Annotated in this window: 99 protein-coding genes, 2 pseudogenes and 1 riboswitch (2 of these 102 cut by a window edge); of the genes and pseudogenes, 46 read left to right on the forward strand and 55 right to left on the reverse strand. The window is 67.3% G+C overall.

The window, feature by feature from the left end:
- On the forward strand, positions 1 to 207 hold the 3' portion of the coding sequence (gene hutC / locus ACWEWT_RS12350; protein ID WP_452558828.1) for a histidine utilization repressor. 528 nt of this gene lie to the left of the window's left edge; only the last 207 of its 735 coding nucleotides appear in the window; its start codon lies off the left edge, out of view; it ends in the stop codon at positions 205 to 207.
- Between the two features lie 387 nt (positions 208 to 594).
- Here hutC and ACWEWT_RS12355 read toward each other — a convergent pair whose 3' ends face one another.
- From ACWEWT_RS12355 to ACWEWT_RS12370, 4 genes are all read right to left on the reverse strand, one after another.
- Positions 595 to 1,089 carry a hypothetical protein gene (locus ACWEWT_RS12355; protein ID WP_452558433.1) on the reverse strand — a complete coding sequence of 165 codons (495 nt, stop codon included), beginning with the start codon at positions 1,087 to 1,089 and terminating at the stop codon, positions 595 to 597.
- 178 nt (positions 1,090 to 1,267) lie between these two features.
- Positions 1,268 to 2,143: a cyclase family protein gene (locus ACWEWT_RS12360; protein ID WP_452558435.1), complete on the reverse strand. Its 876-nt coding sequence runs from the start codon at positions 2,141 to 2,143 to the stop codon at positions 1,268 to 1,270.
- 73 nt (positions 2,144 to 2,216) lie between these two features.
- On the reverse strand, positions 2,217 to 3,086 hold the full coding sequence (locus ACWEWT_RS12365) for a citryl-CoA lyase (protein ID WP_452558437.1): 870 nt from the start codon (positions 3,084 to 3,086) through the stop codon (positions 2,217 to 2,219).
- Complete coding sequence (locus ACWEWT_RS12370) at positions 3,083 to 4,273, reverse strand: CaiB/BaiF CoA transferase family protein (RefSeq protein WP_452558439.1); 1,191 nt, start codon at positions 4,271 to 4,273, stop codon at positions 3,083 to 3,085. The genes ACWEWT_RS12365 and ACWEWT_RS12370 overlap by 4 nt, the downstream gene beginning before the upstream one ends.
- A 214-nt stretch (positions 4,274 to 4,487) precedes the next feature.
- Between ACWEWT_RS12370 and ACWEWT_RS12375 the strand changes: the two genes are divergently transcribed.
- A complete protein-coding gene (locus ACWEWT_RS12375; RefSeq protein WP_452558440.1) occupies positions 4,488 to 5,270 on the forward strand; it encodes an IclR family transcriptional regulator in 783 nt (260 codons plus the stop codon).
- Between the two features lie 192 nt (positions 5,271 to 5,462).
- Here the strand turns inward: ACWEWT_RS12375 and ACWEWT_RS12380 are convergent, their stop codons facing one another.
- The 5 genes from ACWEWT_RS12380 to ACWEWT_RS12400 form a co-directional block, all read right to left on the reverse strand.
- Positions 5,463 to 6,275, reverse strand: a complete 813-nt coding sequence (locus ACWEWT_RS12380) for an amino acid ABC transporter permease (protein WP_452558442.1) — start codon at positions 6,273 to 6,275, stop codon at positions 5,463 to 5,465.
- On the reverse strand, positions 6,272 to 6,919 hold the full coding sequence (locus tag ACWEWT_RS12385) for an amino acid ABC transporter permease (protein WP_452558444.1): 648 nt from the start codon (positions 6,917 to 6,919) through the stop codon (positions 6,272 to 6,274). The genes ACWEWT_RS12380 and ACWEWT_RS12385 overlap by 4 nt, the downstream gene beginning before the upstream one ends.
- A gap of 28 nt (positions 6,920 to 6,947) precedes the next feature.
- The gene (locus ACWEWT_RS12390; protein WP_452558445.1) at positions 6,948 to 7,835 is read right to left on the reverse strand and encodes a glutamate ABC transporter substrate-binding protein; all 888 of its coding nucleotides are present in this window, start codon (positions 7,833 to 7,835) and stop codon (positions 6,948 to 6,950) included.
- A 37-nt stretch (positions 7,836 to 7,872) separates the two neighbouring features.
- A complete protein-coding gene (locus ACWEWT_RS12395) occupies positions 7,873 to 8,589 on the reverse strand; it encodes an amino acid ABC transporter ATP-binding protein (RefSeq protein WP_452558829.1) in 717 nt (238 codons plus the stop codon).
- A gap of 632 nt (positions 8,590 to 9,221) precedes the next feature.
- Positions 9,222 to 10,316 carry an AbrB family transcriptional regulator gene (locus ACWEWT_RS12400; RefSeq protein ID WP_452558447.1) on the reverse strand — a complete coding sequence of 365 codons (1,095 nt, stop codon included), beginning with the start codon at positions 10,314 to 10,316 and terminating at the stop codon, positions 9,222 to 9,224.
- Positions 10,317 to 10,557: 241 nt separating this feature from the next.
- Between ACWEWT_RS12400 and ACWEWT_RS12405 the strand changes: the two genes are divergently transcribed.
- Positions 10,558 to 10,941 (forward strand): MarR family winged helix-turn-helix transcriptional regulator, encoded by a 384-nt coding sequence (locus ACWEWT_RS12405; protein WP_452558831.1) that lies wholly within the window; start codon positions 10,558 to 10,560, stop codon positions 10,939 to 10,941.
- A 232-nt stretch (positions 10,942 to 11,173) separates the two neighbouring features.
- Here ACWEWT_RS12405 and ACWEWT_RS12410 read toward each other — a convergent pair whose 3' ends face one another.
- The 8 genes from ACWEWT_RS12410 to ACWEWT_RS12445 all read right to left on the reverse strand — a co-directional run bounded on the left by ACWEWT_RS12410 (position 11,174) and on the right by ACWEWT_RS12445 (position 24,121).
- Positions 11,174 to 11,686 carry a hypothetical protein gene (locus ACWEWT_RS12410; protein ID WP_452558448.1) on the reverse strand — a complete coding sequence of 171 codons (513 nt, stop codon included), beginning with the start codon at positions 11,684 to 11,686 and terminating at the stop codon, positions 11,174 to 11,176.
- 376 nt (positions 11,687 to 12,062) lie between these two features.
- A complete protein-coding gene (locus ACWEWT_RS12415) occupies positions 12,063 to 14,588 on the reverse strand; it encodes a helix-turn-helix transcriptional regulator (RefSeq protein WP_452558449.1) in 2,526 nt (841 codons plus the stop codon).
- Between the two features lie 416 nt (positions 14,589 to 15,004).
- Positions 15,005 to 16,717 carry a (2,3-dihydroxybenzoyl)adenylate synthase gene (locus ACWEWT_RS12420; protein WP_452558450.1) on the reverse strand — a complete coding sequence of 571 codons (1,713 nt, stop codon included), beginning with the start codon at positions 16,715 to 16,717 and terminating at the stop codon, positions 15,005 to 15,007.
- Positions 16,714 to 18,810 carry an acetate--CoA ligase family protein gene (locus ACWEWT_RS12425; protein ID WP_452558452.1) on the reverse strand — a complete coding sequence of 699 codons (2,097 nt, stop codon included), beginning with the start codon at positions 18,808 to 18,810 and terminating at the stop codon, positions 16,714 to 16,716. The genes ACWEWT_RS12420 and ACWEWT_RS12425 overlap by 4 nt, the downstream gene beginning before the upstream one ends.
- Positions 18,807 to 20,492, reverse strand: coding sequence for an FAD-dependent monooxygenase (locus tag ACWEWT_RS12430; RefSeq protein ID WP_452558454.1), 1,686 nt, complete (start codon positions 20,490 to 20,492; stop codon positions 18,807 to 18,809). Before ACWEWT_RS12430 ends, ACWEWT_RS12425 begins: the two co-directional genes overlap by 4 nt.
- Positions 20,479 to 22,254 (reverse strand): FAD-dependent oxidoreductase, encoded by a 1,776-nt coding sequence (locus tag ACWEWT_RS12435; protein ID WP_452558456.1) that lies wholly within the window; start codon positions 22,252 to 22,254, stop codon positions 20,479 to 20,481. The genes ACWEWT_RS12430 and ACWEWT_RS12435 overlap by 14 nt, the downstream gene beginning before the upstream one ends.
- A 33-nt stretch (positions 22,255 to 22,287) precedes the next feature.
- Entirely contained in the window at positions 22,288 to 23,130 is an 843-nt protein-coding gene (locus tag ACWEWT_RS12440) for an alpha/beta fold hydrolase (RefSeq protein WP_452558458.1), read from the reverse strand.
- A gap of 22 nt (positions 23,131 to 23,152) precedes the next feature.
- A complete protein-coding gene (locus ACWEWT_RS12445; RefSeq protein ID WP_452558459.1) occupies positions 23,153 to 24,121 on the reverse strand; it encodes a VOC family protein in 969 nt (322 codons plus the stop codon).
- Positions 24,122 to 24,254: 133 nt separating this feature from the next.
- Here ACWEWT_RS12445 and ACWEWT_RS12450 point away from each other — a divergent pair, with 133 nt between their 5' ends.
- The 14 genes from ACWEWT_RS12450 to ACWEWT_RS12515 all read left to right on the forward strand — a co-directional run bounded on the left by ACWEWT_RS12450 (position 24,255) and on the right by ACWEWT_RS12515 (position 37,854).
- Complete coding sequence (locus ACWEWT_RS12450; protein WP_452558461.1) at positions 24,255 to 25,448, forward strand: PucR family transcriptional regulator; 1,194 nt, start codon at positions 24,255 to 24,257, stop codon at positions 25,446 to 25,448.
- A 127-nt stretch (positions 25,449 to 25,575) separates the two neighbouring features.
- The gene (locus tag ACWEWT_RS12455) at positions 25,576 to 26,211 is read left to right on the forward strand and encodes a flavin reductase family protein (protein ID WP_452558463.1); all 636 of its coding nucleotides are present in this window, start codon (positions 25,576 to 25,578) and stop codon (positions 26,209 to 26,211) included.
- Between the two features lie 304 nt (positions 26,212 to 26,515).
- Complete coding sequence (locus tag ACWEWT_RS12460; RefSeq protein ID WP_452558465.1) at positions 26,516 to 27,058, forward strand: aromatic-ring-hydroxylating dioxygenase subunit beta; 543 nt, start codon at positions 26,516 to 26,518, stop codon at positions 27,056 to 27,058.
- 70 nt (positions 27,059 to 27,128) lie between these two features.
- The gene (locus tag ACWEWT_RS12465; RefSeq protein ID WP_452558467.1) at positions 27,129 to 28,511 is read left to right on the forward strand and encodes an aromatic ring-hydroxylating oxygenase subunit alpha; all 1,383 of its coding nucleotides are present in this window, start codon (positions 27,129 to 27,131) and stop codon (positions 28,509 to 28,511) included.
- Positions 28,508 to 29,161 (forward strand): isochorismatase family protein, encoded by a 654-nt coding sequence (locus tag ACWEWT_RS12470; protein WP_452558468.1) that lies wholly within the window; start codon positions 28,508 to 28,510, stop codon positions 29,159 to 29,161. Before ACWEWT_RS12465 ends, ACWEWT_RS12470 begins: the two co-directional genes overlap by 4 nt.
- Positions 29,158 to 30,411 (forward strand): NADH-ubiquinone oxidoreductase-F iron-sulfur binding region domain-containing protein, encoded by a 1,254-nt coding sequence (locus ACWEWT_RS12475; RefSeq protein WP_452558469.1) that lies wholly within the window; start codon positions 29,158 to 29,160, stop codon positions 30,409 to 30,411. The genes ACWEWT_RS12470 and ACWEWT_RS12475 overlap by 4 nt, the downstream gene beginning before the upstream one ends.
- A complete protein-coding gene (locus ACWEWT_RS12480) occupies positions 30,408 to 30,605 on the forward strand; it encodes a ferredoxin (protein ID WP_452558471.1) in 198 nt (65 codons plus the stop codon). Before ACWEWT_RS12475 ends, ACWEWT_RS12480 begins: the two co-directional genes overlap by 4 nt.
- Before the next feature lie 66 nt (positions 30,606 to 30,671).
- Positions 30,672 to 31,445, forward strand: coding sequence for an SDR family oxidoreductase (locus tag ACWEWT_RS12485; protein WP_452558472.1), 774 nt, complete (start codon positions 30,672 to 30,674; stop codon positions 31,443 to 31,445).
- A 52-nt stretch (positions 31,446 to 31,497) separates the two neighbouring features.
- Positions 31,498 to 32,514, forward strand: a complete 1,017-nt coding sequence (locus tag ACWEWT_RS12490; protein ID WP_452558473.1) for a hypothetical protein — start codon at positions 31,498 to 31,500, stop codon at positions 32,512 to 32,514.
- 5 nt (positions 32,515 to 32,519) lie between these two features.
- Positions 32,520 to 33,653: a DODA-type extradiol aromatic ring-opening family dioxygenase gene (locus ACWEWT_RS12495; protein ID WP_452558475.1), complete on the forward strand. Its 1,134-nt coding sequence runs from the start codon at positions 32,520 to 32,522 to the stop codon at positions 33,651 to 33,653.
- A complete protein-coding gene (locus ACWEWT_RS12500) occupies positions 33,650 to 34,534 on the forward strand; it encodes a nitrilase-related carbon-nitrogen hydrolase (RefSeq protein WP_452558477.1) in 885 nt (294 codons plus the stop codon). The genes ACWEWT_RS12495 and ACWEWT_RS12500 overlap by 4 nt, the downstream gene beginning before the upstream one ends.
- A complete protein-coding gene (locus tag ACWEWT_RS12505) occupies positions 34,531 to 34,785 on the forward strand; it encodes a hypothetical protein (protein ID WP_452558479.1) in 255 nt (84 codons plus the stop codon). The genes ACWEWT_RS12500 and ACWEWT_RS12505 overlap by 4 nt, the downstream gene beginning before the upstream one ends.
- A 307-nt stretch (positions 34,786 to 35,092) precedes the next feature.
- Positions 35,093 to 35,842, forward strand: coding sequence for a maleate cis-trans isomerase family protein (locus ACWEWT_RS12510; RefSeq protein ID WP_452558481.1), 750 nt, complete (start codon positions 35,093 to 35,095; stop codon positions 35,840 to 35,842).
- A 77-nt stretch (positions 35,843 to 35,919) separates the two neighbouring features.
- A complete protein-coding gene (locus ACWEWT_RS12515; RefSeq protein WP_452558483.1) occupies positions 35,920 to 37,854 on the forward strand; it encodes an oxidoreductase in 1,935 nt (644 codons plus the stop codon).
- Between the two features lie 65 nt (positions 37,855 to 37,919).
- On the opposite strand, the gene ACWEWT_RS12520 is transcribed toward ACWEWT_RS12515, so the two are convergent.
- Positions 37,920 to 38,750: a GntR family transcriptional regulator gene (locus ACWEWT_RS12520; RefSeq protein WP_452558485.1), complete on the reverse strand. Its 831-nt coding sequence runs from the start codon at positions 38,748 to 38,750 to the stop codon at positions 37,920 to 37,922.
- Positions 38,751 to 38,889: 139 nt separating this feature from the next.
- On the opposite strand from ACWEWT_RS12520, the gene ACWEWT_RS12525 reads away from it, so the two are divergent.
- Complete coding sequence (locus tag ACWEWT_RS12525) at positions 38,890 to 39,681, forward strand: SDR family NAD(P)-dependent oxidoreductase (RefSeq protein ID WP_452558486.1); 792 nt, start codon at positions 38,890 to 38,892, stop codon at positions 39,679 to 39,681.
- 63 nt (positions 39,682 to 39,744) lie between these two features.
- Here ACWEWT_RS12525 and ACWEWT_RS12530 read toward each other — a convergent pair whose 3' ends face one another.
- The 10 genes from ACWEWT_RS12530 to ACWEWT_RS12575 form a co-directional block, all read right to left on the reverse strand.
- Entirely contained in the window at positions 39,745 to 40,419 is a 675-nt protein-coding gene (locus ACWEWT_RS12530) for a response regulator transcription factor (protein ID WP_452558488.1), read from the reverse strand.
- Positions 40,419 to 41,651, reverse strand: a complete 1,233-nt coding sequence (locus tag ACWEWT_RS12535; RefSeq protein WP_452558489.1) for an AbrB family transcriptional regulator — start codon at positions 41,649 to 41,651, stop codon at positions 40,419 to 40,421. The genes ACWEWT_RS12530 and ACWEWT_RS12535 overlap by 1 nt, the downstream gene beginning before the upstream one ends.
- A gap of 314 nt (positions 41,652 to 41,965) precedes the next feature.
- Positions 41,966 to 42,643 carry a GOLPH3/VPS74 family protein gene (locus tag ACWEWT_RS12540; protein WP_452558491.1) on the reverse strand — a complete coding sequence of 226 codons (678 nt, stop codon included), beginning with the start codon at positions 42,641 to 42,643 and terminating at the stop codon, positions 41,966 to 41,968.
- Positions 42,644 to 42,776: 133 nt separating this feature from the next.
- The gene (locus ACWEWT_RS12545; RefSeq protein WP_452558493.1) at positions 42,777 to 44,906 is read right to left on the reverse strand and encodes a hypothetical protein; all 2,130 of its coding nucleotides are present in this window, start codon (positions 44,904 to 44,906) and stop codon (positions 42,777 to 42,779) included.
- Positions 44,907 to 45,583: 677 nt separating this feature from the next.
- Positions 45,584 to 47,050 (reverse strand): ABC transporter ATP-binding protein, encoded by a 1,467-nt coding sequence (locus tag ACWEWT_RS12550; RefSeq protein WP_452558494.1) that lies wholly within the window; start codon positions 47,048 to 47,050, stop codon positions 45,584 to 45,586.
- On the reverse strand, positions 47,047 to 47,871 hold the full coding sequence (locus tag ACWEWT_RS12555) for an ABC transporter permease subunit (protein ID WP_452558496.1): 825 nt from the start codon (positions 47,869 to 47,871) through the stop codon (positions 47,047 to 47,049). Before ACWEWT_RS12555 ends, ACWEWT_RS12550 begins: the two co-directional genes overlap by 4 nt.
- Positions 47,868 to 48,809, reverse strand: coding sequence for an ABC transporter permease (locus tag ACWEWT_RS12560; RefSeq protein ID WP_452558497.1), 942 nt, complete (start codon positions 48,807 to 48,809; stop codon positions 47,868 to 47,870). Before ACWEWT_RS12560 ends, ACWEWT_RS12555 begins: the two co-directional genes overlap by 4 nt.
- Positions 48,794 to 50,140 carry an ABC transporter substrate-binding protein gene (locus ACWEWT_RS12565; protein WP_452558499.1) on the reverse strand — a complete coding sequence of 449 codons (1,347 nt, stop codon included), beginning with the start codon at positions 50,138 to 50,140 and terminating at the stop codon, positions 48,794 to 48,796. The genes ACWEWT_RS12560 and ACWEWT_RS12565 overlap by 16 nt, the downstream gene beginning before the upstream one ends.
- A gap of 804 nt (positions 50,141 to 50,944) precedes the next feature.
- Positions 50,945 to 52,318: a HAMP domain-containing sensor histidine kinase gene (locus tag ACWEWT_RS12570; RefSeq protein ID WP_452558501.1), complete on the reverse strand. Its 1,374-nt coding sequence runs from the start codon at positions 52,316 to 52,318 to the stop codon at positions 50,945 to 50,947.
- Between the two features lie 131 nt (positions 52,319 to 52,449).
- Positions 52,450 to 53,442, reverse strand: coding sequence for a GlxA family transcriptional regulator (locus ACWEWT_RS12575; protein WP_452558503.1), 993 nt, complete (start codon positions 53,440 to 53,442; stop codon positions 52,450 to 52,452).
- A 57-nt stretch (positions 53,443 to 53,499) separates the two neighbouring features.
- Between ACWEWT_RS12575 and ACWEWT_RS12580 the strand changes: the two genes are divergently transcribed.
- Entirely contained in the window at positions 53,500 to 54,870 is a 1,371-nt protein-coding gene (locus ACWEWT_RS12580) for an MFS transporter (RefSeq protein WP_452558505.1), read from the forward strand.
- Here the strand turns inward: ACWEWT_RS12580 and ACWEWT_RS12585 are convergent.
- From ACWEWT_RS12585 to ACWEWT_RS12610, 6 genes and pseudogenes are all read right to left on the reverse strand, one after another.
- Positions 54,860 to 55,789: pseudogene (locus ACWEWT_RS12585) on the reverse strand (AraC-like ligand-binding domain-containing protein); the annotation flags it as partial. The gene ACWEWT_RS12580 and the pseudogene ACWEWT_RS12585 overlap by 11 nt on opposite strands.
- Before the next feature lie 220 nt (positions 55,790 to 56,009).
- Positions 56,010 to 57,242: a hypothetical protein gene (locus ACWEWT_RS12590; protein WP_452558506.1), complete on the reverse strand. Its 1,233-nt coding sequence runs from the start codon at positions 57,240 to 57,242 to the stop codon at positions 56,010 to 56,012.
- 311 nt (positions 57,243 to 57,553) lie between these two features.
- The gene (locus ACWEWT_RS12595) at positions 57,554 to 57,901 is read right to left on the reverse strand and encodes a rhodanese-like domain-containing protein (protein ID WP_452558507.1); all 348 of its coding nucleotides are present in this window, start codon (positions 57,899 to 57,901) and stop codon (positions 57,554 to 57,556) included.
- A 69-nt stretch (positions 57,902 to 57,970) separates the two neighbouring features.
- Positions 57,971 to 58,417, reverse strand: a complete 447-nt coding sequence (locus tag ACWEWT_RS12600; RefSeq protein WP_452558509.1) for a hypothetical protein — start codon at positions 58,415 to 58,417, stop codon at positions 57,971 to 57,973.
- 151 nt (positions 58,418 to 58,568) lie between these two features.
- Positions 58,569 to 59,015, reverse strand: a complete 447-nt coding sequence (locus tag ACWEWT_RS12605; protein ID WP_452558510.1) for a 6,7-dimethyl-8-ribityllumazine synthase — start codon at positions 59,013 to 59,015, stop codon at positions 58,569 to 58,571.
- A 76-nt stretch (positions 59,016 to 59,091) separates the two neighbouring features.
- A riboswitch (FMN riboswitch) is annotated at positions 59,092 to 59,257 on the reverse strand.
- A 163-nt stretch (positions 59,258 to 59,420) separates the two neighbouring features.
- A complete protein-coding gene (locus ACWEWT_RS12610; protein ID WP_452558512.1) occupies positions 59,421 to 59,849 on the reverse strand; it encodes an SRPBCC domain-containing protein in 429 nt (142 codons plus the stop codon).
- A 385-nt stretch (positions 59,850 to 60,234) separates the two neighbouring features.
- Here ACWEWT_RS12610 and ACWEWT_RS12615 point away from each other — a divergent pair, with 385 nt between their 5' ends.
- The gene (locus tag ACWEWT_RS12615; RefSeq protein ID WP_452558514.1) at positions 60,235 to 63,501 is read left to right on the forward strand and encodes a protein kinase domain-containing protein; all 3,267 of its coding nucleotides are present in this window, start codon (positions 60,235 to 60,237) and stop codon (positions 63,499 to 63,501) included.
- Between the two features lie 123 nt (positions 63,502 to 63,624).
- Here ACWEWT_RS12615 and ACWEWT_RS12620 read toward each other — a convergent pair whose 3' ends face one another.
- The 3 genes from ACWEWT_RS12620 to ACWEWT_RS12630 are packed head-to-tail and all read right to left on the reverse strand — an operon-like array spanning position 63,625 to position 66,844.
- Entirely contained in the window at positions 63,625 to 64,497 is an 873-nt protein-coding gene (locus ACWEWT_RS12620) for a sugar phosphate isomerase/epimerase family protein (RefSeq protein ID WP_452558516.1), read from the reverse strand.
- Positions 64,494 to 65,684 (reverse strand): dihydrodipicolinate synthase family protein, encoded by a 1,191-nt coding sequence (locus ACWEWT_RS12625; RefSeq protein WP_452558517.1) that lies wholly within the window; start codon positions 65,682 to 65,684, stop codon positions 64,494 to 64,496. The genes ACWEWT_RS12620 and ACWEWT_RS12625 overlap by 4 nt, the downstream gene beginning before the upstream one ends.
- A complete protein-coding gene (locus tag ACWEWT_RS12630; RefSeq protein WP_452558519.1) occupies positions 65,681 to 66,844 on the reverse strand; it encodes a Gfo/Idh/MocA family protein in 1,164 nt (387 codons plus the stop codon). The genes ACWEWT_RS12625 and ACWEWT_RS12630 overlap by 4 nt, the downstream gene beginning before the upstream one ends.
- Before the next feature lie 176 nt (positions 66,845 to 67,020).
- Here ACWEWT_RS12630 and ACWEWT_RS12635 point away from each other — a divergent pair, with 176 nt between their 5' ends.
- The 5 genes from ACWEWT_RS12635 to ACWEWT_RS12655 all read left to right on the forward strand — a co-directional run bounded on the left by ACWEWT_RS12635 (position 67,021) and on the right by ACWEWT_RS12655 (position 72,126).
- A complete protein-coding gene (locus tag ACWEWT_RS12635; protein ID WP_452558521.1) occupies positions 67,021 to 68,061 on the forward strand; it encodes a LacI family DNA-binding transcriptional regulator in 1,041 nt (346 codons plus the stop codon).
- A gap of 126 nt (positions 68,062 to 68,187) precedes the next feature.
- Positions 68,188 to 69,060 (forward strand): ABC transporter permease, encoded by an 873-nt coding sequence (locus ACWEWT_RS12640; RefSeq protein ID WP_452558523.1) that lies wholly within the window; start codon positions 68,188 to 68,190, stop codon positions 69,058 to 69,060.
- 44 nt (positions 69,061 to 69,104) lie between these two features.
- Positions 69,105 to 70,145, forward strand: coding sequence for an ABC transporter substrate-binding protein (locus tag ACWEWT_RS12645; RefSeq protein WP_452558527.1), 1,041 nt, complete (start codon positions 69,105 to 69,107; stop codon positions 70,143 to 70,145).
- 17 nt (positions 70,146 to 70,162) lie between these two features.
- Positions 70,163 to 70,966, forward strand: a complete 804-nt coding sequence (locus ACWEWT_RS12650; RefSeq protein ID WP_452558528.1) for an ABC transporter ATP-binding protein — start codon at positions 70,163 to 70,165, stop codon at positions 70,964 to 70,966.
- Between the two features lie 41 nt (positions 70,967 to 71,007).
- Positions 71,008 to 72,126, forward strand: a complete 1,119-nt coding sequence (locus ACWEWT_RS12655) for a glycerate kinase (protein ID WP_452558530.1) — start codon at positions 71,008 to 71,010, stop codon at positions 72,124 to 72,126.
- A gap of 138 nt (positions 72,127 to 72,264) precedes the next feature.
- Here the strand turns inward: ACWEWT_RS12655 and ACWEWT_RS12660 are convergent, their stop codons facing one another.
- Positions 72,265 to 72,810, reverse strand: a complete 546-nt coding sequence (locus ACWEWT_RS12660) for a TetR/AcrR family transcriptional regulator (protein WP_452558532.1) — start codon at positions 72,808 to 72,810, stop codon at positions 72,265 to 72,267.
- 89 nt (positions 72,811 to 72,899) lie between these two features.
- Between ACWEWT_RS12660 and ACWEWT_RS12665 the strand changes: the two genes are divergently transcribed.
- Both ACWEWT_RS12665 and ACWEWT_RS12670 read left to right on the forward strand, forming a co-directional pair.
- On the forward strand, positions 72,900 to 73,826 hold the full coding sequence (locus tag ACWEWT_RS12665) for a TIGR03620 family F420-dependent LLM class oxidoreductase (protein WP_452558533.1): 927 nt from the start codon (positions 72,900 to 72,902) through the stop codon (positions 73,824 to 73,826).
- Positions 73,827 to 73,942: 116 nt separating this feature from the next.
- Positions 73,943 to 74,161: a DUF2283 domain-containing protein gene (locus tag ACWEWT_RS12670; RefSeq protein ID WP_452558534.1), complete on the forward strand. Its 219-nt coding sequence runs from the start codon at positions 73,943 to 73,945 to the stop codon at positions 74,159 to 74,161.
- Positions 74,162 to 74,615: 454 nt separating this feature from the next.
- On the opposite strand, the gene ACWEWT_RS12675 is transcribed toward ACWEWT_RS12670, so the two are convergent.
- Together ACWEWT_RS12675 and ACWEWT_RS12680 are read right to left on the reverse strand one after the other, a co-directional pair.
- Complete coding sequence (locus ACWEWT_RS12675; protein ID WP_452558536.1) at positions 74,616 to 76,511, reverse strand: CASTOR/POLLUX-related putative ion channel; 1,896 nt, start codon at positions 76,509 to 76,511, stop codon at positions 74,616 to 74,618.
- Between the two features lie 574 nt (positions 76,512 to 77,085).
- Positions 77,086 to 78,444 (reverse strand): MFS transporter, encoded by a 1,359-nt coding sequence (locus ACWEWT_RS12680; RefSeq protein WP_452558538.1) that lies wholly within the window; start codon positions 78,442 to 78,444, stop codon positions 77,086 to 77,088.
- Between the two features lie 178 nt (positions 78,445 to 78,622).
- Between ACWEWT_RS12680 and ACWEWT_RS12685 the strand changes: the two genes are divergently transcribed.
- Complete coding sequence (locus ACWEWT_RS12685; RefSeq protein WP_452558539.1) at positions 78,623 to 79,834, forward strand: PucR family transcriptional regulator; 1,212 nt, start codon at positions 78,623 to 78,625, stop codon at positions 79,832 to 79,834.
- On the opposite strand, the gene ACWEWT_RS12690 is transcribed toward ACWEWT_RS12685, so the two are convergent.
- A complete protein-coding gene (locus ACWEWT_RS12690; protein ID WP_452558541.1) occupies positions 79,821 to 80,894 on the reverse strand; it encodes a zinc-dependent alcohol dehydrogenase in 1,074 nt (357 codons plus the stop codon). The genes ACWEWT_RS12685 and ACWEWT_RS12690 overlap by 14 nt on opposite strands.
- Before the next feature lie 249 nt (positions 80,895 to 81,143).
- On the opposite strand from ACWEWT_RS12690, the gene ACWEWT_RS12695 reads away from it, so the two are divergent.
- From ACWEWT_RS12695 to ACWEWT_RS12715, 5 genes are all read left to right on the forward strand, one after another.
- Positions 81,144 to 82,313, forward strand: a complete 1,170-nt coding sequence (locus tag ACWEWT_RS12695; protein WP_452558542.1) for a thiolase domain-containing protein — start codon at positions 81,144 to 81,146, stop codon at positions 82,311 to 82,313.
- Positions 82,310 to 83,902: an AMP-binding protein gene (locus ACWEWT_RS12700; protein WP_452558544.1), complete on the forward strand. Its 1,593-nt coding sequence runs from the start codon at positions 82,310 to 82,312 to the stop codon at positions 83,900 to 83,902. The genes ACWEWT_RS12695 and ACWEWT_RS12700 overlap by 4 nt, the downstream gene beginning before the upstream one ends.
- Positions 83,899 to 84,783 carry a PCC domain-containing protein gene (locus tag ACWEWT_RS12705; protein ID WP_452558546.1) on the forward strand — a complete coding sequence of 295 codons (885 nt, stop codon included), beginning with the start codon at positions 83,899 to 83,901 and terminating at the stop codon, positions 84,781 to 84,783. The genes ACWEWT_RS12700 and ACWEWT_RS12705 overlap by 4 nt, the downstream gene beginning before the upstream one ends.
- Positions 84,780 to 85,544, forward strand: a complete 765-nt coding sequence (locus ACWEWT_RS12710) for an SDR family NAD(P)-dependent oxidoreductase (RefSeq protein ID WP_452558548.1) — start codon at positions 84,780 to 84,782, stop codon at positions 85,542 to 85,544. Before ACWEWT_RS12705 ends, ACWEWT_RS12710 begins: the two co-directional genes overlap by 4 nt.
- Before the next feature lie 189 nt (positions 85,545 to 85,733).
- Positions 85,734 to 85,925, forward strand: a complete 192-nt coding sequence (locus tag ACWEWT_RS12715; protein WP_452558549.1) for a hypothetical protein — start codon at positions 85,734 to 85,736, stop codon at positions 85,923 to 85,925.
- A 365-nt stretch (positions 85,926 to 86,290) separates the two neighbouring features.
- On the opposite strand, the gene ACWEWT_RS12720 is transcribed toward ACWEWT_RS12715, so the two are convergent.
- From ACWEWT_RS12720 to ACWEWT_RS12755, 8 genes and pseudogenes are all read right to left on the reverse strand, one after another.
- Positions 86,291 to 87,286, reverse strand: a complete 996-nt coding sequence (locus ACWEWT_RS12720; protein WP_452558551.1) for a LacI family DNA-binding transcriptional regulator — start codon at positions 87,284 to 87,286, stop codon at positions 86,291 to 86,293.
- 49 nt (positions 87,287 to 87,335) lie between these two features.
- On the reverse strand, positions 87,336 to 88,583 hold the full coding sequence (locus ACWEWT_RS12725) for an alpha-hydroxy acid oxidase (protein ID WP_452558553.1): 1,248 nt from the start codon (positions 88,581 to 88,583) through the stop codon (positions 87,336 to 87,338).
- Entirely contained in the window at positions 88,583 to 90,034 is a 1,452-nt protein-coding gene (locus ACWEWT_RS12730) for a rhamnulokinase (protein ID WP_452558555.1), read from the reverse strand. Before ACWEWT_RS12730 ends, ACWEWT_RS12725 begins: the two co-directional genes overlap by 1 nt.
- Positions 90,031 to 92,067 carry a bifunctional aldolase/short-chain dehydrogenase gene (locus ACWEWT_RS12735; protein ID WP_452558557.1) on the reverse strand — a complete coding sequence of 679 codons (2,037 nt, stop codon included), beginning with the start codon at positions 92,065 to 92,067 and terminating at the stop codon, positions 90,031 to 90,033. The genes ACWEWT_RS12730 and ACWEWT_RS12735 overlap by 4 nt, the downstream gene beginning before the upstream one ends.
- A gap of 34 nt (positions 92,068 to 92,101) precedes the next feature.
- Positions 92,102 to 93,289 carry an L-rhamnose isomerase gene (gene rhaI / locus ACWEWT_RS12740; RefSeq protein ID WP_452558559.1) on the reverse strand — a complete coding sequence of 396 codons (1,188 nt, stop codon included), beginning with the start codon at positions 93,287 to 93,289 and terminating at the stop codon, positions 92,102 to 92,104.
- Position 93,290: 1 nt separating this feature from the next.
- Complete coding sequence (locus tag ACWEWT_RS12745) at positions 93,291 to 94,655, reverse strand: MFS transporter (RefSeq protein WP_452558561.1); 1,365 nt, start codon at positions 94,653 to 94,655, stop codon at positions 93,291 to 93,293.
- Positions 94,656 to 94,713: 58 nt separating this feature from the next.
- Positions 94,714 to 95,064 (reverse strand): L-rhamnose mutarotase, encoded by a 351-nt coding sequence (locus tag ACWEWT_RS12750; protein WP_452558562.1) that lies wholly within the window; start codon positions 95,062 to 95,064, stop codon positions 94,714 to 94,716.
- 213 nt (positions 95,065 to 95,277) lie between these two features.
- Positions 95,278 to 95,934, reverse strand: a pseudogene (locus ACWEWT_RS12755) (nucleotidyltransferase family protein).
- Between the two features lie 3 nt (positions 95,935 to 95,937).
- Here ACWEWT_RS12755 and ACWEWT_RS12760 point away from each other — a divergent pair.
- Together ACWEWT_RS12760 and ACWEWT_RS12765 are read left to right on the forward strand one after the other, a co-directional pair.
- Positions 95,938 to 96,723 carry an alpha/beta fold hydrolase gene (locus ACWEWT_RS12760; protein ID WP_452558564.1) on the forward strand — a complete coding sequence of 262 codons (786 nt, stop codon included), beginning with the start codon at positions 95,938 to 95,940 and terminating at the stop codon, positions 96,721 to 96,723.
- Positions 96,724 to 97,162: 439 nt separating this feature from the next.
- The gene (locus ACWEWT_RS12765; protein ID WP_452558566.1) at positions 97,163 to 97,789 is read left to right on the forward strand and encodes an RNA polymerase sigma factor; all 627 of its coding nucleotides are present in this window, start codon (positions 97,163 to 97,165) and stop codon (positions 97,787 to 97,789) included.
- A gap of 44 nt (positions 97,790 to 97,833) precedes the next feature.
- Here ACWEWT_RS12765 and ACWEWT_RS12770 read toward each other — a convergent pair whose 3' ends face one another.
- From ACWEWT_RS12770 to ACWEWT_RS12790, 5 genes are all read right to left on the reverse strand, one after another.
- Positions 97,834 to 97,971 (reverse strand): hypothetical protein, encoded by a 138-nt coding sequence (locus ACWEWT_RS12770; RefSeq protein ID WP_452558568.1) that lies wholly within the window; start codon positions 97,969 to 97,971, stop codon positions 97,834 to 97,836.
- Positions 97,972 to 98,074: 103 nt separating this feature from the next.
- Complete coding sequence (locus ACWEWT_RS12775; protein ID WP_452558570.1) at positions 98,075 to 98,386, reverse strand: hypothetical protein; 312 nt, start codon at positions 98,384 to 98,386, stop codon at positions 98,075 to 98,077.
- 1,138 nt (positions 98,387 to 99,524) lie between these two features.
- On the reverse strand, positions 99,525 to 99,677 hold the full coding sequence (locus ACWEWT_RS12780) for a hypothetical protein (RefSeq protein ID WP_452558572.1): 153 nt from the start codon (positions 99,675 to 99,677) through the stop codon (positions 99,525 to 99,527).
- Positions 99,678 to 100,117: 440 nt separating this feature from the next.
- Positions 100,118 to 101,425 (reverse strand): fatty acid desaturase family protein, encoded by a 1,308-nt coding sequence (locus ACWEWT_RS12785; protein WP_452558574.1) that lies wholly within the window; start codon positions 101,423 to 101,425, stop codon positions 100,118 to 100,120.
- Positions 101,426 to 102,252: 827 nt separating this feature from the next.
- The gene (locus ACWEWT_RS12790; RefSeq protein WP_452558576.1) at positions 102,253 to 103,068 is read right to left on the reverse strand and encodes a class I SAM-dependent methyltransferase; all 816 of its coding nucleotides are present in this window, start codon (positions 103,066 to 103,068) and stop codon (positions 102,253 to 102,255) included.
- A 71-nt stretch (positions 103,069 to 103,139) separates the two neighbouring features.
- On the opposite strand from ACWEWT_RS12790, the gene ACWEWT_RS12795 reads away from it, so the two are divergent.
- From ACWEWT_RS12795 to ACWEWT_RS12845, 11 genes are all read left to right on the forward strand, one after another.
- The gene (locus tag ACWEWT_RS12795; protein WP_452558578.1) at positions 103,140 to 103,742 is read left to right on the forward strand and encodes a TetR/AcrR family transcriptional regulator; all 603 of its coding nucleotides are present in this window, start codon (positions 103,140 to 103,142) and stop codon (positions 103,740 to 103,742) included.
- Between the two features lie 283 nt (positions 103,743 to 104,025).
- Positions 104,026 to 106,002, forward strand: a complete 1,977-nt coding sequence (locus ACWEWT_RS12800) for a neutral/alkaline ceramidase (RefSeq protein ID WP_452558580.1) — start codon at positions 104,026 to 104,028, stop codon at positions 106,000 to 106,002.
- Positions 106,003 to 106,254: 252 nt separating this feature from the next.
- Positions 106,255 to 107,370 carry a FecCD family ABC transporter permease gene (locus tag ACWEWT_RS12805; RefSeq protein ID WP_452558582.1) on the forward strand — a complete coding sequence of 372 codons (1,116 nt, stop codon included), beginning with the start codon at positions 106,255 to 106,257 and terminating at the stop codon, positions 107,368 to 107,370.
- Entirely contained in the window at positions 107,370 to 108,188 is an 819-nt protein-coding gene (locus ACWEWT_RS12810) for an ABC transporter ATP-binding protein (protein ID WP_452558584.1), read from the forward strand. The genes ACWEWT_RS12805 and ACWEWT_RS12810 overlap by 1 nt, the downstream gene beginning before the upstream one ends.
- 5 nt (positions 108,189 to 108,193) lie before the next feature.
- Positions 108,194 to 109,195, forward strand: coding sequence for an ABC transporter substrate-binding protein (locus tag ACWEWT_RS12815; protein WP_452558586.1), 1,002 nt, complete (start codon positions 108,194 to 108,196; stop codon positions 109,193 to 109,195).
- A complete protein-coding gene (locus ACWEWT_RS12820) occupies positions 109,192 to 110,508 on the forward strand; it encodes an MFS transporter (protein ID WP_452558588.1) in 1,317 nt (438 codons plus the stop codon). Before ACWEWT_RS12815 ends, ACWEWT_RS12820 begins: the two co-directional genes overlap by 4 nt.
- Before the next feature lie 310 nt (positions 110,509 to 110,818).
- Complete coding sequence (locus ACWEWT_RS12825) at positions 110,819 to 111,415, forward strand: TetR/AcrR family transcriptional regulator (RefSeq protein WP_452558590.1); 597 nt, start codon at positions 110,819 to 110,821, stop codon at positions 111,413 to 111,415.
- 7 nt (positions 111,416 to 111,422) lie between these two features.
- Entirely contained in the window at positions 111,423 to 112,388 is a 966-nt protein-coding gene (locus ACWEWT_RS12830) for an oxidoreductase (RefSeq protein ID WP_452558592.1), read from the forward strand.
- Between the two features lie 44 nt (positions 112,389 to 112,432).
- Complete coding sequence (locus tag ACWEWT_RS12835) at positions 112,433 to 113,287, forward strand: mycofactocin-coupled SDR family oxidoreductase (RefSeq protein ID WP_452558593.1); 855 nt, start codon at positions 112,433 to 112,435, stop codon at positions 113,285 to 113,287.
- Positions 113,288 to 113,509: 222 nt separating this feature from the next.
- Positions 113,510 to 114,319, forward strand: a complete 810-nt coding sequence (locus ACWEWT_RS12840) for a hypothetical protein (protein WP_452558595.1) — start codon at positions 113,510 to 113,512, stop codon at positions 114,317 to 114,319.
- A 74-nt stretch (positions 114,320 to 114,393) separates the two neighbouring features.
- A complete protein-coding gene (locus ACWEWT_RS12845; RefSeq protein ID WP_452558597.1) occupies positions 114,394 to 115,080 on the forward strand; it encodes a hypothetical protein in 687 nt (228 codons plus the stop codon).
- A gap of 192 nt (positions 115,081 to 115,272) precedes the next feature.
- On the opposite strand, the gene ACWEWT_RS12850 is transcribed toward ACWEWT_RS12845, so the two are convergent.
- Positions 115,273 to 115,343: the final stretch of a peptidase inhibitor family I36 protein gene (locus tag ACWEWT_RS12850; protein ID WP_452558599.1), read on the reverse strand. The gene runs 292 nt beyond the window's last position; only the last 71 of its 363 coding nucleotides appear in the window; its start codon lies beyond the right edge, outside the window; the stop codon is at positions 115,273 to 115,275.

A 115,343-nucleotide genomic window follows, 5' to 3' on the forward strand; every position in this document is an offset into this window, starting at 1 on the left:
GAACATATCGTCGAGGCAGTCCTGGGCGATGCCGAAGAATGCCGACAACTTCGTATGAAACGTTCGGAACCCTGTCTGCTGATTCGCCGGCGAACCTGGTCGGCGCGAGGATTGGTCAGCGCCGCGCGCCTGCTCCATCCGGGTTCACGAAACCGGTTGGTGGGAACATTCACCGGCGCGCCTACTCGCCTGGGCTTCGGAAAGTAGTTACCGGAGGCAGGTACGTACGCAGAAGGGCGCGACTGCTTCGAAGACTGCCGCAGCTCAACCGCCTCGCCCGGGGCCGGTCGACCGCGGCGCAACTCCGCATGAGCCGCTTCCGGGGACGAGCCGGCGTGAATCGGCTGCTCGGTCGCCTGTCCAGGGCGCGTATTGTGCGCGCATGGCATCCCATTCCACGGGTGCTGCGGTTCTCCACTTGCGGCTCAGTTCCGCGGCGCACAGTGCCGGTCTCTCTCTTTCGACCTCGTTTTCGGCATGGCCGGCGAGGTCGATGAGTGCGATCCACCGGGTGAAGTCTCGGTTCAGTTCTCGTTGCGTTTCCGTCTGCATTTCGCTCTCCTCGGAAGGCGGCTGTGATGGGCTGTCGATTGTTCAAATCGACGTGTATTGCGGTGCTGTTATCGCCGGAAATCGCAGACGCCGCCGCTGTACTTCTTCGATCATTTCGGTGTATCCCTGACGGGCTTCGGCCAGCCGGTTGCATGCTGTATATCGGATCCGCTCGTCTGCGGAATGCAGTGCGGTACGTTGCGCTCGGGCATACACTTCGGCGTTGTGGCTGATCACTGCGCCCAAGGGGTGGGTGTGCAAGCGTGCTCCGGCGGGGGCGGCGATATGCCGGGTCGTCCAGAGGTCGATCGCATCGGCCACCAGACGGATATCCGATCTGATGCGTTCTTCGCCGGGGTCGCGTGTGCCGCGGAAGCGGACGGGTAGGAGCTCGGCGTGTAGATCACCGAGTTCCCGCGCCCAGGAGAACACGGGGGAGCCGCCGACGATGTGGCCGGCGATGGCCCGGTACAGATGGTCCGGCTCGGGGAGTGACCCGTCCGGGGCTGACGGCGAGCGGCCCGTCTGCTCGATCATTCTGAACGTCCTTTCATTGCCGGAATCTCCTTGTTGTCCAGCCTGTGCTTCTTGGGACGGGATGGCATCGGGAGGTTCGAGACAATTGGTGACGGGATACCTACCTATGCCTGTTTCCGCTGGTGGCGTGGCAGTTGTCGAAAGATTCGTGCGGGCCCGGGGACGCGGCATCCGGAGATCATTTGATCGCGGTGGCGTTGGCGGGTGAGCCGACACCACCGACGAGGTTGAGCGGCTTCACGGTCAGCAGGCATTCGTAGCATCGGTCCCGCGCGGAGTCTTCGCCGAGTTCGTCGAGTTTCCAGAGCTCACCGATAGGAAGGCCGAGCAGGGCGATGAGTTCCTGATGCATCATGCCGTGATCGGTGTCGGCGCCGAAAGGCGATTTCTCCACCGCGGGCAGGCATTCGAGCGCGAACGTATCGGATGCGGCGAGTGCGACCCGATGGTCGGCGAACCAGTCGATCGCGGCGCGCGACTGTGCGAGGCCGGTGCAGGTTCTGGTGTCGTTGACCACCGTCCGCTCGGCTGCGGTGGCGTTCTCGAGAAACCACTGCGCCCATCCGGTGCGAATGAGCAGGAGGTCGCCGCTGTGCAGCTGCACATTCTGCGCCGCCAGCACCTCATCCAGTTCGCCGACGCAGAGGGCTTCGCCGCGCGCGTGATCGATGGGTTTCCCCAGTGCTTCGCGGTGACGACCGAGATCGATGAGGATTCCGCGGCCGACGATCGGGCGCCGGGACCAGTGGTTGATACCGAGAGCGGGGCTGCCGGCAACCACGGCTTCGTCCGGGGTGCCGTTGTAGAAGCCGTGCTCCGCGTGGCGCCGGTGCCGCAATCCGTCGAGGTGGCTGGAAGCCTGCGGCCAGAAACTATCCAGATAGTCGTCGCGGTGGTCGCGGTGCCGGGAGATCATCCGATGTTTCGGTGCACTGCGCTGCGTCGCCGGCGACGGCACGAACGCGTGGAGCGGGTAGTCGAGCCCGAACGCCGTCCCGCGCCGGACCAGGCGGGCGGCGTCGCGTACACATTCGGGCCCGGCATAGTTGGCCATCCCGCGCTCGGGCTCTGTGTCGAATTGTCCCCAGGTCGAGCGGTCCGGCCCCGCCGGTGTCCCGCGTCGGCGATCAGCGGGCCGCATCGGTCGTGTTCTCGACGCTGCGATACGGGTGCCCGGTGTAGGTGGGGAGCAGTGTGCGGGGGATGGGGCCTTTGTTCCGGCCGCCCTGCTGGATCTGTTCCCAGCCGTGGGCGAGGATACCCACCGAACGGGAGAGAACGAACAGCCCGCGGCCGAGCGGCGGCGGGAAGCCGAGTTCGGCGTAGACGACGGCGGTCGCGCCGTCGATGTTCATCGGAACCGGGTGGGCCCGTCCGGCGGCGAGGGACTGTTCGAGGGCGAGCGCGGCGGCCAGGTACCGGCCGGATACCGCACCGTCGTCCCGGGCTGCGGCGACCAGGGACAGCAATGGATCGCGGCGGGGATCACGCGGATGGAAGCGGTGCCCGAACCCGGGCACATATCGTCGCGCGGATCGATATTCGGCCACGATGCGGTCGGTGACCGGGCGAAGATCGGTGGGGTCGGCGGCCTGGTCGACGATCTCGGCGAGCACGTCCATGCACTGCTCACCGGCGCCGCCGTGGACGTCGCCGAGCATTCCGACGCCGGTGGCCATGACATTGTTGAGTCCGACCCCGCAGGTGGCGGCCATCCGGGTGGCCGCTATCGACGGAGCCTGTGGGCCGTGGTCGACCCCAGCGACCAGCGCGGCGTCGAGGAGTCGGCTCTGCCATGGAGCGGCCCGTTCGCCGCGGATCATCAGCCAGACCATGTCGGCGTAGGAGACAGCAGGGATCAGGTCCTCGATGGCGTAGCCGCGGTAGCGAATGACGCCGGGTGAGATGTCACTGATCTCGGTCCGCCACCAGCCGGTGACGTCGTCGATGGTGGTATCTGCCGCGCCGGGAACCCGGACGCGTTCGGTGATGTTCATACCGCACCTTCTGTGTGCAGGCCGGTGATCTCGTCGGCGGTGAATCCGAGATCGGTGAGCAGTTCGTCGGTGTGCTGACTCAGTTCCGGGGGACCGGACTCCGGTGCCAGCGGCCGGCCGTTGACGTGGAAGCCGGTGCCGAGGATGCTCACCGTCCGGTCGGGCAGGTCGACCCGGTGAACCAGCTCGCGTTCGGTGATCTGGTCGAGGTCGAGGGCTTCGGCGACGTCTAGTACCAGTCCGGCGGGTACGCCGGCTTCATTGAGCAGCGGCTCCCACTCGCGGGCGGTTTTTCCGGCGAGGGCGGCCTCGATCTCGAGGCGCAGCTCGCGGCGCCGGAGTTTGCGGTCATCGCGCAGCGCGAAGCGGCTGTCGTCGATGAGATCTTCGCGACCGATCACTTTGCAGAGGATTTCGAACTGTTCCTGCTTGTTGGCCGCGATATTGAGAGCGCCGGAGCCGGTCTCGAAGGTGCCGGACGGTGCAGCGGTAGGGTTTTCGTTGCCCTTGGCAACCGGCGGGTTTCCGGCGATGAGGTAATCGGAGACGACCCAGCCCAGTGCGGTCAGTGAACTCTCCAGCATCGAGACGTCGAGGTAGACCCCTTCCCCGGTGCGGGCGCGGGATGCGAGGGCTCCGTTGATGGCCATGGCGGCAGTTGTCCCGCCGAGTGTGTCGCAGACCGGAAATCCCACCCGCAGCGGCGCGCTCTCGGACGTGCCGGTGACCGCGCTCATCCCGGACAGGCCCTGGATGATCTGGTCGTACGCCGGTCGGTGCCGCATCGGACCGGTCTGCCCGAAACCGGAGATCGCGCAGTACACGAGCCGCGGGTTCGCCGTATGGAGTTTCTCCCACGAGTAGCCGAGTCGGGCGAGGACGCCCGGCCGGAAGTTCTCGACGAGGATATCGGCACCGGCGATGAGCCGGTCGAACACTTTCCTGCCCGCGTCCTTCTTGAGATCGACGGTGATGGAGCGTTTACCGGCGTTCTGGGCGACGAATGCGGCGCCCAGCTTCTGCGCGGACAGGCCGGGCTCGGCGCCGAGCTGGCGGGCCAGGTCGCCGCTGCCGGGCACTTCGACCTTGATGACGTCGGCGCCCATCAATGCGAGCTGGTAGCTCGCGTACGGGCCTGCCAGGACATTGGTGAGATCCAGAACCCGGACTCCGTCGAGCAGCTTCATCGGAAGATCCTTTCCGTGGGCGTTCCCACACCGACCAGAGCATGTCGTGCAACGGCCCCACCCTATCATTGGAACCATCTAGTGGTCTATCAATACCGTCTGACGGTTTTTAAGATCCCTGTGTGGCGCCCGCGGGCACCGTTACCGTGGATAACGGTTTCGGTGAACCGTAGAGTGGTGGCGCGAACAAAAGACTGAGTAGGGAGGATCAGCAGTGACCGCAGTACCGGTGAACTCGGCGGAAAGACCCTCTGTCAGCGACTCCGGTGTCCGTAGCGTCACCCGGGTCATCGATCTCCTGGAAATGTTCGACGTGGCGCATCCGACGCGCACTCTCAAAGAGCTCGTGGACGGAACGGCACTTCCGAAGACCACAGTGGTCCGTCTGGTCGCCACGATGTGTGCGCGAAATGTGCTGACCACCCGGGGGGACGGTTCCTACAGCCTCGGACCCGAGATGTTGCGCTGGGTCCGGCTGGCGGGCAGGACCTGGGCTCCGCCCGAAGCGGTCGTCGACGTCATGCGGGAGCTCAGCGCCGATACCGGCGAGACGGTGAACTTGTACATCCGCCAGGGGCTGACCCGGGTCGTCGTCGCGCAGTGCGAGGGGACCGCGACCGTGCGAAGCGTTATTCCGGTCGGTGTGCCGTATCCACTGTGGGCAGGGGCCGCCGGAAAGATCCTGCTGCAGGCGGCCCCGGAGATCGTCGGCGATGTGGCCGCGGACTCACCGTACGGGCCGGGGTTCGCCGAGGAACTACGGCAGCAGATCGATGCCGGTCGAGAGCGTGGCTATCAGCTCGTGCACGGCGAGCGGGAGCTCGGCTCCTCCGGGCTGTCGTTCCCCATTGTCGACGGGCACGGCGTGGTCCGAGCCGCGTTGACCCTGGGCGGGCCCACCGGCCGGTTCACCGATGACCGGACGCCCCGCTATATCGAGTGCACCCGCGTCGCCGCCGCGAAGATCTCGGCCGTTGGTCTCCCCGGCCTGGACTGAACCGAATCCGGCCGGATGCGGTCCCCGCCGCGCCGGAAACCTCAGGTCCATGCCGGGCCGGTATCGGCGCTCGGTCCGGGCTCGGCACCGGCGATGCCGGTATCCCGACCGGTGGTGTGGACGGTCGGGATACCGGCATCCGGTTGCGCTCTCCATGGTCGGAGGGTTGCCGAGGAAGCGGTTCTGCTCACCTCATGTGCGTGCGTCGATCCGGCGCGCCAGGACGGACAACCCGCCGTTCATCAGCAGGTAGATGATCGCGATCAGGGCGTAGACCGGGATGGCGTATTGTCCGCCGAGATACTCCACCGCGACCCGGCCGCTGCGCAGCAGTTCGGTGTAGCCGATGACGAACCCGAGGGAGGTTTCCTTCACAATCGTGACGATCTGGCTGATCAGTGCCGGCAGCATGATCCGGATCGCCTGCGGGAGAAGGATGATGCGGAAGATCTGCGTCTTGCGCATACCGATCGCGGCCGCGGCCTCGGCCTGTCCGCGGGGTAGTGCGGTGATCCCGGCACGGAAGATCTCGCTCATCACCGCGCTGTTGTAGAGCGAGATGCCGATGGCCAGAGCCCAGAACGTCGGGATGACGATTCCGAACTCGGGTGCGCCGAGGAAGATGAAGAAGATCAGCACGAGCAGCGGCAGGCCGCGGAAGATCTCCACCCATACCCGCACGATGTTGCGCAGCACCTTGCTGTCGGATAGACACAGCGCCGCCAGGATCATGCCGAACAGCACCGACAGCACGATGGACACGACCGCGCACGTGATGGTGGCGAGCAGGCCCTGGAGGACGCTGCGCATCATGTCCCGGTCCAGCAGGACCGACCACAGGTCAGGGGCGAGTTGGCCGTGGGAGCCGAGCTGATACAGCCCCAGCGCCGCGACGGCGGCGACCACGAGGCCACCCGCCCGGGTGGCGTTACGGACTTTGCGTTGTCCCTGCGGCCCCAGGACGTCGTACATGGGAGTGGCCGGTTTCGTCGCTGTTGTTGTCATCGGGCCACCGCGACTTTCTTCTCGACAATATTGGCGATCGTTCCGGCGGGAATGGTGATCACCAGGTAGAGAATGCTGGTGGCCGCCAGTATCCACAGCACGGCATGGCTCTCTTCGGCGATGATCCCCTCGGTGCGGGTGAGTAGTTCCGCGACACCGAACGCGCTGGCGATCGCCGAACTCTTGGTCAGCGCGATGAAGACGTTGATCAATGGCGGAACGACACTGCGGAACGCCTGCGGGAGCACAAGGTAGCGCAGTGAGCGGCCGAAGGTGAGTCCGATGGAGCGGCCCGCCTCGAACTGGCCGACCGGGATCGCATTGATTCCCGAGCGAATGGCCTCGCAGAAGAACGCGGAGTAGTAGATCGTCAGGGCGGCGACCGCAGCCCAGAAGAACGGGATCCTGATACCGAGTTGCGGGAATCCGAACAGGGTCATGAAGTAGATGACAGTGACCGGGACATTGCGGAACGTTTCGACGTATCCGGAGCCGAGCGACTGCAGAAGGGGGATAGGGGAAACTCGGAGCGAGGCGAGGATTGTTCCACCGATGGTGGCCAGGACGGTCGAAGCGCAGATCAGCGCGAGCGTAACTCCGAAACCCCTCATCAAAGCGCCGGAGTTCTCGACAACGGTGTGCATGGGATGTCCTCGTGGTGAGACGGAAATCTTAGGTGCAGGGCTGCAGCGGCGGCAGTACCGGTTGCTGCGCGGTGTACTGGCCGAGGCTTTGGCTCCAGGCCGCCGCGGCCGAGCCGTCGGCGTAGAACTCGGTGATCGCGGTATTGATGAACTCGCAGAATGCCACGTCGCCCTTGGCGATACCCACGCCCCACGATTCGACCGCGAAGGGCTTGTTGATCAGTTCCAGGTCCTTGATGTCCTTGCTCACGTAACCGGCGCCGATCGGCCCCTGGGTGGACAGCGCGTCCACGGAGCCGTTCTTGAGCGCGTCGATGCATTTGGACGAGACATCGAACTCGATCAGCTCGGCCTGTGGGAAGGCCTTACGAACCGATGCCGACACCGCTCCGCCGAGCGTGGAGCACACCTTTATCCCGGCCGGTGTCTGGGGATCGGTGATGTTCTTCGGATTACCCTTCACGGTCACCAGGTCGTTGTTGATATCCAGATACGGGCCACCGAAGCTGATCACCTTACGGCGCTTGTCGCTGATAGAAAATGTCGCGACGACGACATCGACCTTGTCCTGCTGTAGCAACTGCTCGCGGCTGGCCGAGTTCGCCTCCAGCCACTCGATCCGGTCGGCGGGAATGCCCAATTTGCCGGCGATGTAGCGGACCAGATCGATCTCGAAGCCCTCCTGCTCGCCGCGCAGATTGCGGGCCGTCAGGCCGGGGTGATCGTATCGGGTACCCACCCGCAGTACTCCGTCGCGGGCGATCTTGTCCATTGTCGTGCCCGGCGCGAACTGCGGCGACTGCGCGACCGCGGGAATGATGCCCGCGGTCACACTCGACTGGGTGCCGAACACGGCGATACCGGCGATGCTGAGCACGGCCAGCAACGGTACGAGCGGTTTGACGGGAAACTTCATAGCAGAGAACCTTTTCGTTTCAGCTCCGACGCGACCGTCAGTGCAGGACCTTCGACAGGAAATCCTTGGCGCGTGCGGACTCCGGGCTGCTGAAGAATTCGTGTGGATCGGCCTGCTCGACGATCTGCCCGGCGTCCATGAAGATCACTCGGTTGGCCGCGGACCGGGCGAAGGCCATCTCGTGGGTGACCACCACCATCGTCATTCCGCTCTCCGCGAGTTCCTTCATCACTTCGAGGACCTCGTTGACCATCTCGGGATCCAGCGCCGAGGTCGGTTCGTCGAAAAGCATCACCTTCGGCTTCATCGCCAAGGCACGGGCGATCGCCGCGCGCTGCTGCTGGCCGCCGGAGAGCTGGGCCGGCATCTTATCGGCCTGATTGCCGACCCCGACCCGGTCGAGGAAGCGGCGGGCAGTGGCCTCGGCTTGTTTGCGCGGGACGCCGAGGACTTTCGTGGGCCCGAGCATCACGTTCTGCAGGATCGTCATATGCGAGAAGAGGTTGAACGACTGGAAAACCATGCCGACCTCTGCGCGCAGCCTGGCCAGTGCCGTACCTTCCTGCGGCAATTCGACGCCGTCGAGCAGGATTCGGCCCGAGCTGATCGGCTCGAGGCGGTTGATCGTACGGCACAGAGTCGATTTGCCGGATCCGGAAGGGCCGATTACCACCAGCACCTCGCCGAGGGTGATGTCGAGATCGATATCGGTGAGCACGTGGTGGGTTCCGAAGTATTTGTTCACGCCTTGCATGCGCACCAGAACCGGTGCGTCGGTGGACCCCGATGACGGAGACGAGCGATCGATGGTCGAGTGCATGTGTTCCTCCGTGAACAGCCCGACGGGTTGTGATGTGAGACGGAACCCACCAGAAGGGTGGTAGTGATCCAGGTCATGTTCCGACGAGACGAAGCTAGCACATAAACCATCAGGCGGTCTACAAGAATCATCTAGCGGATCGTGGCAAGGGTTCTCCGCTGTGTAGAAGTTCCTGTTGGACGACCTCGACGGCGCCGTGGCCGTGGTTGTGCGGGTCCGGTGAGACCGAAATCGGTACTCGACGCGGCAGCGGAGTCCACCCACCGCGAGCGGATCGGCCGGGGTGAAGTCGTCGATCGATACAACCCGGCCTCGTCGAGGGATTCCGGGTTTCGCGTGGTGGCCGCGGTCAACCGGTTCGTCTGGTTCCGGTCGATGAGGAGCAGTGTGTCGCCCGGCCGGAGGGCGACGGGATGGGTCGGGCGACCCGGTCGGTACCCGGTACCGCACGTGGCATGAATCCCGACTTGCATGAGCTGGGCACCTTTGCCCAGTTGTCCGCAACTCGGTGCGACCTTCGGGTCCTCGTCCCCGTTGTCGCGTGCTGATCGTTCGCGGGACCGGTCCTACGTGGAGTCGGTCCGTGTCGCCGACAAACGGCGAGACATCCGGCCTCGGCGGCGATTCCACACGCGAGCGAGGATGGGCACTACGGCCAGTACGGTGATCAGTCGAATGATCTGGACGGCGGCGATGAAAGCGATATCGGATCCGCTTTCGGCGGAAACGGCGAGCACGGCCGACAACCCGCCCGGTGTGGTTGCCAGGTAACCCTCGATCGGCCGGAGTCCGGTGGCGCGGCTGAGCAGGAGGCCGAGGCCCGCGCAGGCCGCGCCGACGATCGCGATCAAGGCGAGGGCGGAAGGCAGTATTTGTGCGATCGCCCGCACGCTCGCCCAGGTGAAGGCGAGTCCGGCCTGCCAGCCGATCACAGCGAAAGCGATGAGTAACAGAACTCGCGGGACGGTGATGCCGTCGATGGCTCCAGTGAGTCCCACGCATCCGGCCGCGAACAGTGGGCCGAGGGTGGCGGGCGCCGGTAACCCGGTAAGCCGGGCGACGGCGACGCCGATGGCGAGGCAGCCGAGTATTACCGCGGCGGTGATATACCAGGGCGGGTGGATCGGGGGCGTAGGGCTGGAGTCGTGCGACGCCGGCTCGAGCATCAGTGCGGAGACCAGCGGCAACGTGACAATGATCAGTGCCACGCGCAGATACTGCACCGCGGCGACGACGCGATCGTCGCCACCCATCTCTCTGCTGACCGCCACGAGTCCGTGCGCCCCGCCGGCGATCATGGCCAACACGCCGGTAAATGTGTCGAGTTCGCGATGCCGGCCCAGTAGAAAACCTGCCAGGATGCTGACGAGGAGGGTTGACGCACACGCGCCCACCGCCGGAATCCACCGTGTGCCGAGCGCCGACAACGTCGCCGTATCGAGTTGTAGTCCCACTCCGACCGCGAGCACGGCTTGCGCCGATTGTCCGAGTTTGCGCGGTACTGCGGCGGGGCCCACGCCGCGCAGCGCGCACATCGCGGCCACGACGAGGCCTGCGAACATACCTGCCGCAGCCAGGTGTGCAGCGGTCAACGCCGCCCAGCCAACGGCGGTCCCGGTGATCAGAATCGTCCAGGGCAAGGCGGGGCGCAGAATCGACACGGCCGGATAATAGCAAGTCCAGTCTTGTGAAACTATTGTAAGTACGGCGATCTTTACGAAATTCTGCCAAGGTTTACCTTCATATATAGCGATGGTCTAGAGTGCTGCTGTGGAGGCTGTTTCCCGTGGCGGGTCGACCGACGATGCTTCCGTCTCGGCGACCGAACTTCGTGAGTCGATACTGGCGCTGACCAGACGGCTGCGCCGTGAACGTCCCCGGCACTTCCTCACTCCGAGTCAGATGCAGATACTCGGCGACGTGGAACGAGGCGGCCCCTGTGCTCCGGTCGAACTGGCCGCGCGACAGGGGGTTCGTGTTCAGTCACTGACGAGCAATCTGAATGCGCTCGAGGCCGCGGCGCTGATCACCCGGGAACAGGACCGGCACGATCGTCGCCGTCAACTGGTCGCGATCACGCAGACCGGCCGAGCACTCGTGGCCGCCGATCGCACGCAACGTGATCACTGGTTGGCGTCGGCCATGGCCGGTCGACTGAACGAACTCGAGCGCGGCATCCTCGATCTGGCCGGCCCCGTACTGCGAAAGCTCGCCGAGATCCCGCTCGACGAAGTCGACTCCGACGCCGGTGATGCCGTTGAACAACCGGCACCCCGGAGGTCCTGACGTACCTCGCGTGCGATACCTGCGCCGGCCGATCCTCGATCGCAACGGCCGATCGCGCCGCGCGCAGGTCGACTCGACCATCGCTCGTTTCCGGCCCACGTCATTGTGGTGGTATGCCAACGTCATCGGTGGCGCCGGCGGGCGCGGACTCCCGCAACCGGAGACCCGAGCTTGTGTCGACCGTACGAAGAACTCGCCACGAACCTCTTCGCCATCTGTCGGCTCCCGCGTACTACGTGACCCCGGACGGGAAACGCAGAAGCCCTCGGTGCGTCTCGTCGACCATTTCCCGGTAGCCTTCGCGTGCCTCGGCCAGGCGAAACCATGCCGCGTGCCGTATCCGGGCATCGATGGAGTGCCGGATCCACCACGACGCCTCCGCGTAGAGCTCGGCATTGTGGCTGATCACCTCGCCCAGCGAATGGGTATGCATTCGCCCACGGGACGTGGTGGGTACGCCGGTCACTCGCCAGGCATCGATCGCGGCCGTCACGCGGCGAATCTCCGTGCGTACCAGTTCGCCGTCGAAGCCGTCGCGCCGGGATGCCCCGTGGAATCGGACGGGCATGAGTTCGGCGTGCAGGTCGCCGAGTTCACGGGCCCATCCGGTGACAGGGAGATCATCCACCAGGTGGCCGGCGATCGCTCGGTACAGACTCTCGGGAGTCACCAAGGACGCGGTGCGGGACCGAGCCGACAGGCCGCCGGGGGGCTGCTGCTCGACCATTGCTGTGCTTCCTTTCATTGCTTACCTCCTCGTGCTTCCAGCCTGTACCGGGCGGGGCCGCCGCACATCGGGAGGATTTCGATCGATTCCCAGGGCCTACCTACCTATGGGTGTTTCCGGACCGTCGACCCGGGGCAAGGCACATCCACGAGCCACAGCACGCGGCTGCCGTCGGGTTCTACGACGAGTCGTCGCACAGATGTCCGGCACAGCCCGGGAAGATCACGTCTTCGATCCGCGTCAGGGAGTTCGGTTTGCACGCTGATCCAGAACTTCACGCCTCACCACTGAGCCGCCCGTCACTCGGGGATGTCCACTCCTCGGTCGTGGTCACTTCGATCGCGAGCAGACCGGACACCGAGGACTCCACAGTGCGCAGTTCACCGTCGAGCGCTCAGTACATCGATGCTCGCAGGCGCCTGTCCCCGGTGCGGCGACGGGCCGCCTCCGACGAGGTCCGGGCAAGCCGGTCCGCGGGAATCAGTTTGCGAATATCAGCCCGAGACCCGATAGCGAGTTTGCGCAGGATTGCGCTCATCTGGGCGTCGACGGTCTTGTTCGATGTACCTCTGCGGGCGGCGATAGCGGAATTGGTCCACCCGGATGCGGCAAGAACTGCGACCTGTTGTTCCGCATCGGACAGGTCGCTCCACGGCGAAGGCCTGGTTTGCCGGGCAGGGTGGTCGAGCGGCAGCCGGTCCAGGGACAGGCTCCCTCGCGCGAGGAGTTGAACCTCGTGCCGCTCGGGAGACAGCAGGGATCCCCGGCGGCATTCGGCGTGGAAAATCTTGTCTCCCAGAATATCTCGGGCCGCGTCGGCCGCGTCCTCGGTCGCCAGGCTGTAAGGTCCGGCTCGGCCGCGCATTTCCGCGCCCAGTGCGGCGCGCAATGTGGCCGTGCCGCCGACCAGTTGGGCGATTTCGGTGGCAAGACGCACCAGTTCTTCGCGTGTCGAACCTCCAGCGGCACCCATGGCGCGCAGAATCTGCGCGAGAGTCCACATACGAGTGTGCACCACCATCAACTCGCCCCACATGGTTCCGGCAGCGTCGTGGTCGGCCAGCGCCCGGCGCTCCCACTTCAGCGCCTCATTCGGGTCGCCGTACTTGATCAGCGCGATACCCCGGACCATTTCCGCCCACCCTTTCTCGAGCTCGGTACGGCAGGTCAGAGTGAGTTCGAGATGGCGGCTGGTGATACCGAGGGCCTGCTGTGGTGATCCGAGAAAACTCGCCGCCCACGCCTCCATGGCCGAGCTGTAGAACTCCGCGCTGCGATCACCGCAGGCATGGAACTTCTTCCGTGCGCGCGCCGCGACGGTGATCGCCTCGGGATCTCGGCAGGCGAACAGCAGCACCCCCGCCCACAAGTGATCGACAGCCGGAGGCAGACCGAGGTCCACATCGGGCCGCTCACGCCAGTTCGTTCGCATCTCGGAGTCGCCGAGGCAGGCGGTCACACACTCTTCGAGCATCCTGTCGGCCGATTCGTAATCGCCCAATACGATGTCGGCATAGCCGACCATGGCCCGGGCGGTGACCTCGAGAGTGCTCGGCTGCGGATTGTCGATGGCTCCGAGCGCGCGCAGCGTCCACCGTCGTGGCTCTCGGAGCGACGCCTTGACCGGGGGCAGCAGAATCAGGCTCTGCGAGATTTCCAATCCGAGAGCCGGTTCGTCGGCAGCCAGACTCGTGGCGACGGCTTTGGCGAGGTTGTCCCATGAGGCGCTGACCCAGGCCAATACGCCCCGTTCCTCGGGATTGATCCAATCGCGCCGCAGTGCGACGATTTTGTCCCGGTAGTACCGGCGGTGGCGTTTCGCGAATTGCTCCGGTACGTCGATGTCCTCGGTGGAACGTTCGCGCAGCTGCTGGGCGGCGAACAGCCGCACACTCTCCAACAGCGAGTATCGCACCGTAGTCGGGTCGATATGGACAGTGACCAACGACTGGTCGACCAATTGCTCGAGCAGATTCTCGATCTCCGCGGCGTCCAGCCCGATTGCCGGGCCGATATCGCTCGGGTCGTCCGAGCAGACCGCTTCGACAGCGTCCAAATCGGTGCCGACGCGTGGCACCGAACTGTCACCGTCGTCGGAATCGGGGTCAAAACCTGCTGCGAATACAGACATACGATCCAACAGCAAGCGCACTTCTTCCGGGCACAGATCGTAGGACCAGGCAATCGCGTCACGAATACCCTGTTGTCGCGGTTCGGTACCCGTGCGAGGCCAGTGCGGCCAGCGCAGCCGTCTGTCCGATGCCCCGCCACTCAACTGTTCGGCGACCCTGGCCAACGGTTCCCGGCGCAACCGCGCGGCAGCCAGTTGAATGTACAACGGGTTGTTGTCCACATGACGGCACACCGACCGCACCAGCGCGACATCGTCGTGGTCGGTGGTGGCGTACCCCGCCAGCTCTGCCCGCTGCCGGAACAGGGTAGAAGCCTGAGTTCCGGTCAGGGCAGGAACGGTGATGACATACTCGTTCTCCCACCCCACTGCTGCGCGACTGGTCGCCAGAACCACCAGCCCCGCCACTGACTCCAGTAATTCCTCTATCACGCTGCCTGCGCCGGTGAGCACATGCTCACAGTTGTCCATCACCAGCACCGTCCGGCCGGGCACCATGAGCCGACCGATCAGCGCGCTCCAGCCGGTGCCGGCCGGCGGGTCGGTCCCCACGACGGAGTTGATCACTTCTTCCTCGACCGAGTCCGCATCCGCGCCCCTGGCCAGCCGAGTCAACCGCACCCAGTACACCGCTGTTCTGCGCGCGGTGGGTAAATTGCGTATGGCTTCCGTTGCCAGGCGCGTCTTACCGATACCCGCCGGTCCGACCACGGTGATCATTCGTGCCCCCGACAGCAACAGCCCTACGATCCGGTCCAACTCCGGACCTCGACCGACGAAACTGTTCATCGTCGTCGGTGGACACTCAGCCCGGTGCCGCCTCTCCATGATTTCTCAAACGCAACCCTTCACAATGGGGCGAGCGATTCGAACTCGGGCGCCGGTTCTCAGCGGAAAACCGTACCAACATGCTGCAAAATCAGGCTAACACCGCATGAAGGACGGGGGCCACCTGCGACGTTCGGGGCTGTGGAGCCCGCGTGACGATTCCGCATCTGTCCATCAGGTCCGAACCGGCCGAACAAACAGACCTCGATCGGCCGACGTCACCGGGTGTCGGCTTCGCGAGGTGATCCTGCGGCCCGGGATCTGCTCCTCCGTCCTACGATCGTCACACCAGCGGATATCAGGGCGATCGGCAGTGCCTACGACCCTCGCCGGTGCAGCCTGTTGACCACCCACGGTCACCGAGCGTGATACGGGCGTCACGGACGCTCGGCTCGACTCGGCCGGTCCGGCGGCAGGTCGCTCTTCATCGGGACGGCACAGTCTCGGAGACGAGTGCGAATATCGTCCCGCAGTGCCTTCTTATCGATCTTGCCGACCTTCGTGGTGGGCATGGTGTCGAGCAGGATCAATTTCTCGGGCAGTTTGAACCGGGCCACCCCGGCCCGGTTCATGACCGCGACCACGTCGTCCACACCGACAGCGAATCCCGCCTTGACGGTGAGATAGAGGCAGGTCCGCTCACCCAGGACCGGGTCCGGCATGGCCACCGCGGCTGCCGCTTCCACGCCGGGTACCCGGTAGGCGAAGTTCTCGACCTCCTCGGCGGAGATCTTCTCGCCACCGCGATTGATCATGTCTTTGTCCCGCCCGGCGACGACGAGGTTCCCGTCCGGCCGGCGGATCACGATATCGCCGCTGCCGTACCATCCGTCCGCGGTGAAGGCGCGGGCATTGTGTTCGGGTGCGCGGAAGTAGCCGCGCGGGGTGTATGGCCCGCGGGTCAGCAGCGAACCGGGAGTGCCGTCGGGGACCGGAGCACCGGATTCGTCGACGATCAGGATCTCGTCGGCCGGGCATACCGGCCGGCCCTGGGTGCCGACGATCACTTCCGGGTCGTCGTCGAGCCTGGTCATATTGATCAGGCCCTCGGCCATCCCGAAAACCTGTTGCAGGCGCGCGCCCAGTACCGGTTCGACGTGTGCGGCCAGTTCGTCGGGCATCCGGGTGCCGCCCACCTGGAGTACCCGCAGCGTGGAGGTGTCGAGCTCGGGATGCGCGCGCCGGTATTCGATCCAGCTCTGCGCGACCGCGGGCACCACCGCGGCGACCGTGACGCCCTCGGCGGCGACTGCCCGTAGTGCGCGTTCGGGTGCGGGGGAGGGCAGCATCACCACCTGCCCGCCCGCTGTCAGCGCACCCAGGATGCCGGGGCAGGCCAGGGAGAAGTTGTGACTGCCGGGCAGTGCGCCGAGGTACACGGTCCCGCTGTCGAATCCGGCGACCTCGGCGCAGTACGCGATATTGCAGAGGTAGTCGTCGTGGGTGCGGACGATGAGTTTCGGCAGTCCGGTCGTCCCGCCGGACAGCAACATGCAGGCGATATCGGACCCGCCGGGCTCGGGACCGGCGTCGATGAGCCGCGTCGGTGAATCGGCCGGGAAGAGCGGGTATTCGGGGAGATCGGTGGGGTCGCCGTCCGCCGTGAGGTCACCGTGGACGAGTACGGCGCGGATGCCGGCTACCGCCCGGCCGACCTGCTGCGCGACGGATCGTAGATCGGTGCCGCGGTCGGCGTCGGCGATCACCAGGGCCGCGGCGCCGGCGGTTTCGGCGATATGGGTCAGTTCGTGCTGCCGATGGGCGGGCAGGGCCATCACCGGCACCAATCCGGTCCGGAGGCAGCCCAGCGTCAGGGCGACGAATTCCCAGCAGTTCGGCAATGCGACGACGAGCCGGTCACCGGGGGACAGACCGAGGTCGAGCAGGGTGGCGGCGATCGAGCCGGCACGGTCCCACAGTTCCCGATAAGTCAGCCGGGTCGCGTCGTCGATCACCGCGATCCGATCCGGGGCGCGGTGGACCGTACAGGCGATCCGGGAAGCGAGGGAAGAGCCCTGCCAATAGCCTTTTTCGCGATACTCCGCGGCGGTCGCGTCGGGCCAGGGCACGGTGCCGTCGATGGTGGTCATCTGTGTTCGTCCTCCGGATTCGCGGGGCGGGTATCCGATCCCGTGATCACCGCGTCGAGTGCGATGAGGCCGTCCGGGGTCAGGCGCAGCGGATTGATCTCGAGTTCGCCGATCTCGGGGTGGGCGGCGAGATGGTCGCCGATCGCGACGACAGCCCGGGCGAATTCGTCGCGGTCGAGGACCGGCCCGCCGCGCCAGCCGTTCAGCAGCGGCGCGCACCGGAGATCGTCGAGCAGGGCCGTGGCCGCGGCGCGATGCAGCGGGAGGCCGCGGACGGCGATATCGCCGAGGGCCTCCGCGGCGGTGCCGCCGAATCCGGCCACCACGACGAGGCCGAAAACCGGATCGCGCCGGGCACCGAGGAACAGGTCGACCCCGGGCCCGGCCATCGTCTCGACCAGGTAGGCGGGGGCGCCGGCGTTGTCCAGTGCCATCAGGGCGGTATTCAGTTCGGCGGCCGTCCGGATACCGAGATGCACTCCGCCGATATCGGTTTTGTGGATCACGCCGGCATCGAGGAGTTTCACCGCCACCGGCGGCGTGAGTTCCCGCAGCGCCTGGTGAGCGGCGGCGTGGTCCCGGCAGACGCGCCGCGCCGGCGTTCGCAGACCCAGAGCTTCGAGCAGGTCCTTGGCCGCGGCTTCGTCGGCGGGGAGTCCGATCTCCGGTGTGGGTGCGAGGACGCGCCGAGTGGGGTCGAGATCCCGGTTGTATCGCGCGCGAGCGTCGGTGACCAGGGCGCCGAGTCCGGTGGCGAGTGCGGTCGGCCCGGGCAGCACCGGAATATCGTGGGTGCCGGCGGCCGCCGCGATATCGGCGCGGGTCGTGGCCGGTCCGCCGATGCCCAGGACCACCGGAAACTCCCGATGCGCACCGTGGCCGATAACCGCCTCCACCGGGTCCAGCGCGTCGGGCTCGGCCAGGGTGTACACGGCCAGCGCGTGCACCTCCGGGTCTCGCGCGGTCGCGGCCAGGACGTAACGGAAATTCGGCCCGGGGCGGCCGGTATCCACCGGGTTGCCCTGAGAGGTCAGGGGTGGGAGCAATCCGGCGAGTTCCGCGCGTGTCCGGTCCGCCAGTGCGGGCACCCGGACGCCACCGGCCTGCAGACCGTCGAGCACGACGAGACCCGGGCCCGCCTGCGCAGTGACCACGCCGATACCCGGATCGGGATGGGCGGGTAGCCGCACTCTGCTCAGCACCGCGACCGCGTCGACGAGCTGCTGTTCGGAGTCCACGACCACCGCGCCGGCCTGCGCGAGCAGTGCGCGGGTCGTGCGCCAGGAGGTGGCCAGCGCGCCGGTGTGCGATCCGGCGAACGCCGAGACGTCACTTCGTCCGACGACCAGCGCGACGACCGGTTTCACGGCTGTCACCGCGCGGACCGCGGCGAGCAGCGCGGGGCCGTCGTCGACGGTTTCCAGATGCAGCGCCACCGCCGAGATCGCCGGATCATCGCGGAGATAGTGCAGGACATCGACTTCGGTGACGTCCACGCGATTACCCAGGCCCACCCCCAGACCGACCCCGACCGACTGCTCGGACAGCAGGAACGACAGGGCGTGATTCATCCCGCCGCTCGCGGCGACCACCGCGACCCGGCCGGGGCGGATATGTTCGACGGCGGGAACGAAACTCACGGTGGCGGCGCCGGGCCGGAAGAATCCGGAGGTGTTCGGCCCGAGGATCCGGATACCTGTTTCCGCGACGATCGCGGCGAGTTCTCGTTGCCGCGCCGCCCCGTCCGGACCTGTCTCGGCGAATCCGCCGGCACAGATCAGCGCGGCACCCACGCCGCACTCGGCGGCGGCGCGGACAGCGGCCGGGGTCGCGGTCGCCGGGATACAGAGCACAGCGAGGTCCACGGGACGACCGTGGGCGCGGCACGCCGCTTCCAGATTCGGTACGAACCCTTCGGTCGCCGGATTCACGCCGAAGATCGCGGCCGGGCCCGCGCCGCGCCGTACGGCGGCCGTCATCGCCGTGCCGAGTTTGCCCGGTGTGGTGGAGGCGCCGACCACCGCGATCGAATCCGGCCGGAAGAGCCGATCCAGCCCGTTCGTGCGGATGGCGGGTTCGGTGGTGGTCGTCATCGGGTCGTGCCTTCCTCGGAATCGTTGTGCCGGGCGGGCGGTTCGAAGAGGACGGCGTCGGCCCGGCCCGCGAGAACGAGCGTCGCCGCGCAGTCGGATTCGCCGACAGCGCGCCGTTCGCGGACCGATTCGGGCCGGTCCGCCACGATCACCGGAATCCCGTGTCGCAGCCGTAGCCGTTCCGCGCACAGCACCCGCGACAGGGCAGTGCCGCCGTGGACGACGACGGCCGAGGGGGCGTGCTCCGCCACCGCGTCCAACGCCGCCAGGTCGCTGCCGCGCAGGGAACTCCCCGGGATGTCGGGAGCCGTGAACAGTCGCGCGGCGCCGGGTACGGCGTCGTCGGTGGCGACGAGAGTGGTGTTGTCGTCCCCGAATTCCAGTGCGCCGGGCGTGCGGGCGATCGGGCGGAGCAGGCGCGTTGTGAATTCCCGGTCCGCGATCCGCAGCGGTGTGTCCAGCGGCGGGGCGCCGTGCGCGGCGACCCAGGCCCGCTCGGTGGCCGCGACGAAGCCGGGGTCGCGTAGCCGGATCTTCTCCGCCGAGATCGCCCGGCTGAAGAAGTGGAACGCGAACTGCCACGGTTCGAACCGGCGGTGGTATTCGCCGAAATGATCCCACCAGGACAGGCTGGGCACCGACGAGTGGTGGATCTTGTCCACCTGTGGCCGGCGGATCCGCTGGAAGCGGTCCAGTGCCGCCGCGATATCGCCGGGATGTGCCGCCAGTGCGGCGGCGAGGACGGCGGCGTCCTCCATGGCCATCTTCGTCCCCGAGCCGACCGAGAAATGGGCGGTGTGTACGGCGTCGCCGAGCAGCGCGACCGGCGTGCCGCCCGGGCCGGCCGCGGTCCAGTGTTCGGTGCGGCGGGTACGGAAGTTCGCCCATCGGGAGTTGTTGGCGACGAGCGGATGTCCGTCGATATCGTCGGCGAACAGGTCCTCGAGATACCCGCGGGTCCGGTCGTCGGAGGGGCCCGGTGGCCGGGAGGTGTCGAATTCGTCCAGTCCGGCCCGGCGCCGGGTCGCCTCGTCCGTTTCGACGATGAAGGTGCTCAGACCACTTCCGATGGGATAGGCGTGGACCGCGAAATTCCCGTGCTCGGATTGTTTGTGCAGGAAGGTGAGCCCGTCGAACCGGAATGTCGTCCCGAACCAGATGAACGCCACCGCCGAATCGGTCACGGTGTGGCCGAGCGTGGCGGCGAAACGGTCCCGGGTGGCGGAATTGGCGCCGTCGGCGGCCACGATCAGGTCGTAGTCGCCGGTACGGTCCAGCTCGCCGACCTCGACGGTGGTTTCGTAGTGCACACTCACCCCGAGTTCGCCGGCCCGGCGGCGGAGTGCCTCCAGCAGGGTGCGGCGATGGACGGCGGCCATACCGTTACCGGCGGCGGACAGCGCGGTGCCCTCGGACCGGACGGTGATGGTGTCCCAGTGCCTGCCGTCGGCGGCGAGCGTATCCCGCAGGACCGGATCGACGGTATCGATGGTGTCCAGGGTCGCGTCGGAGAACACGACGCCGAATCCGAACACATCGGTGGCCCGGTTGCGTTCGAACACATCGATCCGGGAGCCGGGCACCGCCTGCGCGAGCGCGATCGCGGTGAACAACCCGCCCGGCCCGCCGCCCACGCACGCCACGCGAAGTGGACGGCGGGTGGCACGGTCATCGGCCGGCATCGGTGTCCCCCTCGGGCCGGGCCAGAATTCCGGCGACCACCGATTGCAGGGCGCGCACCGGATCCTGCCGGGAATCGACCGCTCGCCAGGCGACCATATGGTCCGGCCGGACCAGGATCGCACCGTCCTCGTCCACCTCGGCAATGGCCCGGTAGTCGCCGTAGCTGTCCTCGTAATCGCAGCCGCGCCCGATCGTGCGCACCCGGATCGGCAGCCCGAACCGGGACTCCACCGCCGCGGCGGCCGCCCGCCAGACTTCGCCACCGATGCCGGTGAGCAGGGTGAATTCGCCCTTGCCGCAGAGGTCGAAGGTGGACACCCGGCGCTGATCCCGGGTGAGCCAGACATGCGGGAGATGCCGGCCCGGCCGGGTGCTCGCGAAGTAGTACCGCTCCTCGTCGCGCGGGGCCGGTGTCTCCGGACTGCCGTCGGCGACCACCGCTGCCGACCGGTAGTGCTGGTTCAGTTCCACACCGTGGGTGTTGAAACACATGATCGTGTCGGCGATCGCGGCGTCGAACGCACGACGGCGGTCGGCGGCCTCGGGTTCGCCCAACTGTTTCAGTGCCTTGTTCATGGTCTCCGCGTCCGGTGAGGGCGGCAGTTGCAGGGCCGTGAACAGCGGCGGCATCAACGCGTTGCTCGCGGTCGCGCGGCGCACGATCTGCTCGGCCACCGGAAGTCGTTCGTCCCGGTAGGTCTTCAGCAGCGCGGGCGAGGCCTGGTCGCGCAGGACGAGCGCGAGTTTCCAGCACAGGTTGTAGCTGTCCTGGATGGAAGTATTGGAGCCCAGCCCGTTCATCGGGGAGTGCCGGTGCACCGCGTCGCCGACGCAGAAGACCCGGCCGGACATGTTCTCGGTCGCGTACATCGAGTTCACGGCCCATGTCGACATGGATTCGATCTCGACCGTGACGCTGTCGTCGCCGATGAGCTGTCGGGCGATCCCGATACCGAGCTCTTCGGTCAGTTCGATCGGGCCCGCGGCGGGATCGTAGCCCCAGACCGCCACCCACCGGTCCCACGGCCGCACCATCCGCAGCACACCGATTCCGTTGCCGCCGTGCCCGACTCCGGGCTGCATGAACCAGTACATATCACCGGGGCGATGGCGCACATAGTCGCTCAGGTCGGCGCGGAACACGATATTGATCGAGGTATCCGCCCCCGCCTCGCCGACGAGCGGCAGGCCGAGCTGTTCGGCGACGATCGAACGGCCGCCGTCCGCACCGATCAGATACCGCGCCCGGATCTCGTAGTCGGTTCCGGTCACCCGATCCCGGACCGTGGCGGTGACGCCGTCGTCGTCCTGGCTGAAGTGGAGCAGTTCGGTGTTGAACCGCACCTGCGACCCGCGGCTCGCCGCGGCGTCGACCAGGACCGGCTCGAGCTGGTCCTGCGGGAAATCACAGACCGAACAGGGGCTGGCCAGATCGTGTTCGGCGCGGAAATGCGGATGGGTGTACCAGGTCCGCAACCGGCCCAGTTCGGCACCGGCGAGGCTGGTGGCGTACACGTGCTCGCCCATCAGGTGCTGGGGCGTGGCGCGGCGGAGCACTTCGTGCTCCAACCCGAGGTCCCGGAAGACCTCGACGGCGCGCTGATTGGTGATGTGGGCTCGCGGGGTGTTCGCCACGCCACCGTGCTTGTTCAGCAGCACGGTGCGGATCCCGTAGGTGGACAGCAGCGCCGCGGCGGCCGAACCGGACGGGCCGGCACCCACGATCAGTACTTCGGTTTCGACGACATTGTCAGTGTTCATGGCTCGGTTTTCTTCCGGGGAACGGGTTCCGGCTCAGCGGTCTTCGGCGAGGAACTGGCGCAGCATCGCCACATAGCGGGTCTGCTGTTCGATCTGGACCCAGTGCCCGCAGTGGTCGAAGATGTGCAACTGCGCATCGGGCAGATGCTGCTGCAGGTAGATGCTGGATTCGGGGAGGACGAAACGATCCTGGAGACCGTGGACGACCAGGAAGGGGTGGTGCATCCGGCGCAGCGCGGCCGGCGGCACGGCCATCTGGGCGGGCGGTGACGAGAACGCGCTGCGGAAGGACCGCCGCACCTCGGGACGCAGGAGATCGCGGTGGCGTTGCGCGACGATCTCGGAGAACGAATCGCCGAGGATCTTCTCGTCGTGCACGAACCACCGCATCAGCGCCTCGAACGCCTCGAGCGAAGGATCGTCGTAGAAGTTCACCATGCGGATCACCTCCGGAGTCGGCGTCGAGGCACCCCCGGCACTGCCCATGAGCGAGACCCGGTCGAAGCGCTCGGGCGCCGTCATCACCAGATGCATGGCGACCGAGCCGCCCATGGAATTGCCCACCAGATGGGCTCTTTCGATACCGAGTTCGTCCATGACCGCCAGCACCTGCCGGACCCGCAAGCGGATCCAGGCAGTCAGACTGCCTGGTAGCTCCTCCGGATGGTCGGTGGCGCCGTACCCCACCAGATCCGGTGCGATCACCCGGTAGTCGCCGGCCAGCAACGGAATGAAACTGCCCCAGTTGGTGCGCGCGGTGGCACCGGGGCCGCCACCGTGCAGCAGGATCACGGCGGGCGCGTCCGGTTCGCCGGAGTCGAGCACATGGCTCGAATATCCGTCGGTGGATACGGTCTTCTCGCTGATCACGGACATGAGAATCGGTACTCCTCGCGGGTCAGGCTTCGGTGGTGGTGTTCATGACGTGGTTGTCCGCATGCGGTACGTAGTCCGTCGGGCCCCACATGGTGAGCGCCGTGGCGATCTCGTCGCTGGTCCACTCGATCGGCTCCCGATCCGGGTCGAGAATCAGATAGCTGTTGCTGAACAGTTCGACCCGGTGGCCACTACCGGGATCGCGGACGTACAGGAAGAAGGCCTGACTCACGCCGTGTTTACCGGGGCCCTGGTCCGGGGTGATCCCGTGCTCGGCCAGGATGTCCGCGGCGCGCAGCAGATCCTGGGCGTTGTCCAGCCAGTAGGCCACGTGATGCATGCGGGCCGGGGTCGGGGCGTGCGGGTCGGCCATGACCGCGATGTCGTGTACCAGCGGGGTCACGCTCATCCAGCCGCCGATCACCTGGTCGGGCCCGGCGGTGACGTATTCACGCAGCTTGAACCCGAGTTTGTCGGCCAGCCAGCCGTGCACCCCGCGGGGCTCGTGGGAGGTCCACAGGTTCACGTGGTCGATCCGCCGCGGCGCGATCCCGCGGTTCCAGGAGCGGTAGACCTGGTTCTTCAGCACCGACCGCTCACCTTCGGGCGCGAGCGGTTTCTCGACATCGAAATACATCGAGAACCGGTGGCCGGTCGGCATGCTGAAACGAATGGCATCGCCGATTCCCGGCTGGGTACCCGACGATTCCCGGGTGGTCTCCACTCCGGACGCGGCGAACAATTTCTCGAATTCGGCGACATCCTCCGGGTGTTTCACCCGCCAGCCGACATGGTCCATATACGCACGGTCACCGGGGCGTAGCACCAGACTGTGGTGTTCGAATTCCATATTCGCCCGCAGATAATACGCGCCACCGGATTCCTCGGTGATTTCCAGGCCGAGTACTTCGTGGAAGAACCAGAGCGATTTATCGATATCCGGGGTCACCAGGGATACATAGCCGAGCTTCGCAATTTCGGGGTTGGGCACGGGAACCTCTCCATTTGCCGATCTGTGAACTGAGTCTCACGGTAGGAGCCCGGGACCGTTGCCCGCATCGTGCGCGGTGTCGTAGATTCGCCCCGGAGTTCCGACACGGTGTCGGACGGAGGAGAGGGTCGGCATGAGTCTCGACACCACCCTGCAGGACCTGGCCGACAGACTGCACAAACCCCTGGTGGTCCTGGATATCGACCTGCGTGTGATGGCCGTCAGTGTGCACGAGACCGACCTCGATCGCATGCGCCTTTCCCTCCTGTTCGCCGGCAAGGCACTCGCCTTGACCGACGAGATGACCAAGCGCTACCGGCTCACCACCGCGACGGGTCCGGTGTATGTCCCGGGCCATAACGACGAGGTTGCCCGTATCGTCGTTCCGCTGCGCAGCCGGAAACGACTGTTCGGCTATCTGTACGGCTGGCTGGATAATCCCGGTGCCGGCGGAATTTCCGATAGCGAACAGCGGGAATTGATCGAAGCCGCGCCGGAACTGGGTCAGCAGCTATCCCTCAGGCTCGCCGAACTGCACCACGGAATGGAACAATCCCGTCATCTGCTGACCGGTCTGCTCGGTGATTCTCCCGCCGATAGGTCACGGTGCGCTTTCCGGCTGCTGGACGAGGGCCGGATCGATCACGGTGAACAGTATTCGGTACTGGTCTACCGCACCCCGGACAAACAATCGGTATCGGCAACCGGAATGGCGGTCGAGGCCACTCTGGATTTCGTCACCCGATCGACCACGGTCAAGATCGTCGGTGCGGTGGTGGGATCCGAAGGGATTCTCGTATTTCCCCGCCGAGTGGACCCGGACCGGCTGTCGGCGATCATGGCGAGGCCGGGACTGGAAGAGGTCCGGGCCGGTATCGGCAACACGGTGGATTCGCTGGACCGTGCCGCCGAGTCCTATCGCAGGGCCCGGCTGGCCTGGCGGGCCGCCCGCTCCGACCCGGCACGGTACGGCCGTGCCGCCTACTGGGACGGCCTCGGGATGGACCGGTTGCTCCTGCGCCTGCCACTGGACGAACTGACGGCGGAGGACCTCCCGGCCGGGGTCGGACGACTGCTCGCCGCACCGGCCGCGGGTGAACTGGCCGACACGCTGGAGTCCTATCTGACCGCGGGCGGTGACGTCCAGGAAACCGCGCGTCGGCTGGGCATCCACCGCAGCACTCTCTACAGCCGGTTGCATCGGATCCGCGAGGTCACCGGTTGCGATATCGCCGACGGGGTGACCCGCACGGACCTGCACACCGGGTTGCGGGTGGCGCGGTTGTGCGGCCTGCACCCGGCGCCCGCGGCGGCCGCGAACCCCTGAATATCACGCCGCGGAAGGACGTCTTGCCATGCTGCCCGCGTACGGTGCAGCATGTGCGCACAGCCGTCCTCCACCCGGACCTTGTCGAGACGGCCGTGCCCGCGAATACCGTGGAAGGAGTTGTCGTATGCGTACCGGTATCGATCCCGACGTGGTGGGGTACGGGGACTTCTACAAGGTGTTGACCAGTGTTGTCGTTCCCCGTCCGATTGCCTGGGTATCGACCCGGTCGGTCGCGGGAGTCGACAACCTCGCCCCGCACTCTTTCTTCACGGTCTCGTGCGTGGCACCGCCGATGGTGCAGTTCACCTCGGTGGGTAGGAAGGATTCGCTGCGCAACGTGCTCGAGACCGGCGAGTTCGTCGTCTGCCTTGCCACCGAGTCGATGTTCGAGCGGGTGAATGCCACCGGCACAGATTTTCCCGCCGAGCTGTCGGAGTTCACCGAGGTCGGGCTCACTGCCGAGCCCAGTTCGACCGTCACGCCGCCGCGGGTCGCGGAGTCGCCGGTCGCACTGGAGTGCCGGCTCGAACATGTTCTGGAGCTCGGCGACTCGACCGTGGTGATCGGCCGGGTTCTGCACGCCGCGGTCGATGCCGCCGTGATGCGTACGGATGCCCGCGGCAACACCCTTCCCGCGATCGATCGGCTGCGTCCACTGGCGCGCCTGGGTCGCAACGAATGGTCGACGATCGGTGAGGTACTGGACATCGCCCGCATTCCCTACGCGCGGTGGCCGAGTCGTCCCGACCGCGAAAGCTGAACTTCGGGGCGCGGTGGCCCGGTGCCGACCGTGCAGCGGATTCGGTCGGTAGTGCAGATCTGCTCGCGGTCGTGCAGGTGAGACCGCGCACCCGTATGCGGCGGTGACGGTGCTGTCGGACCGCCCCCGAACAGCCTGGATGCGATTCCTCCGCGCAATCGCTCATGGCCGTTCCCGCTGTGACAGGCCACCTACGCGGCGATGTTTCGCCGAGGTAACCGGTTGTTGTTGCCCCTTGCGCTCAGCCCCGGCCTGGGTCACACTCAATCTGCATTCAAAAGTGTATGCAATTTTGGAGGGTGGAGTGGCCCAGCATCAGGCGGTGACGCAGCACCGGCTCGCATCGAACGACCCGCGGTACGCGGAAGTCGTGGACTTCATGCTGTACGAGGCGGAATTGCTCGACGACTTGAGGGAACGGCAGTGGCTGACCGAACTCGTCAGCCGGGAGATCGTGTATCAGGTCCCGGTCCGGGAAACGGTGGAACGCGCTCGCGGATTCGGCTTCTCGGCCGATACCTTTCATCTGAACGAGAACCTCGGCTCCCTGGAATCCCGGGTCGCGCGCGGCGAGACCCGGTACGCCTGGGCCGAGGATCCGCCCTCGCGTGTTCGCCATTTCGTCACCAATATCCGGGTCGGCCGGTCCGACGACGAGGAACTGCTCGAGGCCCGGAGCAATATCCTGATCTACCGCACCCGGCAGGACCAGACGAATCCGCAGATGCTCTCCGGTGAACGCCGGGATGTCCTACGGCGCGAGGACGGGCAGCTGAAGTTGCTTCAGCGCGTGGTCTACCTGGACCTCACCGTGATCGGCACCCACAATCTCTCCCTATTCTTCTGAGTCCGCTCGACCCGAGTTCCGCTTATTCGCCTCGGAGCGAAATCAGCCCATTTCAGCCAGGAGCACACCTATGACCGCGATACGGGAACCCTCGCTCTCGCCACGAGTCCAGAGCCTGATGGATCGCATCGAAAGCGGACTGCCCGAGGGGCGGATACCGTCGAGCATCTTCGGAAACGAAGACGTCCACCGCGCGGAATTACGAAAAGTGTTCGGTCGCGCGTGGGTGTTCATGGCGCACGAATCCGAGATCGAGGCGAACGGTGACTATGTCGTCCGCCGGATCGGCGAGGACTCGTTCGTCGTGTCCCGCGACGAGAACGGCCGGATCCATGTCCTTTTCGACGCGTGCAAACACCGCGGAGTACAGATCTGCCGGGCGGATTCCGGCAACACGTCCCATTTCCGCTGTCCCTACCACGGGTGGACCTATGCGTCGGACGGCAGTCTGGTCGGTGCGCCGCTGTGGAAGAACGCGTTCGGCGCCATGCGCAAGGAAGGCAACGGCCTGGCCAGAGCGGCGCAGGTGGAGTCATTCCACGGTCTGATCTTCGCGACGCTCGACGCGACGGCACCCCCTCTGCGGGAATACCTCGGTGGAATGGCCTGGTATCTGGACCTGCTCTTCGGCCTGGACGGCGACGGTGTCGAAGTGCTGGGTAAGCCACAGCGTTTCGTGCTGGACGCGAACTGGAAATCCGGTGCGGACAATTTCTCCGGCGACGACTACCACCTCGGTACCCTGCACAAGTCGGTGTATGCGATCGGTGCGTTCCCGATTCCGTTCAGCGAGAACATGATGGGATACCACATCCAGGCGTCTCCCGGACATTCGCTGTCGTTCTCGATGGCCGAGGACGACAATGAACCAGGACCGAAATTCTTCGGATTCCCGGAAGATCTCGCAGCGACCTTCGACACCGCCAGTATCTCCGCGCACCAACTCGAAGTCGCGCGACGATCCCGCGTGATCGTCGGCAATGTGTTCCCCAACTTCTCCATTCTCGCGCTGCCGATGACCGAGGACGGCGCCAACCATCCGCCCACCGGTGTGCTGACCGTGCGCTGCTGGCAACCCAAGGGCCCCGGGCAGGTCGAGATGTGGAACTGGTTTCTCGGCTACAAGAACATGACCCCCGAACAGAAGGATCGCGCGTATCGCGCCGGTCTCGGAACCTTTTCGCTCGGTGGCGCATTCGAGATGGACGATACCGAACCCTGGATCACCGTGGGACGGACCGGGCGATCGGTCGCGGCCGAACTACTGGATTTCGAACTCAACTACGAGATGGGTATGCCGGGAATCGGAATGGCGCACCCGGTACAGGACTGGCCCGGGCCCGGGAAGGTGTTCTGGACCCGCTACGAGGAGGGGGTCCAGCGGAATATGTACGCCTATTACGCGGACCTGATGCGGGCCGCGCCGGGGCAGTGGCCGGAGCACACGTTTTGAGCCGGGGGCAGCGAGTAACGGACGCGGATATCCGGGCACGCTATCGGGACGGTGGATTGTGCGGCGGTCTCCTCCCGGGCGCGCGGCCCGCGGTGCTGGTGGTGGATCTGCAATACGGGTTCACCGAGGCACGATACGGTCCCGGGTTCGACCTCGACGACGTGGTCGCCGCGACGAGCGATCTGGTGGCCACAGCTCGCCAACACAGCGTGCCGGTGTACTTCACCACCATTGCCTTCCCGGTCGGTGAGGACGGTATCGCCCGCACCTGGCTGCGCAAGATGCCGGCGATGACCGGGTTACGGGCCGGGCACCGGAGTGTGGATATCGATCACCGCCTCGGCATGCGTCCCGGTGATCCGCTGGTCGTGAAACAGACGGCCTCCGCGTTCGCGCACAACGATCTCGCGACACGCCTCACCGCCGCGGCGGTCGACACGGTTCTCGTGGCCGGGGCGACCACTTCCGGCTGTGTGCGGGCCACTGTGGTGGACGCCTGCGCCGCGGATCTGCCGGCTTTCGTGGTCCGCGAGTGCGTGGGCGACCGCGAGGACGGTCCGCACCACGCCGCGCTGCTGGATATCGAAGCCAAATACGGCGAAGTCATCTCACTGGCCACTGCCTGCTCGATCACCGAGGGACTGTTATGACCACTGCTCTCGAATCGGCGCTCTACCGGGCGCCCGCTCTGGAAACCCCGGCGCGGGTGGCCGGCGCCTCCCCGGCGCGGCTGGTCGTGCCCGGTGTCGAATCAGCGGACTGGGGACTCGAGCGCGAACTCGCTCTGGGCTTTTTCGGACCGGTCGAACCCGCGGCGTTCCTGGCGGAGTTGGCGGCCTCGGGGTTGCGTGGACGCGGCGGGGCGGGCTTCCCGGCGCATCGGAAATGGTCGGCGGTCGCGTCGGCGACCGGGGACAGTGTCGTGGTCGCAAACGGTCACGAAGGCGAACCCGCGTCGGGGAAAGACGCGTGGCTGCTCACGCGCAGGCCACATCTGGTGCTCGACGGTCTGCTGTCGGCCGCGACGGTCACCGGTTCCAGCGAGGCGGTCGTGTACGTGTCGGATGCCGCGGTGCTCACCTCGGTGCGGCGCGCGGTCGTGGAGGTCACGTCCGCCGGGCTGGTTCCGGACGGCGTCACGTTGCGTGTGCACGAGGCGCCGGCCGGTTATGTAGCGGGTGAGGAATCGGCGGTGGTGCGCTCGATCGACGGCGGCCCGGCCAAACCGGTCAGCAAGCCGCCCCGGCCGTTCGAAGTGGGCGTGCGGGGGCTGCCGACCCTGGTGAGCAATGTCGAGACTCTTGCTCACGCGGCCTGGATCCGCCGGTACGGCGCTGTCGAATTCGCCGGAGTGGGCAGCGCCTCGTCGCCAGGTACCGCGCTGTTCACCGTAACCGGCCGGGTCGCCGCACCCGGGGTCTACGAGATGGCGCTCGGCGCGCCGGTGTCGGAGTTGGTCCGGGCTGCCGGTGGTGGCCGGGCCCCACTGACCGGCGCCCTGCTGGGCGGCTGGTTCAACGGGCTCTCGGTGGGCGACCCGGGTGCCCTGGAGTGCTGCTACGACGCCATGCGGGCGGCGGGGACGGGCCTCGGGTGCGCGGCGGTCACCGTCTTCGGACCGCGGGATGATCTGGTCTCCGTCGCCGGCGAACTCAGCGGCTGGTTCCAGGCCGAGAGCGCGCTGCAATGTGGTTCGTGTTTCAGCGGTACCAAGGCGATCGCCCGCGCCTTCCGGCAGGTGCTGCGCGGCGAGGATCCGGAACGACATCTGGCGGACCTGACGCGGTGGGGTTCCACCCTGTCGGGCCGGGGTGTGTGCGGGTTCATCGACGGTGCCGCGGCGCTCGCGCGGACCGGCGCCGGAGAACTCGCGCGTCGCGAGACACGGAAGGAGCGATGACCATGCGGGTGATCGTGGACAACACCAAATGCGACGGGTACGGGACCTGTCTGGATATGTGCCCCAGTGTGTTCCGGTCCGATGACTGGGGTTACGCCGCTGTGGCCGGGGACGGCACGGTGCCTCCGGCGGAGGAATCGATGGTGCGCCGGGTGATCTCGCTGTGCGCGGAGAACGCGATCCGCGAGATCTGACCCTGATGCGGGTCCGCACCGCGTGGCATGCGACGGAGCGATATTCGAGCAGCTGAAGGAGAGAGTGTGTATCTGGGTTTGGAAAAGGGGGTGGCCCTGGTGACGGCCGCGTCCCGCGGTATCGGCCGGGCCACCGCCGAGCGGCTGGCGGCCGAGGGTATGACGGTGATCGCGGCGGCACGCTCGGCGAGCGGGGGCCCCGAGACGATCGGCGCGGGATCGATCGTGCCCCTCGGCCACGACCTGAACGACGCGACCGCCACGGCCGGACTCGTCGATACGGTGGTCGCCCGGTTCGGGGCGCTGGACGTGCTGGTACTCAATACACCGGGTCCGCGGATCCTGCCCGTGCTCGACGCCGGCTGGGACGACTGGTGCGCGGCGCACGACATGCTGCTACGTCCGGTGGTTCAGCTGGCCGGCGCGGCCGGCCGGAGCATGCGCGACAAAGGTGCCGGTTCGATCATCCTGCTGTCGTCGACCTGGGTCCGGCAGCCGGCCGCCGGGGGTGTGCTGTCCGCGTCGTACCGTTCGGCCGCGTCGGCGTACATCAAAACGCTCGCCACCGAGCTCGCGCCCGCCGGAATACGGGTCAACCAGGTGATGCCCGGAGCCACCGGTACCGACCGTATGCAGGGAATCGTCGAGATGAAATCCGATACCAACGGCACCACCGTCGACGAGGAGATCGCCCGGGTGGTGGCCGATATCCCGGTGGGCAGGTGGGCCGAAGCCACCGAGATCGCCGACACCGTGGCCTTCCTGGCATCCCCGCGGGCCTCGTTCATCACCGGGGCTTCGGTTCCGGTGGACGGCGGCGCCCTGCGCGCCGGGCATTGACCGATCCTGTCGTATCACCCGGCCCCCGAATTCTATTGGAGAGGAAATACCTATGCCGAAGACTCTGACCGAGAACTTCGTCGAACAGTTCGCGCTCTGCAAACTCACCGCGGGCGAGACGGTAGCGGTGATCGCCGAACTCGGCCGGAAGACCGAATACGTCGATTCCGCGGTGGCCGCCGCGCGGCAACTCGGTGCGGGAGTGCTGGTGCTGCACGCGTCCAGCCTGTCCAGCCCGATGCTGCCGCCGTACCAGCCGGACGGCCGTGAGGTGGCGCCGCTGCTGGCGGCGGCCGGTGAATGCGATTTCGTCGTGGATGTCACCGTCGGCGGCCTGATCCACTCGGATGTCCGTACCCGGATCACCGGAAACGGCAAGCGGATGCTGTTCGTCGCCGAACCCAACGACGTCCTGGAACGACTGATGGGTGATGCCGACCTGCGCGCTGCGGTGGAGGCCGGGGGCCGCAAGCTGCGTGCCGGAAGCACCCTACGGGTGACCAGTGCGGCCGGTACCGAACTGACCGCCGATATCTCGGGTGCCGACCTGCCGATCACCCATCAGTGGGGTTATGTCGACGAGCCGGGGCGGTGGGATCACTGGCCTTCCGGTTTCGTGGCCTGCTTTCCCAACGACCGCACGGCCGAAGGGCGAATCGTTCTCCAACCGGGTGACGCGCTGATCCCGTGGCAACGCTACGTGCAGGATGCGGTGACCATCGAGGTGGAGAAGGGCTACATCACGAAGGTCTCCGGCGCGGGCACCGACGCTCATGTTCTCAACGACTATTTCGAGGCATGGAACGACAGCGAGGTCTGGGCCACCAGTCATATGGGCTGGGGTCTGCTGCCACACGCGCGATGGTCGGCCTTCGATGTCTATGATCCGCGCTCTCTCTACGGCCAGGAACTCCGCTCCACCGCCGGCAATTTCATGTGGTCCACCGGATCCAACCGATTCGCCGACCGCGAGACTCCCGCCCACCTCGATGTTCCGATGCGCGGCTGCACCGTCGAAATCGACGGCGCGGCGGTGGTTCGTGACGGTGCCCTGGTCGTCGGGGAGTGAGCGCTGTGGACAAGAACGCTCTCGAACAGGCCATCCTGGCCATGGCCCGCGATGCCGAACTGCTCGAGCAGGTGCAGGCGCAACCGGCACGGGCACCGGAACTACTCGGTGTCGATCAGGAATGGGCCGAAACGATTCTGTCCGGAAACCGCGACCGGCTGCGCGCGGTAGGACTCAACGACGGCTTGACCATTCTGGTGAGTCGCTGGTTCAACGACGATCTCGGTGACGCCGCCAGCCACGGCGGGTTCTTCGTCGACGACAGTCTGCCGCTACCGGACCCCGACGTACCGCCGGGAGTGGTCTTCGCGGGTGGTTGCTCCCATGTGCCGGACCTGCTCGCGCGGCCGGAGATCGATCCACCGGACGCTGTGGCCCGGCTGCTGGAGGGCTATGAGCGGCTGCGGCGCGATATCGCCGCCGCCGATCCCGATGTCATCCTGGTCACCGCGGATTGCCACTTCCAGAGTTTCGCGACCGGGCACACCGTGATCGGCACGGGGACCGGGCATACGGGTTCGATGGAGTTCTTCAAACGTGGTGATCTCGATCTGGCTCTCACCGGTCGGCCGGACTTCGCCCGCGAACTGGCGACAGCGGTACGCGGCACCGGACTGGAGGTCGAGGAAGCCGATCGGGTGGATCTGGATCACGGGCTGATCGTGCCGTTGCGGCTGCTGTTGCCGCGTCCGGACCTGCCGGTGATTCCGATCATCACCCAGCCTCACCGCAGCTTCTCGCCGTTCAACGCGCGGCGATTCGGTGAGGCGCTGCGGGGTGTCGTGGCCGAATCCGGACTGAAGGTGGCTTTCCTGGCTACCGGCGGGCTCTCGCATTGGCTGGATCCCGGTCACTTCGGTGGTGTGGACGTCGAATTCGACACCTACATCCTGAAGCTCCTGGAGACCGGACGTGGCCTGGATCTGTGTTCGCTCGAGCCCTACCCCCTGCTCGCGCACGGCCAGTACGAGATCCAGAACTGGATGATCATGCTCGGCCTGATCGGGCCCGGCGTGCACGGTGACGTGTACACCTACGAACCCATGGAGGCGTCCGGCGGTGGCTGGACCGTCGTCGCCATGGACCTCGCCCGGGCCCGGGCGCAGCGGCCGGCCGCGGCCGGTGCGGGGGCATCGTGACCGTGCGGAAGGTGCGGATCGGTCTGACGCAGTGGCACGCCACCACCGATATCGCCGCGAACCTGGATGCGGCTCTCCGATCGGTCGCCGCGGCCGCGGCCGACGGTGCCGACCTGGTGGTACTTCCCGAGAACGGCCTCATGCTCGGCACCAATACACAGATGCGGGCAGCGGCTCTGCACGAGGACGCCGACGAGGTGCGGGAACTGTGCCGGGCCGCCGCGGCGCACGAGGTGGCGGTGATCCTGGGTGGGATGAAGAACCGCACCGCCGACGGCACTTTCAACTCGGCACTGGTGATCGACGCGGCCGGGACGATCGCCGGACGCTACGACAAGATGCACCTGTTCGATGCCACGCTCGGTGGGCAGTCCTTCGAAGCGTCGTCGGTCGAGCGCCCCGGCGCCGGACCGGTCCTGCTCGACCTCGACGGGGTCCGGATCGGGCTGACCGTCTGCTACGACGTGCGGTTCCCGGAGTTGTTCCGGGCCCTGGCCGCGGCCGGCGCCGAAGTACTGCTGGTTCCGGCGGCCTTCGTGCAGTCCACCGGCGCCGCGCACTGGCATACGCTGCTGCGGGCCCGGGCCATCGAGAATCTGGCCTACGTGGTGGCGCCGGCGACGGTGCATTCGCCGACCCCGGAGTACACCGATGCCTTCGCGACCTATGGTCACGCGCTCGCCGTCTCACCGTGGGGCGAAGTTCTCGCCGATCTCGGTGAAGCAGCAGAGGCAGTGCGAGTGCTCGAACTCGACCTGGACGCGGTGACCAGTGCGCGCACCGCGCTCCCGGTCCTCGCCGGCCGCCGTAGCGCCGAGGAATACGGCGCCGATCCGCGGCTGGTGAGTGTCGTGACCCGGATACCGGAAGGAAATCGATGACCGAATCGACAGCGTCCGATCTGCCCACCGGTGTGGTGCGGGCCGACGAATGGTCAGGGGTGGGTAATGAATTCACCGGTGTGCAGTTCCGCAAGGTGTGGACCCGGCACGGTGAACGTCTCGAGCTCGTCGTGCCGCGTAGCGGCCGGCGCATCCTGCTGGACGCCATGGCGCTCGAGGCGATCGCCGGCCAGGCGCCGGAGTTCTTCACCCGGATGATCGCCGTCGGGCTGGGGTCAGCGGATGACTAGCAGTCTCCGCTAGAACCTTCGACGGTGGTCGGGCCCCGGAGGCGTCGCGATCCGGCGTCACGACGTCCACGGTCGCGCGGGTGTCCGTGGCCGCCACCGGGACCCCATATCGAGATCCGATTCATCGGGTCGTCGCCGGTACCCAACCGGCATATCCGTGCCCTGATCTCCGACGGGACGCCGGACAGAACGGGCTGAACACATTGTCGCCGAGAGTTTTCAACCTCCCCGGGCGCTTCCACACCGGCCGCTCCGTGGCCCCGCCGAGACCGGTGCCTCCGCCAATGCGAAAGAAAGTAGACAAACGATGAAGAATCACCGGGTCGGTATGATCGTGCCCAGTTCGAACACCACGATGGAGACCGAGATCCCCGCGATGCTGCGGGCCCGGGCCGAAATCCGTCCGGACGAGCAGTTCACCTTCCATTCCGCGCGGATGCGGATGCAGCATGTGACCCCGGACCAACTGACCCGTATGGACGCCGATTCGCTGTGCTGCGCCGCGGAACTCGCCGACGCCCGGGTCGACGTCATGGCCTACGCCTGCCTGGTGGCCATCATGGCGCAGGGCCGCGGGTATCACGCGGTATCCGAACCGAAACTGGCGGGAATCGCGCAGGCGGAGAGCGGTGTACCCATTCCGGTGCTCTCCTCGGCCGGCGCCCTGACCGAGGCGCTCGCGCATCTGAACGCCCAGAAGATCGCGGTGGTGACCCCGTATATGAAGCCACTCACCGCGACCGTGTGCGATTACATCGAGTACGAGGGGTTCCACGTCGTGGATTCGCTCAGCCTCGAGGTCTCCGACAATCTGGCGGTGGGCCGGCTCGATCCGCAGGACCTGCTGGAGCATGCCCGGCGCGTCGATACCACCGGCGCGGACGCACTGGTCATCAGCGCCTGCGTGCAGATGCCGTCGCTGCCGATTCTGGACACGCTGCAGCAGCAGTTCGGCATCCCCGTGCTGTCCGCCGCCGCGGCCACCACCTGGCGATTGCTGCGGTGCCTGGACCTCGACCCGGTCGTACCCCGGGCCGGCGCGTTGCTCGCCCCCTAGCGGCTCCGACCCGGCCGCATCCCACTGTCCGGCCGACTTCTCGAATCTCCCACAGCCCAGAAACGAATCGAGATCCCATGAGCTTCGACGCTCTCTTCCAGCCCGGCCGGATCGGCACGCTCGAGCTGCGAAATCGTGTGGTGAAATCACCGAACAGCAGTGCCACCGCGAATATGGACGGCACCGTCGGCCGACGCACCGTCGACCACTACCGGCGACTCGGCGAAGGCGGTGTCGGCCTGATCATGACCGAGTACACCTACATCGACGACGATGCCAGCAAGGCCATCCACAATCAGCCGGGAATGAGTCGCCACGAGCATATCGCCGGCTGGGGTTGGCTCGTCGACGAGGTACACGCGACCGGTGCGAAGATCGGCCTGCAGCTCGCCCATGGGGGTCGGCAGAAATTCCTCGGCACCGCGCCGATCAAATCCGCCTCGGACAGTTCCTGGGACTACGTCGAGGCAGTGGCCGGGGTGATCCCGCAGCCCGTGACGATCGCGGAGATCGACGGGATCGTAGCCGCCTTCGGTGCCGCGGCCCGGCGCGCGTGGAAAGCTCGTTTCGATTTGGTCGAGGTGCACGCCGGCCACGGGTATCTGATCACCAATTTCCTCTCACCACATACGAACTCGCGCACCGATGAATACGGCGGCAGCTTCGAGAACCGGTCGCGGATCCTGCTCCGCATCATCGACGCGATCCGCGCGGCCGTCCCGCGGGAGTTCCCGCTGAGTGTGCGTTTATCGGTCACCGACTATGAACCGGACGGTATTCCGATCGAGGAGACGGTGCGGCTGTGCCGGCTGCTCGAGCAACACGGCGTCGATGTCCTGCACGCCTCCGGTGGCCACCACGCCACCATGGAATGGGAGGTCAGCCCCTGGTTCAATACCCGGGTCCCGCACCGGTGGGGGTGGGAGAAGTTCCGCACCGAGGTCTCGATTCCGGTGATCGGCTCGGGCTCACTGGTCTCACCCGAGATCGCGAACGAGATCGTCGAATCGGGTTCGGCCGACTTCGTCTCGCTGGGGCGGGCCATGCTGGCCGATCCCGATTGGGCGCGCAAAGCCGCGGAGAACCGCGCACTCGAGATCGTGCCGTGTATCCGGTGCAACGACGGCTGCCTGCACCGCGGCGTGGACAAGGGCCGATCGGTCGGCTGTACCGTCAACCCGACCGTCGCTGAGGAAGGCCGGTTCCCTCTCGTCCCGGCGGCCGTCGGAAAGAACGTGGTCGTCGTCGGCGGTGGCCCGGCCGGGCTGCGCAGTGCGGCCCTGCTCAGCGACCGCGGTCATCGCGTGCGGTTGTTCGAAGCGGATGAACTCGGTGGCATGCTCGCGCATGCGCGCGGATCCGTCGTGAAACAGGATATCGCGGCGTTGGCCGAGCATCTCGTGCACGAGGTCGAACGCCGTGATATCGAAGTGGTCCGGGCGCGGGCCACCGTGGCGGATCTCGTAGCGAGCGCGGTGGACAGCGTGGTCATCGCTACCGGGGCTCCATTACGTGAACCCGATTTTCCGATCAGTGGGCCGATTCCGGTGATCCACGCCGCGCGCGTACGGGCGGCTACACCGTTGTCCGGACGGATCGTCGTGATCGGTGGTGGGCTGCAGGGATGCGAGACCTCGCTGCGCATAGCGGAAATGGGTGATGCGGAGGTGACTGTGGTGGAGCAGCAGAGTTCTCTGCTCACCGGCGACGAGGTGGTCTACGACGTGCTGAAACTCCCGCAGTTCATGGACCGGGCGGGCGTTCGGGTGCGTACCGGGGCGCGCGTCACCGCGGTCACACCCGAGGGAGTCGCGCTCGACGCCGGCGGGGCTACAGAGGTCCTGACCGCCGACACCGTAGTCGTGGCGCTCGGGCGCTCGGCCGCGTCGGGTGAACTCGCCGACGAACTGTGTGCGGCGGGTGTCGATGTGCACATCATCGGTTCCGCGGCGCGGCCCGGGCGGGTGTACGACGCCATCCACACCGCGTTCTTCACCGCGCGGCTGATCTGATGGCCTTTCCTCCCCGCTGCCGGCTGTCCACTCGGACGAGATGCGGTGGCCGGTCCGCGTCCCGGCTAGGGCAGTCGTCCCGGAGGGGCGACCAGTGCCAGGTTGGAGGTTGTGAAATCCGGGAGCACCGGATCCGAGTCGATCCAATAGATGGGTGCGGGCCGGTCGATCCGTCCCTGCCCGTCGTGCTCGATGACGATATCGCGACCGCGCATGGCCACCAGCAGGGAGTCGAAGCAGTGGTCGGGGTCGGCGTCGAGTACGAGACCGAGTGCCGCGTCGATCAGGTGGAACTCCATGATCCGCCGTGCCGAGGGCGCGTTGCGCCGGCTGATGGCATCGAGAAAGTACTGGTCGCATTCGATGAAATCGTCGGGGGTGCGCGCATGCGAGAGATAGACGCTCTGATGCCGGTAGATCGTGGTGTGCAAGGTGCGCGTGAGCTCGGCGAAGTTCGACGGGTAGCGGTCCAGCACGACATCGTGGAAGAGCTGGTGCGCCACCTGGAACCGCCGACTGTGGCCGCGGTGCTGCCGCATGGACTCGAGATGGGTGCCCATGTCCTGGATATCGGAATCCCGCAGCGATCCGATGGTCGCGCCGACGGTGGGCGGCTCCACGAGCAAGCGCAGGGCATAGCTCTGCTCGGTCTCGGAGTTCACCAGGGGAGCGACGTACATGCCTCTGTTGGCATGGGCCACCACGAGGCTGTCGGCTTCGAGCCGTTGCAGCGCCTCGCGCAGCGGGGTGCGGCTCACGTCGAGTTCGGTGGCCAGCTGCTCCTGGGACATCCGCTGCCCGGGGGCGTAGACCCCGGTCACGATGCGCTCCCGCAGCGTCCGGTACAGCGCGTCGACGGTGGTGCCGGCGCGTGTTCGTCGGGCAGGGGTGGTCATCAGCCTCATCCTAAGGTCGTGTTCCGGTGCGCCGCGGGGTCGGCGCCACGATCGACCCGATAACTGTATCCAATAATGTGTACAAATAGGGAGGGGGTTGCCCGGGCAACACCCTCCGACAGTATGGAGAGGACCCGTGATGGGTGCACTGGATGGACAGATCGTTGTATTCACCGGGGCGGGAGCGGGAATCGGGCGCGCCGTCGTCGCGCGTTATGTCGCCGAGGGCGCACGCGTCGTGGCGGTCGATATCTCGGAGCAGGTGCTCGAACTGGAGACGGAGCTGGGAACCGCGGTATGTCCGCTGGTGGCGGATGTCGCTACCTGGGCAGGGAACACGGCCGCTGTCGATGCCGCGCTCACCACGTGGGGACAGCTCGATGTCTTCGTCGCCAATGCCGGTATCACCGACGCCGCCCGCCCGCTCGAGGATATACCGGGTGAGCGGTTGGGCGCCGCATTCGGTGAACTGTTCGGCGTCAATGTCCTCGCGCCACTGCTCGGCGTGCGGGCCGCGCTGGACGCCCTCCTCGAATCTCGCGGCAGTGTGATCATCACCGGCTCGTTCGCGGGCAGCAACGCGGCCGGCGGCGGAGTTCTCTATACGGCGTCCAAGCATGCGGCGCACGGCCTGGTACGCCAGCTCGCCTACGAGCTCGCTCCCGATATCCGGGTCAACGGCGTCGCGCCCGGAGTGGCACCGACCCGGCTACGCGGTACAGCGGCACTGGGACAGAGCGCCGCCGACTCGATCCTGGACGGCACACGGGAGAAGCTACCGCTTCAGGAGATTCCGTCCACCGATGCGTACAACAGCATTTTCACGTTGCTGGCCTCGCGCACCGACGCCGTGGCGATGACCGGGTCGATGGTCACGGCCGACAGCGGTCTGTCTGTGCGGGGTGTGGCCCGGCCCGGCGGGCGGGTGTGACAGCGCGCCGAGCACGACAGGTACCACACGGTGACCCTCGGGAACCTTGTGTGGGCGAAGAAGTCAGATTTCGTCGAGTAGGCGGTAACCGATGCCGCGGTGGGTTTCTATGCTGTGGCGTCCGAACGGGACATCGATCTTCCTTCGGAGGTATCCGATGTAGACCTCCACGATATTGGCGGGACCCTCGTGGTGCGGATCCCAGACATTGCTGAGGATCTCCTGTTTCGTGCGGACGATGTCCTTGTTGTGAAGGAGGAATTCGAGCAGAGCGAACTCGCGTGGCGTGAGTTCGACGGACGTGGCACCCCGCTGGACAGTTCGTTTCGCGGGATCCATCGCGAGGTCACCGGCGCGGAGCACCGGTGGGCGTTGCGGAGCCTGCCGTCGGAGCAGCGCCCGCAGGCGTGCGGTGAGGACCACGAAGGAGAACGGTTTCGTCAGGTAGTTGTCGGCGCCGAGATCGAATGCGTCGGCTTCCTCGAACTCGCCGCTCTTCGCGGTCAGCATCAATACCGGGGTTTCGATGTCATGGGTACGCAGCCTGCGTAACACTTCGTATCCGCTGAGGCCGGGGAGCATGATGTCGAGAACGATCACATCGAAGGGGTCTGTGCGGGCGATCGCCAGGCCGTCGATACCGTTGTCGGCGACGTCGACGACGAATCCGGCCGCCTCCAGGCCGCGGCGCACGGTTGCCGCAAGCAGCTTCTCGTCCTCGACGAGTAGGACCCTCATTACGCCCTGTCCGGTGCCGGTTTGTGGTCGGTGGTGCCGCCGCGCTGCCGATCCGGTCCGGTTCGGCGTGGATCGAGCGCGGGTGTCGTCGCGGGGGATCGGTGGCCCGGTGGGTCGGTGTCCGGCGCGGCCGCGGCGACCCGATCCCGGTCGGCGCTGTCGGTACGGCCGGCGGACCGGGAGTGCAGCCATCGCACCAGGGGCGGGATGAACAGCAGCACGAGGAACAGTCGAAGGCTTTGTACGGTCGATACCAGTGGTACATCGCTGCCACTGGATACCGCAGTGGCGAGAACGGCATTGATTCCGCCCGGTGTGGTCGCCAGGTATGCCTCGACGAAGGTGATGCCGGTGACAGCCGCCACGGCCCAGGACAGTCCCGCGCACAGCAGTCCTACCCCGACGATCGCAGTGATCAGCCGAGGCAGAATCTTCGCCGCGCCCCGGATGGCGGGCCGGGTGAATCGCAGGCCGACCTCGAGGCCGATAACCGCGAAGAGCACATCCTCGAGCGGGCCGGCCGGGGCGAACCCGGTCCAGGTGTCGGTCAGGGTGACAACCGCCGCGGCGATCATCGGTCCGAGAAGTACCGGGGCCGGCAGCCTGAGACGTTCGCCGAGCCGGATGCCGAGCAGGCAGATGGCAGCCAGGACGACGACGGATGACAGGCCTTGTGGCTGCTGAACCCAGTGGGCGAAGGCGGGCCAACCGACCGGCGAGGACGAGAGCGTCCCATGGCCACCGACCGCTGTGACGAGCACCGGGGCGGTGAGTGCGATCAGTCCGACGCGCAGGTATTGCGCGAAGGCGACTCGGCGTGAGTCGGCGCCCAGTTCGTGGGCGCAGGCGATGATGCCGCCGGACCCACCGGGGACCATGCCCAGCGCGGCGTCGACCAGCGGAATTCTGGGGCTGCGGGCGAGCCACAGGGCTGCCATCCCGCAGACCGCGATCGTCGTGATCGTTACGGCGATCAAAGGCAGGCCAGCGGTGGCCACGGCTGCCAGCGCGTGCGGCTGCAGGTAGCTGCCCATCAGGACGCCGACCATGGCCTGCACAGCACGGCCGGCCCGTTCGGGGAAACTGGTGCGGACCACACCGGCGAGTGCCAGGACTGTTCCGGCCACCATGGGAATCACCAGCTCCGGCGCCGGAATCCGCCACGCTTCGCCGAACTCGGCGAGCCAATAACAGGCGATGATCAGTGCGGCCCATCCCAGGAAGCGGGGCACCGGCGCTACGAGTCGGCGAGTTCGGGAGGCGCGGACGGACAGCTGCGTGGCGGGTGAACGACGTGGTGTACAGGCATCCGCCGGTCGGATGTCGGTGGTGGGAGAAAGCGCCGATGGTGGGTCTACCGGTCGCGGGAAGTCGGCTTCGAGGGTGGCGGAGACCGAGTTGGATCCGTTGGTCCCGTCCTGGGCGGTGTGCGAATGATGTTGCACGCGAGGCTCCTTGGGAGGACCGGGAATCACCCAACCAATGTACCGTTAAATGGCGGCTCGCTCTATAGGTGTATATAAATATATCGTGTCGCGAACCGGATTCATACGATGCGGTGTTCGGCGACGGCGGTGGCACGAGTGGAGCACATTGCGGTCATCACCGCGGTGGTCGCCCAGCCGTGCCGGGGATCTGCCGCTCGTCCGGCGCCGGCGCGGATATCGGAGCGTGCCCAACCGGGGAATTGATGCGGCAACGCTCCCGCTATCGTGAGAAGACCGACGAGGGCGGCCGACCGGGGCGCGAGTGGGAGCGAATCGAGGACACCCGGCCGTATCGAATCGCGGATCTCCCGCTTCGCGGCATGGTCGATCGTGGGCCAGCGCCGGACGCCCGGAATCCCGAACTCGGAGACCCGGGTGGAGACTGTTCGGTTCCGGGCGCGCAGACGGTCCAGCAGAACTCGCTCGAGGCCGCGTTCCATTCGCTGGATCGCCTGGTGCGGCGCGAGTGGTTTGCGCCGGAGAACGTCGAGGCCCGAGGTCAGCACCGCGTCGAACATCCTGTCGCGGAGTCCGCTCGAATGGACGCTGTCCACAGCCTTCACCCGGCCACGGCCGTCGATGGTCAACAGTGGCTGGTCTGTTGCCCCGGCGGTCAGGGCGAGTTCGGTGAGCACCGCACCCGCCAGCACTGGAGGGATATCTATGCGGTCGACCACAGGTCGTCCGGTGTCGTCGTCCAACAGCAGCCACAACAGGTCCTCGGCAAGCAATGTCATGATCCGACCTTGGCGCAGAGGCGCTGTGAAGACGCTGAGACCTGTGCTGTCGACGCCGTCGGCCGACTGTTCCGGAACCCACGGTCGGCTGTCTCCGGCAATCGGCCGATATGCGGCCGAGTAGCGCCGGTGCTCACGAATCCCAGGGATCGAGTCCGGCAGCCGGGTCGAGGTGGTCGAGGTTGGCGATGCGGATCGACCACTGCGCGAGGTTGTGGCGATGGATCTCGTTCGGCGTGGCCTGAAAGTCTCGCGCGGCCTGGTGGAAGCCGGCCGCGGCCTGGGTGGCGATCGTCCAGCGGGTACCACGGCCGACCGCATTCCATTCGTCGGCGGTGATCGCGTTGTGTAGCGCGATATCGGAGTCCCAGTGCTGTCGGACCCTACTGATGAACCCGTGGTTCACGAGGGTCCCGGCCGGTGGTGCGCTGGTATGCCTGGCGAAGTTGTCGGCGGCGACGAGGGCTTGGGCGGCGAAAGCCTCTCTGGTCGAGAGCGAATCGGTGGGAAGCAGATGGTTCTCCACGGCGCGTGACGCTGCCAGGGCCTTTTGCAGTGGTGCCCAGCCGTAGGGACTGGACGACATACTCGCCTTCATCGCCGCTGCCGCCCGGAGCGCCTGGTGCACCCGTTCGTCGGGTGTGCCACCCGCCCGGAGCACCTGGGAGATCTGACCATCGGGTACTCGGCTGTCGCCGAGTCCGTCGAGGGCATTGGCGATGCCGATCGGCACCGTCATCCCGCCGTACGGGTCGGCGCGAGCATGAGCTTTGCGCAGCCAGTTCGATCGGCCCAGCTGATCCCAGTGGTACATCTCCACTCGAGATTCCGCGGTCCGGGCATCGGCCAGCGCGGAGTGTTTCTTGCCGTGTGCGTGCGGCATGAGCGGGCTCGGGGTCGCGGCCATCAGCCAGGCGGTGATGGGGGAGCTGTTGAGGGTGCTCACGGCACCCAGGGTCGCCAGACCGGGTGGGCCACCCGCCTTGGTCTTGGAACCACCGCCTGTTCCCGGCCCCATGCCCAGAGCGGTGCCTTTACCTGTTCCGCCGGGGTTGCCCTGGACGGCGAGCGAGAATCGGTTCGCTATCCAGTCGTTGCCCCGCGACATGCTTCTATTGAGTCGGTTGATCTGCGTGATCGCGACGATCTCCACGACACAGGCGATGACGATCACCGAGATCACCTGTCCTCGGGCCTGGTCGAACAGCCCGGCGAGGAAGAGTATGTAGATGCCCAGGAATATGGTGAAGGCCGTCATCCGGGCGGCGGCTACGAAGGCGTCGACGATATTTCGGATCAGGAAGGTTTGGCTGGGGCCGTAGACGAAGCCGCCGGCGGCGAATCCGAAGATCGCCATGAATCCGTGGTAGATCGAATTCATGGCGGCCTTCACGACCTTCAGGGCGAGGTAGATCGCGAAGACCAACAGCGCGGTGGCGCAGATCAGCAGGATCAGCCCGGTCCCGAGCTGCTCCGTACTCGGTGCCGAGGCAACGGTGTAGGCGGATTCGTTACCGCACCTTCGCATCGCTGCGCGGACTCGGCCGTCGTCTCCGGACAGCACCGCTGAACTCCACGCTGATTCACAGGCCGCGACGTCGTCGACGATATGGCCGAAGTTCCAGACCTGTAGGGGCTTGCGGGCGAAGTTGTCGGCGAGATCGTGCTGTATTTCGGTGACGAGCCGGTCGGGACTCGGGTCGTTGTCGCCGCTGAGGCCGGCGGCTACCGACAGGCCGAGGTCGCGGCCCTGGGTGAGTATTCCGTCCGAGGACAGCACGTGGGCGAGTGGCTGAGCGAGGAATATCGGCCCGAGTACGGCGACGGTGAGCAGGGTGACGACTTGGACGGCGGCCTTGCTGTGGAAGCCGCGCACAGCGAACCAGGCTGCGAAGAATGCGCCGATGGTGGCAGCGGTGACCACCACTGCCGTGGTGCCGAGCTGGCGGGCCAGGGCGTCGGCCACGCCGGTGAACGCACTGGCGAAGTGGTCCAGCCAGCGGAAGCTGAACGCGTAGCCGATGAACCAGATGGCTGTGGTCACGATGACGAGATAGCCGATGAATTCGAGGCTGATCAGAGTCCACAGGGTGGTGTTGCCCGGATCGAGCAAGCCGCTCTTGTCACTCGCGAATGTGTAGGTCGACAGCGGGACCCCGTCGGAATCACGGACGTTCATCCAGCTCAGACCATCGATCTGCGATACTCCGCTACCGACCTGCGCGGTGGCCACGGCGCCGAGCAGCCCGGGAAACACGGTCATGGCCACGACGGTCAGGGCAGTCCACCAGCACCGCCGTCGCCACGGACGGCGGTTGATCCATGCCCTCGCGTTTCGTACGACCATCTCCGGATCGAGTTCCGGCGGATCCGTTCGGGGTGGTACCACTGGTCGCCCACCGGCCGAGAAGGCGCGATCCGATGCTGAGCATCGAGAAGTCATTGCGCGCGGCCGATCCCGTACCCGGCGCGTGGCGATCGCGGTATCGAATCCGCCACAGGACGTCCTGCCGAGCCTGCGAGCGGGTGAACCGAAGAATCCGTGACGATCCGAGATTCGGTCGAATGTTTCCGCGGCGTCATCGGCTGTCCTCTGAATGGTCCCGAGTTCCGGCGGTGCGGGCGACATCCGAGGCTCAGGTTCGGCGCCGCAGTCTCCGCACTCGACCACGTGCTGTTCCTGCTGGTCGGCGTCGCCTGTTGTGGGCAGTGTCGAGGTGGCGGTCACAGGAGGGCGTGGTGAGCGCGATGATGGCAGAGGGCCGCTGTGAAAACGCTGAGAGCCGGTGGGGCCGGTGCCGGTTCGATCGTCTCGGCAGCCCCGCCGCCGGGAACCGGCGACTACGCTGCCGCGTGGCCGGTCGGATCACCGAAGGATGGATCCTGGATTGCGCGGTGAGTCCGTGCCCGAAGCGCCCTGTTCCATGGTCGATCCGCTTCTCAGGCGAGCAGCTCTCGTGTCGAGGTTGCCGAAGGCGCGGCGAGAACTTCTGCCGTAGCACCGGTTTCGACGACTCGTCCGTCGGCGACGACTACGATCTCCTGACAGTATCGGGCGACCAGATTCATATCGTGGCTGATGACGACGATGCCGATCCCTTTTTCCAGCCCGCTGCGTTCGACGACATCCATGACCGCTGATGCCGTCTCCACGTCCAGTGCGGACGTTATCTCGTCGCACAGCAGGATATCCGGCTCGGCGGCCAGAGCCCGGGCGATCGCGACCCGTTGTCGCTGGCCGCCCGAGAGTTGTCCCGGATAACGGTGCAGCAGTTCGGGGGCGAGTTCGACGCTGCGCATCAGTTCGTTCGCCCGGTGTGCGATCTCTTGTCCCGGGGACAGGCCGGCGAGCTTCAACGGGCGGGACAGTGTCTGCAGCACTGTGTGTTTCGGATTGAGTGTGGACAGCGGGTTCTGCGGTATGAGCTGGACCCGTCGCCGGTCCCGCCGTGCTCGCCGTGCGCGACCGACCGGAACACGGCGCCCGCTCACTTCCAGTGTGCCCGTTGCCGCGGTGTGGAGGCCGGCCAGCACCCGGGCGAATGTCGTCTTGCCGGCTCCCGACGGGCCGACCACGGCGACGGATCGACCGGACGCGACCGCGAGGTCTATGGAGTCGACCAGTGTCCGGCCGCCCGCTGTGGCGGAGATCGACCGGGCCTGTAACGCGGGTACCTCCTCGGGCCCTGCGCCGGGAGCGGGCTGCGCCGGTCGCGTCGGTGCTCTCGGTGACTCACCGAGGAGAACGACCTGATCTGCGATTCGATGCAGGGCACCGGTGTCGTGACCCGAAACCACCACCGCGACACCGTCATCGGTGGCGAGTGAACGCAGGAGATCACCGATCTCGCCGCGTAGACGTCCGTGTAACCCGGCGATCGGTTCATCGACCACGACGACCCCGACTCGGCGCACGACTGCGAGCGCGAGCGCTACCCGGCGCTGCTCGCCACCGGACAGTTCTCCTGGCCGGCGTTGGAGATAGTGGCCGGGTAGTCCGACGCGTCCGAGCGCGGCGGCGAAGTCCGTGCCTGTTCGTTTGCCCACCGCCTCCGCGAACAGGGTCCGGACGCGCATTGTCGGATTCAACGCTGCTCCCGGGTCCTGGCCGACGAAGGCGGTCCGGGTGCGGCGGAAGGTCTGGAGCGCGGTCGGTTCCAGCGCGAAGACATCCTGGCCGCACACGCGTACTGCGCCACTCGACCGGGTGGTACCGGCGGCGAGGTGGCCGAGTATCGCCCGCATCAGTGTCGTTTTGCCCGCCCCGGAGGAGCCGGTGACAGCTGTGAGGGTTCCCGGTGGAACATGGACAGAGGTCGGGGCCAGCAATTCGGTCCCCGATGCGGTGTGCACGGATAGCTCGTCGACCAGGACCTCGCCGGTCCCGAACACCACTCGGTCGGTCATACCGCGCGCCTTCCTCGACCGAACACCGCGACCGCGGTGTTCACACTGACTGCCAGCATCCCGATGGCCAGGCTCGGTGCCAGCACCGCGGCGGGGTTGAGCAGGATCCCGGATGCGTTCTCGCGGACCATGACCGCCCAATTGGCCTCGCCGAGCGTGGTCGGCAGCTGGAGGAAAGCGGCAGTACTGACCAGGTACATCGCCTCGACGAATCGCAGGCCCAACTGCGTGAGCAGCGTTTCCCGGAGATTGGGAAGCAGTTCTCGGAACACGAGGTAGGCAGTCTGCTCACCGCGTCCGCGGGCAGCTTCGATGAAACCCGATGCCGCGATGCCGGCGGCCGCTGCCGCGAAGACGCGCGCGGTGTACGGCGTGCCCGCCACTACGGATATGACCACCAGCCCGATGGCTCCCGATTCCGGCCACGACAACATGAACAGCAGGATCGCGAGTACCGGGGGAAGGAGCATGCCCAGATCCGCGGTTCGCTCGATCCACGTCCCGGCTCGGGGATACAGCGCCGCGACGGAACCCAGCACGGCGGCGAGCGCTGTGACGAGCGCTGCGATGACCGCGGCTATCAGCAGCAGCCCCCAGCCACCGTGTAACAGCCGGCTGAGGACGTCGTGGCCGAGCCTGTCGCCGCCCAGCCAGGCCCCTCCGTGGGGCTTTTCGAACGTGATACCGACGGCGTGGTCGACCGCGTACGGGGCGAACCACGGCCCGGCCACGGCCAGGACGATCACGGCCACGGCGGGTAGTGCAGTGAGCCAGAGTCTTCGGGTGCTCGCCGGGCGGGTGCGGATCGGGGTGGTGGTCACGTGCGCCCTCGATTCGACCAGGCTCGGACGGCGTCGGCCATCAGCAGGATGCACATGATGGTGGTTCCGGTGAGCGCTACGACTGCGGCCACCAGCGCGGTGTCGCGGTCGGATACGGATCCGGCGATCACGGCGCCCATCCCCGGATAGTTGAAGATCGTTTCGACGACGAGCGCGCCGCCGAACAAGGTGCCGACCGAGGTGGCCAGCGACATCGCGATGGTCGGAAGCGCGAAGGGCAGGATGTGACGAAGTAGCACCGTGCGCGGGGGTAGTCCGTTGAGGATGGCGCTGTCGACATGCGGGGCACTGCCGGCGTCGGCCAACGCGCCACGGACGACGCGCAGGTTCCATCCGGCTTGCGGGACGGCCAGAGCCAACGCCGGCAGGATGAGCATCTGCGCGCTCGCGGGGTATCCGGACCGGTCGGTGAATGTCACCGCGGGCAGCCAGTCCAGCCACAGCGAGAAGACCGTCACCAGCATCGTCGCAACGACGAATTCCGGGACAGCGATCACGAATGCCGAGCCCGGCTGCAGTATTCGCGCCGGCAGACTGCCGGGGCGGGCTGCCCACCAGGTACCGAGGAGCAGCGAGATCACGATCGTCGCGAGCATCGCGATCGAGGCCAGCAGCAGGGTCTGCGGAAACTTGGCCGCGAGGAGTTCGTTCACGGATCGACCGCGGGCAGTCGTGCCGAAGTCCCCGGTCGCGGCCCCGCTGAACCACTCCCAGAACCGGACCGGCAGCGGCCGGTCCAATCCCAGTTCGTGCTCTTTGGCCGCCACTTGCTCGTTACTCGCGTCACGGCCGAGTACGGCCCGTGCCGCGTTGCCCGGTAGCAGGTCGACGACGACGAACACGACGGCGAGCAGAGCGATCAGCAGCCCGACCCGCCGTGCGACGACACCGGCGAAGGCGATCAATTCGACAACCACACGCGCTCGAGCTGAACGCGACCGTAGCCACCGAGCTCGGGGAGGTCTCGTACAGCGGTCGAGGCGATATCGATACCGTCGGCCGTCCCCCACACGATGTAGCCGCCCCGGTCGTACTGGATCCGCTGAATCGCGTGACTGGCATCGGTGAAACCGGTGCCGGGTGCCGCGGCGAGTGCGGCGGCATAGGCCTTGTCGAAGAACGCGTCGTGGAAGTCGGTCTCATTCCATTTGGTCCGCGAATACATGACCTTGCTGGCGTAGAACATGACCGAATCGTTGGTGCCCCAGTTCACCGTGTACAGCGGCGCTTTCAGCCAGGTGTGGTCGTAGAAGGCGTTGGCCTCCTGCACCACGACCTCGATATCGATGCCGATCTCCTTTACCTGGCTCGCGAAGACCTTCGCCGATTCGACCTCGCCCGCGGCTTCCTGTTTCGTCACCAGCTGGTAGGTCCGGCCGGTATCGAATTTCGCCTCGGCGAGCAGCGTCCTGGCGCGATCCAGGTCCCGGGATCGCTGCGGGATCGCCGCATCGTAGGTCGGATCCGCGGTGCCGAGAATATCGTTGGCGACGGTGCCATAGCCCGAAAGGACCTGTGCCACCATCGCGTCACGATCCACCGCCGAGCGCAGCGCTTCCCGTACGCGCGGGTCGGCGAAGGGGCCGTCGGAGGTTCTCATCGCGATGGCGACCGCCACGTCGTCGGGGCGCCGGACCACCCGAAGGTCGTCCCGGGTCTCTGCCATCCGCCCTGCTACAGCACCGACGCTCGAGGCGAGATCGATCTGTCCCGCCAGAATCGCGTTGGCCATGGATTCGGGGCTCTCGAAAAGTGTCACTTCGATCGCGTCGAGCAGCGGGGCGCCGCCGTGCCACCCGTCATTGCGCACCAGGCGCGCGTTGCCGTTGCTGTAGGACTCGAGTCGGAACGGTCCCGAGCCGATGGCTTGTGCGAAGTCGGTCGTGCCCTGCGGAACTGCGAAGGTCATCATGCGAAGCAGCATGGGCAGCTGGCTATTCGGAGCCGCGCAGGTCAGTACGACAGCATTCGGTCCAGCAGCTTTGATGTCGTCGACGGAGACCACCGGGACTTTTGTTTCTCCCGCGATCTCGCGGAGTCGGCGAAGTGACCATACGACATCGTCGGAAGTGACCGGGCGGCCGTCGTGGAAACGCGCTCCGTCCGCGATGGTGAAAGTCCAATTGCGTTGTTCGCGATCCGATTCCCAAGTGGAAGCGAGCCGGGGCGAGACATTCGGGTCGGCACCGGGGACGGTCAGCGCGTCGTAGACGAGCGACATGATGAGAAAGTCGCTCTCGTTGCTCATCGTCTGGTGCGGATCTCGTTCGGTTTTCGATGATTTGCCGAGGGCACCCACACGCAGCGTGCCGCCGCGTTGCGGTGTTCCGCCCGCATTACCGGCCGGCGATGTTTCGCCACCACAATTGGCGAGCACCAGAACGGCCCCGAGGCCCAACCCTGCCTTGAATATGTGACGCCTGTTCAATTCCACCGCTGGACCTCATCCACAATAAAATACTAAGGTTAGCCTGCGCTAACCGAAGTGAGAATATCCCGGCGTATGTGCTCTGGGCAACACCGGGATACAACGGTCTGCCGTAGCGGGCTACCCGCCGCCGGCAGCGTTGAACGGTGCGATACGCAGAGTCCGTGCCGGCGATGGTGCGTCGGTCGTCTTCGTGCTCGGATCGGGTGCGTGGACGTCGTGACAGAATCTCCCCGGCCGGCAGCAATATCGGCAGATTCGACGGAATACCGGCCGAATCGTCGATGGTCGACCGTATCGCCGGTGTGCGACCGAGGCCGGTTCGTCGATCAGCAGCCCGCGCACAACGCGTACGCCGCCGTCGGTGGCCGGATCTGCTCCGGAGTTCTCCTTCGGCAGTCGCGGTTGAGCGCCGAAACAGCCTGCTGACAAGAGGGATCGGACAGGCTGCCGAATGCGGCGGTCGGGGTCGTGCCCAGCTGATGGAGAAGCAGTGGTGAACTCTCGCTGAGCATTCGCATTTCGAGCGAGCGCGACTCACCGCTCATGATATCGGGCTCAGCTCGAAGTGTGGCCGATCGCCGGCCTCGGCGTTGTTCGGCGCGGCCGAAGCCGTAGCGCCTGTCAACGTGCCGGGGTGATGGGTAGGTCGACGATCAACCGCGCGCCGCCGGACGGGGAGTCATCGATCCGGACGGTTCCGTGATGTGCGGCCACGATCCTGTCGACAATGGCAAGTCCGAGCCCGGTTCCGCCGGTCCCGCGCGCCCGGTCGTCCTGTAATCGGACGAAGCGTTCGAAAACCCGAGTGCGTTCGGCCCGGGGAATCCCTGGGCCGTCGTCGTCGACGGTCAGCCGTACGCGTGTTCCTACGAGCTCGGTCCGCACCGTGATCGCGGACGCGGCGTGTACCGCCGCGTTGCTGGTGAGATTGCGTACCACCCGAGCCAGTGCGACCGTGTCGCCTCTGAGTCTTGCAGGGTGAAGGTCGGTCGAAATCGTCAACTTCGGATACTGCCTGCGTAGTGCCGTGACATCGACGGCCGCCAGATCGTCGAGATCGACGTCGGTCGTGCGGAGATTCAGGCCGAACTCGTCGGTGGCAGCCAGCATCAGAAGGTCGTCGACGAGCCGCCGCATCCGCTCCGCCTCCGGCTGTAACGTCCCGGTGATCATCTGGTGATCGAGTACCCCGGGATCGTCGCTGCCGAGCTCGAGCGCGGCGAGGATGGTGGACAGTGGGCTCTTGAGTTCGTGTGATGCGTCGCCGACGAATCGCCGCTGCTCACGCTGGCCCGCGTCCAGTCGGTCCAGCATGGCGTTCATGGTCTCGGCGAGTTTGCCGATCTCGTCTCTCGCTACCGGGACGGGGACGCGTTCCGCCAATCGGGTTGCCCCGATTCCCGCGACCTGTGTCCGGATCGCCTCGACCGATCGCAACGAGCGTCCGACCAGTGCGTAGGTCGCTGCCGCTGCGACAGCTACCACGATCGGCCCACCGAGGGCTATGCCCAGTGCGATTCGTTTCGCGGCGTCCTCGACTATCTCACCGGTGGCGGCCACCAGCACCACGAACGAGGCCTTGCGTGTGTCGGCGGGCCGCGCCGAGATACGTAGGTCCTTGTCACCGCATATCGCCTGTCCTGTCACATCGGTGCCCGCGGGGGCGTCGATCAGTGGCGACGGTGGTGCGCCGAGGGAGGCGCGTACGACGGTGCCGTGGGCGTCGAGGATCTGAATCGAATCGATGCGGCTGTCGGGTGCCAGCATGTCCTGGTCGACTCCATCGATACCGAGATCGGACAAGCGCGCGGCGATGATGTCTGCCCGTGAACTCGCTTCGGTGTCCAGTGCGGAGAGCTCGGATTGATAAAGAGACAGCACGAGCATCCCGGCGCCCGCACCGATCACCACGGCGACCACGGCCGCGCTGGTGAGCGCGGAACGCAGCCGCAAACCCCATCGGGAGGGCCGGACCAGGACACGGACCATGTGCATGGATCCATCATCGACCATTGCCTCGTAGGCCCTACCGAAACCCCATGGAATGTCTGTGCGCACTACCTGCATGTAGTCGCCAGGGGTGTCGGTGGCTCCCTTTTCGGGCGCCACGTGCGGAGCTGCCGAGATCAGGCCCCGGCGAAGGTTTTCCGGTACGCCGACGGCGACATACCGAGGCCGCGCCGCATATGGTGGCGGAGGTTGTCCGGTGAACCGAGCCCCGACAGTTGCGCCACCTCGTCCACCGACAGGCCGGCCGACTCCAGTAGTTCTCGCGCCCGATCGATCCGGCGATCACGGATCCAGGCTCCCGGCGACATCCCGGTTTCGGCACGGAACCGGCGGCTGAAGGTGCGGGGGCTCATCCGCGCCCGGGATGCGAGCACCGCGACGCTGAGCGGTTCGGCCAGATGAGCAAGTGCCCAGGCCCGGGTCGCCGCGGTGCTGCGCTCGTCGTCGCCGGGCACGTGGTGTTCGATGAACTGGGCCTGCCCGCCCTCACGCCAGGGCGGTACCACGCAGTACCGGGCGGCTCGATTGGCCACGGCGGCGCCGTGATCGCGCCGGATAATGTGCAGGCACAGATCGATTCCGGCGGCCAGGCCCGCTGAACTGAGTACCCTGCCCTCATCCACGAACAGGACGCTCTCGTCCAGTTCCACCGCCGGGAACAACCGGCGGAAATCGTCGGCGTACCGCCAATGGGTGGTGGCGCGGTGGCCGGTGAACACGCCCGCGGCGGCGAGGACGAAGGCGCCGGTACAGATGGAGACCATCCGCGCTTCGGCGGGCACCGATGCCAGTGCCGCCGCGACCTCCGGGGTGAGGGTGCCGGCGGAACGCGCGGAGAGGTGCTTCGTACCGGGCACGATCACCGTATCGGCCACCGCCAGTACTTCCGGCCCGGCCGCGGCGACCATCGAGTATCCCGAGGTGGCCGGAACGGGACCGGGTTCGAGGGAACACGTCACGACCCGGTAGAGGGGTGTTCCGTCCTCATCGGTGGCCTGGCCGAACACCAGCGGCGGGATGGTCGCGTCGAATCCGACCACCGGATCCAGCAGCAGCACGGCCACCAGATGGGTGTGCCGGAGTGAATCGGTGGCACGATCTTCACGCATATTGTCGATTATGCCACTGGCGGCCGAGTCGGGTGGCGGCGGAAGCTGATCACCGTGATGACGAAGATCGATACCGCCGACCCGAACGCCCGGTTCGGCCGGCGGCCGCGCGTGCATTTCGCCTGGATCGTCGCGGGTGTGAGCTTCGTGGCGATTCTCGGTGCGGCCGGGTTCCGGGCGGTGCCCAGCGTCATGATGACGCCGCTGCATCTGGAGTTCGGCTGGTCGCATGCGACGGTCGGCGCCGCGATGTCGGTGAACATGGTGCTGTTCGGCGTGACCGCGCCGTTCGCCGCCGCGCTCATGGACCGGTTCGGGGTCCGGCCTGTTCTCACCGGCGCACTGCTGCTGATCGCCGCCGGTACCGGTGTGGGCATCGTCATGACCGCGAGCTGGCAACTGGTCCTGCTGTGGGGTGTGCTGGTCGGGCTCGGGACCGGCTCCATTTCGATGGGCTTCGTCGCCACTGTCTCGACGCGATGGTTCGTCGCCCGGCGCGGTCTGGTCACCGGTGTGCTCACCGCGGCGAGCGCTACCGGCCAACTCGTCTTCCTGCCCGTGATCGCCGGTGTGACCGAACGATTCGGGTGGCGCTGGGCCTCGGTGATCGTGACCGTGGCGGCGCTCGCGGTGATTCCGCTGGTCCTGCTGTTCATCCGGGACCGGCCCGGCGATATCGGCATCACGGCATACGGGGGCACGTCCGATACCGCGGACGAACCACTGCCCAACGGTACTTTCGCGGCCGCGTTCACCGGTGTGGTACAGGGTGCCCGGGTGCCGGCGTTCTGGTTGCTCGCCGGCAGTTTCGCGATCTGCGGGATGACCACGAACGGACTGATCGGCACCCACTTCATCCCCGCCGCCCACGATCACGGTATGCCGGTCACCGTGGCCGCCTCGCTACTGGCCACCATCGGGATCTTCGACGTCGCGGGCACTGTTTTCTCCGGCTGGCTCACCGATCGCGTGGATCCCCGCGTGCTGCTGGTGGTCTACTACCTCGGGCGGGGGGCGTCGCTGCTCCTGCTGCCGTCGCTGCTGTCACCCGGCGCCGCACCCAGCACCTGGGTTTTCATCGTGTTCTACGGTCTCGACTGGGTCGCGACGGTGCCACCGACGATCGCGATCTGCCGCAGCTGGTTCGGCGCTTCCACGCCGGTGGTGTTCGGCTGGGTGTTCGCCGCCCACCAGCTCGGTGCCGCGGTCGCGGCGTTCGGCGCGGGGTATATCCGGGACCTGCACGGCTCCTACGATCCGGCTTTCTACCTGGCCGCCGGTTCGTGCGTCGTGGCCGCGCTCATGTGCGGGGCCGTCCGGATACCGGCCGCTCGCCTCCCGAAGCCGGATCTCCGGAAAGGAACTGCGTACGCGCCCGGCTCGGCGACATCCCGTAGCGGCGCGCGAACGCATCCCGGAACGCCGTAAGGGAATTGAACCCCGAGCTGTACGCGATATCGGCGATACTGCTGTTGAGTGGGTTGCGCAGCCGGTCACGTGCCTTCTCCAGCCGGGCGGCGCGCAAGAGTTTCGCCGGAGTCACCTCGGCGGGATCTCCGCTACTCGCCACGGCCGACGCGGCGGCCTCGGCCTTCAGCGCCCGGTGCAGGTAGCTCAGCGAATACCCCACCGATTCCGCCAATTTGTCCGGGGTCAGCGACGGATCGTCGGAACGGGACCTGATATAGGAGCGAGCGGTCCGGGCGATTCGGAAGAGGTCGCTCGTGCTCTCCGCACCGGTTTGTTCGATGACCGCCCCGAGCAGGGTGAACAGCACCTCGGTACCCGTGATGAATTCGTAGGCGGTCATGGTGTCCCGATGGGCGGCGACCTCCAGGGTCTGCCGCGCGAACATCGATACCAGCGGGCGCTGCCGATCCAGCAGCAGGGGAGCGCTGTCCGCGACCCGGTGGGTGAGGGCTCCGTCGGGAACATTCAGGATCAGTGCCCGCGCACCCGCGATATGAGCCATCCCCATGGGGATGTCCATCCGGACCATCCCGGCGGCCCCGGGGCCGATCGTCACCTCGTCGCGCCGCTGGGAGAGCACGATGGTTCCCTCGATCGGGATCACCACTTTCGCGCTCCTGTCCCCGTTGCCGCTGGCATGGCGGGCGGTCCGGCGATACTCGACGGGATCGGAGACGAACTCGGTCAGCTGGTAGCTGTGGCCGCGCTGGATACGGGTGGAGCCCGAGAAGCTGTGTGGATCGCCGAAGTCGAACCGCATATCCCCGTGGTTCTCGCTCACATGGCCCGTCCACAGACCGGGCCTTTCGGCACTGTCGGTTCCGGCGGTCGTGAAGTCGGTGACCTCGTACTGAGGGGTGATCGTGCGCTCGCTCATACGTGCCAAATCCGTTGTTCTGGTTCGAGGTGGGGTGGGCGGCGGTCCCGGGCGGGACCTACTCCGAATTTGTACCGGTACGAGAGGCCGGCGGAAACCCGGCCGGGCGCGAGCCGGAGCGGCTCCATCACCGGTACCCGGATTTCCGCGCCGCCCGACAGGGCGGCGCCGCGTCCTCACCGATCCGGCCCGGACGGAGACCGCCGGCGGGCCGGCCTGCTCACCGGCTGCGGGCCGGACCCGGATCCGAGCAGAGGCGCAGGGCGAACAGTAGATCGGTATTGCGTACGAGTTCGGGCTGTTCGGCGCCGCGCAGAAGCCCGGTCCGGCGGATCCAGCTGTGATGCCAGTGATGGAGATCCGGGATGGTCATCCCACACCGCGCGGCGGTTCGGCGCAACTGCCGGCCCGCGCCGCCGATCGCTCCGGCGAACAGTTTCGGCGCGGGTCGGGCGCGCGACTCCTGGTATGCCCGAGCCTGGTTCAGCAGATCCCGGACCGGCGGCGGTACGACCCATACGTACACGTCGGCGGCCTGTCCGTAGCCTATCGGGCCAGTGAAGACGAGCGCGTCCGGTGTGAGCGCCGTACACGGCACCGAGCCGAGTTCCACCGCGGTGGCGCCGGTACAGAGCATCGTGGCGAGGGCCGCCGCGTCGACCGGGTTCGTGGTCCGGGCGCGGATCTGTTCGACCGTCCGGTTGTCGATGTGCACACTGGTCAATCCCGGCCCCACCGAATAGTTGAGATCGGATGGCAGGTCCAACCGCATACCGTGCAGCAGGAAACCCGCCTGCGCACCCCGCAGACGGGCGATGGAATGCCCGCGGCCCGGGCTGTCGCAGACGAGATCGCCGAGAAATCGGTACAGGCCCAGGATCTCGCCCCGCTCGCCGGTGTTGCGCGCCTCGGGTAGGCCCGGAGGGGCCTGCGGATCCGGTTGGTGCCAGGGGTAGCTGGTTACCGGCTGGGCGTTACGGGTGAGCCGGACTGTCACGCCGGGATCGGGATGGTGCCGGCACGGCTGCCCGGTCCGCGTGACGAGCCAGCGGCAGGTCGCCTCGATACCTTCGGCGTAGACCGCGTCGAGCCGGGCGAACTCCGCCGCGGTGAGTTCACGGTGGGCATCGGCCCGGAAGGTGGGGACATCGCTGGCGGGTATCCGGGACAGCACGTCGTCTCCGGTGGTCATCTCCACTTCGACCAGCTGCGCCGACCGTTCGGCTTCCCGGTACCCCATCTTCCGCGTCGCGGGTTCGGGCACCGCGCCGTGCGCGACCGATATGCGCTGCGTTCTGCGGATCGTCAGCCATTGCTGGAGTTGCGGTTCCGATATCCCTAGCTCCCGGGCCGCGGACTGTACTTCTTCGATGGACAGTCCGCCGCTCTCGTCGAGCTGCATCAACCGGTCCAGCACGGACGGACGCAGCGCTGAGCCGCTGGTCTCGGTCACGGCGACAACCTCCTGAGCCCGGGAGCCCGAACGATATTCCATTCTCCCGCGATGTAGAACATTCGATCACCTACTCGGCTACAGGGGGAGACGAACAACGAGAACTTAACCGTCGTTGACAAAAATTGCGTAGTCGGAATTGTTGCGGAATGTTGGCAGGACCGTGCGTCAGAAATGGTGAATGAGTGCGATTCACATGATGATTCGCTGGAGAAGATGTCGGTGGTCGTGGCCCGTACGCAGTACGAACAGGTGGCCGCCGGATTGCTGATCGTTCCGGATATCGGGGCCGCTCGGCGGCCTGCCCGGCGTCAGTGGTCGAGCTGCCGGCCTGGTTCGAGCTCGCCGCCGGCGGCCCGCCAGTCGACCAGTCCTCCGGACATGTTCTTCGCGTCGAAGCCGTAGTCGATGAGCAGATTGGCGGCGCCGTAGGACCGGAGGCCACCGGTGCAGAAGGTGATCAGGAGCCGGTCGTCCGGGAGTTCCTCGTACCCCGCGGTGAGCTGTTCGAGGGGGAGATGGACCGCGCCCGGGATATGGGTGCGATTCCATTCGAACTGCCGGCGCACATCCACGATCAGCGCTCCGGCGCGGACGGCGTCGATCGCCTCCCGCGCGGACAGCGAGGGTGCGCGATACAGGTAGTGGCGGATGCTCATGGGAGATGGTCCTCACTTCGTCGGGAGGCACGGCTGTGTCGCCGGCCGTGCTCGGAGGTCTCGCGGGTTTCAGGCGGCGGTGCCGGGCCGGACGATCATGAGCACCACGACGATCAGCCACAGCGTGTTGTAACCGCCGGCGACCATGCCCAGGGTCCGCAATTGCCGGCCGTCATCGGGTGTTTCGAGGGCTCGGCGCTGCATGGGATGGATGGTGGTGAGGATGATCGCCGCGGCGCAGGCGGTGAGCACGATCGCCAGGGTGATCCAGATTTCCCCCATCCGTCCCTGGGTGACGGCGAGGACGATTCCGACGGCCGGAACGGCCAGGCCGAGCCGGGCGTAGGTGCCGGTGATCCGGTGCAGTACGGCGGCGACGGCGGGATGGCGTTCGGGTGTCGCGGCGGGGGTGCCGGACAGTGGCGCGTATCGGGGGAACAGGCTGGTGGCGACCGCCGATCCGCCGATGAAGACAATGGCTGCCAGGACATGGACCGACAGCAGCAGATGGTGCATGAACAGCTCCCTCTCGACCTTCAGGTGAGCTGAAGCCTAGCAGGCCCTTCAGGCTGGTTGAAGGGTGTCGGGGAGTGGTCTGCGTCCCCGCGGCCGTGGGCGGAGCAGACGGGCTCCGCCCACGGCCGCGGGGACGATATCCGGGTGCCGGTCAGGCGGGGACCGTATCCAGAGCCAGGGTGGCGGCGATGGCATCGGCGAGTTCGGCGCCCTTGACCTCGAAATGCCGGGTGAAGTACGCGAGATGTTCGCCGTGCTCGTGGAAATGATGCGGGGTGAGTACCGCCGAGAACACCGGCACGTCGGTGTCGAGTTGCACGCGCATGAGCGCGTCCACCACGGTCGCGGCGACGAAGTCGTGCCGGTAGATACCACCGTCCACCACCAGGGCACAGCCGGCCAGGGCGGCGTATCGGCCGGTGGACGCCAGCCTTTTGACACGCAGTGGGATCTCGAACGCTCCGGGAACCTCGATCACATCGATCTCGGCGAAGCCGTGCCCGGCCAGCCCGGCTCGGCAGGCGGCCACGGCCCGGTCGACGATATCGGCGTGCCAGCGCGCGACGACGAGAGCGATACGGTGCGGTGTGGGTGACATCGGTTTCTCCTGTTCGCTGTGTCACCCAGGGCATAGCAACGCGAACGGGAGCGACCCGCACGCGGGCCCTCCGATGCCGCGTTCTCTTTCATCCGGACTGTGACCGTCGGCTCCGGATTCACACCGGAATCTGCTGACCCACCGCATCCGAAGACGCTGTGGCGCTCGCGGGCTCGGGTCCACGGATCGATCCGCAGGCCATCACCGCCGGTGGGGAATTCCGCCCCGCCCTGAGAACGTGTACCGAACGGACACTAACAACGGCGCGAACCGGCCGCAACAGCCGCCGTGCCCGATCGAGTGCCGGACCTGCGCCCGATCCGGCCCGGCCCGGCTGTCGAGTTGCTGGGCCGGTCGGCGGCGGTGAATCGGTGCATGCCGGTGCGCTGTGGCCGCGCGGCGGTATCACTCGCGTTCCGCGGCCTTCTTGATACCGGCGATATGGGTTTCCCACATACCGCGCGCGTGCTCGGCGGCCGCCTCGCTCGCATTGTTGTCCTGCGTCAGTGACAGGTGCGTCGCCGTATCGCTCCCGGTCAGTTCGTAGGTGAGTGTGTGGTAGTTCTCCGGTACATCGGGCAGGCCGCTGAGCGGGCTGAAGTGGGTCATTCGCAACAGGCGGCCGGGATCGGCGGCGAGGATCGTGCCCCGGTCCTCGAAGGGTCTGCCCTCGTACTCGCCCTGCCAGACGATCGCACTGCCCACGTGCCAGTCGGTGCGCACTTGCGCCCCGAACATGAACTCGCGGATCTCGGCGGGGTCGGTGAGCACCGTCCATACCCGCTGCGGGGAGGCGTTGATATCGGCCGCCGCGGCGGCCGGGTGATCGGTCATGGATCTCGATTCCTTTCGGTGCGGAAACCGAACATAGGACCGCGGCCGAGCGTGGGTCTTGTAAATAGACGTCACAGCTGACGGCGGATCGGCCGGACCGCCGCACATGCGCTGCCACGCGTCGATGCTGTGTCGGTTCGCGCACCGGCCGGTCGGCGGTGAAGTGTTCGCCGAGGACGGCGGTGGAAGGCCGTCGCGGCGACCACACCGAAGCGGTGGGCCGGTCCCGGGAAGCCGGACGATGCGGGCGATCGGACGGGCGGAGCAGGTGTGCATCGAACAGGCTGCCGGTGTCCTGATATGCGGGGATATAGTCTGAACCGGCAAGAGGTGAGCCCATGGTTCCTATCGTTTCGCACAATGCTCATCGAAGGCGTACCCGGCGATGAGCGCTGACGACTCAGTGCGCACGCAACGTGAGATCAGCTCGTTTCGCGCGGAGTTGGCCGCTGCCGGTTATCCCGACGCGGTGGAGATCGGGCGGGGCGGGTTCGGTGTGGTGTATCGCTGTCGGCAGCCGGAACTGGACCGGACCGTGGCGGTGAAAGTGCTGACCGCGGGACTGGACGAGGACAATCGAGCCCGATTCCTGCGGGAGCAGCGGGCGATGGGCCGTTCCACCGGGCACCCGAATATCGTCACCGTGTTGCAGGCGGGCACGCTCGAGGGTGGCTACCCCTACCTGGTGATGCCCTATCATCCCTCGGGTTCTCTCGCCGGCTGGATTCGCCGGTACGGTCCGCTCTCGCTGGAGAACACGCTGCGGATCGGCTCGAAGATCGCCGGCGCGCTCGCGGCGGCCCATCTGCTCGGGATCGTGCACCGGGATGTGAAACCGGGAAATATCCTGCTCACCGATTTCGGCGAGCCGGCATTGACCGATTTCGGTATCGCGCATATCGGTGGCGGGTTCGAAACCGCCGCCGGCACGGTGACCGGCTCTCCCGCGTTCACCGCACCGGAGGTGCTCGAGGGACAGCCCTCGACCCCGGAAGCCGATGTCTACGGGCTCGGGGCCACGCTGTTCTGCGCGCTGACCGGGCATCCCGCTTTCGAACGGCGCAGCGGGGAGAAGATGGTGACCCAGTTCCTGCGGATCACCACCCACCCCGTGCCGGACCTGCGGGAGAGCGGTATCGCCGATGATGTGGCGGGGCTGGTGGAAGCGGCGATGAGCCGGGATCATCGCGCGCGCCCCTCCGCGGCGGAGCTGGGCGAAGCCGTTCGGCAGGTACAGCGGCGGCGCGGGCTCTCTACGGGGGAACTGGCCCTGCCGACCCGCCCCGCGCCCGAACCCACGGCCGCCGAACCGTCGGAGCGCGGTGGACGACCGGCGGGCGCCGGCACCCCCGGCGGAAATCTGCCACTGGAGCTGACCGATCTGATCGATCGGCGTACCGAGTTGACCGAGATCAAGAATCAGCTGTCGAAGTCGCGTTCGGTCACGCTCGTCGGTACCGGCGGGGTGGGCAAGACGCGTTTGGCGCTCAAGGCGGCATCCCAGGTACGGCGTGATTTCGCCGACGGGGTGTGGCTGGTCGATCTGGACCCGCTCACCGATGCCGCGCTGCTGGTCGACACCGTCGCGGCGACCGTCGGTGTACGAGACGATTCGACGAGACCGTTGCTGGAGACGCTGGTGCACTTCCTGTGCTCCCGCGAAACACTGCTCGTCCTGGACAACGCGGAGCAGATCGTCGAGGCGGTCGCCGAGTTGACCGAAACACTGCTGGTCTCCTGTCCGGGCGTGCGGACCATAGTCACCAGCCGCGAACCGCTGAAGATCGCGGGCGAAGTGACCCAGGCCGTGCTGCCGCTGAAGGTCCCGGATCCCGACCATCAACCCTCGCTGAAGGGGCTGCCGCGCTACGACGCGGTGACACTGTTCGCCGAACGCGCCGCGGCGGTCGTGCCGGGGTTCGAGCTCAGCGAAGACAATATGGTCGCCGTGACGAGGATCTGCGCCCGGCTGGACGGAGTACCGCTCGCCATCGAACTCGCCGCGGCCCGTATGCGCACGCTCTCGCCGGAGCAGATCCTGGACCGGCTGACGGATAGATACGAGCTGCTCACCGGATCCTTCCGGAACGCGCCGTCACGACAGCAATCGCTGAAGCTGTGCCTCGATTGGAGTTATGACCTGTGTTCGCCGACCGAGCAACGGGCATGGGCGCGCTTGTCGGTGTTCGCGGGCAGCTGCGGGCTGGACGCGGTGGAGCAGGTGTGCGCCGGCGATACCGCCCCCGGCGAGGTCGTCGATGTGCTCTCCGGTCTGGTGGACAAGTCGATACTGACCCGGGAACAGTCGGGTGCGGTCGTGCGGTTCCGGATGCTGGAGACCCTGCGGGATTACGGCCGGGCCGAGCTCCGGGAATCCGGTGAGGAGCCGGAGCTGCGCCGCCGCCACCGGGCCTGGTACTGCCGGCTGGCACTGGACGCGGAGGCCGACTGGATCGGCCGTGCGCAGGTCGGCTGGATCGCGCGGCTCGAACGCGAGCACCCGAACATCCGGGAGGCTCTCGAATCCGCACTCTCCGAGGACACCGAGGAAGCAGCGGAAGCCGGCCTGCGCACGGCCTCCGCGCTGTGGGAGTTCTGGGTGTTCCGCGGCTTCTACGGCGAAGGCCGGTCCTGGATCGAACGGGTACTCGCCCATCCCCGTGCCCGATCGATACCCGACCGGGTGAAGGCTTTGCGCGTCGCCATCGATCTGGCGGCGACACAGGGAGATTTCCGGTCCGCGGCGATACTCCTGCAGGAGGGCCGGGCATTGGCCGACCGCGATCCGACGCCGATGCTGCGGGCGCAGATGGATCACGTCGCAGCGAGCCTGGCCCTGCTCACCGGCGATCCGGCGCGGGCCGGCCAGCTGCTGGAGGCCGCCATCGACGTCTACCGCTCGGATCCCACCGGTCACCTCCACATCCATGCGTTGACTCTGCTGGGCCTGACATATGAACAGCGCGGCGATACGGCGAAGGCGATCGAGCTCCAGGAGAGGCTGATCGGTATCACCGAAGCGCGCGGCGGCATCCTCTATCGCGCCATCGCCCTGCGCAGCCTGGGCGTCGCCGAGTGGCGTCGCGGCAACATCGATCGTGCGCAGGAGTTGATAGAGGAAGCCTTGCGCGTCGACCGTCCGCTCAACAGCTATCTGGTGTTGACCTTCTGCCTGGAAGCGCTGTCCTGGATCGCCTGCCACCGCCAGGAGGCCGAGCGGACGGCGGTTCTCATGGGCGCGGCCCGCCACCTGTGGCCGGCCGGAGGTAGTCGCGGCCGCGTCTTCGATACGCTGGCGCATTTCCATGACGAGTGCGAGGGGAAGGCCCGTGAAGCCCTCGGCGACAGCACGTTCAGTGCCGCATTCGAACGCGGTCGCACGATGAGCGCTTCCGCGGCCCGCGGATACGCACTGCGTGAACAATCCACCGGTACCACGGCCGGCCCGGAACCGAGGGCTCGGCTGACCAAGCGTGAGCGGGAGGTCGCCGCGCTGGTGGCCCGGGGACTCAGCAACAAACAGATCGCCACCGAACTGGTCGTCTCACCGCGCACCGCCCAGGGCCATGTCGAGAACATACTCACCAAACTGGGTTTCACCTCCCGCGCCCAGATCGCCGCCTGGATAGTGGAGGAAACAGGCCAGAGCTGATTCCGCACCGTTGCGGGAGAAAGCGGGGCGACCGGCGGTGCGGCGGGACCGTCCATCGTGGCGGGCCGACCGGCCGATCCGGCCCGGGAGTGTGCGCTCCCGGGCCGGGCTGCTCGGTGCCGGTCAGTCCACTAGGGACGGAAGGACCAGATCGCGGTAGCGCTGTTTCATCGTCTCGATCACTTCCCGGCCGTCGCCGGCCCATACCGCGGCATTGAAGATCTCGACCTCGACGTCGCCGCGGTAACCGGCGGCCCGCACCCACCGGCCGATGGTCGCGAAGTCGATGACGCCGTCGCCCATCATGCCCCGGGACAGCAGCGGGTCGGCGGTCATCGGGTTCAGCCAGTCGCATACCTGGTAGGAGCTGATCCGTCCGGACGCACCGGCCCCCGCGATCTGTTCCTCCAGAGTCGGATCCCACCAGACGTGGAAAGTGTCGACCACGACACCCACGGTTTCCGCCGGGTACGGTCGCGCCATCGACAATGCCTGGGCCAGTGTGGAGATCACCGCCCGGTCGGCGCAGAACATCGGATGCAGCGGCTCCAGGGCGAGCCGGACACCGCGCTCGGCCGCATACGGGACCAGCAGTGCGAGCCGCTCGTCCACCCGCTGTCGTGCGGTGGCGAGGTCGCGGTCCGGCATACCGCCGACCACCATCACCAGTTCCCGTGTGCCCAGCGTCGCCGCGTCGTCGATGGCGCGGCGGTTGTCGTCGAGTGCCGCGGGGCCCTCGCCCGGTTCGGTGAGGAAGCCGCCGCGGCACAGACTGGAGACACGCAACCCCGCATCGGCGACGATCTTCGCCGCGGTGGCGGCCCCGATCTCGTCGACCCGATCGCGCCACAGCCCGACCGCGCCGAGCCCAGCCCGGGCGGCGCCGTCCACCGCCTCGGCGAGGGTCCACCGCTTCGTCGTCGCGGTGTTCAACGACAGCGACCGGTACGGTGCCGCCGAATCGAACGGGAGTTGTTGTACCGCAATCGATGTCATGAGCCGATTCCGTTCAGTTCGAGATAGACCCGCATGCGGTGCGCGGCCAGTTCCGGGTCCGTCAGCAGCCCGGCCCTGTCCGCGAGCCGGAGCAACTCGGCCAGATGCGGTACGGAGCGGCCCGTGGCCAGTCCCGCCACCATCACGAAACCCGGTTGTCTACCGTTGAGCCACGACAAGAAGGCGATACCCGTCTTGTAGTAGTACGTCGGCGCGGCGAAGATATGCCGGCCGAGTTCCCGGGTGGCGCCGAGTATCTCCGCGGCGCGCGTCACATTGCCGTTGTCCAGCTCCTGTAGCGCGGTGGACGCGGCCGGGTAGATCGCCGCGAAGATACCCAGCAGTGCGTCCGAATGCCCGTGCGCGTCCCCGATGATCAGCTCCGGGTAGTTGAAATCGTCGCCGGTATAGAGCCGTACCCCGTCGGGTAGCGCACGTCGCAGTGCGATCTCGTGGGCCGCGTCGAGCAATGAGACCTTGACCCCGTCGATCTTCGATCGGTTGTTCTCGATGAGCGTGCGGAACGTCTCGGTGGCGGTATCGATATCGGCGCTGCCCCAATATCCGTGCAGCGCGGGATCGAACATGGTGCCCAGCCAGTGCAGGATCACCGGTCGATCCACACCGGCCAGTAGTTTCTCGTAGACGTGGAGGTAGTCGGCGGCCGAACGGGCGACCTGTACGAGTGCCCGCGAGGCCATCAGGATCACCTGCGCTCCGGCATCGGTCACCACATCGATCTGCTCGCGATAGGCATCGACGATCCGGGCGAGCCCCGCCGATCCGGCGGGCAGTCCGGCGAGGTCGAGCTGATCGGTTCCGGCTCCGCAGGCGAGCCTGCCGCCGGCCGAGGCCGCCTCGGCGCCGGATCGGCGGATCAATTCCGCTGTTGCCCGCCAGTCGAGGCCCATTCCGCGCTGGGCGGTATCCATGGCGTCGGCGACACCGAGACCGTAGGACCACAATTCGTGCCGGTAGGCCAGCGTCGCGTCCCAGTCGACAACGGCGGGCGCACCGGGTGTGTTGTCTGCCGTCACTCGCGGAATCACATGCGCGGCAGCGAAGGCCACTCGCGAGGTGATCGGGCGGACCGGCCGCGTCCACGCGCCCGGCGCACCGAGGACATACGGTTCGAGCCGGTCGGCGACGGGCAGCAGGACCGACACACCGGTGGACGTCGCGGTCACAGCGTGACCTCCGGGATCCGGATCCGACGGCCTTCGGCGGAGCTGCGCAGTCCCAGTTCGGCCAGCTGGACACCGCGTGCGGCGGAGAGCAGCCCGTAGCGGTGCGGCCGCTCGTTCACCACATCGGTGAGGTACTCCTCCCACTGCAACTTGAAACCGTTGTCCAGATCCGCGTTCGCGGGTACTTCCAGCCATTGGTCCCGGAACGGCTCGGTGACCGGGAGATCCGGATTCCAGACCGGTTTGGGCGTATGCGCGCGCTGTTGCGCGACACAGGTGCGCAGGCCGGCGACGGCGGAGCCGTGCGTTCCGTCGATCTGGAACTCGACGAGCTCGTCGCGGTACACGCGCACCGCCCACGACGAGTTGATCTGGGCGATCACGCCGTTCTCCATCTCGAAGATCCCGTAGGCGGCATCGTCGGCGGTGGCCGTATACGGCTTGCCCTGTTCGTCCCATCGGGTGGGTATATGCGTTGTCGCTTTCGCGGTCACCGCCTCGACCTTGCCGAGCAGACCCTCGAGCACGTAGTTCCAGTGGCAGAACATATCCACGACGATTCCGCCGCCGTCCTCGGCCCGGTAGTTCCAGCTGGGGCGCTGGGCGGGCTGCCCGTCGCCCTCGAAGACCCAGTAACCGAACTCGCCGCGGAGCGAGAGGATCCGGCCGAAGAAGCCTTCGTCGACGAGTCTGCGCAGCTTCACCAGGCCGGGCAGATAGAGCTTGTCGTGCACCACTCCGGCGGTGACGCCGGCGTTCGCGCCCACCCGGGCGAGCTCGACGGCTTCGGTCAGTGTCTCGGCGGTCGGTTTCTCGGTGAAGACATGTTTCCCCGCCTTCATCGCCGCCGCGAGGGCCTCGGCGCGACGTGAGGTGACCTGAGCGTCGAAGTAGATATCGATGGACGGATCGGCGATGACTGCGGCGGCGTCGGTACTCCATTCGGCGATACCGTGCTGTTCGGCGAGTTCGGCGAGTCGGGCGGCATTGCGACCGACCAGGATGGGTTCCACCGCAACACGGGTGCCGTCGGGGAGCAGCAGTCCACCGCTGTCGCGGATGGGCAGGATCGATCGCATCAGATGCTGGCGGTAGCCCATGCGGCCGGTGACGCCGTTCATGGCGATGCGCAGCGTGCGCGGGGGAGTGGATTCGGGCATTGGTGTGTGCCTCTTCTGATTTGCGTGGCTGACGACCGCAGAACGGGTCGTGGACGATGCGGCGGGACCCGCATACGCCGAGTGGACGAGACAGCGTCGGAATGCGCTTTCCAAGCTATGCTAGTCGCGAAGTCCGGTCAACCCCCACGCCCACCGAGAGAACGAGGCACGAAGCCATGGCGGCTGTGAGATTGCAAGATGTCGCGACCCGGGCGGGCGTCTCCCAGGCGACCGCGTCCCGCGTCCTCAACGGCTCGTCGCGGGTTCCCGGCGAGGGTGTCGCCGACCGCGTCCGAGCTGCCGCCGCGGAATTGGGGTATGTGGCGAATGCCCAGGCCCAGGCCCTCGCGCGCGCGTCGACCGGGCTCATCGGACTCGTCGTGCACGATATCGCCGACCCGTACTTCTCCTCGATCGTGCAGGGTGTCCAGGCCGCGGCGCGCCGGGCGGGCAAACTCGTCCTGCTGGCCAGTACGCAACGCGATTTCGATATCGAACGCGAATCCGTGAGCACCTTCATCTCGCACCGCGCCGATGCGATCATCCTGGCGGGTTCGCGCCAGAGCGGTGATCTGGACCGCGATCTCGAGAAGGAGTGCGCGCGGTATCTGGAGAACAGCGGCAAAGTCGTCGTGATCGGGCAACCGCTCTCCTTCGGTGCCGCTGTGGAGCCCGAAAACCATTCGGCATCAGCGGAATTGGCCTACGCCCTGCTCGGGCAGGGGCACCGGGATTTCGCTGTCATCGGAGGGCCGGGCCACATCAGGACGGCCGTCGACCGGCGCAACGGGTTCGTCGAAGCTCTCGCGACGCGGGGGGTGACACCGCTGGTGGAGATCGCGGGGGACTTCTCCCGGGACGGTGGTTTCAGTGCCGCTCGGCGCCTCGCGGCCGCCCTGGACCTGCGTCCCGGACAGGCCGGCGCCGCCGCACCCTGCGTTTTCGCCGTGAGCGATGTGATGGCGATCGGGGCGATCGCGGCGTGGCGTGAACTCGGCCTCGCGGTCCCCGACGATGTCTGTGTCGCGGGGTTCGACGATATCCCGACGCTGCGCGACCATGTGCCCGGTCTGTCGACGGTGGCGCTGCCCCTGTCCGATATCGGCGAGCGTGCCGTCGCGCTCGCGCTCGACGACTCCGCCACCGTCTCGCATACCCGCGAATTCGTGCCCGGCCGGGTGATCCTGCGCGACAGCAGCGTTCTGCGGGCGCTCTGACCTGCGCTGATCAGAAACCCTTGACACTGTGGGTCGGATCACACTAGCCTCGTGCACAGCTTCGGAAAGCGCATTCCCAGCGGGTGTAGTGCGAACCCCGCTCCACTACTAGCTTTAGGACCCCAGATGGCGGTAGTCACGTCCGTCGAGGCCAGTTCCTCCGCACCGAAAGCGACGCAACCCGTCCGCGCCCGGCGTCGGAAGCTCCCATCTCTGTCGAATATGTGGTCGAGCATGTGGCGACCGCTCGCCCTGGTGGCGGTACTCGTCGTCGCCTGGTGGGCTGTTACCGAGTTCGAATTCGTCGAGCCCTATATTCTGCCGTCGCCGGCGGATACCTGGCGCACCGCCGCCGACAACTCGGCGTACCTGATCCAGAACACATGGGTGACGACCTACGAAACGGTGGTCGGTTTCGTGATCGCCGCATTGATCGGTGAGGTCGTCGCACTGGTGATGATCTACTCACGCGGTGTCGAGCGGACGATGTACCCGCTCATTCTCTTCGCACAGGTCATCCCCAAAATCGCGATCGCCCCGCTGTTCATCGTATGGCTCGGGTTCGGCACCAGCCCCAAAATCCTCGTCGCCGTATTGATGGCCTTCTTCCCGATCGTCATCTCCGGTATGGCCGGACTGCGCTCGGTGGATCCCGAGATTCTCGAGCTCACCTCCACCATGGGCGCGAGCAATTGGAAGACGTTCGTGAAAGTGCGTTTTCCGGCGTCGCTGCCGCAGTTGATGTCCGGCCTCAAGATCGCCGCCACGCTCGCGGTCACGGGCGCGGTCGTCGGTGAATTCGTGGGCGCGAACGAAGGGCTCGGCTATGTGATCCTGCAAGCGAACGGAAATATCGATACAGCAATGCTGTTCGCCGCCCTGATCATCATGTCCCTGCTGGGCATCATCCTGTTCGCGATCATCGAAATCGCCGAACAGTTCCTCATTCCATGGCACGCCTCCCGTCGATCCACGGCCTCGGTCGTCGGCGCGGCATGAGCAAGTCGAACACCCCGTATCCGGGCCACAGCTGGAGAACTCGCATGAAATTCGGAATTCGCACACTCACGACGATCGGCGCCGCCGCGGTGGCATCGGTCCTGGTACTGACCGGCTGCGGGGGCGGCGGCACCGACGCGAAGGATCCCGGCACCGACGGGAAGACCACCGCGGTGTCACTGATGCTCAACTGGTACCCCTACGGTGAGCACGCCCCGTTCTATTACGGGGTGCAAGAGGGCATATTCGCCAAGCACGGTATCGATCTGAAGATCTCGGCCGGACAGGGTTCGACCAAAACCGCGCAGGCCACCGGTTCCGGACAGACCGATTTCGGCTGGGCCGATACGCCGGCCGTCCTCGGCAATATCGACAAGGGCGTCGAGATCCAGAGTGTCGGCGTCTTCCTGCAGACCACGCCCTCGGCAGTGCAGGTATTCGCCGATTCGGATATCCGGACACCGGCCGATCTGGCGGGTAAGACCATTGCCGTCTCCGCGGGTGACGCACCGACCACGACCTTCCCGGTCTACCTCGACAAGGCGGGCGTTCCGGCGGATCAGGTGACCCAGCAGAGCCTCGACTCGGCGGGCAAGATGTCGGCGATGCTGGCCGGTCGCGTCGACGGGCTCATCGGATTCGCGCACGACCAGGGCCCCACCATCGCGAACAAGAGCGGTAGAGAGGTCCGTTACCTGCGGTATTCGGAACAGGGCCTGAACTTCTTCAGTAACGGCCTGATCGCGAACCGGGCCACCATCGAATCCTCGCCCGAGCTCGTACAGGCCATGGTGGACGCGACGAGCGAGGCCTTCGCCGCCGCGGTCGCGCAGCCGGAGGCGGCGGTCGCCGCGATGGTGGGCAAGGATCCGCAGCTGCCGCCGCAGCAGGTGCTGCTCCAGCAGTGGCAGCAGACCGTTCCGCTGCTCACCACACCGGAGACCGCGGGTAAGGCACCGGGTACCAATTCCGAGGCGGACTGGCGCGCCACCGTCGAGATCCTCAGCGGCGCGAAGCTCCTCGACAAGGCCGAGGACCCGGCCAAGTACTGGGCTTCGCAGTTCACACCCGCCGGCAAGCCGTGACCGGAGCAGGTGACGATATGAGTACACCCACCGATACCCTCGCCCGCACCGATACCGCGGTCGCGGTAGACGGCCTGACCGTACGGTTCTCGTCCAAACGCGGCGAGGTCACCGCATTGCACGATGTCGACCTGCACGTTCGCCGGGGCGAATTCGTCTCGATCGTCGGCCCCTCCGGTTGCGGCAAATCGACACTGCTGAAAGTCGTCGCCGGTCTCACCGATGCGAGTGGGGGCAGCGTCGAACTCGCCGGCGCCCCCGTGCGGGGGCCGCAGCGCAATATCGGTTACGTATTCCAGCGCGCCGCACTGCTGGAGTGGCGGACCGTGGGCAAGAACATTCTGCTCCAGGCCGAGATGCGCGGTATGAACAAACGCGCGGCCGCGGCCGAATGCGCGCGTCTCATCGAAATGACCGGACTCGGCGGTTTCGAGAACGCCCTCCCGCACGAACTCTCCGGTGGTATGCAGCAGCGCGTTTCGCTGTGCCGGGCGCTGCTGCACAAACCGGAAGTGCTGCTGATGGACGAGCCGTTCGGCGCTCTCGACGCGCTCACCAGGGAACGGATGAACGTCGAGCTGCATCGGATCTGGCGGGAAACGGGCACCACGGTACTGCTGGTCACCCATTCGGTCGCCGAGGCCGTATACCTCGCCAACCGGGTGGTCGTGATGAGTCCGCGTCCGGGCCGGATCGTCGAGCAGCTCGATGTCGATCTGCCCGCGCACCGGAAGTACGCCGCGACGATGGAGACACCGGAATTCATCACGGTCGCCAACCGGGTCCGGGATCTGCTCGGCTCGGCGGCGGCAGCGGACTGATATCGGATTCCCGCCCGACCCACCGACAGGAAGCCGACCACGTGAGGGTTCTGCTCGCCCCGGACAAGTTCAAAGGAAGTCTCTCCGCGGCCGAGGTGGCCGATCGGCTGGCGGCGGGTCTGGCGGCGGTCGGGGTCGGTAGTTACCGGATGCCGCTGGCCGACGGCGGTGACGGAAGCGTCGACGCCGCGGTTGCGGCCGGTTTCGCGCCGCATCCGGTGCGGGTGGCCGGGGCGGCGGGAACCCCGAGATACGGGCGGATCGGCATCGGTGACGGCACCGCGGTGGTCGAGGTCGCCGATACCTGCGGCCTCGCCACCCTGCCGACCGGTCGCCTGTTGCCCCTGGATGCGAGCAGTCTCGGTATGGGACAGGCGATCTCGCAAGCGTTGCGGTTTCGGCCGCGCCGAGTGGTTCTCGCCCTCGGCGGCAGTGCCAGCACCGACGGCGGTATGGGACTGCTCGCGGCCCTCGGCTTCACCTTCGCCGATGCGAGCGGAGTGCGACTGCGCGCGTGCGGGCGGAATCTGGGGCGGGTCCACACCGTCGACTCGTCGCGGGCGTTGCGCCCGACCGGGGTCGAGATCGTGGTCGCCGGAGATGTCACCAACCCGCTGCTCGGACCGGACGGTGCGGCGGCGGTCTACGGTCCGCAGAAGGGGGCCACCGACGCCGAGGTGCGGTTTCTCGATACCGGCCTGCGCAACCTCGTTCAGGCGTTCGTCCGCAGCGGCTACCCGGAGGCGACGGCCGCCGCGGCCGCGGCCGGAGCGGGTAGCGCGGGTGGTATGGGGTTCGCGGCGATACTGCTCGGCGGCACAGTCGTCTCCGGTGCCGAGTACTTTCTCGACTTGCTCGAATTCGATCGGCACCTGCCCGCCGCCGATCTGGTGGTCACCGGGGAAGGAAGTATCGACGAGCAGACCGCGAACGGGAAACTGCCCGCCGTGGTGGCCCGCCGCGCCCACCCTGTTCCGGTCGTCGCTGTCGCCGGTCGGAGCACACTGTCCCCGGACCGATGGGGCCCGGCGGGATTCACGGCGATCCACTCCCTCGGCGACTACACCGACCGCGATACCGCCGGCGATCCGGAACTGACCCGGCAATTGCTGACCCGCATCGGCCGGCGGATCGGCAGCAGCACGGCTGTGGCGCACTGAACTCGCTCACCCGGTGCGGAATCGCTGTGCCGGGGTTCGATCGCACGCGGTAGGGCGCCCGGGATCGGCCGCGCCGGGCTGCCGATGCCGCGATCGCCGCCGGGTGCCCGATTCCGGGCGGTCGGCGGTGTATCGGGGTTACGGAGTTTCGGCGATGCCGATTCCCCGGAGGACGGTACCGAGGAGGCGGTCGGCCTGCGCGGAGTCGGCACGGTGCTCGGTGGCCAGTCCGATACCGGCCACCAGGTGAACGAGATCGTCGGCGAGCGTATCGCTTCGGACGGTGCCATCATCCTTCGCGCGTGTGACCAGGCGCGAAGCCGTTTCTTCGATAGCTTTCCGGCACTGTGCGCTCTGCTCGGAGGTGCCGGTGAGTGCTGCCGCCCCGAGCCCTTTGTCCGTTCGGGTGTGCAGTAGCAGCGAGCCCAGCCATCGTGCCAGGGCGGTGTCGGCGTCGGGCAGGGACAGGAGGGCGGCGCCTTCCCCGCACAGGTTTTCGATCCGCTCGTTCAGGACCGCTGTGTGCAGGGTCTGCCGGTTCGGGAAGTGCCGATAGAGGGTTCCCGGCCCCACACCTGCCCGTCGGGCGATCTCGTTGAGCGACGCGTCCGGCCCGGATTCGGCGAACACCGCGGTCGCCGCCCGCAGGATCTGGTCGTAGTTGCGCCGCGCGTGCGATCTCATCCACACCTCTTGTGAACCGGAGAAGTTCTCCATATTCTATCCGGACAATACCGGAGAACCTCTCCGGTAAGAGTTCTGGAGGGAATCGGATGAAACAACAGGACCCGGGTGTCGTCGGGATATGGACGTGGGCCTTCGATCGGCAGCCCGCGACCGCGGTACGCGATGCCGCCGCCGAGATCGAGGAACTGGGTTTCGGGGCGCTCTGGTTCGGCGAAGGGCTCGGCCGGGACAGCATCGGACAGGCATGGCTGTTGCTGTCGGCCACCCGGAGGATCGTGGTGGCATCCGGGATCGCCAATGTCGCACTGCGGGATCCGATCTCGATGGTGACCGCCGAGCGGGCGCTCGGCGAGGCGTTCCCGGGCCGCTATCTCCTGGGGCTCGGTGGGCATCGGGTCGGTGGGCGTCCGGTCGCGGCGGGCGGATACACGATCCCCGCCGGAGGCCGGCCCCTGGCTCTGATGGGTGGGTATCTGGACGCGATGGACGCGGTGCCCGCCCAGGGGCCGGTCCCGGATCCTCCGGTCCGGCGGGTCATAGGCGCGCTGGGGCCGAAGATGCTGGATCTGGCGGCGCGGCGGACCTGGGGCGCGCACCCGTATTTCGTTCCGGTCGAACATACGGCTCGTGCCAGAGCGGTGCTGGGTCCGGAATCGTTCCTCGGCGTGGAGCAGCCGATCGTCTTCGATCCCGATATCGGCCGTGCCCGCGAACTCGCTCGATCCTATGTCGCCGCATACGCTTCCGGCGCTCCGCATCAAGCGGCCAATCTGCGCAGACTGGGTTTCGGCGACGACGATATCGCCGGTCCCAGCGACCGGCTCGTCGACGCGATCATGGTCTACGGCGATCTGAACGCGATCGAGGAACGAGTGCGCGGGCATCTGTCGGCGGGCGCGGACCATGTCTGTCTGCAGATCGTGGGCACCGATCCTGCCGCTCTACCGCTGCGGGAATGGCGCGAACTGTCGGCGATCGTGCCGGCCGTGTCCACCCGTCCGATGGTTCCGTGATCAGTCGCCCCCGGTCGCGACGTGGCGGTCCCGAACACCGGTCGCGCAGTGGTGGGTACGGGGAGAAACCGGCCATCCGGTGCCGACGGGCCGGGCCGGATGGGACCCTTGCGAACATGCACGTGACCTATGATCCCGCCGCCGACGCTGCCTATCTCGCGGTGAAACCGTCCATCGGCGCCGGTGAAGCCGTGCGCCAGCACCGGGTGCCGATCGACAAGGCGGAATTGGTACTCGATTTCGACGAGAACGACCGGTTGCTCGGTATAGAGGTCCTCGGGGCGGGCGTCGTCCTTCCCGCGGAGGTGCTGGAGGCCGCGCGACGCCCGGAATGATGCCCGGCAGCGGGCTGCGCGTCACGCCGAGACTGTGCGGGAGTGCGTGCTGGAGCTGCTCGTCGCATCCATATGGGCCGGCGCAGCTCGTCCGAACCGCGCGCTGCTTTCCGACGCCGCCGAAATCGCAGTGGAGTACCCCGTTCCCGCTCTCACCGTGCCGGATCCGCACCCGGTTGTGTGTTGTGCGGTGTGCGCGCTCACCTGTGCGCGTTGCTGGGCTGCGCTGTATACGGGGGAATCGAACCCCGCGCACTGCCCTTGGCGCGCCAGGAGGTGACCGATTACCCGTCGGTCCAGCGGGTCGGTGCGCGCCTCCGTGCCGGCTACCTGCTCCACTGCTTCGTATTCCTCGAGCGCCGTGTCGGCTTCGGCGAGCTTTCGGTGACGGCCATGGAGTTCGAGTATCGCCTACCGGGGCGGTTCTGCTCGGTGGGTCGGTCCCGGCTGTCGGTCAGTCTTCGGCGATCACGATCACGCTGTCCAGCGCGGACAGCGTGATCGCGGTGTCCTTGGGCGGGTTGAGGGTGACACCGTAGGCCGGTGGACGGCCCGCGTGGCGATGGAGTCGGTAGCCGATCGCCGCCTGCCCGCGCAACCGCGCCGCATGGACGACGGTGGCGAAGTTGATCTCGGTGTCGACGGTGACGTAGTCCGGGGCGGGCTTGAGGTAGATCTCCGAGCCGCTCGGATCGAACAGATCGGTGAACACCGCGTGCAGATGGCGGTTCTCGGCGAGCTGGGTGAGCAGCAGGCTGATCAGTTTGCTGCTGACGATGAAATCGTCCGCCCTGGTGACCTGCGCGATCTCCCGGTTCGCGTCGTCGTTCATCTCGGTGACGATCGAATACGGATCGCCCAGCCGGACTTCGATGTCCCGTAGATGCAGCAGGGTCACCAGGGTCCGGTCGTCGGCGCGGTCCTCCTCGAGCAGATCGTCGGTGAGCACGATGACGTGCTGGTAGCTACCCGGGTTCACCGCCTCCAGCGAGCGCCGGCTGGTCGGCTCGCAGGTCCGATAACCGACAGTCAGATTGGCTCGCGGACCGTCGGTGATATCAGCGGGCGGGGGATGCGGAGCCGCGATATCGAGTACCGAGCCGGGGGCGACGTACTCGTCGAGCAGCCCGAGAATGCGCGGGCCGCGTGAATTCCAACCGATCAGCAGGGTCCGGTCGGGCGCGGTGCCGGGAGCGTCGTCGGGGACTTTCACCAGGGCCTCGGTGACCACGGGCACCGGCTCGGTCGCCAATTCCACCAGCAGGTCGTCCTCGGCGATCACGATGATCTGGTCGTCCGCGCCGATCACGGTGTCCATCGGCGGGTTCACCGCCACCGTCCCGTCGCCGCGGCGCAGTCCCACCGGGCAGCTCGTGTTGTAGGCACTCAGCGCGTCACCGAAGGTCTGCCCGGCCAGAGTGGGCTCCGCCCGCAGGTAGAGACCGTTGCCGGCGAAGTCGAGCAGGTCCGTGCACACCGTGGACAGGCCCGACTGGCGATGCGACTGGACCACGATCCGCACCGTGATGTCCTCGGCATCGATGACCAGCGTGTCCGCGTCGGTGGCCAGCCGGGCCGCGGCCACATCCTCCGACTGCCGTACCGCGGTGACGATATGCGGCCGCCGCGCCGGCCACGGCCGGTTGTTCAGCAGCAGTAGGGCTTTGATCACGTCGATATCGGCATCGTCGCCCGGCCGCGGCAGCACGATGATCGACTTGGCGGTGTCCAGGCTGACCAGCTCCAGATCGCTGCGTTTGAGCGGGCTGCCCGACCGGCAGGTCACCCGGGTGCGGCCGGTGGCGCCGACCCGGGCCCGGATCTGGTCCTCCATATCGACTTTGTCCCGGTCGGCCAGGACCACCACGCTCGAGCGGCGAGTTCTCTCGTTCGCGGTGGCCAGTTCGGACACCACGGTGAACACCTGATCCGACCAGCCCAGCACGACCGTGTGCCCGGCCTCGATCAGCGGCGCCCGGCCCTTGCGCAGTTCCGCGATCCGATGTTCCATCCCGGTCACGAGCACACCGATCAACGAACTGACGATGAAGATCCCGCCGAGGGTCACCACCAGCATCAGCACCAGGAACGGCACACTGAACACGGTCGCGTCGTCGCTGCCCATGGTTCCGGGATCGAGCGTGCGCAGCAGACTCATCCACGCCACACCCACCCAGCCGCCCTTGACACCCGCGACATCGGCCGGTGCGAGCAGTGCGGCCAGCACCGTGGTCACCCCGATCAGCACCGCTGATGCCAGGCCCAGCCATCCGATCAGGGCCGGTGTACCGCGATCCATCGTCCGGTCGAACCAGAATCGCAGCCGGTCCCGCACTCTGATCCTGGCCACTCGCACCCCTACTCACACCCACACGCACCACAACTCTTCGATGACGAAGGTAGCTGCCCGCGGCGAATCCTGCACTACCGAAACAACATCCGCGTCCGGCTCCGTGACGGCGCGAGCGAGCACGGCACTGTCTCGTCGCCGGGAGGATCTTCGGGGCGGCCGCGGACGAGGCGGGTCGCAGCCGGCTCGGCGTGCACCACCACGCTCTTCTGCCAGCGGCCTCGTGCGGGGAAACGGCAACCGGGGTGACGCGATCGCGGTCCGCCCAACGGCATCGAACTATGGGGCATGCGGCGATCACGGGCGGCGAACAGAGCACGGGCACAGCGCCCCGCGTCTCTCCCTCATCGAGTTACGCGGGGCGCCGACCGGATTGTTGGTGCGAGGGTGGCCGAGCCGGCCGATTCCGCACGTCGGCGTGGAGGCCGCCCTCCGCGGGCGAGCGAAGGGCGACGAGACCACTGCGATCAGCGCCCGCACGATGCCGACCCGGATGCTGCTGCCGGAACGACCGGGCCGGCCGTGATGTCGGGGGATCGACCCGCCGGCGATGCTGCCGAGGTCCGCGCCGGCCTCAGCGAGCTCCGAGGTGTTCGTCGGCAGCGGCCAGACGGCCGCGCAGGAACAGCAGCAGGCCCACGGCCATCGCCATGAAGGCACCGACCACCCACATACCTGCCTTCGAGGTGCCGGTCGCGTCGAGCAGCCATCCGGTCATGTACGGGGCGAGGAGTCCGGCGGACGCGCCGATCGTGTTCACCAGGGCGATACCGGCGGCGGCGCCGGCGCCGGTCAGGAATGTGGTCGGCAGGTACCAGAAGATCGGCAGGGCGGAGAAGATGCCGATCGCCGTGAGGCTGATGACGATCATGGTGAGCAACGGTGTCTGCATGTACATCGCGACCGGCACACTGACCGTCGCGAGCACGGTCGGGGCGATGACGTGCCACATGCGCTCGTGCTTCCGGTCGGAGCGGCGTGACCACAGGATCATCGCGATCGACGCGAGCAGGAACGGAACGGCGACGATCATGCCGTTCTGGGCGATCGAGAACGTCGTATCGAATTGCTCGGCGAATCCGGCCACGATGGTCGGGAGGAAGAAGCTGATCGCGAACAGTCCGTAGCCGATGCCGAAGTAGGTCATGCCCAGCAGCCACACCATCGGGTTGCGCAGCGAACTGCGCGCGGACCCGTGCCCCGTTTCCGCCGTCTCGGAGTGCTCGGACTCCATCTTGTCGTCGAGCCAGGTGCGTTCCTCGGCGGTCAGCCACCGGGCCTGCCGGGGGCGGTCGGTGAGGTAGAACCACGCGGCGATACCGAGCAGGACGGTCGGGATGCCCTCGACGAGGAACATCACGCGCCAGCCCTCGAGCCCGAACAGGCCGTGCCAGTACTGGATGATCGCGGCCGAGATCGGCGCTCCGAAGGCACTCGAGAGCGGAAGGGCGACCATGAACACACCGACCAGGCGGACCCGCACCGCCCGCGGGAACCAGAACGTCAGGTACAGCATGATGCCGGGGAAGAACCCGGCTTCGGCGATACCGAGCAGCACGCGGGCGATGTTCAGCGACGTCGCATCGGGTACGAAAGCCATGAGTGCGGCGATGGCGCCCCACGAGACGAGGATCCGCGCGATCCAGCGTCGCGCGCCGAACTTGTGCAGTGCGAGATTGCTGGGTACTTCGAGAAGGATGTAGCCGACGAAGAACAAACCACTGGCCAGGCCGTACATGGTCTCGGTCAGACCGAGGTCCGCGCTCATCGTCAGTTTGGCGAACGAGATGTTCGTGCGGTCGATGTAGTTCAGGAAGTACGCGAGACCCAGAAACGGGATCAGGCGGATCGCGACCTTGCGCATCACGCGGTTCGCCATCTGGTCGTTTTCCGCCGGTACCGGCGTGGCCGGCAGGTGGGTGGGTGACGTCATCGTCGCTCCAGTCTCGTCCTCGGAGCCCGTCGCCTGGTGACGGGCTCACCCACCTTGCACCCCGGGTGACCTGTGTCACGACCGTTCGGTGACGAAGTCCGAGCACCCGATTTCCTCTCTTTGTCGAACGGCAGGTGGTGGGGGCAGGGGCCGGCGGCCGCCGGTAGCATCCGGGCATATGTCGCGAGAGAGCGTGCAGGCCGTCGTCGACCGATTCGCCGACGAACTCGGCCGGTCGGTCGTGGTGAACGATCCCGACGTGCGGATGCTGTTCGCGAGCCGCCATTTCGGCGACGAGGATCCGGTCCGGATCCGGGCGATGCTCAACCGGGATGCCGGTAGCGAGGCGATCGGGTTCCTGCTGGCGAGCGGTATCGGCCAGTGGACGCGGCCCGGCCGGATCCCGGGTTCGGAGGCGCTCGGTCTGCACGCGCGTGCGGGGGTGCCGATCCGGTGGCGTGGCGAGGTACTCGGGATGATCCTGGTGATCGACGCCGACGGCACCGTCAGCGACGCCGACCTGGCCCGGATCGCGGAGGTCGCCGCGGAGATCGCGCCCCTGATGGTCTCCGATCGTGCTGCGCAGGATTCCGCCCGGTCGGAGGCACTGGTGAGCGCGGTACTCGGGACCGACGAGATGGCGCGCGAAGCCGCGCTCGGCGAGCTGCACGTCGTGGCGGGCCCGGTCCGCGTCGTCACCCTGGTCTGCGGTTCCGGTACCGATCCCGACCTGGCCGCGATCGCCCTGCGGCATGCGCTGGCGGCGGCCCGCTCCCGCAGTCGCGGCAACACCCTGTACGCGGTCACCGGCGAGACCGGGCACATCATCTATCCCGCCACCGCACCGCAGGGTCTCGATACCGTTGTCGCGGAAGCGCGGGCGATGACCCGCGATGCCACCGATGTGGCAGGCCGCGGTGCGGCGGTCACGGCGGGAGTGGGCGCCCCGGCGCCGGCGTTCGCACAGGCGTGGGTCTCCGGCCGGCAGGCGGGACTGGCGGCGACGATCGCGCGGCGGTTCGGCGGCGATCCCGTGGTCGCCTGGGAACGTGCCGGTGTGCGCGGTCTGCTCGCGCGAATCCCGGCCGCCGAGCTCGACGTGACCGCGGTGCCGCAAGAATTGCGCCGGCTCGCCGAGGCGGACCGGTCGGGACGCCTGCTGGAGACACTGCGGGCCTTCCTCGACCACGCCGGATCCGGGCCGGCCGCCGCCGATGCGTTGTTCATCCACCGCACGACGCTGTACTACCGGCTCGACCGGATCCGGGACGCCATCGGTGCCGACCTCGACGACGGCGATGTACGACTACACCTGCACCTCGGTCTGCGGGTCGCCGAACTGATGCGGGCCGAGGGAATCGAACCGTTCCCCGGGCTCAGGGCACGGTGAGCGCGGCCGCAGCGCCCGCGGGTACGCCCTGCGGGTAGAGCACCACCTTGCACGCGTCGCCGCTGAGCAGCTCGATCGCCAGTTCCACGTCCTCCAGCTCCAGCCGGTGCGAGACCAGTCGCGACAGGTCGACCGAACCCGACGCGACCAGGCCGGCGAGTTCGGTCCACGATTCCCAGATCCGGCGGCCGAAGCTGCCCTTGAGGGTGATGCCCCGGCTGATCAGGTGCCGGGTCGCGGCCAGCTCGAGCGGTCGGCTCGTCAAGCCGACGCTGACGACGGTGCCCTCGCGGCGGGTGACCTCGAGTGCGGATTCGAGCGCGGACAGCGCCCCCGAACACTCGAGGACCAGGTCCACGCCCTCGGCGGGCCCGGTCAGCGCGCGTACACGTTCGGCCAGGTCCGCACCTGCCGCGACCGGTGTGCCGCCCAGCGCGGCGGCCATCGCGGCGCGGTGCGGGTTGGGCTCGACCACGAGTACCTCGGCGCCCCTCGCCCTGGCGATCTGCAGGGCCGCGAGCCCGACCGGACCGGCTCCGCTGACCAGTACGTGACTGCCGATGAGGTCCAGTCCACTGCGCTGGACCGCGTGCATCGCGCTGCCCGCGGGCTCCAGCAGTGCGGCTGCCTCGAGGGTCAGCTCGTCGGGCACCCGGAAGCAGGTCGAGGCGGGGAGCACGACCCGTTCGGCGAACGCGCCGTCGATCGTCAGCCCCAGCAGGTCCATGCGCAGGCAGTTGTGGGCGTTGCCGCGACGGCACTGGAAGCATTCCAGGCACGCCACATGGGTCTCGACGGCCACCCGCTCGCCGACCCGCAGCGTAATGACATCCGGCGCCACCTCGACGACCGTGCCCGCGCATTCGTGGCCGGTGACCACGGGCAGCCGCAGGCCCAGATCGCGTACGGCCTGCCCGTACTCGTAGGTCTCCCGGTCGGTGCCGCATACCGATACCGCGCCCACCTCGATACGTACCTCGCCCGCCGCGAGACCGGCTTCGCGATGGTCGGTCACCAGGTCCAAACCCGGCGCCGGCTCGGTCTTGAGCACTGCTCGCACGGCGTCACTCCTCGTCGCTCGATCGCTGTCCGCTGATTGTCGAGGTGACGCCGGACAGCGGGCATCGAGCCGGGAGTGAGGAATCGGCCCGTTCTTTCCTACCCCTGTCGCAAACAGCTTCTTCGACAACGGGAGGAAAACACCGCGGATCCTCTCGTCCGGCGGCGGTGCCACCGCGCTCGGTATACGACGACCATGGCAGGGCGTGAGGAGGTGATCCGCCTCACGTGAGACGAGGAGAGGACCGACGTGACCGCACCGCACATCATCGGCTGGGCCCATACCCGCTTCGGCCGCAGCGAGAGTCCCGACGTCGAGGCATTGCTGGCCGAGGTCTCGGTCGCCGCGGTCGCCGACGCCGGGCTCGCGCCGTCCGACGTCGACGTCGTCACGGTGGGCGTGTTCAACAACGGCTTCTCCCGTCAGGGTTTCGAGGGCGCACTGGTCGGTGCGGGATGCCCCGAGCTCGCTCTGGTCCGGTCCACCCACGTCGAGAACGCCTGTGCCACCGGCAGTGCCGCGCTGTACACGGCGCTCGACAATCTGGAGGCCGGCCGGGGCCGGGTCGCGCTGGTCGTCGGCGCGGAGAAGATGACCGCGACACCGAACGACGAGATCAACGACATCCTGCTGGCGGGTTCGCACCGCGCCACCGAGGCGGACGCGGGCAGTTTCGCCGGGGTGTTCGCGGGACTGGCCGACCGGTACGCCGGCCGATACGGCGACCCGCACGACGCGATGGCCCGGATCGCCGCCAAGAACCACCGCAACGGCGTGGACAACCCGTACGCGCATCTGCGGCGTGACCTCGGATTCGATTTCTGCGCCACCCCGTCGGCGAAGAACCCGACGGTCGTCGGACGTCTGCTGCGCACCGACTGCTCGCTGGTCTCCGACGGCGCCGCCGCGCTGGTCGTGGCGCTCCCCGAGGTCGCGGCCGGCGCCCGCCGTTCGGTACGTATCGCGGGCCGCGCGCACGCCAACGATCATCTGGCCATCGCGCGACGCGCGGACGCCCTGGCCTTCGACGGCGCGGCCCGCGCGTTCCGCGGCGCACTCGCCGAGGCCGGGGTCACCCTCGACGACCTCGATCTGCTCGAAACGCACGACTGTTTCACGATCGCGGAGTTGTTGCAGTACGAGGCATTCGGTCTCGCCGCGCCCGGCAAGGGTGCCGAAGTGCTGGCCGAGGGCCGCACCGAGCGTGACGGCACGTTGCCGGTCAATCGGTCCGGCGGGCTCAAGGCCAAGGGGCACCCGCTGGGCGCTACCGGCGTTTCTCAGCACGTCATGGCCGCGATGCAGCTGACCGGTGAGGCCGGTGATATGCAGTTGCCGACCGTGGACCGGGCGGCCGTCTTCAACATGGGTGGTGCGGCGGTCGCCAATTACGCCACCGTCCTGGAGGGAACTCGATGACCGCCACCGCCCGCCGGGCCGCCAACCTGGCCGAGATACTGAGCCAGACCGCCCGCCGCCTGCCCGGCGGCACGGCCGTCGTGCACGGTTCCGTCCGGTGGACCTGGCGTGACCTCGACCGGCGGGTCGACGCGCTGGCGGCGGAACTCGCGCGTCGCGGTGTCGGGAAGGGCGATGTCGTCCTGATCGACAGCCCGAATCATCCGGAGTTCGTGCAGGCGATGTTCGCGAGCTGGCGCGTCGGAGCCGTACTGGCGCCGGTGAATTCGCGCCTGCACGACGACGATGTCGTCGTGATCGCGGGTGTGTGCCGGCCGAGTGTGCTGATCGGCCACGCGTCGACGGTGTCGCATATCGACGCGGTGCTGGCGGCCTACGCACCGGCCGGGGGTGTGTTGTGGATCGACGGTATCGACGCCGATGCGGTCGCGGCCGTACCGGGGGTGAAATCGCCTGCCCCCGTACCCACCTGGGTGGGCGACCCCGCGTGGTACTTCTTCACCTCGGGTACGAGCGGTACCCCGAAAGCCGCGATCCTCACCCACGACCAGCTCGGGTTCGTCGTGAACAACCATCTCGCCGACCTGATGCCCGCCACCGACCACCGGCACGTATCGCTCGTCGTCGCGCCGCTGTCCCATGGTGCCGGTGTGCACCTGCTGCCCCAGGTCGCGCGCGGCGCGGCCACCATCCTGCCGACGTCGGCCGGCCTCGATGCCGAAGAGGTATGGGGTCTGGTCGAATCCGAGCGGGTGACCAATATGTTCACGGTCCCGACAATTCTCAAGATGCTCGTCGACCATCCGGCAGTCGACCGGTACGACCATTCGTCGCTGCGCTATGTGATCTATGCGGGTGCCCCGATGTACACACCGGACCAGGAGCGGGCCCGTTCGCTGCTCGGCGAGGTGCTGGTGCAGTACTACGGACTGGCGGAGGTGACCGGCAATATCACCGTGCTGCCGAGCGCCGAACACGGGCGACCGGTGCCGGCCGGGCTTTCGGCCGGTACCTGCGGCTACCCGCGCACCGGGATGCTCGTCAGCGTCCAGGACGAGACCGGTGCCGAGGTGCCGGCCGGGGAGATCGGCGAGCTGTGCGTCGCCGGGCCGGCCGTCTTCGCCGGATATCTCGACAACCCGGCGGCCGACGCCGCGGCGTTCCGGGACGGCTGGTTCCGCACCGGCGATCTCGGCGTCATGGACGAGGACGGCTATGTGTACGTGACGGGGCGGTCTTCGGATATGTACATCTCGGGCGGTTCGAATATCCACCCGCGCGATATCGAGGAGAAGATCCTCACCCACGAGGCGATCGACGAAGTCGCGGTGCTGGGTGTACCGGATCCGAAGTGGGGCGAGGTCGGTGTCGCGGTATGCGTCCGCGGCGACGGTGCCGCGGTGACGGCCGAGGAACTGACGGCGTGGCTCGGTGCGCGGATGGCGCGGTACAAGCTGCCCCGCCACATCCTGTTCTGGGACGCCCTGCCGAAGTCCGGCTACGGCAAGATCGTCAAACGCACCATCCGCGACGAACTCGCCGCACAGGGGTGGGGACCGTACGCGACCGCACCGCAGGAGGTCTCGTGACCACGCCCGGCACCTTCGCGGCCCTGGACCACCCGGGCCCGGTCGCGCGGCAACGCCTCGAATCGGTGCGCAGCGGCACCGTCACCCGTCGCGCGTCCCTGCCACCCGGTCGCCGGCTCGTCGACGCGATCGACGCGGAGCTGGCCCGGCTGGGCCTCGACTCCGCGCAGGTCGAATTGCTCGGCGGGCCGCTGGCCCGGGTGTCGTACTGCATACCGGATCTGTGCGCGGACGGTACACGCGCCGCCTGGTACAGCGAGACCCGCGAGGCCGTGACCCCGGTAACGCTGGCCGGTGGCAGCGCGACCGTCGGCCGCCGGGACGGCGAGCGGTTCATGCACTGCCACGCGGCGTGGTTCGATGCCCACGGCGATCTGCGCGGGGGACACCTCTGGCCGGACACCGTGGTCGGGGCGACACCGGTCGAGGTCGTGCTGCACGCGTTCGACGCGGTCGTGCTCAGCAGCGGTGTGGACGACGAGACGCTGATGCCGGTGTTCACGCCCGCCGCGGTACCCGCGGCCGGGTCCGGGTCCGGGCGCGCCGTGATGACCCGCGTGCGGCCCGGCGTCGAGATCCACGACGCGGTGCGCGACGTCATGACCGAGAACGGGTTCGAACGCGCATCGGTGCGGGGCAGCCTCGGCAGTCTCGTCGGCGCGACCCTGCTGCGGGACGGCGGTACCGTCCGTGCCGACGGACCGGCGACGGAAGTGGCGTTGGCCGGCCATGCCGTACGGGCCGTCGACCGGTCGTTCGAGGCGCACCTGTCGGCGTTCGTCATGGACCGCTACGACAACGTGCTGGTGGGCGAGTTGGCCGAACGCGGCAACCTGGTCGCGGTCACGTTCGAACTGTTCGTCGAGGAGATCGCGCGATGACGGGACGACTGACCGGCGGTGTCGCGCTGGTGTTCGGCGCCGGGTCGAGCGGTGCCGGACTGAGCAACGGCGAGGCGGCGGCCCGCACCTACGCGGCCGAGGGCGCCCGGGTCGTGACGATAGACCGCGATATCGCCGAGGCGGAGCGGGTCGCCGAGGAGATCTCCGCGGCCGGGGGAGTGGCGCTCGCGGTGCGCGCCGACGTGACGGTCGAGGACGAGGTGGCACGCGCCGTGGCCGAATCGGTTTCGGTGTTCGGCCGACCGACGGTGCTGCATCACAATGTGGGTGTCCCTGTGGACGGTTCGGTGCTCGACCTGTCCCGCGCGCAGTGGGACAACTCCGTGGCGGTCAATCTGACCGGAGTGTTCCTCACTACCCGGCACGTGCTGCCGCATTTTCTCGCCGCGGGCCGTGGCGCGATCGTGACGGTGTCGTCGGTCGCCGCCATCCGTGACACCGGCTACGTGTACCCGGCGTACAACGCCACGAAAGCAGCCGTGAACCAGCTGACGATATCGCTGGCACTCACCTATGCCGCCGAGGGGATCCGGGCGAACGCCGTCCTGCCCGGCATGATCGATACGCCGCTGGTCGCGGCCCGCGACCGTGCCGCCCGTGATGCGGCCAGCCCCACCGGCCGAGTCGGGTCGCCGTGGGATGTCGCCCGCGCGGCGGCGTTCCTGGCATCCGACGACGCGGCCTATATCAACGGCGTATGTCTGCCCGTCGACGGCGGACTGTCGGCGAGATGCCGGTGAGCATCCGCGAGGGAACGCTCGCCGGATTCGGGCGGTGATCGCGACGGGGCCCTCGTCGATGTCGTACTCGCCGCCGGTGTGACCGGAAGCGCGGTCACGGTTCGTCCGCCACATCTAAGATGAAGCGCTCTTCTCGACTCGATTACGGCAGAAAGGTTTTCGATGACAAAACCTGGCTCGAGGTTTTGGGTGTCCACTATCGGACTCTTGGCGGCACCACTGGTGATGGCCGCGCCGGCTGCGGCGGAGGGATTGCCGTTGACTCCGCCGGCGACCGATTCGGCAACGGCGGTGGATGCACCACCGCCGTGCGTCAATTACCCCGGCAACATCCCCTGCAACCTGTCCACCTTCTCGGCCTCGCTGGGCATAGGTCGCTGACCTCGCGTTTCATCGTTGTCTTCGGTCCGGCGGCCCACCCGTATCAGCGGGCGGGCCGCCGGGTCCTCCTCGTCCAGCGGCCGGTAAACGCCGGAACGTAACCGGTTTCGGCCGGATGGACCATCCAGTGCTGTGTCCCGGGTTCGGCGGAAGTGGCCCGGGAACGCGGACTCGTCCGGAAGGCCGACCGGTACGCCGTGGGAGTGGTGCCACGACGATGCCTGGCCTACGAACCGGAACGGTGCTCGAGGACGGCCGGCACCCGAGGACCGGGTCACCGAGTTGCCGCCCACCCGGCGCTCTGTCGAACCGCTGCCGAGTATCGCTGATACGCAACCCGATACGGAGTGCCGACGGCCCGGTGACTACGCGGTCGAAGCGCGCTCGATGAGATCGGGGCGATAGCAGATATGTTCGGGTTCGTTTCCGATACCGTTCGCGGCGGCGACCAGCAGGTCGACGGCGGCGGCGCCGATGTCCGCGCGGGGCTGGCGGATCGAGGTGAGCGGAACGACCGCGGACTGCGCGAAGTCGATATCGTCGTAGCCGACCAGCGCGACGTCGTCCGGTACCGCGACCCCACGCAGGGTCAGGGCCTGCATCACTCCGATGGCGAGCAGATCGTTGACGCAGAACACGGCGTCCGGCCGGTCACCGGCCGGTTGGGCGGCGAGGCGTTCACCGGCTTCGCGGCCGGCCAGCACGGTGGGCGCGGGCGTATCGATCACGGTGACCGTGACGCCGGGGTGGTCGGCGGCGGCGCGGCGGGCGCCGGTGCGGCGATCGGTGATCTGCGAGAGCGAGGCCGGGCCGCCGACGACGGCGATGCGGCGGCGCCCGCGCGTGCACAGATGCCGTACCGCCAGATCACCGCCGGCGATATCGTCCACGGCCACCGAGGAGAACGGAGTGCCGTGGCCGTCGCGGTCCACCAGCACCACCGGCACACCGCGCTTGCGCAGCGCGACCAGACGTTCGTGATCATGTCCCGACGGGGTGATCATGAGTCCGAAGATCCGCTGTTCGTCGAAGGTGTCGACGTAGTCCCGTTCGCGGCGGGGATCGTCGTCGCTGGAACCCAGTAGCACCACGAGATCGTGCTCGGCGGCCCGCGACTGCGCGGCGCGGGCGACATCGGAGAAGAACGGGTTGCCGATATCGAGAACCACCAGGCCGACACACCGGGAACGGCCCGCCCGGAGCTGGCGGGCCGCGTCGTTACGGACGAAGCCGAGGCTGTCGATGGCGGCGTGTACCCGTTCGACGGTCGCGGGCGCCACCTTCTCCGGTGCGTTGAGCACATTGGAGACGGTGCCGACCGATACCCGGGCCGCCGCGGCGACCTCCCGTACGCTCACCACGGGTACCCGCACCTCCTCCGTGCCGGTATCGGCACCTCGCCCGGATCGCTCAACTCCGATCTTGGCCGGGCACAGCACGCGGGGCAAGTCTGGTCAGCTGGGTGACGTGGCGGGGCTCCAGTTCCTCCAGGCAGGTCACGCCGAGCAGTCGCATGGTGCGCTCGATCTGCCCGGACAGGATCTCCACGGCCCGGGTGACGCCGGCCTCGCCGCCGGCCATGAGGCCGTAGAGGTAGGCGCGGCCCACGAGGGTGAAGCGGGCACCGAGCGCGATCGAGGCGACGATATCGGCACCGGACATGATGCCGGTATCGAGCACGATCTCGGTATCCGCGCCCAGTTCCGATGCCACCTCGGGTAGCAGATGGAACGGCACCGGCGCGCGATCGAGCTGGCGCCCACCGTGATTCGACAGCACGATCCCGTCGACTCCGATATCCACCACGGCCCGCGCGTCCGCGAGGGACTGGATACCCTTGACCACGATCTTGCCCGGCCACTGCTCCCGGATCCAGGCCAGATCCGCGAAATCCACGGTCGGGTCGAACATGGAGTCCAGTAGTTCGGCGACAGTGCCCGACCAGCGGTCCAGCGAAGCGAAGGCCAGCGGTTCGGTGGTGAGGAAGTCGATCCACCAGCGTGGCCGGGGGAGCGCGTTGAGCAGGGTGGCCGGTGTGAGGGCCGGCGGGATGGACATCCCGTTGCGGGTATCGCGCAGCCGGGCCCCGGCCACCGGCACGTCCACCGTCACCAGCAGGGTGTCGAAACCCGCGGCGGCGGCCCGCTCGACCAAGGCCATGGAACGGTCCCGGTCCTTCCACATGTAGAGCTGGAACCAGTTGCGGCCGTGCGGGTTCGCCGCCGCCACATCCTCGATGGATGCGGTGCCCATGGTGGAGAGCGAGAACGGGATACCGGCGCGGCCCGCAACCCGGGCGCCCGCGTATTCGCCCTCGGTCTGCATCATCCGGGTGAAGCCGGTCGGGGCGATACCGAACGGCAGCGATACCGGCCCACCGAGAACATCCCAGCCGGTGGTGACCTTCGAGACATCGCGCAGGATCGCCGGATGGAATTCGATATCGCGGAACGCCTGGCGTGCGCGGTCCAGGGAGATCTCGCCCTCCGCGGCGCCGTCGGTGTAGTCGAAGGCGGCACGCGGGGTGCGGCGTCGAGCGATCCGGCGCAGATCCTCGATGGTCAGCGCGGCGTCGAGTCGTCGCGCGACACCGACCCGCGGCTTCTCGAACTGGAGCAGCGGTGCGAGATCGCGGGGCTTGGGTATCCGGCGTTTCATCAGCCTGCCTTTCTGACGGGTTCGGTGCCCGGCGCGTACCGCCGCGGCGGGAACGCGGCGCCCACCTCGGCGCGCAGCGCGTCCACATCGCCGTGCAGCAGGCCGTGGGTGCGGGCCTGTACCAGTATGTTCCCGAGCGCGGTCGCCTCGACCGGGCCGGCGAGCACGGGGACGCCGGCATGCTCGGCCAGCAATCGGCACAGCAGCCGGTTGCGGGCGCCACCGCCGACCAGGTGGACGGTGCGAACCGGGACGCCGGTCAGGTCCGCGGCGGCCCGTACGCCGGCGGCGAGGGCGGCGGCGAGACTTTCCACGATGGCGCGGACCATCGGGATCGGGCCGTCCGGTACCGGCAGTCCCCGCGCGGCGTACCAGTCGGCGATCCGGCCGGGTATATCGCCGGGGGTGAGGAAAACCGGGTCGTCCACGTCGAAGACGGCCGCCGGGGCGGGCATGTCGGCGGCCGCGGCGAGCAGCCGGGCGAGGTCCACCGTGCGGTCGGTGCGCTGCCAGTGCCGCACCGATTCGCTGAGCAGCCATAGACCCATGACATTGCGCAGGTAGCGGGTGCGTCCGTCGAGCCCGGCCTCGTTGGTGAAGTTGGCCGCCTGCCCGGCCGCCGAGACCAGCGGTGCGGGCAGTTCCACGCCGACCAGACCCCAGGTGCCGCAGGAGATGTAGGCGGCGGCCTCAGGTGCCATGGGCACCGCGGCCACGGCGGACGCGGTGTCGTGTGAGGCGACGGTGGTCAATGTGAACGCGCGGTCCAGCCCGAAGGTCGCGGCGACGCCGGGTAGTACCGGGCCGAGCGTTGTGCCGGGTTCGACCACGTCCGGGAAGAGGCCGGGTAGTTCCAATCGGTTTCTCAGCTCCACGTCCCAGCCGCCGTCCAGCGCGAGCAGTCCGGTGGTGGAGGCATTGGTGCGCTCGGTGACCCGGGCGCCGGTCAGCCAGTAGCCCAGGAGGTCCGGGATCAGCAGGGCCTCGTCCGCGGATTCCAGCGCACCCGACAGCTGTTCGGCGGCGAGCTGGTAGATCGTGGTGAAGGGCAGGAACTGCAGTCCGTTGCGGCGGTAGAGCTCGTCGCGCTCCACCACCGCGTGCACCGCGTCCACACCGGCGGCCGAGCGGGTGTCCCGGTAGTGGTAGGGCAGCCCGAGCGGTGCGCCCTGCCGGAGCAGTCCGTAATCGACTGCCCACGAGTCGATTCCGGCACCCAGGAGGTCCGGCTCCAGCCGGGCGGCCGCGGCGAGCCCGCGTCCGATATGCCGGTACAGACCGGGCAGATCCCAGTGCAGCGCCTCGCGCCCGCCGTGCCACAGCGGTAGCGGGTCGTTGGCGAACCGGGCGACCTGCCGCATGGCGATACGACCGGGGCCGACGTCCGCGAGCATGACCCGTCCGCTGGTGGCGCCGAGATCGACGGCCGCGACCGCGCCGGTGCCCTTCATCGAAGGAACGCCGCGGCGACCCCGGCGTCGACCGGTACGTGCAGACCGGTGGTATGCGAGAAGTCCGTACTGCACAGCGCGAACGCGGCATTGGCGATGTGCTCGGGCAGCACCTCCCGCTTGAGCAGCGTGCGCTGCGCGTAGAAGGCGCCCAGATCGGACTCCTCGACTCCGTATACCGCAGCGCGCTGCGCGCCCCAGCCGCCGGCGAAGATACCGGAGCCGCGGACCACCCCGTCCGGATTGATGCCGTTCACCTTGACGCCGTGCTCGCCGAGTTCGGCGGCCAGCAGGCGCACCTGATGCGCCTGATCGGCCTTGGCGGCCGAGTAGGCGATATTGTTCGGCCCGGCGAACACCGAGTTCTTCGACGAGATGTAGAGGATATCGCCGCCCATACGCTGGTCGATCAGTGCGCGGGCCGCGGCCTTGGATACCAGGAACGAGCCCTTGGCCATAACGTCGTGCTGCAGATCCCAATCCGCCTCGGTGGTCTCGAGCAGCGATTTCGACAGGGAGAGACCGGCATTGTTGACCACCAGGTCCAACCCGCCGAACGCGAGCACCGCCGCGTCCACCGCGGCCCGCACCTGCTCCTCGTCGGTCACATCGGCACCGAAGCCGATCGCCACATCGGCCGAGCCGATCTCGGCTGCGACCTCGGCGGCCTTGTCGCCGTCGCGGTCCGCGACGACCACGCAGGCGCCCTCGGCGGCCAGTCGCTGCGCAACGGCCTTGCCGATACCGGAGGCCGCGCCGGTGACCAGCGCGATCCGAGTGGCCAGTGGTTCGGGCTTCGGTCGTCGTGCCAGTTTGGCTTCCTCCAGCGCCCAGTACTCGATCCGGAACTTCTCCGCTTCGTCGATCGGCCGGTACCGGGATACCGATTCCGCACCCCGCATGACATTGATCGCGTTCAGATAGAACTCACCGGCCACCCGGGCGGTCTGCTTGTCCGCGCCGTAGCTGAACATGCCGACCCCCGGGATCAGCACGATCGCCGGGTCGGCACCACGCAGGGCCGGCGAGTCCGGGGTGGCGTGCCGCTCGTAATAGGCGCGGTACTCCGCCCGGTAGGCCTCGTGCAGTTGGGTGAGTCGCTGCGTGCACTGCTCGAGCGAGGCGTCGGCGGGCAGGTCCAGGACCAGCGGTGCGACCTTGGTGCGCAGGAAATGATCCGGGCAGCTGGTGCCCAGCGCGGCCAGTCGCGGATGCTCTGCGCGGGAAAGGAATTCGAGCACCGGCGCGGTATCGGTGAAATGCCCGACTTGCCGCCGGTCGGTGGACGCGAGCCCACGCAGGAACGGTGCCAGCGCGGCCGCCTTCGCCCGGCGCTCCGGTTCCGGCAGCGCGTCGTATCCGGGCAGTACCGGGCCGAACGGCTCCGCCTTCCCGTTCGCCGCGAGGTACCGCTCGATGGTGTCGATGATCTGCCGGGAATGCGCCTCGGCCTCGTCGGAGGTATCGCCCCACGCGGTGATGCCGTGCCCGCCGAGGATGGTGCCGACGGCCTGCGGGTTGCGCCGGCGGATCTCGGCGATATCCAGTCCGAGCTGGAAACCGGGGCGCCGCCACGGCACCCACACCACCCGATCGCCGAAGATCTTCTCGGTCAGCTCCGGGCCGTCGACGGCAGTGGCCAGCGCGATCCCGGAGTCGGGATGCAGGTGGTCCACGTGCGCCGCCTCCACCAGGCCGTGCATGGCGGTGTCGATGGAGGGGGCGGCGCCGCCGCGGCCGTGCAGGGTGTAGTCGAACGCGGCGACCATCTCGTCCTCGCGCTCCACGCCCGGGTAGACGCCGGTCAGCGCGCGCAACCGGTCCAGCCGCAGCACCGCCAGACCCGCCTCCGTGAGAGTGCCGAGATCGCCGCCGGAGCCCTTGACCCACATGAGTTCGACAGGCGCACCGGTCACCGGGTCGGTATCGGTGCCCTTGGCGGAGGTGTTGCCACCCGCGTAGTTGGTGTTCTTCGGGTCGGCGCCGAGCCGGTTGGACCGGGCGACGAGTTCCGCGACCGTGGGGTGGGTCATGGCGAGTGGTTCCTCTTTCTGATGGTCGGTGTGGTCAGGCGCCCCAGGAGGCGGCGGTACCGGTGCGTTCGGCGGCGAGCCGTTGCTGCTGTCCGGAGCGGGCGTAGGCGGCCATCGGGTCCTCCGGCAGGCCCCGTTCGGCGCGCCGGGCCGCCAGCACCGGCCGGATATCGGTGTAGAACGCGTCCATGAACACCGCGTTGGCGCCGAGCACGTCCCCGGATTCCTGGGCGGCGCTGAGAGCGTCGAGATCGACCAGCGCGGCGCGTGCCGTCATCTCCTCGACATTGAGCACCGAGCGGAGCTGGCCGGGGATCTTGTCCTCGATGTTGTGGCATTGATCGAGCATCAGCGCCACCCCGTTCGCCGGATCCAGTCCGCCGCCGCGCAGCACCTCGAACAGGATGCGGAACAGCTGGAACGGGTCCGCGGCACCGACGATCAGATCGTCGTCGGCGTAGAAGCGGGAGTTGAAGTCGAACGATCCCAGTTTCCGCAGGCGCAGCAACTGGGCCACGATGAACTCGATATTGGTGCCGGGTGCGTGATGGCCGGTGTCCAGGCAGACGACCGCCCGTTCCCCCAGTGCGGTGACCTGGGCATACGCGGTGCCCCAATCCGGCACATCGGTCATGTACATGGCCGGTTCGAAGAACTTGTACTCCAGCACCAGCCGCTGGTTCTCGCCCACGTGCTGGTAGATGGTGGCCAGCGATTCCGCGAGCCGGTCCTGCCGGCCCCGGATATCGCCCTGCCCCGGGTAGTTGGTGCCGTCGGCGAGCCAGATCTTCAGATCCCGGGAGCCGGTCCGCCCCATGATCTCCAGGCAGGCCAGGTGGTGGTCGACGGCCTTCTGCCGGATGCGTTTATCGGTGTGGGTCAGACTGCCGAACTTGTAGTCGTCGTCCTGGAAGGTGTTGGAGTTGATCGTGCCGAGCCGGACACCGAGATCCCCGGCGTAGCGGCCGAGTTCGTCGTAGTCGGCCACGGTATCCCACGGGATGTGCAGCGCGACGCTCGGCGCGAGACCGGTGAGCCGGTGCACGGTGGCCGCGTCGGCGATCTTCTCCTGCACGGTCCGGGCTGTGCCCGGGGTGCCGAACACTTTGAACCGGGTACCGGAATTCCCGAATGCCCAGGACGGCAATTCGATCGCAAGGGAATCCAGGACGGAGTCGATGGACACGGGCGATACTCCTTTCGCGACGGACGGGCTCGGCATATCAGTGACCTCCCGCGGGCGCGGCCTCGAGCCCGTGTCCGGTCACGGTGCCGGGATTCGCTGCGGCACCGGCGGTTCCGGCGATCGGGCTGCCGTACCGTTCGACCTCGATCTCGCGCAGCGTCTTGCCCTGGGTGCGCGGGGCGAAGATCGCGCCGATCGCCAGGGCCACGGTGAGCAGGCCGATCAGCAGCAATCCGACGACGGTGAGACCGGTGGCCGCCAGCATGGTCGGGAAGAAGTAGCTCAGCAGGCCGGTCGCCGACCGCACCACGAAGAACATGAACCCCTGCGCGCTGGCCCGGTACGGCGTGGCGAACAGTTCGCTGGTCCACAGGCTGTAGAAGGCCTGCGCGCCGATACCGCTGGAGATACCCCACAGCACCGCGAAGATCAGCAGTGTCGGCATTCCGGCATCGGTGAAGAACACCAGTACGCACCAGGCCAGCACACCGAGTGCCGCGCCGATCACATAGAGCAGCCGCTGGGAGATCCGGTCGGCGTAGGCCATGAACCCGAAGTAGGTCGCCGCGACCGTGCATCCCCACACCAGCACCTGCAACAGGTTCTGCTGGACCGCGCTGTGCACGCCCGCGCTGTCGTAGACCCGCGGCATGAAGATTCCGGCCTGGCCGGCGACGGTGTTCCAGAAACCGTAGATACCCATCAGCACGAGCAGCGCGGTGATATTGATCCGGCGCGAGAAGAGCCCGCGCAATCCCTGCCCGCCGGTGGTCGAGCGGACCTGCGCTCCCGCGCCCGATACCGCTTCGTCCTGCCAGATCCTGGATTCGGCCAGCCCCTGCCGGATCCACCAGACGACCGCCGCCACCACGAACAGGTGCAGGAAGATCAACCGGGAGCCGAGCAAACCCAGCGGCGCCAGTGCCGCGGCCAGCGCGAATCCGATCAAGGGCCCGACCGACCAGGCCAGCTGGGCGGTGCCGACATGGCGGGCGCGGTCGGTGGTGGGCGCCTGTTCGGCGATATAGGTCCAGGAAGCGGGGACCCCGGCACCGACCGCGATACCCGTGATCACGAATGCGGCCAGCAGCATCCCGAAGTTCATCGCGAAGGTCGCGAGCAGTACACCCGCCATGTATACGAGCAGGTCGTAGGTGTAGATCGCTTTCCGCCCGAAGCGGTCGCACAGCGGCCCGCCGATACCCGCGCCGATCGCCGCCCCGAAGGCATTGGCACTCAGCGCGGCCAGTAGACCGACGGCGAAATTGCTGATGCCGAACTCGTCCTGCCAGAAGGCCAGGCTCGTGGCGATGGCGATGATGGAGCCCGCCTCGATGTAGTTGGACATCGCGACGGATATCGTCGCTTTCCACCCGGTGGTGGTTCGTGCGCCTACCTTCATGGTCTTCCTCGGGGTCTAGCAGGGGGTTGTTCGAAGTGAAGTCGGGACGAGCCGGGGCTCAGTCGAGGTGGAAGTACTCGGTGAGGCGGTGCATCGTCTCGTCCGGCCGCGCACCCTGCGCCACCCGGGTGGTGGGTGGCCGGAAGTACTCGGCCATCGTCGCCTGCCAGCGCGCGTTGACCCCGGTGGCCGCCATCGCGGCCTGGGCCTGCGCGAAGTCGGGGGTCTCCAGGTAGCCGACCACCAGGCCGTCTTCGGGACGGAGGAACAACGAGTAGTTCGTCCAGCCCGCCGAACGCAGTGCGTCCAGCATGTCCGGCCATACCGCGGTATGTGCGGCGAGGTAGTCGTCGATCCGCTCCGGGCGCAGGGTCAGCACGAAGCAGACGCGTTCGATGGTAGGGGGCATACCGGGTTCCGCCTCGTCGTTGAAACGTTTCAATACGTGAACGCCGTCACTGTACGTCGAGGGAAGTGACCTGGTCAACATCGTGCCGAAAACTTCCGTCACTCGACGTCGTGCCCGAATGGGACAGGCCCGGCGTCTCCCGGACCGATCGCGGCGGAACCGGCGGCAACCACAGACCGTCACCGCCGGCCGGGCATTCGCGTTCGGCGTCGACTATTCCGGCGTTGCCGCTGTCGGCCAGGGCAGCACGGTCAATTCGGGCCACTGACGGAGCCAGCGGCGGGTCTTCGCCTCGTAGACAGTGCGCGGTGCGAGCACGGGATTGGGGCGGACGACGAGGTTGAACACGTCCGACAGCCCGTGCGGGGCGTAGACGCGCCAACGCCCACCAGGTTTTTCGAGGCGAATCCCCACACATCAGGTGGTAGCGGCGAACGAGTCGATCGCGTCCTCGGTGGACTTGTGGGCGGGACACGGCGTCCCGAACTTCGCCTCGTACCAGAGATGGACGCGCGCCTCGTTACGGATCTCCACGTCGGCCGGTATTCCGGCGAAGACGTGCTTCGCCGACTGGATGACCACATCCTCCGCCTCCCAGGACAGGTCGGCGGCGTCGAAGTAGAACAGGTCGTAGTCCGTGATGCCTGTGCCTCGCGGAAAGCGTCGATCTGTTCGTCGAGAGGCAGTTGGCTGATCACCACCAATGCCTATCACCGCACCGGGACGCACGGCGTCCGCCGACGGAGCACCCGGCGGGCGGCCGCCCGGAGTCGCCGCCCGCACTTTCGTTCTACCGATGAATCCTTTGCTCCTGTCCCGTCGCTGTACAAGAACCGGCCGGACGGTCGACGGGTAACTCGAAGGGAACACCAGGTGGACACCGCAATCTCAGTCGACGGTACGAAGCTGGCGTACGACGTCCGCGGCGACGGTCCCGTGCTCGTCTACATCACCGGCGCGACCTGCTTTCGCACATTCCGGCCCGTCGTGGCCGACGCGAAGGCGTTCGCCGCCGAATTCACCGTCTACACCTACGATCGGCGCGGACGCGGAGACAGTGGGGATACGCTGCCCTACAGCGTCGCGCGGGAGGTCGAGGATATCGAGGCGATCATCGACGCCGCGGGTGGCCGGGCCCATATATACGGCCATTCCTCCGGTGCGGTACTCGCGCTCGAGGCGGCGTCGCGGTTGCCGGAGAAGATCGACCGAGTCGTTGCCTACGACGCGTCCTACGTGCACGACGAGGCGGAGCGAGAATCGTACGCGGCACTGTCCCGCGAGGTGGAGTCGCTACTGGAGAAAGGCGCCGACGGCCCGGCGGTGAAACGATTCCTGCGCGGTATCGGTATGCCGGGCGCCCTGGTCCACCTGCTCCCGATCGTGCCCGGCTGGCGCGCCATGCGCGCGCTCGCTCCCACGCTCAGGTACGACATCGCCCTGACCGAGGACCTTCCTCCCTACGAGCGTTTCACCGGAATCGATGTGCCGGTACAGATCGCGGTCGGCGAGCGGAGCCCGGCGGGCCTGCTGGATGTGGCCCAGCGATTGGCCGCGGCCGTCCCGGGGGCGGAATGTCGTGTCCTCGCCGGCCAGAACCATATGGTGAGCGCCGAAGCGCTGAAACCGGTACTGCGGGAATTCCTGCTGGCGGTGTGATCGCTGCTCCGCACTGTGCGCGATCCGCGCTCGTGACCACACCCGGCCGCGAAGAATCGCGAGGAACATGCTCGATGGTGCGATGCACTCGCCAGCGGCCCCCCAGTGGCGACCGGCGGCGCGATACGCCTCGCGGATCGCGAATCTGTGACATAGTGCCACCAGGCGGTAGCGAATTCCGACCGGCCCGGCCCTCGGTGTGCCCGGCCCGGCTTCGCCACGCTTCGTGGGCCATCCGGCACGAGCGTATTACCTACTCCAGTGTTTCCGGTCGTGGGACGCGTCGTCCGTCCCCGAGATCGTTCACTGATCCGCCGACCCGTGTCATTCACCCGGCCCCTGTGGCCGGCCCATGCCCGCATCCGCGCGACAGATGGAGTGAAAGATCTTGCCCGACAATCGAATTACCGCCGAAGCCGAGCGAACGCGCGTCGAGAACATGACCGGCCGAACTGGCGAAGCGCTCGTCGCGAGCGGACGCGGTCCGTCCGAGGCGTTCGGTGAGCTGACCGCGGTGACGGCGGACGGATCCGGCGGCCCAGCGGACGAGCAAACGGATCCGTTCGGTGAGCTGCTGCTGGAAGCATACGATTCGGGCGGTGGCCTCCTGCTCGGCTGGGTCGGCCGGCAGATCGGCAATCGGCCTGATGCGGAAGATATCGTGCAAACAGCTCTGACGCGGGTCTATGCCGCCAAACCCGACGTCACGACCGCCGCGCAGTTGCGTGCGTACCTCTGGACGGTCACCAGGAACCTGGTCCGTGATGCCTGGCGGCGCGCGGCCGACGATCGGGAGCGACTCGATATCGAGGGCGCCGAGCGCATCGCTCTACTCGCCGACCGCGCGGGTCCGCGTTTCGAAGATGTCGTCGTATTGCGCCGAACGCTGCTGGGGGCGCTCGGCACATTGCCCCGACGCGAGCGCGAAGCCGTGGTGCTCCGGGTCTATCGGGGCAACACCTACGCGGAGACCGCGCGGATCATGGGAGTCTCGACGGGAACAGCGAAGAGCTATGTGCACGACGCTCTGCGGCGAGTGCGGGACGGGCTGGACCCGACCGCATAGTCTGCGGACTATATCCGGTGGTGGCCTCGGTACACACCGGCTCGTCAGGTGTCGAGTTCGTAGGTACCAGCGAATACCGTCCCGTCGATGAGATAGCGGCCCAGGGTTGTTTCGTTCGGCTTGCGCGGGGATTGGAGGACATACCGATCATGCAGTCGGCCGAGTACTCCGGATGTCTCCACGGCGCCATGATCTCGATCGGATGGTCGGGTTGTTCAGTGAGCGATTCGGTGTGCTGCTGTCGAAGAACCGCTCGACCTCGCCGCGGTCCCGTGGACCCGGCGACTAGTACGTGTCGCGGAACTGTTCTTTGAGCAGGTCTATCGCTGCTTTTATGACAACGCGGTCCTTTTCTTTTTCCTCTTCAGTGAGTCGGTCGTAGGGTAGGGATTGCTCGGGTGGTGCCCAGGCGCGATTTCGTTCCAGCCACGCATCGTGGACTCGGCTGCTCGATGCCTCGACGAAATCGGTTCTACTGGGATCGCGGCCGGCGAGGTGTTCATCGAGGACCAGTGGTGTTGCCACTTTCGCCGACTCCTGATTTTCCCGCCGGTAGTCCAGCGGCAGGTCTCGGTAGGCGGTGTTGGCGATGTCCACCTGATCGGTTCCGTGAGCAGCGACCCAATCCGGATCGTCCCGGACCTGTTTGGGGCGTGGTTCGAATCGCCCGTCGGGACCCAGCCGAGGTTTGCGCCATAGTTCGTGTAAGCGAGACGCCAGTTCTTCGGTCAGCTCACTCGAGCTGGCCCTCAGGTCGTTCACCGGACGCCTGTAGTGGGGCGAACCACCGAAGACGGCGCTCGTGGCCCGTCCATGGGAGTCGGCGGGCATATGTTTAGCCGCCGTGTCGTCGTGCCGCTTGAATGCTGTGCCGGCGTCACGTAACGCCCGGGCAGCGTCCCTGTTGGGAAATTCGCGAGCACGAGCGTAATGCGGCCCGAGCTCCCGCGCCCTCCTGAGTAACTCCGCTACCACTGCTGCCCAGGAATGACCGGACATCGAATTACCCTCCGACTGCGTGTACAGAACGCCGGCGACCCCGCCGACACATGGATCGGCCGCTCCGGCTGGAACGGCGCACCCCGAGTGACCGGAGCAAGCCGATTCACGCGATGGGACCGATGAGTAATGGGTCCGAAGGCAGGTGTGTACGCGCCGTAAACGGCTCTGCGAGTATTGGTTCGTCAATTGTGGATCGACGACGATTCGATTTTCGCAAATTGTGTCGACGGATTACGGATTACTTTTACGATCGAAAACTCGACCGCGCCTGTGCGGGGCGGCCTCTATCGGCGTCCGGGCGCCGGGTTGTTCAGCGGAATCTGTGTGAACGACGCTACTGGATCGCGTCGTCGCCAACAATTCGGTAGCTGTACAAATCCGAAATTTCGTTCCCGGAACACATTTCGACCGGCATCGTTTGTCTTCGATGCACAACTCTCGATCACTCGGATGGCAAGTCTTACGCTGAGGCCTTCGGAAACGCTGTATGTGGGCGGAGGTGATCATCTCGCCGGTACCCGATAGGTGCGTAGTTCGATGAGTGGACCGACTCCGGTGAGATATCGGCAGTATGGGCCGGACAGGAGTCGCCGGGCTAGCGGCTCGAGTCGGTCCACCCTATTCCGACGACGGTGGTATCGAAGTCGGCGCTGCTGGTGAAGAAGGCATCGGAAGTACTCTGATAGACGAGTAGCGGACTCCGCGCCGCTCCGGTCTCGGAGTGGTTGGCGTGCTACCACGTATCCGTCGGCGCGTCGTACCAGCCGTAATCGAAGTTGAGAAAACCCAGGCGGTTCTGGTCGAAATCGCCCCACATATTCACCTGACCGGTGGCCTGTCGGGGGAGAAAGCGGCCGTACTTCGGGGTGTCGGTCGCTTCACCCACCGGATGGCCGTCGAGGAGGATCTCCCGGCCGGAAGGATCGCGGGCGAGTCCTGTCCGGACCAGAAATGCTTGGCGAAGACGACGGGCTTCCAGTCGGCCGGGGCGCCGGTCGTGGGCAGGTAGCGGGCCACCTCGGACAGCTGTGACAGGTCCGGGTCGTCGTGCACCCGGCGCAGGAAGTCGGCGGTGTCCGCGGGCCCGGTGGCGAGGACGGCGTCGAACTCGGCGGCGTAGAGTCCGGCCGTCCGGCAGCGACTCGATCGAGTTCTGGCGGCGGAGTACGACGTGCCCGAGACGCCGCGCAGATGCCTGTTTCCGAACAGATCGCTGGAAGAGTCAGTATGGTGCGCAGCCGAGTCACGAGATGCCCGACAAGCCCGCCCCGCACTGTCGGCGGAGTCGCCGCGTGGTGGGACAGGGCCGCGCATTCGGCCGTCCTGTCATCGGCGGGGTATCAACGATACCGAGACCCAGCGCCGGATGCCCCGGCCGGCTCCGGGAGCTGCTTTTCGTTGCGCGGCGGCCGCGGCCAATGCGGTGCGCAGGCCGCGCCTGGCGCCGGTGACCAGGTCGGTCTGTTGCCGGGCGGATCCGCCACCCGCGGTGGGCGGAATGTCGAAGAATTTCCGTTCGGAACTGGTTTCGGCGGCATTGTCGCTGGTATCGCGCAGGAACCGATCCGGGAGCGCGAGTTTCCAGATCGTGCGATACGTCAGCCAGAACTGCGCGGGTAGTGAACCGGTGGTGTAAGGGAGATCGTATTTATCGCACAGGGCACGAACGCGTCGGGCGATCTCGGGGTAGCGGTTGCTCGGCAGATCGGGGAACAGGTGGTGCTCGATCTGGTAGCAGAGATTGCCGGTCATTATCGCCAGTACGGGGCCGGCGTGAAAGTTGGCACTGCCCAGCAGTTGCCGGAGATACCACTGCCCGCGGGTTTCGTCGCGCAGCTGTTCGACGGTGAATTTCTCGGCTCCGTCGGGAAAATGACCGCACATGATCACCACGAACGACCAGATGTTCCGCAGCAGCAGTGCCGAGGCGTTGGCGGTGAGCGTGCGTGTGAAATTCCGGCCGCTCAGAGCCGGATAGAACAGCAGATCCTTGCTCGCCTGCCGGGCCAGCTTTCCGGCGAACTCGATATTCGGTGTCGACCGCCACTGACTCCGGGGTATGTTCCGGCGCCGACGCTCGAGTGCCAGATCGTGTACGGCGATGGCGATTTCGAAGCCCGCCGCGATGAGCAGGCTGGTGGCCGGCTGGAGCAGATGGACCGGCCGCCACGGCTCGTCGCGCGTCATGCGCAGGACGACGAAGCTCAGGTCCGCGTCCATGCCGTACACGTTCGTGTAGGTGTGGTGCACGTAGTTGTGCGAATGCCGCCAATGTGCGGACGGTCCGGCGAAATCCCACTCCCACCCGGCGGAATGGATCTCCGGATCGTTCATCCAGTCCCATTGCCCGTGAGTGATGTTGTGCCCGGCCTCCATCATCTCGATGATCTTCGAACTCGCCAGCATCACGGTGCCGGCGATCCGGGCGGCCCGGTACCGTCCACCGCACAACAAGGTCAGGCGCGCCGCTGTCTCGAGGCCGCGCTGAAAGGCGATGACGCGCCGAATATAGTCGGCATCGCGCTGTCCGAGGGAGTTCTGGATATCGGAGCGAATCTGATCGAGCTCGTGGCCGAGTGACTCGATATCGGCCTCGGAGAGATGAGCGAACGCTTGTATATCTGTGATGGCCATCGAGGGTGCTACCGAACTCCTCCGGCCCGGCCGATGCTCTGTGACCGGCAGGCCGCGTCCGTCGTGGCCGGAACCTCGGCCAGCGAAGTGATAACTTTTGCTCTGCCGGGTGGTATCGCTACCGGATCCGACAGCGCGGCGGATTGGAGCTCCACACTCATCTCCTCGATAAGAACATCTGGGGTGCTTTCGGACTTTCTTGCCATTGATGTGCGGGATCCGGACGTCTCGATTCTCACGAGATCGGCACCCTTTGGTGAGAAATCGATTCCTTCGATCCGGAAGCGTCGTCTCCTGTGACGAATGCCTGCACGGATCTGGCCTTCTCTACCGCAGTATCGGTCCGGAAGTCCGAATCACCTCGGCATATTCGTTCGAAGTCGCAGTATTTGCACCGGTGCTCGGCGGATTGTTCGGAAGCTCGCGGAAGTGACAGGTATGACCGTCATCGATACTGCGCGAGAGAATATTTGGAACGCTTTGTTTTCGCACTTCCTCTTTCGTCCGCACTGATACCGGGAAACGTGTCGAGATCGGTGCGGACAACCCTACTTACACGGTGTGTTGCGAACAATTCGTCCACTGCTTCTACGGGAAAGTTTGTTCGCATTGCACATTCGGGGGAGCGTTCTTGTACCCGTCGCACAAGTTCACCGGCGGGTGGCCGGACGGCCGGTGAATGCGCTGTCGCGGCGGTGCGGTGCCGGTCGACGACCTTGTGGCCGGCGCGGGTACGCGATGGATGGCTTCGGCCCGCCTGTGACCCGCCCCGGTTTCGTTGCGCGGTCGCGGCATGCCTCGCTCGGTGGGCATTTGTGCGGCGGTCGTCAGGAAATGCCCGGGCGTGCGGCGGTCGTGGCCAGGGTGGTGTAGTCCATCGTGAAAGACCCACCCAGCGAGTCGATGGCGTCGCCGACCGCGTTCGATATCTCGGCCAGCTGATCGGGGTGGAGCCGGGTGAGGCCGCCTGTGGTGGGTAGCAGTTCCAGCCATCGGTCGCGCGTATAGGTCTGCTGCCAGTCGAATTGCCACTGTTCGGGATCGCCGAACAGTTCGGTCTCGCGGATCCGGTCGGCGAATTTCGTATATCCCGCCCGATAGAGGTCGAGGGGTCGCCGGGCCGGCTGGCCGCTGAAGGGCGAGTCCGGCGCGACCCGCCGGAAGGCGGTGGCGAACGGTTCCGCCACCTCGGCGGGCGGCTCGTACACATGGCCGAAGATCGCCAGCCGTCCCCCCGGCCGCAGCACGCGCGCCGCTTTCGCTGCGCCGGCCAGCGGATCCACCCAATGCCACGATTGAGCCGCGACGACCGCATCGAACATCCGGTCGCCCGGCTCCCATTTCTCGAAGGTGGTGACCTCGACCCGCAATCCGCGGTCCCGCGCGAAATCGGCCATCCGCGCATCGGGTTCGACGCCGAGCACCGTGCAGCCCGCGGCGCGGAACTGGCCGGCCGCGATGCCGGTACCGCAGCCGACATCGAGCACATCTGTTCCCGGCGCCCCGGCGAGGATTCGCGCCACCAGCGTTTCCGGGTAGCGGGGCCGGGCCCGATCGTAGCGCTGTGCGTCCACGCCGAACGATGTGGCCATGTGCTGAGACTCCGGGGACGGTTCGCGCTGTTCCGGCGGCGTTGTGGGCATGCGCCCACTTTAGTGGGCACATGCCCACTGTGCAATTCTGTCAGTGGTCAGACGTACGAAAGGATCTGTGAGTGCCGACTGGGGTGCACCTTCGTGACGCGCGACAGCAACTGTTCGACGCTGCCGAACGCGTACTGCTCCGCGCCGGGCCGAACGGGCTGACCAGCCGGGCCGTCACCGATGAGGCGGGCTGCGCCAAAGGTGTTCTGCACCGGCACTTCGACGACTTCGACGGTTTCCTCGCCGCACTCGTGCTCGATCGGGCCGCCCGGCTCGAGGCGCAGGGGAGCGCGCTGCGCGCGTCCGCCGGCACCGGTACGGTGGTCGCCAATGTGACCGGCGCGCTGACCGCTGTGTTCGGGCCGGTCCCGATAGCGATCATCCCGCTCATCACCTTTCGTGACGAGCTGCGCGCGCGACTGCGCCGAGCCAGGCCGGGCGGCGGCGTGGCGATTCTCGCCGAGGCGACGACCGCGATCTCCGCCTACCTGACCGACGAGCGGGAACTGGGCCGCATCGCGGCCGATGCCGATATCGACTCACTCACCCTGTCGCTGGTCGGTGGCGGGCATCTGTTGTTCACCGACCGCGACGCCCGCCCGCCGACGATATCGGCAGTCGAGAAGTTCGTCGCCGCGGTACTCCCCGGCACCGCGCGCCGCCGCCCGGCCTGAGCCGGGCAGCGGCACCGACCGGCACGCAAGCGAGTGGCCGACGACCGGCCCCTGTCTCCGCCACTCGGGCGGACCGATCTCGCGGGTACCAGAGTCCTGTACGGATGTGCCGATCGGACCCGCACGCGTCGGACAGTTCGCCGAGCGAGCGATATCGGCATGAACGACCGGCGAAACCGTAGCTCACGCAATGCAATCCCGACTTTGTCCTTGCTAGTTTGTCTGTGCAATCAATCCGGACCGCTGTCGCGGGCGGGTTCCAACAGGACAGAAGAAGAGGTCGATGCCGGAAACGAACTACTCGACCGACCGTCATCTGGTCGGGCGTGCCATTGCCGACATCACCGGAGAACCGGCCGAAGCCGGCATGCTCGGCTACGGAAAGGCCGATCAGAAGACCACCGGAATCCACCTCCGTTTACGCTCGCGCGCTTTCGTCTTCGCGGATCCGCTCTTCGATCGCCGGGTGCTGCTGATCGTGAACGACCTGCCGTTGATCTTCTCCAGCATCACCCAGGAGGTGCTGCGCCGGCTTGCCCAGCTCTTCGGCGATGCCTACACCGAGTCCAATGTGATGATCACCGCGACCCATACCCACTGCGGGCCCGGCGGTTATTCGCATCACCGGTTGTACAACGGGTCGGACGGATTCCGTCCCAGGACCTTCGCGGCGATCGTCGACGGGATCATCGAGGCGGTCGAGCGGGCGCACGAGGATCTCGCCCCGGCCACCCTGCGCCTGATACACGGCGAGCTGCGCGACGCCAGCGTCAACCGTTCGCGTGCGGCATTCGACCGGAACCCGCAGGAGGATCGGAAGTTCTTTCCCGATGCCATCGACCCGCAGACGACCCTGCTGCGCATCGATCGTGACGGCGACCCGGTCGGTGCCGTCAACTGGTTCGCCACTCACGGTACGTCGATGACCGACCGGAACACGCTGATCAGCGGTGACAACAAGGGCTACGCCGCCTACCACTGGGAGCACGATGTCGAAGGCGTGAACTATCTGGCGGATCCGGACCCCGACTTCGTCGCGGCCTTCGCGCAGACCAATTCCGGCGATATGTCGCCCAACCTGGACGGTAGGCCCGGCGAGGGCCCGACCGGTGACGAGTTCGAGAACACCCGGATCCTCGGCCTGCGCCAGTACGAGGCCGCGGCGAAGCTCTCCGCGGGGTACATGCCGCGGATGGCCGGCAGTATCGATCACCGCCTGGTCCATGTCGACCTGTCCGCGGTGACCGTATCCCCGGAGTTCACCGGCGACGAGCGCGAGCACCGCACCGGCCGGCCGGCCGGTGGAGCGGCAGCCTTCGCCGGCGCGGGGTACGACGGGCCCACCCACTGGAAGTCGTTCCGCGAAGGACGAAATCCGATCTGGGATCCGTTGTCGCGGTTGGCGTACCGGTTCGCGCCCGCGCTGCGGGACGCGCAGGCGCCCAAGGCGATCGTCGCTCCGGGGGGACTGCTCAACCGGATCGGGCCCTATGTGCAGGAGAAGGTCCCGGTACAGCTCGTGCAGATCGGTGAGCTGTACCTGCTCGGTATTCCGGGCGAGGTGACGATCACCGCCGGTCTGCGGTTGCGGCGCACGGTGGCGGCCGTTCTCGGCGCCGAGCTGACCAATGTGCTGATCGCCGGGTACGCCAACGCCTATATCCATTACGTGACCACCCCGGAGGAGTACGACGCGCAGCGCTACGAGGGTGCGAGCACCCTGTTCGGCCGATGGGAACTACCGGCCCTGCAGCAGGTCGCGGCGCAGCTCGCCACCGCGATGCGTGACGAGAGTGCGGTACCGTCCGGTGCCGCGGCGCCCGATCTGTCGGAGTCGCAGCGGCCCGTGAAAACGGCATTGTCGCCGGACTTCCCGCCGGTGGGGTACGACTTCGGTGACGTGCTGAACGAGCCCGCTTCGGCATATCGGGCGGGGGAGCGGGTGAGTATCGAATTCGCCGGTGCGCACCCCAATCACGACCTACATCGCGGCAGCACCTATCTGATGGTGCAGCGGCGCGACGGGGAGCGCTGGCGGATGATCGCCGACGACGGTGACTGGACGACCACGTTCAGCTGGGCACCCGGCCCCGCCTCGAGCTCGCAGGTCACCATTGTCTGGCACAGCCCCGCCGACGCGGCCCCCGGCACCTACCGGATCCGGTACTTCGGCGACGCTGTGAAATCCGGCAGCGACAGCGTTCCCATCAGTGGCACCTCGCCGGAGTTCCTGATCCACACCGGGGATCAGGTCGAATGATCACCCCCGGACGCGCCGACGGTGCGCCGCAGGGCGGGCTCGTCCTCCCGCTCTGAGGCTCAACCGACTGGTCCGTCGTCGCCGGTGACACCGGCGGCGACGGCGCCCGGCGGGTCCGCGGGCGCCTGTCGCCGGAACGGGCCGGTCTCGCCTACCGAGAAGGTGCCACTCGCCGGCTCTCCACATCGGACGCCGGTTGTCACACCTTCGCTCAGATGGTAATGATTATCATTACTGTTAGATGGAGCGGGAGTGTGCGAGTTGGCGTCGAATCACGCGGTGGCCGCCCCGCCCGGGGCGGGACGCGCTCCGGACCGTGTGCGGTGGGAGCAGACCGGAACGGGTGTCGCCGCGCTGGTGGTCCTGCTCGCCTTGGTCCTGGCGATATCGATACTGGTGGCGATCGGGCTCGGGTCCGCGTCGATCCACCCTGCCGAAACCGCCCGGTTCCTGTGGGCATCGGTGACCAACGGCACGGTGGCTGCCGCGGACGCGGCCCGATATCAGATCATCTGGCAGATCCGCACTCCGCGCGTACTTCTCGCTGCCGTGGTCGGCGCGGGGTCGAGTATCATCGGCGCGGTCGTCCAGGCGCTGGTACGTAATTCCCTGGCCGACCCGTACATCCTCGGTGTCTCCTCGGGAGCGTCCGTGGGCGCGGTCACTGTCTCGCTGTTCGGGGCGCTGGCGGGTTTCGGGATCTACGCCGTTTCCGTCGGAGCCTTCCTGGGCGCATTGGGCGCTACCGTGCTCGTCTACGCAGTGGCCTACCGCAGGACAGGAGTCACCCCGCTGCGGTTGGTGCTGACCGGGGTGGCGCTCGCGTTCGGGTTCCAGGCCGTGATGAGCGTGCTGATCTATTTCGTCCCGGGTAGTGAAGCGACCAGCACCGTGCTGTTCTGGACGATGGGATCGTTCGGAGCCGCGACGTGGGGTTCGCTGCCGGTGGTGGCGGTGATCTCGACGGCGGGTGGGGTGCTGCTGTTCCGGTACGGCCGCGTGCTGGACATCATGTCCCTCGGTGACGAGACGGCCGCGAGCCTCGGCGTGGATAACGCCGGTGCCCGCCGCCTCCTCTTCGCGACCACCGCGGTGATGACCGGTGCCATGGTCGCTGTCAGCGGAACCATCGGGTTCATCGGCCTGATCATCCCGCATATCACCCGGATGATCGCCGGGGCTGGGCACACCCGGCTGCTACTGATCGCGCCGTTCGCCGGCGCGATCCTCACGGTGTGGGTGGATCTGCTGGCACGGACCGTCGTCGCGCCGCGAGAACTGCCGCTCGGAGCCCTGACCGCGCTGATCGGAGTGCCGGTGTTCATCGTCCTGATGCGCCGCAAGGGCTACGTATTCGGAGGCACGTGATGCAGGTGCGGATAGCGGATCTGACGGTGGCGATCGACGGTCGCGAGATAGTCGGCGGGGTGGACCTCGAGGCCGCTTCGGGTGACGTGGTCGGTCTCGTCGGGCCCAACGGCTCCGGGAAATCCACGATTCTGCGTTGTCTGTACCGGGCCCTGGTGCCCAGCGGCGGCACCATCCGTATCGGTGAGCACGAGTTGGCGGGCCTGTCGCGGCGGCAGTCGGCACAGCAGGTGGCCGCGCTCGCGCAGGAAAGCGGTGCCGAGTTCGATTTCACGGTCGCCGAGGTCGTGGCGCTGGGCCGGGCCCCGTTCAAATACGGCAATCAGCCGCTCACCGCGGCCGAACACGAACTGTGCCGTGCGGCGATGGCGCGGATGGATATCACGCATCTGGCGCATCGGGGAATCCTCGGTCTCTCGGGCGGCGAACGACAGCGCGTTCTCATCGCCCGGGCCCTCGTACAGCAGCCCCGGATCCTCATTCTGGACGAACCGACGAACCATCTCGACCTGCGGCATCAGATCGAATTGCTCGGATTGCTGCGGACCGCCGCTCCGACCGTGCTCGTCGTCCTCCACGACCTGAATCTCGCTGCCGCGGCCTGCGATCGGATCGCGGTCCTGTCCGGTGGCCGGCTGGCGACGGTGGGGCCGCCGTCACAGGTGCTCACCAGGGACCTGATCGCCGAGGTGTTCGGTGTCGAGATCTCCGTGGTCGAACACCCGCTGACCGGGGCCCCACAGATCCTGTACGCGCTGCCGGGAGGCCGCATGCCCGCATCCACGACCGATACGAGTGCGAAAGAACCGACACGATGAGATCGATGAATACCGGCTCGGCGCGGCGTAGAACCGCGGTGCTGGCGGCTACCGGCGCCTTCCTGCTGTCGGCATGTGGCGCGCAGGTCGACGAGGCCGGGCGCCCCGGCGACCGTACGACGGTACAGCGGTGCGGCGAGGCCGTGGAGTACACCGTGCCGCACCGGGCCGTGGTGTACGAAGGGGGCAGCGCCGACAAGATGTTCTCGCTGGGCCTGGCCGACCACGTGCACGGATACGTGCTGCCGCCGGCGAATCCGCCGGTGCGCGAATCACCCTGGGCCGCCGACTACGAGCGCGTCGAGTTCCTGAGCGACGATCTGCTCAATCGGGAACTCGTCGTCGAAGCGGAGGCCGATTTCGTGGTCGCCGGCTGGAACTCGGGGTTCTCCGATTCCCGCGGTATCACCCCCGAAATCCTCGATACCCTGGGCATCCAGAGCTTCATGCACGCCGAATCCTGTTTCAACTACCCGGGTTTCCCCGAACGGCACACACCGTTCGAGGGCCTCTACACCGACCTCGAACGGCTGGGGAAGATCTTCGGTGTCGAACAACGAGCGGCCGATCTGATCGACGATTACCGCGCACGCGTCACCGAGGTGCAGCGGCAGGCACCGGCCGGTGAGCCGGTGAAGGTGTTTCTCTACGATTCCGGCACCGATAAACCGTTCACCGCGGCGAGCCAGGTGCCGCCGACCGATATCATCGGGTTCGCCGGCGGGGTGAATGTCTTCGCCGATGTCGATGCCCGCTGGACCGAGGTGAGCTGGGAAGCGGTCGTGGAATCCGCGCCCGAGGTCATCATCGTTCTCGAGTATCGCGATGCCCCGGCGCAGGAGAAGATCGATTTCCTGAAATCCGATCCCGCCACGGCGGCGTTGCCCGCTGTCGCCGGCGACAAGTTCTTCGTCCTCGACTACAACGAAGCCATTTCCAGTCCGCGCAATATCGACGGGCTGGAGAAATTCGCCGAATACCTGCGTGACCACGTGACCACCGGATGATCGACGATCCGGTGGACACACCCACGCACGGCCCGGCGCGCGCACCGAGCGCGCCGGTGCCCGCCGCGGCCGATGAGCCACCGGTCCCCGATCGCCGGATGGCGCGGGCGCTGGCGCTCGTGCTGGTCGCTTCGGTGATCGGCCTGTTCCCGTTCACGATCTATTCGACCTTCCTGGTGCCGATCGCGGCCGCCGCCCGAGCGCCGGAGTCGGGGATCGGTTTCCTGCGCGGGCTGGGCGGCCTGGCCGCGTTGGTCGCGGGAATCGCTCTGGCGCCGTTGCTGGCCCGGTGGTCGAAGAACTACGTCACCGTGGCGGCGCTCGTCCTGCTCGCCGCGGCCAGCGCGCTGGCCACGGCCGGTACCGTCGCCGCGCTCACCGTCTTCTGCCTAGGCATCGGCGTGGCGACCGCCCTGCTGACCCCGGCCCTCCTGGCGCTGGCCACGTCGAGATTCGCCGGCCCCGGGAATATCGGCCGGGCCGCCACCATGGTCACCGCGACCCAATCGCTGGCCGCCGTCTGCGCCGGTCCGATCATCGGCGTCATCGGGTCGTGGCACGGCTGGCACGGTGCGCTGTGGACCACCGCGGCGCTCAGTGTGATCATCGCCGCCGGTTTCCTCCCGGTCCGGGCGCGTGCGGCCGCGCCGCCGGCACACACGACGGCTCCCCTCGGATATATCGCCTCGTTTCGCGCACTGCGGGCGCGACCGGGTCTGCTCGGGCTCCTCGCCGTGGCCGGGTTACGGACCGCCTCGTTCATGGGATACCTGGCGTTCCTCGCGGTGTTCTACGCCGACCGGTTCGGGCTCACGGCAGCGGGATTCACGCTGGTGTGGACGCTGAGCGGTGCCTCGTTCTTCCTCGGGAACTATCTGACCGGCCGCTGGGTACGCGACCCCGGTTCGGTGATGGGCCGCCACCCCGGGACGGTACTGAGCGCCGGGTTGTCCGGCGCGCTGATCGCGGTGCTCGGCGTCTTCCACACCACCGCGCTGCCGCCGGCGCTGGCCGCGACCGCGCTGATGGGATTCGGTCACGCGGTGGTGGCCGCTCAGGTGACCACCTCGATCGCCCGGCGCGGCGGCGATCTGGCGGCCGCCGTGTTCAGTCTCAACGCGGCCGGGATGAGCCTCGGCGTGTTCGGGGGATCGCTGCTCGGGGGCGTCGGTCTCGCGCTGGCGGGCCATACCGGCCTCGCGCTCGCATTGAGCCTGCCGACGATCCTCGCACTGGTACTCGTCCCGGCGACCGGCACGAGGCGCCGGCCGGACGAGTCCGGGCATTCCGCGCCGGCCGCCCCGCCCGGGTGACCGCACACCGCCGCGCCCGATCCGCGCCCGGTGGCTTCGGTCCGTAACGAGTCTTCGGAGGGGATGTCGGTTTCGGGACGCGGGACTACACCGCACCGCACTCGGCGTCGATATGCCACGGCGACCTGCTCGCGGTCGCCCTCGGGAATCCGAAGCGCTCACTGTGTGCCCGGAGCGCGGGCCGGATATGCCCGCCCGGATCCGTCACGGTGCTCTCCCGTCGTCGGTCGTCACGATCCTTCGGATGTGACCGGGCCGGTGCCCGCAGCGGATATTGTGCTTTACACGTGTAAATACTACTGTCAGCTGCGTGGCCGAGATAACGAGATATCCCGAGGTGGGGCGGCGATCGCTCGCGGGGCGTCCGGGAAAATCCGTCGATCGGCTGCTCGATGCCGCGGTCGAGGCGCTGCGTGCCGACGGTTACGACCAACTCTCCATGCGCGAGGTGAGCCGGCTGGCCGGGATCACGCATACGACCATGTACGGGTATTTCTCCTCCAAACAGCATCTGGTGGCCGAGGCGTACCGGCGCCGGATCGAGCGGTGGTGCGAGCAGCCGGTCGCCGGGGTGACGCCGATACAGCGGCTGGAGAAGGTTTTCGGGGAGCTGGGTGAACTCATGGCCGAGGAGCCGGCGCTCAGTACGGCGGCGTCGGCGGCGGTGCTGAGCCGGGATCCGGACGTGGCGCGGATCCGGACCCGCACCGGGCTCCTCATGAACGAACGGCTGCGCCGGGCGGCGGGGGACGAATGCCCCGCCGAGGTGCTGGACGGGCTTTCGCTCGCGGTCAGCGGGGCGCTCATCCAGGCGGGTATGGACTACTCGACGTACGAGGTCATGGCGCAGCGACTGACTCGGGTCGCGGTCCTGTTGCTCGGCACTGTCTCCGAGATCACCGAGTAGCGGGCCGATGGTTTCCACAGACACGACACCGTGGACCGTCCCGCAGGCCGGTGCGCTGTCCGGACGAATCGCGGTGGTCACGGGCGCCAACACCGGAATAGGACTCGAGATCGCCCGGGTGCTGGCCGTGGCCGGCGCCACCGTCGTATCGGCCTGTCGTGACAGCGTGAAAGCACAGGCGGCCGAACGCGATATCCGCGCTTCCGCACCGGACGCGCACATGGTGCATCTCCCGCTGGACCTGGCGAGCCTGGCATCCGTCGCATCGCTGGCCGATCGGCTGCGCGGCCGCTGGCCCCATATCGATCTCCTCGTCAACAATGCCGGTGTCATGGCCGCCCACCACGGACACACCGCCGACGGGTTCGAAACGGATTTCGGTACCAATTTCCTCGGGCACTTCGCGCTGACCGGACGCCTGTTCGACCTGCTCGAAGCGGCACCCGCGAGCCGGGTAGTGACCGTCAGCAGCATTACCCATCGCGGTCGCGGCGCGACACTGGATTTCGACGATCCGCACGGCGAGCGGCACTTCGATTCGACGACGGCCTACGCGCGTTCGAAGATGGCTTCGATGACGTTCATGTGTGAGCTGAACCGGCGCCTCATCGCCCGCGGATCGGCCGTCGAGGCGCTGGCCGCCCACCCGGGCGGTGTGCGCACCGATATCCTGCAGGAACGCAACCGGCTGATGCGGGCGGTGTACCACCCGCGTCTGTCGGCCCTGACGAGCTGGTTCACCCAGAGCCCCGCCGCCGGTGCGACTCCGATCCTGCGCGCAGCCCTCGACCGCACCGCATCCGGCGGCGATTTCTTCGGGCCGGGCGGGCGCGGCGAACTCATCGGCCCGCCGGTCCCGGTGCGGATCTCGCGCCGCGCCCTCGATCCCGTCACCGGACGCCGATTGTGGGATCTCGCTCAGCGGGCCACCGGCGTCCACTTCCTGGACGACTCCGACAACCCACCGCGGTAACCACCCTCCGGCTCTGCCGGTCATCTCCCGAAGGCGGCTTCTACATGCACGATCCGAACCTACCTCTGCACGGAAAGGCAGCGCTGGTGACCGGTGCCGCCCGCGGTCAGGGCCGTGCCCACGCCGTGCGGCTGGCCCGAGCCGGCGCGGATGTCATCGCCCTGGATATCTGCGGCCCGGTCTCCGATACTGTCGACTACCCGCCCGCTACCAGCGCGGACCTTGCCGAGACCGCCCGATCGGTGCGGGACACCGGAAGAGCCGTACTGGCGCGCGAGGTCGATATCCGCGATCTCGCCGCCCTGCAGTCCGTCGTAGCCGACGGGGTCGCCGAGTTCGGCCGACTGGATATCGTGGTCGCCAACGCGGGTGTGCTCAGCTGGGGCCGGCTGTTCGAGATGTCGGAAGAACAGTGGGACACCGTGGTCGGGGTGAACCTCAACGGTACGTGGCGCACCATCCGCGCCGCGGTCCCCGCGATGATCGAGGCGGGCAACGGTGGCTCCATCATCGTCGTCAGCTCGTCGGCCGGGCTCAAGGCCACTCCCGGCAACGGGCACTACTCCGCCTCGAAACACGGACTGGTCGCACTCACCAACTCCCTGGCGCTGGAGGTCGGCGAATTCGGGATCCGGGTCAACTCGATCCACCCCTACTCGGTCGACACCCCCATGATCGATCCGGACGCGATGATGAAGCTGTTCGCCGAATACCCGTCCTTCCTGCACAGTTTCCCGCCGGTGCCGTACCGCCCGGCCGCCGCGGACGGCACCGACGGTCGTGGTGGTTTCATGCCTCCCGAACAGGTGGCCGATATCGTCGCCTGGCTCGCCGGCCCCGAATCCGGGTCGACCACCGGGAACCAGATCGCAGTCGATGCGGGCGCGCTCAAGTACTGAGTGCGCGTCGACCACTGAGACAACCGCAGGCGCGGAAGGTTCAGCGACCCGGGTTCCGGGTCGCTGAACCTCCGGCCGAATACGGCGGCTGTCGCCGTGAACAGTAGACGCGCGGGCACTCCCGTCAGCGAGGGGCGCCGTAAGCTACGGCTGCCATGACTACTGCAGGCCGGGCCCGGGCGATCCGCTCCGGGCCGCTCACCTGCTATCCAGGAGACAGCAGTGAGAAGCAACACCGCGCGGCGGCCGATTCGGATCCTCGCGTTCGTACTGGCCCTGCCGCTACTGTCCGGCTGCGCGATCGACAAGGGCACCGCGCTCGCGGCGAAGTTCGACAAAGACTGGGCCGGCACCTCGGATATCGCCGAAGTCGACGTCTACGGATACAACATCCTGCCCTTCGCCGGGAAAGCGGTCGGGACACTGGTCTTCGAGGACGGCGCATCGCCCGACCGCGTGGTGGAGCGAGCGGGCGATCTGCGGGAGTACCTCGCGCGCAACGGGTCGATCACCGGCCGGATCACCGCACACGGCATCACTGTCACCGTCGATCCGGACGAGCGGCGTGGCCGCGAGATCCTGGATCTGTGGCGTTCGCTGGCCACCGACGAACGTGTGGTGAACGGCGATATCGAAAGCTGGACCTCGAAGAGCGTCTTCCACTGGCAGTCCAAGGTGACCACAGTGGACTCCGCCGCAGCCATGGCGGTGTTCGGCGATATGGTCGGCAACGGTGGCCCGCACCGACTCCCGTCGGACCTCACATCTGTCCAGGTAGTGACACGTGCCGGGGCGAGCCCCGCCATCAGTGTGCAATCCGACGCCGACGGTCGCCTGCCGACCGAGACGATCGCCGCTTATGAGGCGGTGAGGGCCGAGTATCAGGTCGTCGACGCGACTCTGGACACCACTTCGGTACGGATCGTCGTGGCGGGCGCCGCGGATCTGGAGGATATCCGCGAACTCGCGCGGAGGGCGGCGCCCGGGCTGGGCGCAGACGCGATCTCGGTCACCAGCAGAGGCGGTGCGTGACCACCGATCGGAGGTCGGTGCCGAGGGCCGGTTTTGCCACGGTTCCAGAAAACAACATAAAAGGAGTAGTCAGGGTGACAGCCCAGCTGACCATGCGGATCCCCGCGGTGAAGCTCGCCGACCTGGAGAAAGTGGGTCCCCCGCCGCCGGTCAGGAACGTGGTGGAGTACACCGGAGGATCGGGCACACCCTCGGCGGTGGCGTACGTGGAGCGCGAGCTCCCGCCCGGCGGTGTACCCGACTACCTCGCGGCGCGCAAAACCGGTGCTCGCTCGTTCGTCCTGTGGGCCGACGAACATCGTGGCAGTCGAGTAGCCACCCTGGTGACCCACTCGGCCCACGGCGGGGTGGCGACCTATCAGGTGCTCGGCGCGCACGGTGAGATCGTCGGCACGCTCGTTCGCGAGAAAGCGTTCAAAGGGCGCGGCGTACGGACCCGTTGGACGGTGGAGCAGCCCGGTGCACCCACCGCGGTGGGCTACCAGGGCCGGATCTTCTGGTGGTTCGTCTGCTGGCTGTTCTCCCCGCTCTTCCCATTCGCCTTCGTCGGCGCACTGTTGGGGAACAGCGGACTCCCACGTGCTCCGCGGCGTATCAGGTGGCGCGCGGACGGTCGGCTGCTCCTGGACTTCAGACCGTTCGGCGACCGGCTACAGCTGCACGAACCCGAATTGGACCGGCGGCTGGCGGCGGCGCTGCTGGCCCTGCTGCGTTCCTTCGACGGCTGGTTCGGTTCTCCCTTCGACGGCCGCGAGAAGTGATCGGTGGACGCCCGGCGGCGCACAGCAGCGGACCGGGCGCGATTCGATACCGGTGGCGATGAGCCCGGTGGCCGGGGCCCGAGGCCGGCGCGGTGCCGAAACACTGGTTTCGGCACCGCGCCGCTACCGTCCGGTGGTGGTCGCCGGTGGGGTGGTGGCTTCCGGCGGCGAACCGGCTCGGTGGTACGCGGATCAGGCCGGCTTCACCGAATGCACCTGGGTGGCGACCTCCGCGGGGAAGTTGGTCCGTTGACCGGGCCCCG

The sequence above is a fragment of the Nocardia sp. NPDC003963 genome (assembly GCF_053605105.1).

Bases quoted from the DNA above. Each gene is read 5' to 3' on its own strand.
- ACWEWT_RS12745 (WP_452558561.1), bottom strand. From the start codon at position 94,655: ATGAAGGTAGGCGCACGAACCACCACCGGGTGGAAAGCGACGATATCC.
- ACWEWT_RS12380 (WP_452558442.1), bottom strand. From the start codon at position 6,275: ATGACAACAACAGCGACGAAACCGGCCACTCCCATGTACGACGTCCTG.
- ACWEWT_RS12475 (WP_452558469.1), top strand. From the start codon at position 29,158: ATGACCACTGCTCTCGAATCGGCGCTCTACCGGGCGCCCGCTCTGGAA.
- ACWEWT_RS12630 (WP_452558519.1), bottom strand. From the start codon at position 66,844: ATGCCCGAATCCACTCCCCCGCGCACGCTGCGCATCGCCATGAACGGC.
- ACWEWT_RS12395 (WP_452558829.1), bottom strand. From the start codon at position 8,589: ATGCAAGGCGTGAACAAATACTTCGGAACCCACCACGTGCTCACCGAT.
- ACWEWT_RS12730 (WP_452558555.1), bottom strand. From the start codon at position 90,034: ATGAAGGGCACCGGCGCGGTCGCGGCCGTCGATCTCGGCGCCACCAGC.
- ACWEWT_RS12810 (WP_452558584.1), top strand. From the start codon at position 107,370: ATGCAGGTGCGGATAGCGGATCTGACGGTGGCGATCGACGGTCGCGAG.
- ACWEWT_RS12355 (WP_452558433.1), bottom strand. From the start codon at position 1,089: ATGATCGAGCAGACGGGCCGCTCGCCGTCAGCCCCGGACGGGTCACTC.
- ACWEWT_RS12680 (WP_452558538.1), bottom strand. From the start codon at position 78,444: ATGACGTCACCCACCCACCTGCCGGCCACGCCGGTACCGGCGGAAAAC.
- ACWEWT_RS12575 (WP_452558503.1), bottom strand. From the start codon at position 53,442: ATGCGTGAAGATCGTGCCACCGATTCACTCCGGCACACCCATCTGGTG.
- ACWEWT_RS12565 (WP_452558499.1), bottom strand. From the start codon at position 50,140: ATGAGCAACGAGAGCGACTTTCTCATCATGTCGCTCGTCTACGACGCG.
- ACWEWT_RS12640 (WP_452558523.1), top strand. From the start codon at position 68,188: ATGGCGGTAGTCACGTCCGTCGAGGCCAGTTCCTCCGCACCGAAAGCG.
- ACWEWT_RS12650 (WP_452558528.1), top strand. From the start codon at position 70,163: ATGAGTACACCCACCGATACCCTCGCCCGCACCGATACCGCGGTCGCG.
- ACWEWT_RS12700 (WP_452558544.1), top strand. From the start codon at position 82,310: ATGACCGCCACCGCCCGCCGGGCCGCCAACCTGGCCGAGATACTGAGC.
- ACWEWT_RS12790 (WP_452558576.1), bottom strand. From the start codon at position 103,068: ATGCCCACAACGCCGCCGGAACAGCGCGAACCGTCCCCGGAGTCTCAG.
- ACWEWT_RS12820 (WP_452558588.1), top strand. From the start codon at position 109,192: ATGATCGACGATCCGGTGGACACACCCACGCACGGCCCGGCGCGCGCA.
- ACWEWT_RS12670 (WP_452558534.1), top strand. From the start codon at position 73,943: ATGCACGTGACCTATGATCCCGCCGCCGACGCTGCCTATCTCGCGGTG.
- ACWEWT_RS12615 (WP_452558514.1), top strand. From the start codon at position 60,235: ATGAGCGCTGACGACTCAGTGCGCACGCAACGTGAGATCAGCTCGTTT.
- ACWEWT_RS12420 (WP_452558450.1), bottom strand. From the start codon at position 16,717: ATGACCACCATCGACGGCACCGTGCCCTGGCCCGACGCGACCGCCGCG.
- ACWEWT_RS12595 (WP_452558507.1), bottom strand. From the start codon at position 57,901: ATGAGCATCCGCCACTACCTGTATCGCGCACCCTCGCTGTCCGCGCGG.
- ACWEWT_RS12455 (WP_452558463.1), top strand. From the start codon at position 25,576: ATGCGTACCGGTATCGATCCCGACGTGGTGGGGTACGGGGACTTCTAC.
- ACWEWT_RS12580 (WP_452558505.1), top strand. From the start codon at position 53,500: ATGACGAAGATCGATACCGCCGACCCGAACGCCCGGTTCGGCCGGCGG.
- ACWEWT_RS12515 (WP_452558483.1), top strand. From the start codon at position 35,920: ATGAGCTTCGACGCTCTCTTCCAGCCCGGCCGGATCGGCACGCTCGAG.
- ACWEWT_RS12450 (WP_452558461.1), top strand. From the start codon at position 24,255: ATGAGTCTCGACACCACCCTGCAGGACCTGGCCGACAGACTGCACAAA.
- rhaI (WP_452558559.1), bottom strand. From the start codon at position 93,289: ATGCCGAGCCCGTCCGTCGCGAAAGGAGTATCGCCCGTGTCCATCGAC.
- ACWEWT_RS12430 (WP_452558454.1), bottom strand. From the start codon at position 20,492: ATGCCGGCCGATGACCGTGCCACCCGCCGTCCACTTCGCGTGGCGTGC.
- ACWEWT_RS12800 (WP_452558580.1), top strand. From the start codon at position 104,026: ATGCCGGAAACGAACTACTCGACCGACCGTCATCTGGTCGGGCGTGCC.
- ACWEWT_RS12600 (WP_452558509.1), bottom strand. From the start codon at position 58,417: ATGCACCATCTGCTGCTGTCGGTCCATGTCCTGGCAGCCATTGTCTTC.
- ACWEWT_RS12385 (WP_452558444.1), bottom strand. From the start codon at position 6,919: ATGCACACCGTTGTCGAGAACTCCGGCGCTTTGATGAGGGGTTTCGGA.
- ACWEWT_RS12545 (WP_452558493.1), bottom strand. From the start codon at position 44,906: ATGACCGTGTTTCCCGGGCTGCTCGGCGCCGTGGCCACCGCGCAGGTC.
- ACWEWT_RS12645 (WP_452558527.1), top strand. From the start codon at position 69,105: ATGAAATTCGGAATTCGCACACTCACGACGATCGGCGCCGCCGCGGTG.
- ACWEWT_RS12830 (WP_452558592.1), top strand. From the start codon at position 111,423: ATGGTTTCCACAGACACGACACCGTGGACCGTCCCGCAGGCCGGTGCG.
- ACWEWT_RS12685 (WP_452558539.1), top strand. From the start codon at position 78,623: ATGTCGCGAGAGAGCGTGCAGGCCGTCGTCGACCGATTCGCCGACGAA.
- ACWEWT_RS12605 (WP_452558510.1), bottom strand. From the start codon at position 59,015: ATGTCACCCACACCGCACCGTATCGCTCTCGTCGTCGCGCGCTGGCAC.
- ACWEWT_RS12725 (WP_452558553.1), bottom strand. From the start codon at position 88,583: ATGAAACGCCGGATACCCAAGCCCCGCGATCTCGCACCGCTGCTCCAG.
- ACWEWT_RS12505 (WP_452558479.1), top strand. From the start codon at position 34,531: ATGACCGAATCGACAGCGTCCGATCTGCCCACCGGTGTGGTGCGGGCC.
- ACWEWT_RS12540 (WP_452558491.1), bottom strand. From the start codon at position 42,643: ATGACATTGCTTGCCGAGGACCTGTTGTGGCTGCTGTTGGACGACGAC.
- ACWEWT_RS12465 (WP_452558467.1), top strand. From the start codon at position 27,129: ATGACCGCGATACGGGAACCCTCGCTCTCGCCACGAGTCCAGAGCCTG.
- ACWEWT_RS12525 (WP_452558486.1), top strand. From the start codon at position 38,890: ATGGGTGCACTGGATGGACAGATCGTTGTATTCACCGGGGCGGGAGCG.
- ACWEWT_RS12750 (WP_452558562.1), bottom strand. From the start codon at position 95,064: ATGCCCCCTACCATCGAACGCGTCTGCTTCGTGCTGACCCTGCGCCCG.
- ACWEWT_RS12370 (WP_452558439.1), bottom strand. From the start codon at position 4,273: ATGAAGCTGCTCGACGGAGTCCGGGTTCTGGATCTCACCAATGTCCTG.
- ACWEWT_RS12435 (WP_452558456.1), bottom strand. From the start codon at position 22,254: ATGAACACTGACAATGTCGTCGAAACCGAAGTACTGATCGTGGGTGCC.
- ACWEWT_RS12390 (WP_452558445.1), bottom strand. From the start codon at position 7,835: ATGAAGTTTCCCGTCAAACCGCTCGTACCGTTGCTGGCCGTGCTCAGC.
- ACWEWT_RS12660 (WP_452558532.1), bottom strand. From the start codon at position 72,810: ATGAGATCGCACGCGCGGCGCAACTACGACCAGATCCTGCGGGCGGCG.
- ACWEWT_RS12410 (WP_452558448.1), bottom strand. From the start codon at position 11,686: ATGAAAGGAAGCACAGCAATGGTCGAGCAGCAGCCCCCCGGCGGCCTG.
- ACWEWT_RS12570 (WP_452558501.1), bottom strand. From the start codon at position 52,318: ATGCACATGGTCCGTGTCCTGGTCCGGCCCTCCCGATGGGGTTTGCGG.
- ACWEWT_RS12365 (WP_452558437.1), bottom strand. From the start codon at position 3,086: ATGAACATCACCGAACGCGTCCGGGTTCCCGGCGCGGCAGATACCACC.
- ACWEWT_RS12530 (WP_452558488.1), bottom strand. From the start codon at position 40,419: ATGAGGGTCCTACTCGTCGAGGACGAGAAGCTGCTTGCGGCAACCGTG.
- ACWEWT_RS12610 (WP_452558512.1), bottom strand. From the start codon at position 59,849: ATGACCGATCACCCGGCCGCCGCGGCGGCCGATATCAACGCCTCCCCG.
- ACWEWT_RS12520 (WP_452558485.1), bottom strand. From the start codon at position 38,750: ATGACCACCCCTGCCCGACGAACACGCGCCGGCACCACCGTCGACGCG.
- ACWEWT_RS12510 (WP_452558481.1), top strand. From the start codon at position 35,093: ATGAAGAATCACCGGGTCGGTATGATCGTGCCCAGTTCGAACACCACG.
- ACWEWT_RS12425 (WP_452558452.1), bottom strand. From the start codon at position 18,810: ATGACGACCACCACCGAACCCGCCATCCGCACGAACGGGCTGGATCGG.
- ACWEWT_RS12635 (WP_452558521.1), top strand. From the start codon at position 67,021: ATGGCGGCTGTGAGATTGCAAGATGTCGCGACCCGGGCGGGCGTCTCC.
- ACWEWT_RS12415 (WP_452558449.1), bottom strand. From the start codon at position 14,588: ATGAACAGTTTCGTCGGTCGAGGTCCGGAGTTGGACCGGATCGTAGGG.
- ACWEWT_RS12480 (WP_452558471.1), top strand. From the start codon at position 30,408: ATGACCATGCGGGTGATCGTGGACAACACCAAATGCGACGGGTACGGG.
- ACWEWT_RS12815 (WP_452558586.1), top strand. From the start codon at position 108,194: ATGAATACCGGCTCGGCGCGGCGTAGAACCGCGGTGCTGGCGGCTACC.
- ACWEWT_RS12550 (WP_452558494.1), bottom strand. From the start codon at position 47,050: ATGACCGACCGAGTGGTGTTCGGGACCGGCGAGGTCCTGGTCGACGAG.
- ACWEWT_RS12405 (WP_452558831.1), top strand. From the start codon at position 10,558: ATGCAGATACTCGGCGACGTGGAACGAGGCGGCCCCTGTGCTCCGGTC.
- ACWEWT_RS12835 (WP_452558593.1), top strand. From the start codon at position 112,433: ATGCACGATCCGAACCTACCTCTGCACGGAAAGGCAGCGCTGGTGACC.
- ACWEWT_RS12765 (WP_452558566.1), top strand. From the start codon at position 97,163: ATGACCGGCCGAACTGGCGAAGCGCTCGTCGCGAGCGGACGCGGTCCG.
- ACWEWT_RS12710 (WP_452558548.1), top strand. From the start codon at position 84,780: ATGACGGGACGACTGACCGGCGGTGTCGCGCTGGTGTTCGGCGCCGGG.
- ACWEWT_RS12665 (WP_452558533.1), top strand. From the start codon at position 72,900: ATGAAACAACAGGACCCGGGTGTCGTCGGGATATGGACGTGGGCCTTC.
- ACWEWT_RS12620 (WP_452558516.1), bottom strand. From the start codon at position 64,497: ATGACATCGATTGCGGTACAACAACTCCCGTTCGATTCGGCGGCACCG.
- ACWEWT_RS12360 (WP_452558435.1), bottom strand. From the start codon at position 2,143: ATGGCCAACTATGCCGGGCCCGAATGTGTACGCGACGCCGCCCGCCTG.
- ACWEWT_RS12440 (WP_452558458.1), bottom strand. From the start codon at position 23,130: ATGTCCGTGATCAGCGAGAAGACCGTATCCACCGACGGATATTCGAGC.
- ACWEWT_RS12785 (WP_452558574.1), bottom strand. From the start codon at position 101,425: ATGGCCATCACAGATATACAAGCGTTCGCTCATCTCTCCGAGGCCGAT.
- ACWEWT_RS12490 (WP_452558473.1), top strand. From the start codon at position 31,498: ATGCCGAAGACTCTGACCGAGAACTTCGTCGAACAGTTCGCGCTCTGC.
- ACWEWT_RS12735 (WP_452558557.1), bottom strand. From the start codon at position 92,067: ATGACCCACCCCACGGTCGCGGAACTCGTCGCCCGGTCCAACCGGCTC.